The sequence below is a fragment of the Rhodoferax saidenbachensis genome (genome assembly GCF_001955715.1).
Taxonomy (GTDB): domain Bacteria; phylum Pseudomonadota; class Gammaproteobacteria; order Burkholderiales; family Burkholderiaceae_C; genus Allorhodoferax; species Allorhodoferax saidenbachensis.
Map to the genome: position 1 here is coordinate 2,209,664 of NZ_CP019239.1, position 113,019 is coordinate 2,322,682.

112 protein-coding genes and 1 tRNA gene (2 of these 113 only partly in view) are annotated in these 113,019 nt (G+C 61.6%); 58 read left to right on the forward strand and 55 right to left on the reverse strand.

All coding sequences use genetic code 11. The features are described from left to right. The 3 genes in view from RS694_RS10540 to mltG are tightly spaced (at most 16 nt apart) and all read right to left on the reverse strand, a layout consistent with a single transcriptional unit that may run on beyond the window. Positions 1-756: the 5' portion of a DNA polymerase gene (locus RS694_RS10540; RefSeq protein ID WP_029705735.1), read on the reverse strand. 261 nt of this gene lie to the left of the window's left edge; the window shows 756 of its 1,017 coding nt (coding positions 1-756); it begins with the start codon at positions 754-756; its stop codon lies beyond the left edge, outside the window. Further along, positions 753-1,385: a dTMP kinase gene (gene tmk / locus RS694_RS10545; protein WP_029705736.1), complete on the reverse strand. Its 633-nt coding sequence runs from the start codon at positions 1,383-1,385 to the stop codon at positions 753-755. The genes RS694_RS10540 and tmk overlap by 4 nt, the downstream gene beginning before the upstream one ends. A 16-nt stretch (positions 1,386-1,401) precedes the next feature. Next, positions 1,402-2,385, reverse strand: a complete 984-nt coding sequence (gene mltG, locus RS694_RS10550; RefSeq protein ID WP_029705737.1) for an endolytic transglycosylase MltG — start codon at positions 2,383-2,385, stop codon at positions 1,402-1,404. A gap of 45 nt (positions 2,386-2,430) precedes the next feature. On the opposite strand from mltG, the gene ygfZ reads away from it, so the two are divergent. Together ygfZ and RS694_RS10560 are read left to right on the forward strand one after the other, a co-directional pair. Beyond that, positions 2,431-3,387 (forward strand): CAF17-like 4Fe-4S cluster assembly/insertion protein YgfZ, encoded by a 957-nt coding sequence (gene ygfZ, locus RS694_RS10555; protein WP_076069560.1) that lies wholly within the window; start codon positions 2,431-2,433, stop codon positions 3,385-3,387. 118 nt (positions 3,388-3,505) lie between these two features. Then, on the forward strand, positions 3,506-4,138 hold the full coding sequence (locus RS694_RS10560; RefSeq protein ID WP_029709010.1) for a protein phosphatase CheZ: 633 nt from the start codon (positions 3,506-3,508) through the stop codon (positions 4,136-4,138). A 128-nt stretch (positions 4,139-4,266) separates the two neighbouring features. On the opposite strand, the gene RS694_RS10565 is transcribed toward RS694_RS10560, so the two are convergent. Next, positions 4,267-5,124 (reverse strand): YbgC/FadM family acyl-CoA thioesterase, encoded by an 858-nt coding sequence (locus RS694_RS10565; protein ID WP_029709011.1) that lies wholly within the window; start codon positions 5,122-5,124, stop codon positions 4,267-4,269. 11 nt (positions 5,125-5,135) lie between these two features. Then, complete coding sequence (locus RS694_RS10570; protein ID WP_029709012.1) at positions 5,136-6,113, reverse strand: alpha/beta hydrolase; 978 nt, start codon at positions 6,111-6,113, stop codon at positions 5,136-5,138. A 57-nt stretch (positions 6,114-6,170) separates the two neighbouring features. On the opposite strand from RS694_RS10570, the gene RS694_RS10575 reads away from it, so the two are divergent. Together RS694_RS10575 and RS694_RS10580 are read left to right on the forward strand one after the other, a co-directional pair. Beyond that, positions 6,171-7,307 carry an iron-containing alcohol dehydrogenase gene (locus RS694_RS10575; protein WP_029709013.1) on the forward strand — a complete coding sequence of 379 codons (1,137 nt, stop codon included), beginning with the start codon at positions 6,171-6,173 and terminating at the stop codon, positions 7,305-7,307. 82 nt (positions 7,308-7,389) lie between these two features. After that, positions 7,390-8,127, forward strand: coding sequence for an HNH endonuclease (locus RS694_RS10580; RefSeq protein WP_076069563.1), 738 nt, complete (start codon positions 7,390-7,392; stop codon positions 8,125-8,127). 68 nt (positions 8,128-8,195) lie between these two features. Here RS694_RS10580 and RS694_RS10585 read toward each other — a convergent pair whose 3' ends face one another. Further along, the gene (locus RS694_RS10585; RefSeq protein WP_029709014.1) at positions 8,196-8,402 is read right to left on the reverse strand and encodes a hypothetical protein; all 207 of its coding nucleotides are present in this window, start codon (positions 8,400-8,402) and stop codon (positions 8,196-8,198) included. A gap of 203 nt (positions 8,403-8,605) precedes the next feature. Here RS694_RS10585 and RS694_RS10590 point away from each other — a divergent pair, with 203 nt between their 5' ends. Continuing rightward, complete coding sequence (locus RS694_RS10590) at positions 8,606-11,410, forward strand: EAL domain-containing protein (protein WP_076069565.1); 2,805 nt, start codon at positions 8,606-8,608, stop codon at positions 11,408-11,410. 15 nt (positions 11,411-11,425) lie between these two features. Here RS694_RS10590 and RS694_RS10595 read toward each other — a convergent pair whose 3' ends face one another. The 5 genes from RS694_RS10595 to RS694_RS10615 all read right to left on the reverse strand — a co-directional run bounded on the left by RS694_RS10595 (position 11,426) and on the right by RS694_RS10615 (position 18,653). Next, positions 11,426-12,319, reverse strand: a complete 894-nt coding sequence (locus RS694_RS10595) for an alpha/beta hydrolase (RefSeq protein ID WP_029709016.1) — start codon at positions 12,317-12,319, stop codon at positions 11,426-11,428. 180 nt (positions 12,320-12,499) lie between these two features. Further along, positions 12,500-13,669 carry a patatin-like phospholipase domain-containing protein gene (locus tag RS694_RS10600; RefSeq protein ID WP_029709018.1) on the reverse strand — a complete coding sequence of 390 codons (1,170 nt, stop codon included), beginning with the start codon at positions 13,667-13,669 and terminating at the stop codon, positions 12,500-12,502. A gap of 13 nt (positions 13,670-13,682) precedes the next feature. Then, positions 13,683-14,489 carry an HDOD domain-containing protein gene (locus RS694_RS10605; RefSeq protein WP_029709019.1) on the reverse strand — a complete coding sequence of 269 codons (807 nt, stop codon included), beginning with the start codon at positions 14,487-14,489 and terminating at the stop codon, positions 13,683-13,685. Positions 14,490-14,620: 131 nt separating this feature from the next. After that, entirely contained in the window at positions 14,621-17,068 is a 2,448-nt protein-coding gene (locus tag RS694_RS10610; RefSeq protein ID WP_029709020.1) for a Tex family protein, read from the reverse strand. A gap of 583 nt (positions 17,069-17,651) precedes the next feature. Next, a complete protein-coding gene (locus RS694_RS10615) occupies positions 17,652-18,653 on the reverse strand; it encodes a hypothetical protein (RefSeq protein WP_029709021.1) in 1,002 nt (333 codons plus the stop codon). Between the two features lie 623 nt (positions 18,654-19,276). Here RS694_RS10615 and RS694_RS10625 point away from each other — a divergent pair. The 14 genes from RS694_RS10625 to RS694_RS10690 all read left to right on the forward strand — a co-directional run bounded on the left by RS694_RS10625 (position 19,277) and on the right by RS694_RS10690 (position 30,681). Further along, positions 19,277-20,068 (forward strand): sulfite exporter TauE/SafE family protein, encoded by a 792-nt coding sequence (locus RS694_RS10625; RefSeq protein ID WP_029709023.1) that lies wholly within the window; start codon positions 19,277-19,279, stop codon positions 20,066-20,068. A gap of 47 nt (positions 20,069-20,115) precedes the next feature. Next, positions 20,116-21,933 carry a nitrite/sulfite reductase gene (locus tag RS694_RS10630; protein WP_051392045.1) on the forward strand — a complete coding sequence of 606 codons (1,818 nt, stop codon included), beginning with the start codon at positions 20,116-20,118 and terminating at the stop codon, positions 21,931-21,933. A 20-nt stretch (positions 21,934-21,953) separates the two neighbouring features. Then, positions 21,954-22,343 (forward strand): DUF934 domain-containing protein, encoded by a 390-nt coding sequence (locus tag RS694_RS10635; RefSeq protein ID WP_029709025.1) that lies wholly within the window; start codon positions 21,954-21,956, stop codon positions 22,341-22,343. After that, complete coding sequence (locus RS694_RS10640) at positions 22,340-22,963, forward strand: phosphoadenosine phosphosulfate reductase domain-containing protein (protein WP_029709026.1); 624 nt, start codon at positions 22,340-22,342, stop codon at positions 22,961-22,963. The genes RS694_RS10635 and RS694_RS10640 overlap by 4 nt, the downstream gene beginning before the upstream one ends. Positions 22,964-22,989: 26 nt before the next feature. Beyond that, complete coding sequence (cysD, locus tag RS694_RS10645) at positions 22,990-23,922, forward strand: sulfate adenylyltransferase subunit CysD (RefSeq protein ID WP_029709027.1); 933 nt, start codon at positions 22,990-22,992, stop codon at positions 23,920-23,922. Then, positions 23,922-25,328, forward strand: coding sequence for a sulfate adenylyltransferase subunit 1 (locus tag RS694_RS10650; protein ID WP_174407698.1), 1,407 nt, complete (start codon positions 23,922-23,924; stop codon positions 25,326-25,328). Before cysD ends, RS694_RS10650 begins: the two co-directional genes overlap by 1 nt. A gap of 199 nt (positions 25,329-25,527) precedes the next feature. Beyond that, the gene (gene fdxA / locus RS694_RS10655) at positions 25,528-25,857 is read left to right on the forward strand and encodes a ferredoxin FdxA (RefSeq protein ID WP_029709029.1); all 330 of its coding nucleotides are present in this window, start codon (positions 25,528-25,530) and stop codon (positions 25,855-25,857) included. A gap of 15 nt (positions 25,858-25,872) precedes the next feature. Beyond that, positions 25,873-26,949 carry an NAD(P)/FAD-dependent oxidoreductase gene (locus RS694_RS10660; RefSeq protein WP_029709030.1) on the forward strand — a complete coding sequence of 359 codons (1,077 nt, stop codon included), beginning with the start codon at positions 25,873-25,875 and terminating at the stop codon, positions 26,947-26,949. A gap of 43 nt (positions 26,950-26,992) precedes the next feature. Further along, positions 26,993-27,068, forward strand: a tRNA-Asn gene (locus RS694_RS10665). Positions 27,069-27,146: 78 nt separating this feature from the next. Beyond that, the gene (locus RS694_RS10670; RefSeq protein ID WP_029709031.1) at positions 27,147-27,734 is read left to right on the forward strand and encodes a flavin reductase family protein; all 588 of its coding nucleotides are present in this window, start codon (positions 27,147-27,149) and stop codon (positions 27,732-27,734) included. Beyond that, positions 27,731-28,006 (forward strand): DnaJ domain-containing protein, encoded by a 276-nt coding sequence (locus tag RS694_RS10675; RefSeq protein ID WP_029709032.1) that lies wholly within the window; start codon positions 27,731-27,733, stop codon positions 28,004-28,006. The genes RS694_RS10670 and RS694_RS10675 overlap by 4 nt, the downstream gene beginning before the upstream one ends. A gap of 34 nt (positions 28,007-28,040) precedes the next feature. After that, the gene (locus RS694_RS10680; RefSeq protein ID WP_029709033.1) at positions 28,041-28,613 is read left to right on the forward strand and encodes a hypothetical protein; all 573 of its coding nucleotides are present in this window, start codon (positions 28,041-28,043) and stop codon (positions 28,611-28,613) included. A gap of 83 nt (positions 28,614-28,696) precedes the next feature. Then, positions 28,697-29,446, forward strand: a complete 750-nt coding sequence (locus RS694_RS10685; protein WP_029709034.1) for a hypothetical protein — start codon at positions 28,697-28,699, stop codon at positions 29,444-29,446. A gap of 14 nt (positions 29,447-29,460) precedes the next feature. After that, entirely contained in the window at positions 29,461-30,681 is a 1,221-nt protein-coding gene (locus RS694_RS10690; RefSeq protein WP_037248038.1) for a hypothetical protein, read from the forward strand. A gap of 4 nt (positions 30,682-30,685) precedes the next feature. Here the strand turns inward: RS694_RS10690 and RS694_RS10695 are convergent, their stop codons facing one another. From RS694_RS10695 to RS694_RS10735, 9 genes are all read right to left on the reverse strand, one after another. After that, positions 30,686-31,039: an L-rhamnose mutarotase gene (locus RS694_RS10695; RefSeq protein WP_029709036.1), complete on the reverse strand. Its 354-nt coding sequence runs from the start codon at positions 31,037-31,039 to the stop codon at positions 30,686-30,688. Beyond that, positions 31,036-31,812, reverse strand: coding sequence for an SDR family oxidoreductase (locus RS694_RS10700; protein ID WP_029709037.1), 777 nt, complete (start codon positions 31,810-31,812; stop codon positions 31,036-31,038). The genes RS694_RS10695 and RS694_RS10700 overlap by 4 nt, the downstream gene beginning before the upstream one ends. Positions 31,813-31,830: 18 nt before the next feature. After that, the gene (locus RS694_RS10705; protein ID WP_029709038.1) at positions 31,831-32,709 is read right to left on the reverse strand and encodes an L-fucono-1,5-lactonase; all 879 of its coding nucleotides are present in this window, start codon (positions 32,707-32,709) and stop codon (positions 31,831-31,833) included. A 10-nt stretch (positions 32,710-32,719) separates the two neighbouring features. Next, the gene (locus tag RS694_RS10710; RefSeq protein WP_029709039.1) at positions 32,720-34,012 is read right to left on the reverse strand and encodes an L-fuconate dehydratase; all 1,293 of its coding nucleotides are present in this window, start codon (positions 34,010-34,012) and stop codon (positions 32,720-32,722) included. A gap of 1 nt (position 34,013) precedes the next feature. After that, positions 34,014-34,868, reverse strand: coding sequence for a fumarylacetoacetate hydrolase family protein (locus RS694_RS10715; RefSeq protein WP_029709040.1), 855 nt, complete (start codon positions 34,866-34,868; stop codon positions 34,014-34,016). A gap of 71 nt (positions 34,869-34,939) precedes the next feature. Beyond that, positions 34,940-35,884, reverse strand: coding sequence for an ABC transporter substrate-binding protein (locus tag RS694_RS10720; protein ID WP_029709041.1), 945 nt, complete (start codon positions 35,882-35,884; stop codon positions 34,940-34,942). 96 nt (positions 35,885-35,980) lie between these two features. Beyond that, positions 35,981-36,979, reverse strand: coding sequence for an ABC transporter permease (locus RS694_RS10725; RefSeq protein ID WP_029709042.1), 999 nt, complete (start codon positions 36,977-36,979; stop codon positions 35,981-35,983). Positions 36,980-37,010: 31 nt separating this feature from the next. Beyond that, positions 37,011-38,528 carry a sugar ABC transporter ATP-binding protein gene (locus tag RS694_RS10730; RefSeq protein WP_029709043.1) on the reverse strand — a complete coding sequence of 506 codons (1,518 nt, stop codon included), beginning with the start codon at positions 38,526-38,528 and terminating at the stop codon, positions 37,011-37,013. 26 nt (positions 38,529-38,554) lie between these two features. Next, complete coding sequence (locus tag RS694_RS10735; RefSeq protein ID WP_029709044.1) at positions 38,555-39,316, reverse strand: SDR family oxidoreductase; 762 nt, start codon at positions 39,314-39,316, stop codon at positions 38,555-38,557. 158 nt (positions 39,317-39,474) lie between these two features. On the opposite strand from RS694_RS10735, the gene RS694_RS10740 reads away from it, so the two are divergent. Beyond that, on the forward strand, positions 39,475-40,320 hold the full coding sequence (locus RS694_RS10740) for an IclR family transcriptional regulator (protein WP_029709045.1): 846 nt from the start codon (positions 39,475-39,477) through the stop codon (positions 40,318-40,320). A 139-nt stretch (positions 40,321-40,459) separates the two neighbouring features. On the opposite strand, the gene RS694_RS10745 is transcribed toward RS694_RS10740, so the two are convergent. The 3 genes from RS694_RS10745 to RS694_RS10755 form a co-directional block, all read right to left on the reverse strand. Continuing rightward, a complete protein-coding gene (locus RS694_RS10745) occupies positions 40,460-41,680 on the reverse strand; it encodes a type II toxin-antitoxin system HipA family toxin (RefSeq protein WP_051392047.1) in 1,221 nt (406 codons plus the stop codon). Continuing rightward, the gene (locus RS694_RS10750; protein ID WP_029709047.1) at positions 41,677-41,925 is read right to left on the reverse strand and encodes a helix-turn-helix transcriptional regulator; all 249 of its coding nucleotides are present in this window, start codon (positions 41,923-41,925) and stop codon (positions 41,677-41,679) included. Before RS694_RS10750 ends, RS694_RS10745 begins: the two co-directional genes overlap by 4 nt. 146 nt (positions 41,926-42,071) lie before the next feature. Beyond that, on the reverse strand, positions 42,072-42,959 hold the full coding sequence (locus RS694_RS10755) for a DMT family transporter (RefSeq protein WP_029709048.1): 888 nt from the start codon (positions 42,957-42,959) through the stop codon (positions 42,072-42,074). 643 nt (positions 42,960-43,602) lie between these two features. On the opposite strand from RS694_RS10755, the gene RS694_RS10760 reads away from it, so the two are divergent. Next, a complete protein-coding gene (locus RS694_RS10760) occupies positions 43,603-44,178 on the forward strand; it encodes a bactofilin family protein (RefSeq protein WP_076069574.1) in 576 nt (191 codons plus the stop codon). Between the two features lie 184 nt (positions 44,179-44,362). On the opposite strand, the gene RS694_RS20655 is transcribed toward RS694_RS10760, so the two are convergent. From RS694_RS20655 to RS694_RS10775, 3 genes are all read right to left on the reverse strand, one after another. After that, positions 44,363-46,651, reverse strand: a complete 2,289-nt coding sequence (locus tag RS694_RS20655) for a saccharopine dehydrogenase NADP-binding domain-containing protein (RefSeq protein WP_076069577.1) — start codon at positions 46,649-46,651, stop codon at positions 44,363-44,365. A gap of 123 nt (positions 46,652-46,774) precedes the next feature. Continuing rightward, a complete protein-coding gene (locus RS694_RS10770; RefSeq protein ID WP_029709713.1) occupies positions 46,775-48,064 on the reverse strand; it encodes an iron-containing alcohol dehydrogenase in 1,290 nt (429 codons plus the stop codon). A gap of 114 nt (positions 48,065-48,178) precedes the next feature. Beyond that, on the reverse strand, positions 48,179-49,234 hold the full coding sequence (locus tag RS694_RS10775; protein ID WP_029709712.1) for a 3'-5' exonuclease: 1,056 nt from the start codon (positions 49,232-49,234) through the stop codon (positions 48,179-48,181). 85 nt (positions 49,235-49,319) lie between these two features. Here RS694_RS10775 and RS694_RS10780 point away from each other — a divergent pair, with 85 nt between their 5' ends. The 3 genes from RS694_RS10780 (at position 49,320) to RS694_RS10790 (ending at position 51,611) form a co-directional block, all read left to right on the forward strand. Then, on the forward strand, positions 49,320-49,766 hold the full coding sequence (locus RS694_RS10780; protein ID WP_029709711.1) for a flavodoxin domain-containing protein: 447 nt from the start codon (positions 49,320-49,322) through the stop codon (positions 49,764-49,766). Positions 49,767-49,860: 94 nt separating this feature from the next. Beyond that, positions 49,861-50,790 carry a CoA transferase gene (locus RS694_RS10785; RefSeq protein ID WP_029709710.1) on the forward strand — a complete coding sequence of 310 codons (930 nt, stop codon included), beginning with the start codon at positions 49,861-49,863 and terminating at the stop codon, positions 50,788-50,790. A 5-nt stretch (positions 50,791-50,795) separates the two neighbouring features. After that, positions 50,796-51,611 carry an SDR family NAD(P)-dependent oxidoreductase gene (locus RS694_RS10790; RefSeq protein ID WP_029709709.1) on the forward strand — a complete coding sequence of 272 codons (816 nt, stop codon included), beginning with the start codon at positions 50,796-50,798 and terminating at the stop codon, positions 51,609-51,611. Between the two features lie 146 nt (positions 51,612-51,757). Here RS694_RS10790 and RS694_RS10795 read toward each other — a convergent pair whose 3' ends face one another. Both RS694_RS10795 and RS694_RS10800 read right to left on the reverse strand, forming a co-directional pair. Continuing rightward, positions 51,758-52,498 carry an aldolase gene (locus RS694_RS10795; RefSeq protein ID WP_029709708.1) on the reverse strand — a complete coding sequence of 247 codons (741 nt, stop codon included), beginning with the start codon at positions 52,496-52,498 and terminating at the stop codon, positions 51,758-51,760. Between the two features lie 49 nt (positions 52,499-52,547). After that, positions 52,548-54,938 carry a YgiQ family radical SAM protein gene (locus tag RS694_RS10800; RefSeq protein ID WP_029709707.1) on the reverse strand — a complete coding sequence of 797 codons (2,391 nt, stop codon included), beginning with the start codon at positions 54,936-54,938 and terminating at the stop codon, positions 52,548-52,550. 304 nt (positions 54,939-55,242) lie between these two features. On the opposite strand from RS694_RS10800, the gene RS694_RS10805 reads away from it, so the two are divergent. The 9 genes from RS694_RS10805 (at position 55,243) to RS694_RS10845 (ending at position 63,960) form a co-directional block, all read left to right on the forward strand. Next, positions 55,243-56,085, forward strand: coding sequence for a transporter substrate-binding domain-containing protein (locus RS694_RS10805; RefSeq protein WP_029709706.1), 843 nt, complete (start codon positions 55,243-55,245; stop codon positions 56,083-56,085). Between the two features lie 63 nt (positions 56,086-56,148). After that, on the forward strand, positions 56,149-56,835 hold the full coding sequence (locus tag RS694_RS10810) for an ABC transporter permease (protein WP_029709705.1): 687 nt from the start codon (positions 56,149-56,151) through the stop codon (positions 56,833-56,835). Then, positions 56,832-57,545: an ABC transporter permease gene (locus RS694_RS10815; protein ID WP_029709704.1), complete on the forward strand. Its 714-nt coding sequence runs from the start codon at positions 56,832-56,834 to the stop codon at positions 57,543-57,545. The genes RS694_RS10810 and RS694_RS10815 overlap by 4 nt, the downstream gene beginning before the upstream one ends. Before the next feature lie 6 nt (positions 57,546-57,551). Next, positions 57,552-58,682 (forward strand): succinylglutamate desuccinylase/aspartoacylase family protein, encoded by a 1,131-nt coding sequence (locus tag RS694_RS10820; protein ID WP_029709703.1) that lies wholly within the window; start codon positions 57,552-57,554, stop codon positions 58,680-58,682. A gap of 46 nt (positions 58,683-58,728) precedes the next feature. After that, entirely contained in the window at positions 58,729-59,511 is a 783-nt protein-coding gene (locus tag RS694_RS10825) for an ABC transporter ATP-binding protein (protein ID WP_029709702.1), read from the forward strand. A 20-nt stretch (positions 59,512-59,531) separates the two neighbouring features. Further along, on the forward strand, positions 59,532-61,589 hold the full coding sequence (locus tag RS694_RS10830) for a sensor domain-containing diguanylate cyclase (protein WP_152528907.1): 2,058 nt from the start codon (positions 59,532-59,534) through the stop codon (positions 61,587-61,589). A 94-nt stretch (positions 61,590-61,683) separates the two neighbouring features. After that, a complete protein-coding gene (locus tag RS694_RS10835; RefSeq protein WP_029709700.1) occupies positions 61,684-62,613 on the forward strand; it encodes an acyltransferase in 930 nt (309 codons plus the stop codon). Positions 62,614-62,677: 64 nt separating this feature from the next. Beyond that, entirely contained in the window at positions 62,678-63,619 is a 942-nt protein-coding gene (locus RS694_RS10840) for a DMT family transporter (protein WP_029709699.1), read from the forward strand. Positions 63,620-63,627: 8 nt separating this feature from the next. After that, on the forward strand, positions 63,628-63,960 hold the full coding sequence (locus RS694_RS10845; protein WP_206538121.1) for a YnfA family protein: 333 nt from the start codon (positions 63,628-63,630) through the stop codon (positions 63,958-63,960). A 143-nt stretch (positions 63,961-64,103) separates the two neighbouring features. Here RS694_RS10845 and RS694_RS10850 read toward each other — a convergent pair whose 3' ends face one another. From RS694_RS10850 to RS694_RS21015, 3 genes are read right to left on the reverse strand one after another with little or no spacing between them, the layout of a single operon-like run. Further along, the gene (locus RS694_RS10850; RefSeq protein WP_029709697.1) at positions 64,104-64,994 is read right to left on the reverse strand and encodes an OmpA family protein; all 891 of its coding nucleotides are present in this window, start codon (positions 64,992-64,994) and stop codon (positions 64,104-64,106) included. A 47-nt stretch (positions 64,995-65,041) separates the two neighbouring features. Then, on the reverse strand, positions 65,042-65,917 hold the full coding sequence (locus RS694_RS10855) for a transglutaminase-like domain-containing protein (protein ID WP_029709696.1): 876 nt from the start codon (positions 65,915-65,917) through the stop codon (positions 65,042-65,044). Further along, positions 65,910-66,719: a beta/gamma crystallin-related protein gene (locus RS694_RS21015; RefSeq protein ID WP_029709695.1), complete on the reverse strand. Its 810-nt coding sequence runs from the start codon at positions 66,717-66,719 to the stop codon at positions 65,910-65,912. The genes RS694_RS10855 and RS694_RS21015 overlap by 8 nt, the downstream gene beginning before the upstream one ends. A 294-nt stretch (positions 66,720-67,013) precedes the next feature. On the opposite strand from RS694_RS21015, the gene RS694_RS10865 reads away from it, so the two are divergent. The 6 genes from RS694_RS10865 (at position 67,014) to RS694_RS10890 (ending at position 71,820) form a co-directional block, all read left to right on the forward strand. After that, complete coding sequence (locus tag RS694_RS10865) at positions 67,014-67,298, forward strand: hypothetical protein (RefSeq protein WP_051392169.1); 285 nt, start codon at positions 67,014-67,016, stop codon at positions 67,296-67,298. A gap of 28 nt (positions 67,299-67,326) precedes the next feature. Then, the gene (locus tag RS694_RS10870) at positions 67,327-67,716 is read left to right on the forward strand and encodes a hypothetical protein (protein ID WP_051392166.1); all 390 of its coding nucleotides are present in this window, start codon (positions 67,327-67,329) and stop codon (positions 67,714-67,716) included. Further along, entirely contained in the window at positions 67,713-68,219 is a 507-nt protein-coding gene (locus RS694_RS10875) for a hypothetical protein (protein WP_029709692.1), read from the forward strand. Before RS694_RS10870 ends, RS694_RS10875 begins: the two co-directional genes overlap by 4 nt. Before the next feature lie 4 nt (positions 68,220-68,223). Then, a complete protein-coding gene (locus RS694_RS10880) occupies positions 68,224-69,702 on the forward strand; it encodes a DHA2 family efflux MFS transporter permease subunit (protein WP_029709691.1) in 1,479 nt (492 codons plus the stop codon). 186 nt (positions 69,703-69,888) lie between these two features. After that, complete coding sequence (locus RS694_RS10885) at positions 69,889-70,995, forward strand: DUF3734 domain-containing protein (RefSeq protein WP_029709690.1); 1,107 nt, start codon at positions 69,889-69,891, stop codon at positions 70,993-70,995. Positions 70,996-71,037: 42 nt separating this feature from the next. Continuing rightward, positions 71,038-71,820, forward strand: a complete 783-nt coding sequence (locus RS694_RS10890) for a 3-hydroxybutyrate dehydrogenase (RefSeq protein WP_029709689.1) — start codon at positions 71,038-71,040, stop codon at positions 71,818-71,820. Here RS694_RS10890 and ybgC read toward each other — a convergent pair. Then, positions 71,810-72,184: a tol-pal system-associated acyl-CoA thioesterase gene (gene ybgC / locus RS694_RS10895; RefSeq protein ID WP_420805962.1), complete on the reverse strand. Its 375-nt coding sequence runs from the start codon at positions 72,182-72,184 to the stop codon at positions 71,810-71,812. The genes RS694_RS10890 and ybgC overlap by 11 nt on opposite strands. 193 nt (positions 72,185-72,377) lie before the next feature. Between ybgC and cobG the strand changes: the two genes are divergently transcribed. Genes cobG through cobJ form a run of 4 tightly spaced genes read left to right on the forward strand, consistent with a single transcriptional unit; the run spans position 72,378 to position 75,631 of the window. After that, on the forward strand, positions 72,378-73,538 hold the full coding sequence (gene cobG / locus RS694_RS10900) for a precorrin-3B synthase (protein ID WP_029709687.1): 1,161 nt from the start codon (positions 72,378-72,380) through the stop codon (positions 73,536-73,538). Further along, complete coding sequence (locus RS694_RS10905) at positions 73,522-74,154, forward strand: precorrin-8X methylmutase (RefSeq protein WP_029709686.1); 633 nt, start codon at positions 73,522-73,524, stop codon at positions 74,152-74,154. Before cobG ends, RS694_RS10905 begins: the two co-directional genes overlap by 17 nt. After that, positions 74,154-74,885 (forward strand): precorrin-2 C(20)-methyltransferase, encoded by a 732-nt coding sequence (locus RS694_RS10910; protein ID WP_029709685.1) that lies wholly within the window; start codon positions 74,154-74,156, stop codon positions 74,883-74,885. The genes RS694_RS10905 and RS694_RS10910 overlap by 1 nt, the downstream gene beginning before the upstream one ends. After that, on the forward strand, positions 74,882-75,631 hold the full coding sequence (cobJ, locus tag RS694_RS10915) for a precorrin-3B C(17)-methyltransferase (RefSeq protein WP_029709684.1): 750 nt from the start codon (positions 74,882-74,884) through the stop codon (positions 75,629-75,631). Before RS694_RS10910 ends, cobJ begins: the two co-directional genes overlap by 4 nt. Here the strand turns inward: cobJ and RS694_RS10920 are convergent. Beyond that, complete coding sequence (locus RS694_RS10920) at positions 75,592-76,389, reverse strand: cobalt-precorrin-6A reductase (RefSeq protein WP_174407704.1); 798 nt, start codon at positions 76,387-76,389, stop codon at positions 75,592-75,594. The two genes, cobJ and RS694_RS10920, sit on opposite strands and share 40 nt — an antisense overlap. Here RS694_RS10920 and RS694_RS10925 point away from each other — a divergent pair. From RS694_RS10925 to cobF, 4 genes are read left to right on the forward strand one after another with little or no spacing between them, the layout of a single operon-like run. Then, positions 76,358-77,539 carry a bifunctional cobalt-precorrin-7 (C(5))-methyltransferase/cobalt-precorrin-6B (C(15))-methyltransferase gene (locus RS694_RS10925; RefSeq protein ID WP_029709683.1) on the forward strand — a complete coding sequence of 394 codons (1,182 nt, stop codon included), beginning with the start codon at positions 76,358-76,360 and terminating at the stop codon, positions 77,537-77,539. The two genes, RS694_RS10920 and RS694_RS10925, sit on opposite strands and share 32 nt — an antisense overlap. A gap of 10 nt (positions 77,540-77,549) precedes the next feature. After that, positions 77,550-77,939, forward strand: a complete 390-nt coding sequence (locus tag RS694_RS10930; RefSeq protein ID WP_029709682.1) for a cobalamin biosynthesis protein — start codon at positions 77,550-77,552, stop codon at positions 77,937-77,939. Then, the gene (gene cobM, locus RS694_RS10935) at positions 77,936-78,724 is read left to right on the forward strand and encodes a precorrin-4 C(11)-methyltransferase (RefSeq protein WP_029709681.1); all 789 of its coding nucleotides are present in this window, start codon (positions 77,936-77,938) and stop codon (positions 78,722-78,724) included. The genes RS694_RS10930 and cobM overlap by 4 nt, the downstream gene beginning before the upstream one ends. After that, positions 78,721-79,506: a precorrin-6A synthase (deacetylating) gene (gene cobF, locus RS694_RS10940; protein WP_029709679.1), complete on the forward strand. Its 786-nt coding sequence runs from the start codon at positions 78,721-78,723 to the stop codon at positions 79,504-79,506. The genes cobM and cobF overlap by 4 nt, the downstream gene beginning before the upstream one ends. A gap of 284 nt (positions 79,507-79,790) precedes the next feature. On the opposite strand, the gene RS694_RS10945 is transcribed toward cobF, so the two are convergent. The 9 genes from RS694_RS10945 to RS694_RS10985 all read right to left on the reverse strand — a co-directional run bounded on the left by RS694_RS10945 (position 79,791) and on the right by RS694_RS10985 (position 88,477). Continuing rightward, a complete protein-coding gene (locus tag RS694_RS10945) occupies positions 79,791-80,306 on the reverse strand; it encodes an ureidoglycolate lyase (protein WP_241464218.1) in 516 nt (171 codons plus the stop codon). A 2-nt stretch (positions 80,307-80,308) separates the two neighbouring features. Then, positions 80,309-81,205 (reverse strand): MurR/RpiR family transcriptional regulator, encoded by an 897-nt coding sequence (locus RS694_RS10950; RefSeq protein WP_076069579.1) that lies wholly within the window; start codon positions 81,203-81,205, stop codon positions 80,309-80,311. A gap of 37 nt (positions 81,206-81,242) precedes the next feature. Continuing rightward, entirely contained in the window at positions 81,243-82,664 is a 1,422-nt protein-coding gene (gene hydA / locus RS694_RS10955; RefSeq protein WP_029709675.1) for a dihydropyrimidinase, read from the reverse strand. 67 nt (positions 82,665-82,731) lie between these two features. Beyond that, entirely contained in the window at positions 82,732-83,970 is a 1,239-nt protein-coding gene (locus tag RS694_RS10960; RefSeq protein ID WP_029709674.1) for a cysteine desulfurase-like protein, read from the reverse strand. A gap of 7 nt (positions 83,971-83,977) precedes the next feature. Further along, entirely contained in the window at positions 83,978-84,712 is a 735-nt protein-coding gene (locus RS694_RS10965; RefSeq protein ID WP_029709673.1) for an amino acid ABC transporter ATP-binding protein, read from the reverse strand. 10 nt (positions 84,713-84,722) lie between these two features. Next, positions 84,723-85,394: an amino acid ABC transporter permease gene (locus RS694_RS10970; RefSeq protein WP_029709672.1), complete on the reverse strand. Its 672-nt coding sequence runs from the start codon at positions 85,392-85,394 to the stop codon at positions 84,723-84,725. A gap of 66 nt (positions 85,395-85,460) precedes the next feature. Further along, complete coding sequence (locus RS694_RS10975; RefSeq protein WP_029709671.1) at positions 85,461-86,255, reverse strand: transporter substrate-binding domain-containing protein; 795 nt, start codon at positions 86,253-86,255, stop codon at positions 85,461-85,463. 403 nt (positions 86,256-86,658) lie between these two features. After that, on the reverse strand, positions 86,659-87,558 hold the full coding sequence (locus RS694_RS10980) for a DMT family transporter (RefSeq protein ID WP_037248577.1): 900 nt from the start codon (positions 87,556-87,558) through the stop codon (positions 86,659-86,661). 55 nt (positions 87,559-87,613) lie between these two features. Further along, on the reverse strand, positions 87,614-88,477 hold the full coding sequence (locus tag RS694_RS10985; RefSeq protein WP_029709667.1) for a LysR family transcriptional regulator: 864 nt from the start codon (positions 88,475-88,477) through the stop codon (positions 87,614-87,616). Positions 88,478-88,612: 135 nt separating this feature from the next. Between RS694_RS10985 and bla the strand changes: the two genes are divergently transcribed. Both bla and RS694_RS10995 read left to right on the forward strand, forming a co-directional pair. Next, entirely contained in the window at positions 88,613-89,452 is an 840-nt protein-coding gene (gene bla / locus RS694_RS10990) for a class A beta-lactamase (protein ID WP_420805963.1), read from the forward strand. Positions 89,453-89,974: 522 nt separating this feature from the next. After that, positions 89,975-90,307, forward strand: a complete 333-nt coding sequence (locus RS694_RS10995) for an RNA recognition motif domain-containing protein (protein ID WP_076069582.1) — start codon at positions 89,975-89,977, stop codon at positions 90,305-90,307. A gap of 76 nt (positions 90,308-90,383) precedes the next feature. On the opposite strand, the gene RS694_RS11000 is transcribed toward RS694_RS10995, so the two are convergent. Continuing rightward, complete coding sequence (locus RS694_RS11000; protein ID WP_037248524.1) at positions 90,384-91,277, reverse strand: transglutaminase family protein; 894 nt, start codon at positions 91,275-91,277, stop codon at positions 90,384-90,386. 132 nt (positions 91,278-91,409) lie between these two features. Between RS694_RS11000 and RS694_RS11005 the strand changes: the two genes are divergently transcribed. Both RS694_RS11005 and RS694_RS11010 read left to right on the forward strand, forming a co-directional pair. Beyond that, on the forward strand, positions 91,410-91,901 hold the full coding sequence (locus RS694_RS11005) for a hypothetical protein (protein ID WP_029709590.1): 492 nt from the start codon (positions 91,410-91,412) through the stop codon (positions 91,899-91,901). A 223-nt stretch (positions 91,902-92,124) separates the two neighbouring features. Beyond that, complete coding sequence (locus tag RS694_RS11010) at positions 92,125-92,781, forward strand: hypothetical protein (protein ID WP_029709591.1); 657 nt, start codon at positions 92,125-92,127, stop codon at positions 92,779-92,781. 131 nt (positions 92,782-92,912) lie between these two features. Here RS694_RS11010 and ftrA read toward each other — a convergent pair whose 3' ends face one another. Then, on the reverse strand, positions 92,913-93,920 hold the full coding sequence (gene ftrA / locus RS694_RS11015) for a transcriptional regulator FtrA (RefSeq protein ID WP_051392146.1): 1,008 nt from the start codon (positions 93,918-93,920) through the stop codon (positions 92,913-92,915). 78 nt (positions 93,921-93,998) lie between these two features. Here ftrA and RS694_RS11020 point away from each other — a divergent pair, with 78 nt between their 5' ends. Continuing rightward, on the forward strand, positions 93,999-94,403 hold the full coding sequence (locus RS694_RS11020; protein ID WP_029709593.1) for a rhodanese-like domain-containing protein: 405 nt from the start codon (positions 93,999-94,001) through the stop codon (positions 94,401-94,403). An 88-nt stretch (positions 94,404-94,491) separates the two neighbouring features. Here the strand turns inward: RS694_RS11020 and RS694_RS11025 are convergent, their stop codons facing one another. After that, positions 94,492-95,487 (reverse strand): Bug family tripartite tricarboxylate transporter substrate binding protein, encoded by a 996-nt coding sequence (locus tag RS694_RS11025; RefSeq protein ID WP_076069586.1) that lies wholly within the window; start codon positions 95,485-95,487, stop codon positions 94,492-94,494. A gap of 102 nt (positions 95,488-95,589) precedes the next feature. Here RS694_RS11025 and RS694_RS11030 point away from each other — a divergent pair, with 102 nt between their 5' ends. From RS694_RS11030 to RS694_RS11040, 3 genes are read left to right on the forward strand one after another with little or no spacing between them, the layout of a single operon-like run. Then, on the forward strand, positions 95,590-96,264 hold the full coding sequence (locus RS694_RS11030) for a response regulator (protein WP_029709595.1): 675 nt from the start codon (positions 95,590-95,592) through the stop codon (positions 96,262-96,264). Beyond that, positions 96,236-97,624 (forward strand): sensor histidine kinase, encoded by a 1,389-nt coding sequence (locus RS694_RS11035; RefSeq protein WP_029709596.1) that lies wholly within the window; start codon positions 96,236-96,238, stop codon positions 97,622-97,624. The genes RS694_RS11030 and RS694_RS11035 overlap by 29 nt, the downstream gene beginning before the upstream one ends. Next, positions 97,621-98,583 carry a tripartite tricarboxylate transporter substrate binding protein gene (locus RS694_RS11040; RefSeq protein ID WP_029709597.1) on the forward strand — a complete coding sequence of 321 codons (963 nt, stop codon included), beginning with the start codon at positions 97,621-97,623 and terminating at the stop codon, positions 98,581-98,583. The genes RS694_RS11035 and RS694_RS11040 overlap by 4 nt, the downstream gene beginning before the upstream one ends. A gap of 54 nt (positions 98,584-98,637) precedes the next feature. On the opposite strand, the gene RS694_RS11045 is transcribed toward RS694_RS11040, so the two are convergent. Then, a complete protein-coding gene (locus RS694_RS11045; protein WP_029709598.1) occupies positions 98,638-99,579 on the reverse strand; it encodes a LysR family transcriptional regulator in 942 nt (313 codons plus the stop codon). A gap of 344 nt (positions 99,580-99,923) precedes the next feature. Between RS694_RS11045 and RS694_RS11050 the strand changes: the two genes are divergently transcribed. Further along, a complete protein-coding gene (locus RS694_RS11050) occupies positions 99,924-100,442 on the forward strand; it encodes a TlpA family protein disulfide reductase (protein ID WP_051392149.1) in 519 nt (172 codons plus the stop codon). A 131-nt stretch (positions 100,443-100,573) separates the two neighbouring features. Here the strand turns inward: RS694_RS11050 and RS694_RS11055 are convergent, their stop codons facing one another. From RS694_RS11055 to RS694_RS11095, 9 genes are all read right to left on the reverse strand, one after another. Further along, the gene (locus RS694_RS11055; protein WP_029705989.1) at positions 100,574-101,605 is read right to left on the reverse strand and encodes an IS30 family transposase; all 1,032 of its coding nucleotides are present in this window, start codon (positions 101,603-101,605) and stop codon (positions 100,574-100,576) included. Between the two features lie 84 nt (positions 101,606-101,689). Continuing rightward, positions 101,690-101,917, reverse strand: coding sequence for a hypothetical protein (locus RS694_RS11060; protein WP_029707024.1), 228 nt, complete (start codon positions 101,915-101,917; stop codon positions 101,690-101,692). Positions 101,918-101,972: 55 nt separating this feature from the next. Next, on the reverse strand, positions 101,973-102,566 hold the full coding sequence (locus RS694_RS11065; RefSeq protein WP_029707023.1) for an OmpA family protein: 594 nt from the start codon (positions 102,564-102,566) through the stop codon (positions 101,973-101,975). Position 102,567: 1 nt separating this feature from the next. Then, positions 102,568-103,023, reverse strand: coding sequence for a FecR family protein (locus tag RS694_RS11070; RefSeq protein ID WP_029707022.1), 456 nt, complete (start codon positions 103,021-103,023; stop codon positions 102,568-102,570). 184 nt (positions 103,024-103,207) lie between these two features. After that, on the reverse strand, positions 103,208-103,702 hold the full coding sequence (locus tag RS694_RS11075) for a rod shape-determining protein (protein ID WP_029707021.1): 495 nt from the start codon (positions 103,700-103,702) through the stop codon (positions 103,208-103,210). Between the two features lie 12 nt (positions 103,703-103,714). Then, positions 103,715-104,677, reverse strand: coding sequence for a chemotaxis protein (locus RS694_RS11080; protein WP_029707020.1), 963 nt, complete (start codon positions 104,675-104,677; stop codon positions 103,715-103,717). A 133-nt stretch (positions 104,678-104,810) separates the two neighbouring features. Then, complete coding sequence (locus tag RS694_RS21020; protein ID WP_029707019.1) at positions 104,811-106,796, reverse strand: methyl-accepting chemotaxis protein; 1,986 nt, start codon at positions 106,794-106,796, stop codon at positions 104,811-104,813. 45 nt (positions 106,797-106,841) lie between these two features. Continuing rightward, positions 106,842-108,596: an N-acyl-D-amino-acid deacylase family protein gene (locus RS694_RS11090; RefSeq protein WP_029707018.1), complete on the reverse strand. Its 1,755-nt coding sequence runs from the start codon at positions 108,594-108,596 to the stop codon at positions 106,842-106,844. A gap of 51 nt (positions 108,597-108,647) precedes the next feature. Next, entirely contained in the window at positions 108,648-109,811 is a 1,164-nt protein-coding gene (locus RS694_RS11095) for an acyl-CoA dehydrogenase family protein (protein ID WP_029707017.1), read from the reverse strand. Between the two features lie 119 nt (positions 109,812-109,930). Here RS694_RS11095 and RS694_RS11100 point away from each other — a divergent pair, with 119 nt between their 5' ends. Then, positions 109,931-111,136 (forward strand): acetyl-CoA C-acetyltransferase, encoded by a 1,206-nt coding sequence (locus RS694_RS11100; protein WP_029707016.1) that lies wholly within the window; start codon positions 109,931-109,933, stop codon positions 111,134-111,136. 129 nt (positions 111,137-111,265) lie between these two features. Further along, positions 111,266-113,019, forward strand: the 5' portion of a protein-coding gene (locus tag RS694_RS11105; RefSeq protein WP_029707015.1) for a 3-hydroxyacyl-CoA dehydrogenase NAD-binding domain-containing protein. The gene runs 406 nt beyond the window's last position; the window shows 1,754 of its 2,160 coding nt (coding positions 1-1,754); its start codon is at positions 111,266-111,268; its stop codon lies off the right edge, out of view.

Genomic DNA, 113,019 nt, shown 5'->3' on the forward strand with positions numbered 1-113,019 from the left:
GGCAAACGTATCGCCATGCGCCATGGCCTGGGGAAACTGGCGCCAGGCTTTGGGGTCACGCCCAGAGGCGGCAAAAGCCAGCGCATCTTCGGGGCGTCCACCAGTAGCTTGCAGCAGGAGCTGCGCCTGGGGAGCAGCAATACCTTGCGCCTGCAGCCACGCAACGCCTGCTTTCGCGTCGGGCCAGACCATGGCGTGGCCCAGACAGCGGCTGCGGATGGTGGGCAAGAGTTGGTGTGCCGACTCGCTGGCCAGCACAAACTTGACATCCCCCGGCGGCTCTTCCAGCGTCTTGAGCAAGGCGTTGGCCGTGATCGCGTTCATCTGCTCGGCCGGGTAGACCAGCACCGCCTTGCCACGCCCGCGGGCACTGGTGCGCTGGGAAAATTCCACCGCATCACGCATGGCGTCCACCCGTATCTCGCGGCTGGGCTTGCGTTTCTTGTCGTCGATATCCGCCTGGGCTTTTTCAGACAAGGGCCAGCCCAGCTCCATCATCTGGGTCTCGGGCATCAACACACACAGGTCGGCATGGGTGCGCACCTCAACCGCGTGGCAACTGCCACACACACCGCAGGCACCATGGGGTCCTGGTGCTTCACACAACCAGGCACGCACCAGCGAGAGCGCCAACGGGTATTGACCGAGCCCGGACGGCCCGTGCAGCAGCCATGCATGGCCGCGCTGGGTCAGCAACTGTTGTGTTTGTGCCGCAATCCAGGGCGCTGGAAGGGCGCGTGTATCGCTTTCGGTCATGGCAAAAGCCCTTTGCCCTTGACTGCCTGCGCCACGTCCCGCCACACGGCATCGGTGGTCTGGTCGGCGTTGATGCGGGCAAAGCGCTGGGGATCAGCCGCCAGGCGCTGGGCATAACCCTGCGCCACTTTCTCAAAAAAAGCCTGCGGCTGGGACTCAAATTTGTCGGGCACACGGGCACTGGCCAGGCGCTGTGCCGCCACGCTGGGCGGCAGGTCAAACCAGATCGTCAGCTGCGGCTGCAGCAAAGCCCCCTCACCCGTGCCCTGCACCCATTGCTCCAGCACACCCAAGGTCTGCAGGTCAAAACCGCGCCCGCCGCCCTGGTAGGCAAAAGTGGCATCGGTAAAACGGTCACACAGAACCACCTCGCCGCGCGCCAGGGCGGGCAGGATGACCTGCTGCACGTGGTCACGCCGCGCGGCAAATACCAGCAGCGCTTCGGTCATGGCATCCATGGCTTCGTTCAGCACCAGGCCGCGCAGCTTCTCAGCCAGCGGCGTGCCACCGGGTTCACGGCTCAGCGTCACCACCCTGCCCTGCGCCCGGAACGCCTGGGCCAGTGCATCGATGTGGGTGGATTTGCCGGCGCCGTCTATGCCTTCAAAACTGATGAAAAGTCCGCTCATGGGGTGGTGTGTACCTTCATTGGCCGCGCTGGTATTTGTTGACCGCCCGATTGTGCTCGTCCAGGCTGGCACTGAATTGGCTGGTGCCGTCACCCCGCGCCACAAAGTACAGCGCCTTGGACTGGGCCGGTTGCACGGCCGCAATCAGGGACGCTTTGCCCGGCATGGCAATCGGCGTGGGCGGCAGGCCGGTGCGGGTGTAGGTGTTCCAGGGCGTGTCCGTGAGGAGATCGTTTTTCCGGAGATTGCCATCAAACGATTCACCCAGACCATAGATCACCGTGGGGTCGGTCTGCAGGCGCATGCCAATGCGCAGGCGGTTGTTGAAGACCGAGGCCACCATGGGCCGGTCACTCGCGCGCCCTGTTTCTTTCTCCACAATGCTGGCCAGCACCAGCGCGTCGTCCGCGCTTTGCAGTGGTGAGGCCGGGTCGCGCAGGGCCCAGGCCGCCGCCAGCCGTTTCTCCATGGCGCGCTGCGCGCGCTGCAGCACGGCCAGGTCACTGGAGCCCTTGGCATAGGTGTAGGTGTCGGGAAAAAAGCGGCCTTCGGGGTGCTGGCCGGGCTTGCCCAACTGCGCCATGATGGCCTCGGGTGACAGGTCTTGTGTCAGAGGCTTGAGCTGGTCTGCCTTTTTGAGCGCTTCACGCACCTGGCGAAAGGTCCAGCCCTCGACCAGCGTAACGCTGCGCAGGGCTTCTTCACCGTTGACCAGCTTGCGTAGCAGGGTCTGGGGGGTGACCACGCCGGTCAATTCATAACTACCGGCCTTGATCTGGCGTGACTTGCCCGACAGGCGGAACCACCAGTAGAGCAGCGTAGTGTCCACGGCCACACCGGCATCCGCCACGTCCATCGCCACCTCGCGGGCACTGGAGCCCGGCTCGATGGACAGGTCTACCGTCGGTGCCGACAGGTCCAGGGGGCGGTTGAGCCAGCTATAACCGGCCCCACCCAGGCCGAGCACGGCCGCCAGCAACACGACGAATAAGAAACGCAACCCTACACCCCCTGTGAATATGTGAGAGGAATCATAATTCACCGCATGACCTCTGCGCCCCTTGACAACGCCCCCTGTACCGCCGCCCCAACCCCCTTGAATGGGGTTGCCCAACTCAGTCACCTAGGCGTCATCCGCATCGAAGGTGAAGATGCCGCCAAGTTCATCCACGGCCAGCTCACGCAGGACTTTTCGCTGCTGGGCCTGGGCGAAGCGCGTCTCTCGGCCTTTTGCAGCGCCAAGGGCCGCATGCAAGCCAGCTTTATCGGCTTCAAACGGAGCAACGGCGACATCCTGCTGGTGGGCAGCCGCGACATCCTGGCGCCCACGCTCAAGCGTTTGTCCATGTTTGTCATGCGCGCCAAGGCAAAACTGAGCGACGCTACGGAAGATTTTTCGCTCTACGGCCTGTCCGGAAACGCTATCAAAGATATAGCTGCTCGCGCACAGCCCACCTGGTCCAAGGCCGATTTTGAAGCGACAAGTGTGGTCAACCTGTACCCCGCAGAGGGCACGCCACGCCAACTGTGGGTGGCCCCCGCAGGCACCGCTGCACCAGCGGGAGATGTCTTGCCCTTGGAGGCGTGGCTGTGGAGCGAGGTAGCGAGTGGCATTGCCACCCTGACGGCCCCCGTGGTGGAGGCCTTTGTGCCGCAGATGCTCAATTACGAGTCGGTCGGCGGCGTCAATTTCAAGAAGGGTTGTTACCCCGGCCAGGAGGTCGTGGCGCGCAGCCAATTCCGCGGCACGCTCAAGCGCCGTGCTTTTGTGGTGCATGCAGAGGCGGCCATGGCTGCAGGCCAGGAAATCTTCGTGGCAACCGACCCGGACCAGCCAGTGGCTACCGTGGTGCAGGCGGCGGCGGCCCCCGGCGGGGGTTTTGAAGCCATCATCTCCGCGCAGCTTTCTGCGCTGGAATCGGGTACTTTGCACCTTGGCAGTGCCGCTGGCCCTGCGCTGCAGGTCAAACCCCTGCCTTATCCTTTACTGGAAGACATCTAAGACAGGCAATAGGCTTTGCGAAGCCCAAACAACCTGTAAACTTCTTTCAAAATCAGTATTAACCGCCGCAACGAAGGACCACTTTCGTGCGGCGTCCAAGAAGGGGTTGGTTCAGCGTATGTCGACACCATTGACCAAAGAAGAAGCCTTCGCGCGGTTGGGTTCCATTACCCGCGAAATGCATGAGGCGCTGACGGTATTGGGCGGCAACCAGTTGAGTGCCATCGTGGAAGAAATCCCCAATGCGCGTGACCGCTTGGCCTATGTAGGCAAGATGACCGAAGACGCCGCCAACAAGGTACTGACCCTGGTGGAAATTGCCAAACCCGAGTGTGATGACCTGTCCTCCCGCGGGCTGGAGCTAAGCCAGTCCATCGGCCGCATGGCGGCTAACCCGGACATGAGTGTGGAACGTGCCAAGGCGCTGATGCGCGCCTGCGGCAAGTTTGCCGAAAGCACCGCCAAGTTCGCCGGCAACCAGGGCGAAGTGCTCAGCGACATCATGATGGCGCAGGACTTCCAGGATCTGTCCGGCCAGGTGATCAAGAAGGTCATCGACATCATCACCCGCACCGAAATGCAACTGGTGCAGCTGCTGGTCGACAGCTCTCCCACCCCACCCGCTGCAACGGCCAAGACCGAGCCCACCGAAGTCACCGTAGACAACCACGTGCTCGAAGGCCCGCAAACCGCGGACAACGCGCTCAAGCAGGACGATGTTGACGACCTGCTGGCTTCGCTGGGTTTTTAGAAGTCCGGCCGTTCGGGCTGAGCCTGTCGAAGCCTTTTGAAAGCGACGTTTCGACAAGCTCAACGCGAACGGACTTGATCGCAAACTCTTTGGACTTCGACAGGCTCAGTCCGAACGGGTCTACTTGCTTAAAGGGAGAGCACCATCTCAATGTGCTGTATGCCCGCCTCCTCAAAAACCGCGCCGCGCGGCGCAAAGCCGAGCCGCCGGTAAAAGCCCTCTGCACTGCACTGCGCATGCAGCATCACTTCCGTATCACCACGTTCGCGTGCCGCCTGCACCAGGGCCAGCAGCACATCGCGTCCCAATGACGCCCCGCGCAACGCGCGCTTCACGGCCATGCGGCCAATGCGACCGACACCTGCCGCCTCTTGTGTGAGCCGTCCACTCGCCACCGGGTGACCCAGGCGGTTGACGATCACGGCGTGGCGCGTGCTGGCGTCCAGCGTGTCCCACACGAGATGAGGCGCAATGCCCTGCTCCTGCACAAACACCTCTTCGCGCAGCTTGGAAGAAGGGCCTTCCAGTTCCTGCCAACTATCCACGCGTTGTATGGTCATCGCCTCGCCAGCCTCAAACCCTTCCAGAATGCTGCGCAGCGCGGCTGGCACGGGTTTGGAGGTCTGGGTGGCCGGGTCGGCAAACACATAGAGCAGCTCACCGGTGATCAGCAGCGTGTCGCCACGGTAGATGACGCCCTCAAACCGCATGGACGAATTGCCCACGCGCGCGCAGCGCAGGCCCACATCCAGCACATCGTCATACAAGGCCGATGCGTGGTACTCCACACTGGCCTTTTTCACATAGACATCACCGCCCAGGAAGTGCATGGACTCTTCGTACGGCAGTGCCAGCGCGCGCCAGTAGTCAGCCATGGCGGTGTCGAAGTACATCAGGTAGTGGCCGTTGAAGACGATTTTCTGCATGTCCACCTCGGCCCAGCGCACCCGCAGGCGGTGGAAAAAGCGGAAGTCACTACGGTTCAATGCGGTGTCGCTCATGCTGCAAAAGACTCTTTGAGTGCGCGGGCCGCATCGGCGTGCGCGCGTTGGGCCTCAGGAATAGCCCGGCCCATCTTGATGAATTCGTGCACCACGCCACGGTAAATTTCCAGATCCACCGGCACACCTGCCATGCGCAGGCGGTCCGCATAGGCCACGCCTTCATCCACCAGCGGGTCGCATTCGGCCAGACCTATCCAGGCAGGCGCTACGCCGCTCAGGTCGGCCACGTCGCCCGAGGCCGTCTTGCCATCCAGCGGCGCAAAACGCCAGTCGTCCCGGTCTGCGGGCGTACGCACGTACTGGTTGAAAAAATACGTAATCTGCGCTTCGTCCAGCACAAAACCCTTGGCAAAGGTGCGGTGCGATTCGGTGTCTTGGTGGCCCGCGCAACCAGGGTAAAAAAGCAGTTGCAAGGCCAGTGGCAAACCCGCATCGCGCGCCTCGATGGCGCAGGCGGCTGACAAGGTGCCACCGGCACTGTCGCCGCCCACGGCCAAACGCGTGCCATCCAGTCCGTGGTTCTTGCCTTCACGCGCCACCCATTGCACGGCATCCCAGGCGTCTTCATGCGCGGTGGGAAATTTGAACTCAGGTGCCAGCCGGTAGTCCACCGACAACACGGCGCACTGCGCCAGATGGCTCAGGCGGCGGCACAAGCCGTCGTGTGTGGCCACGCTGCCGATGGTGAAGCCGCCGCCGTGAAAGTACACCAGCACCGGTAGCGCACCACCCGCGGGCGCATACAGGCGCACCGGTATGTCAAACCCGTCGCGCGCGGGCACGGTGAAACTTTCCACCCGCACCAGCGCCTGGCTGGGCAGTTCCAGCACACCCGAGCCCGCCGCGTAGGCCGCACGGGCTTGCACAGGCGTCAGCGCGTGCATGGGCGGATGGCCGGCGCGGGCGATGCGGTCCAGCACGCCACGCATAGTGGGGGTTAACAAGGCTTGGGGGTTACGTGGGCGACTCATATTCGGGTGGTGTTCTTGGTACAGTGCAATTTTTCCCATCCTACACGGCGGAACACTATGGCTTTTATCTACTACGTGACACAAATCCAGTTCGAGTTTGGGGCTGTCAAGCTGTTGAAACAGGAATGCGAACGCGTGGGCATCACCCGCCCACTGGTGGTGACCGACGCAGGCGTCAAAGCTGCGGGCGTATTGCAAAAGGCGCTGGACGCCCTGCCCGGCATGACCGTCGCCGTGTTTGACCAAACCCCCTCCAACCCCACCGAAGCCGCAGTGCGCGCGGCGGTTGATGTCTACAAAGCAAATAACTGCGACGGCCTGATCGCCGTGGGCGGCGGCTCGGCCATCGACTGCGCCAAAGGCGTCGCCATCGCCGCCACGCACGAAGGTCCGCTGACCCACTACGCCACCATCCTGGGCGGCTCGCCGCGTATCACCGACAAGGTCGCCCCCATCATCGCCGTGCCCACCACCAGCGGCACGGGCAGCGAAGTGGCACGCGGCGCCATCGTCATCGTGGACGACCACCGCAAGCTCGGCTTTCACAGCTGGCACCTGGTGCCCAAGACCGCCATCTGCGATCCGGAACTGACACTGGGCCTGCCGCCCAAGCTCACCGCCGCCACGGGCATGGACGCCATTGCCCACTGCATGGAAACCTTCATGGCCCCGGCCTTCAACCCCCCCGCCGACGGCATTGGCCTGGACGGCCTGGCCCGCGGTTGGGCCAATATTGCCAAGGCCACCGCCGATGGCAGCGACCGCGAAGCCCGCATGAACATGATGAGCGCCAGCATGCAAGGCGCGATGGCATTTCAAAAAGGATTGGGCTGCGTGCACTCCTTGAGTCACAGTCTTGGCGGTGTAGACCCGCGCCTGCACCACGGCACGCTCAACGCGATGTTCTTGCCCGCAGTGATTGCGTTCAACGCTTCTGCCGAATCAATCCAAAAGGAAAACCGCCTGCAGCGTATGGCCCACGCCATGGGGTTGTCGTCGGCTAGTGACATTGGCCCCGCGATCAAAGACATGAACGCCCGCCTGGGCCTGCCCACTGGCTTGGCTGCGATGGGTGTAGAAGCCAGCCAGTTTGACCAGATCATCGTTGGGGCGATGGCAGACCACTGCCACAAGACTAATCCGCGGATTGCGACGGAAGAGGAATATCGGGAGATGTTGGTTCAGGCTTTGTAGGAAGACGGTAGTTTTTGATTTCCGCAAGCCAGTTTGCAGCCCTACTCCACAGAGATTTGCGGTTTGTACTGCGTTACTCCTCATGAAAATAAACGAGGTTTGTTGCATCTTTTGCGGCTCCAAGGGGCCCTCCAGCGCTATCTCTCACATTGTTCCCGAGTCGCTCGGCGGCCCACATTCACCGATTGCCACGCAAGGTATCACCTGCAACAAATGCAACCAGTATTTTGGTCAAAAGGTAGAGCAACCGGCTCTAAGAAGCTTTCCTTACTCCGCGTATCGACTATTTAGTTCTGTTCCCTCAAAGAAAGGGCGTCCTTTCGAAATGCCCGTCTGGCAAGGAACGGTTCAAGGTACTGGCATGCCCGGGCAATTCTTTATCCGACCAGCTACAGACGCGATCCGGGAAACGCTACAGAAAAATAAAACTGGGCAACTCCGAATTCTCGCGGAGGTTTCTGAACCCTTGGCAGTGTGCAGGATGCTTATCAAGATTGGCCTGGAGCAAATTGCTTCGAATGCCTATGAAATGGCCGTTTCAGATCGCTTGCACGCAGCGAGGGAATTTTGTCGCCGCCCTAAGCATGGGGATCGTTGGTGGTTTCTTCTTTTTGCGGATCCCATCATCATGCAATCACGTTTAAGCAAACCCGAAGAGGATTTCTGTCAAATTGAGGTTACTGAGCAGCAGGGGCAGCTATGCGCAATCTTGCGTTTAGCTGGAATATTGACAATCGTTCCTCTTGAATCCAATCTTCTTCCACCTAGTGATCTTGGTGAAAAGTTACCAAAATGCAGAGCTATATGGGCTGCATCTTGAAACCAAGGCTCAATTTCAGTGCTGAGAAACCTCTAACAAGGCTGTTGTAAGCAGTTTGTTGAAATAACTCAACGACCTGCCAGACGCTCTACCACCACCGAATCTAGCGTCCCCAGTAACTGGTTGAAGCCCCAGTGCAAAAGGTCCTGCGGCAACACCTGCGCATGCACACCATTGCTGCTTGCCTTGGCCGCAAAACCTCGCGCTTGTGCGCAGGAATCTTCGCGCCGTGACAAACACAACGCAGCCGCACGCAGCGCGTTCGACCAGGTCATCACTCACGCTAAGGCCGACGATTGCCACAAGACCTATACGCGGTTTGCAATGCTTCAGGCATATCTCCAGATGCCCGAACGGTCGTTTTGGCACCAGCACAGCGACCTTGTAAGGAGGCGTATAGAAGTCACGGCTAAACTGCCACCGGAATTTAAAAATGATAGCAAGGGTGCCCTGCGGCACCACAGGGAGCTCGACAAAAATGCGCCACTATTCCATCAAGACTTGGCTGACGCGAGGAACCTACCCGCGCCTCTTTTTGCCTGTAGTGGGCATCATTGTTGTGGTGAGTCTGGTGCGCTACAACCTGATGTTCACTACCGAGTTGCAGGAAGCGGTCGAGCACCAGCAAGCCCAGGTGCAAGTGACCGGGCATTACCTGCTGCCCCTGTTGGTGCGTGCCAGCGCCAATGGCACGCAGGCCGAATTGCAAGCCATGCTCGAAAAAGAGCTGCGTTTCAACCCGGAAATTCAGAGTTTGCAATGGATCCAGCGAGAACAACCCCTGCACGCCAGTGCTTCCGGTTTGGCGCGCTCGCAGGTGCCCTCGTGGTTTACAGAGCTTGCGGCCCTCAAGCCCCTGGGTGGGGATTTTGCCCAGCAGTTGCCTGATGGAAGCCATGTGCAACTGGTGGTTGTGGTGGGTACTGCGCAGGCGCTGGAGCAAGTCTGGCGCACCATTGGCACACAAATGCGTATTTCGGCGCTGAATATTTTTGCCATTCTGTTTGTCCTGGCCGTGCTGTTGCGCGCAAATGCCCGCATGCTGAACCGCTTGAACCATGCGACAGAGCGATTTCGTGCAGGGGCACTGAACACCCGCATGGTCGAGGAAGGTACGCTGGAAGTGCGGGCCGTGGCGCAGACTTTCAACGGCATGGCGGCGCAGGTGCAGCATCTGGTCAAGTCGCTGCAAACCACGCAAACCGATCTTGAAGAGCAACTGCACTTCACCCGCCAGCTCATCAATGCACTGCCGTTGCCCGTATTTGTGCGGGACAACGATGGCACCTGCCTGGGAGTAAACCGCGCGTGGGAAGAATTCTTCAGCACGCCGGCCGATGCGATGGTTGGTGCCCGTTTGTCCAGCGACTTTGTCGCGTTGCCCCACGAACGTGAAGGCCGGCAGTTGCGGCCCCTGAGTCGCAAGGACAACGAGGTTCTGGTCAAGGCCGGGGCCTATGACCTGCGGGAAATGGCCTATTTCAAGGCACCGTTCACACTCATGGACGGCAGCGAGGGCGGCACCATTGGGGCGCTGGTAGACATCACGGACCGAAAAATAGCGCAGGAAGCCCTGCAGGAAGAAAAGGAGCGCGCGGAGGTCACGTTGTCCTCCATCGCGGACGGGGTGATCACCACCAACCTGCATGGCTATATTGAGAGCCTCAACGAAGCGGCGCAATTTTTGACAGGCTACGCCGAACACCAGGCCTTGGGACACCCGTTGAATGCGGTGTTTCAACTCGATCCGCAATCCAAGGCCCTGCCCCACGGTTTGACCGTTGCCAAACTGCACCTTTGTACCAGCCCTATCCAGGCCATCAACCAGTTGCTGCTGCACCATGCCGGTGAGCGATACGCCATTGAGTTCACCGCAGCTCCGATTCGCAAAAGCGATGGCACCGCCATGGGCTGCGTGCTGGTGTTCCGCGACGTGACCGAAACCCGTGACCTGCAGCAAAAAATTTCCTGGCAGGCCCGCCACGATGCGCTCACCGGCCTGAACAACCGCGACGCCCTGGCCCAGCGCCTGACCCATGCGATGCACCAGGCGCGCCAGGAGAGCAGTCTGCTGGCCGTGTGCCTGTTGGATTTGAATAATTTCCAGGAAATCAATGACCGTTATGGCAATCGGGTCGGAGACCGCTTGTTGAAAGAAGTGGCGCTGCGTTTGCAGGGTTTTGTGGCGGACCCTGGCGATGCCGCGCGACTTGGGGGAGATGAGTTTGTCGTGCTCTTGCGGGGAATGCAAAGCACCGCAGAGATCCAGCACCAGCTCTTGGAGCTGCTGGAGCAACTGGCCCAGCCGTATGCGATTGACGATCTGCTGCTTGGCTCCTGTGCCAGCGCTGGTGTGGTGGTGTATCCAATGGACGATGCCAGCCCGGACACCCTGCTGCGCCATGCCGATCAGGCGATGTACCAGGCCAAACAGACCGGCCGCGGCATGCATATTTTTGATACCCAGCAGGACCAGGAAGTACACACTCGCTACAACCGCCTGGCCGTCATGTCCCAGGCCCTGCACCAGAGCGAGTTTCGCCTGTACTACCAGCCCAAGGTCAACTTGCGCACTGGCGCCGTGGTGGGCGCCGAAGCCCTCCTGCGCTGGCAGCACCCCGAGCAGGGCCTGTTGGCGCCCGGCGAATTTTTGCCGCTGATGGAGCACTCCGACCTGATTGTGGAAACCGGCGAATGGGTACTGCACCAGGCGCTGGCCCAACTGCAGACCTGGGTGCGGCAAGGCCTGCGTTGGGTGGTGAGCGTGAACATTGCGGCGCGCCATTTCCACCGCGTGGATTTTGTGGACCGCCTGCGCGGCCTGCTGGCCTGCTATCCGCAGGCGCCCGCCCATTTGCTGGAGCTGGAAATTCTGGAGTCAGCCATATTGCAGGACATCCCGCATATGCGCCAAGTCATGCAGGGCTGCCAGGCCCTGGGCGTGTGCTTTGCATTGGACGACTTTGGAACCGGTTTCTCCTCGCTCTCCTACCTCAAGCGCCTGCCGGCAGAAACCATCAAGATCGATCGCATGTTTGTGGATGGCATCCTCGACGACGCAGAGGACATCACGCTTGTCAGTGCCATCGTGGCGCTGGCCAAGGCATTTGAGCGCTCCGTCATTGCCGAAGGGGTGGAGACCTCGGCCCAAGCCAGCAAGCTATTGGCCTTGGGGTGCGAACTGGGCCAGGGCTACGGCATTGCAAGGCCTATGCCGCCAGAGGCCATCGTCGGCTGGGCTGCAGCATATGGCAAGACATTCACTGCCCCTGCAAACGCCTGAACCCCGCCAACGCTGCTAAGGTTTGCTGCTATCCAGCCTGCTGGCCACCGGGGCCGACAGGCTGGCCATAAACGCCTCCACCGCTTCCGTATAAGCCCCTGGCTTACCGAGCAACTGGTTGATATCCCCATGCGACAGGTCCTGTGACAGCACCTGTGCACGCACACCCAGGCTGGTCGCCTTGGCCACAAAGCCGCGCGCTTGGGCACAGGAATCTTCGCGCCGTGAGGAACACACGGTCAACACAGGCCGGGCGGAACCATCCAGCACTTGCAGCGGCGACACAGCGCGCCAATACGCGGGGTCGATGCCAAAGGCCGGGTCGTACAGGTTGAAGTGTTTGGCCTGCATGATGGGCGCCACATCGAGTGCGGCACTGTCCAGCGCCACCGTGCCCAGCCAAGGCGCAGCGCCGGATTCGCGCGCCAAGGTGGGCGATGCAGCCAGCAGCGCCACCAGATGCGCCCCCGCCGAATGCCCCATCAGGATGAACTTGCCCGGGTCTGCACCCCAGGTGCTGGCCTGTTGCTGGGCCGTGGCCAGCGCGCGGGCCACATCACGGGCCTGCTCCAGCGGATCGGCGTCGGGCAGCAGGCGGTTGTTGATAGATATGAAGACAAAACCACGCGGGCTCCAGCGGGCGATTTTGTTCTGGACCACTGAGGCGGCATTCTTGTCCCCTACCCGCCAGCCACCGCCATGCACCATGAAGATGACCGGTGCAGCGCTGGTTTCGCTCGGGTTGGCAGGCAGGTAGATGTCCATGCGCTGCTTGGGATGGGTGCCATAGGGCACGTCACGCAGCACGCGCGGTGATTGTTCCGCCGCGTCTTGCGCCTTGGCGCGGCGCTCCTGGATGCGTTCGCGCAAAGTGGTGGCGAACGCGGGCTGCGCCAGAACAAACACCACGCCAGCGCTCGCGGCCCAGCGCCACACAGCGCCATATCTCGATTTACGTGCCGAACTACATGCCATAACGACTCCACAACTGTTTGAGAATACCCGCGGCCTCCATACCGGTAGATCCTGCGAACCACCACAGCGCAAGCACACAGGTGTAGAGCAGGCGTGCCATGGTCTATGGGCGGTTTACAACGGCAGCACGCGTGCCATGTCGGGTTGGTCCAGCCAGGTGGCAAACTCATCCACCATTTGCTGGCTGGCGCCGCAAGCCGCGCTCCAGGCTTTCACACGGCCGGCCAGGTCGGGGCCGTAGTGCGTGAAATCGGTGCGGTCGGGCAACTTGCCGTTGGGCAGGGTTTTGACCCATTCGGGGTTGGGCGCCAACAGCAGCATGTTGTCCAGGTGATGGGTGGACTTGTGGCGCCACTTGAGGCTCTTGTCCAGCCAGCCGGGCACCACACTCTTCTGGAAGTGCGGGTACAGCACGATGCCACCTTCGGCCTGTGTTTCAGTGCCATTTAGGCCTGTAGCCCTCGTGGATTGTGCGCGAGCAGCTCCATTTTTGATAGCATTTTGCGCACCTGCGGGGTAGTTTAAATGCAGGTGGTAGTCGGTGATACCGCCGTCCCAGTAAGCGCCGGGCGGCGCGCCGGGGATGTTGTGCACGGCCTTGAGCACGAAGGGAATGGAGCAACTGGCCTGCAGCGCGGGGTTGAAGTTGGCCTCGCTCAAAGCCACCTGGCGTGTGCGGTAGTCGTGGGTACCAAATGGGAGCGGCATGCTATGACCATCCACACCAGGGCTGGAAAACACAACACGTTCCAGCCACGCGCCCATGGCCTTGCGGTGCACGGTGTTGGTCAAAAACGCGCCCAAGTAGCCCAGCGGTGTGCGCAGGCCGTGCTCGGTATTGAGCACGTGGCGCCCGCGCGAGGTCACGATGTGCAGCTTGTAGCGCGGGTGGTGCAACACCTCCGGCACGCGCCCGCCGTAAAAAGAAAGCAGGCTCTGGCCAAACATCTCGCTCACGAATTCAGCCGTGGGCCGTTTCTGGCCCGGTGCCAGCTCGTAATGCTGGTGGATGTAGTCGTGCTCCAGTCGCGCAAATGCGGCCACCGAATCATTCAGGCAGGCCGTGGCCATGCGCCAGGCGCCAATCGAAGCGCCCACCAGGTCGACAGGCTGGCTGGATCGGGTGAGCCAGTCACCAAAGATAAACCGGTCCAGCGCCCCAAGGATCAGCCCCTTGGGCCCACCGGCCGCGCCGGGAATGGTGCTGATGTGCTGCGGCTGCAGCCCGTGTTGGGCAATGGCGGCGCGGGCCTTGGGGCCTGCATAGAGTTGGAGTGCTTGCATGAAATCCAGAAGTTCAGGTATGTGCCGCCCAGTCAAACGGGTCTTGTTGCAGCACCATGTCGATGTCGAGTCCTAGAGCGACTCCCACGGGGTCGGGGAAAGTCACGGCCATGCCGCGTTCGCTCAGGTTGGCTTCTTTGCACCGGGCGCGCCAGGTCGCCAGGTGGATCACGCCGGCCAGCGGTTCGTAGACATTGTTTTCAAACGGTGCGTACTGGTGCTCCAGCGCGTCCACCATGGTCTGGGGAAACTGCCACATGCGCGCATACCCGGCGCCCACGCTGGCATAGCAATACCCCAGGTCGCGGCGCTCCAGCTTGGCGCGGCGCAGGTCCAGCGGCGGGAGTTCAAAGTCCATCACAGCCATCTTGTCGGGCATGGCCAGGTGCATGGCCAACTCACCGATCGCGTGGATCAGCCCGCAGGTAAACGCGGCCTGCTGGTTTTGCCGCACCACGCCGGCCAGTGAGCGCGAGACGCGGGCCACGTTGAGGCTGTAGTCCCAGAACTGCTGCAGGTTGATGCCCGGCACGGCTTTGAGTGATGCGCCCACCGCCGCCGCCTGCGCCATGGTGCGCACTTGCTGCAGGTTGAGCAGGGCCAGCGCTTCGGAGACGCTGTTGATCTTGCCGCTGAGGCGAAAGAAATCGGAGTTGGCGAGCTGCAGCAGACGCGTGGTCAGCGCGGGGTCCGTGCTGATGCACTGGTTGACCGCTTTGAGGTCAACCTCGGGGCGTGCCATCTCATTGAGCAGCAGGGCCACCATTTTCGGGATGCTGGGCAGGGTGAACTGCTTCTCCAGCAACGCACTGAGTTCCATGCGCAAGACCTCCAACACCAACGGTATGTACTTCGCCCGATTATGGCCTGCCAGACTCTCCATGGGGCCCCTGACCCTGCAGCCCGGAACGCGCCCTCCCTCACTGGGTCGGGCGGTTCTTCTTGCGTGGGTTAACGCTTGAGCTTGGCAAAGGCGCTGGCCATCGCCGAATTGCCGGCTGGGGCGTTGTTGTCGCGGTAGCTGCCTTGCTGGCGCTCCCCACGGGCTGCACCCTGGTAGCGGTTGTCCCCTGCCCTGTCCTTGCTTCCTGCAGGCGCGGCGCCAATCTTCATGGTCAGGGCAATGCGCTTGCGCGCCACGTCCACTTCCACGACCTGCACCTTGACGATGTCGCCGGTCTTCACGACCTCGCGCGCGTCGTTGACAAACTTGTGTGCGAGCTGGCTCACATGGACCAGGCCGTCCTGGTGGACGCCCAGATCAATGAACGCGCCGAACTGGGCCACGTTGCTCACGGTGCCCTCCAGAATCATGCCCTCCTTCAGGTCCGCAATGTCTTCCACACCGTCGTTGAAGCGCGCCACCTTGAAGTCCGGGCGCGGGTCGCGGCCAGGTTTCTCCAGCTCGGTGAAGATGTCTTTCACGGTGATCACGCCGAACTGCTCGTTGGCGAACAGCTCAGGCTTGAGCGCCTTGAGCATGTCAGCGCGGCCCATGATCTCGGACACCGGCTTGCCAGACTTGGCAATGATCTGCTCCACCACCGGGTAGGTTTCCGGGTGCACGCCGGTCATATCCAGCGGGTTGCTGCCGCCGCGGATGCGCAAGAAGCCTGCGCTTTGCTCAAAGGTCTTGGCGCCCAAGCCGGTGACCTTCATCAGGTCCTGGCGGCTGCTGAAAGCACCATTGGCTTCGCGCCAGCGCACCACGGCTTTGGCCACGGTGCTGGAAAGGCCGGACACGCGGGACAGCAAAGGCACGCTGGCCGTGTTCAGGTCCACCCCCACCGAGTTCACGCAGTCTTCGACCACCGCTTCCAGCGTCTTGGCCAGTTCGCTCTGGTTTACATCGTGCTGGTACTGGCCCACGCCAATGCTCTTGGGGTCAATCTTCACCAGTTCGGCCAATGGGTCTTGCAGGCGGCGTGCAATCGACGCCGCGCCACGCAGGCTCACGTCCACGTCGGGCATCTCTTGGGAAGCGAATTCGCTGGCAGAGTAGACCGAGGCGCCCGCTTCGGACACGACAACCTTCTCCACCTTGATCTCGGGCGCACCCGCTTGCGCAGCCATCTTGGCCAGCAGTTTGATCAGGTCGCCAGCCAGCTTGTCGGTCTCACGGCTGGCGGTGCCGTTGCCGATCGCAATCAGGTTCACGCCGTGTTTGGCGCAGAGCTTGCCCAGCGTGTGCAGCGAGCCTTCCCAGTCCTTGCGCGGCTCGTGCGGGAACACGGTGGCGGTTTCCACCAGCTTGCCGGTCGCGTCGACCACGGCCACTTTCACGCCGGTGCGGATGCCCGGGTCCAGACCCATCACCACGCGTGGGCCAGCGGGTGCGGCCAGCAGCAGGTCGCGCAAGTTGTCGGCAAACACCTTGATAGCCACCTTCTCGGCGTCTTCGCGCAGCTTGGAAAACAGGTCGCGTTCGGTGGACAGTGAGAGCTTGACCTTCCATGTCCAGCCCACGCATTTGCGGATCAGATCGTCCGCCGCGCGGCCCTGGTGGCTCCAGCCCAGCTTCAGGGCAATGCGGCCTTCGGCCAGTGACACTACCGGTGCCTTCACGGCCGTTCGGGCTGAGCTTGTCGAAGCCTTTGCGAGCCCTTCGACAGGCTCAGGGCGAACGGAATTGGCAGGCTCTGGGAGCACCAGCTTGGCATCCAGAATGTCCAGCGCACGGCCGCGGAACACCGCCAGCGCGCGGTGGCTGGGCACACGGCCAATCGGCTCGTCATAGTCAAAGTAATCACGGAACTTGGAGACGTCGGCGTTGTTCTCGTCCTTGCCTTCGGCCAGTTTGCTTTGCAGCAGGCCTTCGTTCCAAAGCCAGGCGCGCAGGTCCTGCACCAGCACCGGGTCTTCAGCCCAACGCTCGCTCAGCAAGTCGCGTACACCGTCCAGCACGGCGAACACCGTGGAGAAATCAGGTTGTTTGTCGGCAATCTGCTCCGCGGTGAGTGGTGGCTTGAGGTAGGCCTCAGCGGCCTCGGCAGGCACCAGCGTCGGGTTGGCAAACAGTGCGTCGGCCAGCGGCTCCAGCCCGGCTTCCTTGGCCAGTTGGCCCTTGGTGCGGCGCTTGAGCTTGAACGGCAGGTAAATATCTTCCACTTCCTGCTTGGTAGGCGCGGCCATGATGGCAGCGATCAGCGTGGGGGTGAGCTTGCCCTGCTCGTCGATGGCCTTGATCACGGCCTCCTTGCGGTCGCGCAGCTCGCGCAGGTAGGACAAACGGGTTTCCAGTTCGCGCAACTGGATGTCGTCCAACCCACCGGTCACTTCCTTGCGGTAGCGGGCGATAAACGGCACGGTGGCACCTTCGTCCAACAACTGGACGGCCGCTTCTACCTGGTTGGGACGAACTTGGATTTCCTGCGCGATCTGCGCGATGATATTTTGCATAGCGGAAACAGACTCGGTCTGCAGGATGCAGACGCTCATGAGAAAAGAGCGCGCAGTTTGCCAGAAAAATAGTCCGTTTCTCTGACGAAAAATGTGCTTAGAACGAGAACACGGATGGCGTTCTATTGAATTGCGCTGAAGCTCAGTGGATCAGATTTCGACGAAAATCAACACTGTTGGAGTAAATATCTTGCGGTGCCTGTGACGGCAGTCATTCCGTAGACACTTCGCCTCTGCGGCGGTTGTAGTCGTTCGCGAACGTCGGCTTTCTGGAAGTCAGCCTGTATTACGGTCAGCGGGCAGTCGTAGACTTCAAGTTTGCCGCGATAGCAGACAGTCGCCAGATGAACATGAGCGCCCGGACTGGACAAGGAACTGACTGTCGTGGATGGCGGCTTTGGTGCGGTCAAAACTGTAGTTTGGAGCGGGACGTCGTGCTTGCATCTTGTCGGCATAAGGCACTCAGCGTCATAACCATTTATTGCTTGGAAAGCCTCGGGCGCATTCAATCTTTCATAAGTCAATGCACTACGTTGGCTGGGTGCTGAGATTCCATAGTTTCAATACAGGTCAGACGAGACATTCACTTATACACAAAGGCAACTTTGTATAAATAGCTCCCAGTCTTCTGGGCATTTTTTCCAGACCCGAAATGCTCCACCACTACGCTCCAGACGAGATCACCATCTTTGTCCAGTTGCCCAATTTCACGCCCACCTGTAATCAATATATTTCCGTTTTGAAGTAATTCAACAGTTCTCAAGGGTGTCCAAGTTCCGTCATCAGGCTTGAAAAATGGCTCCCGTTGACCGGGGCCTATCTGACGCATGAGTGCACTTTTGTCCTCTGCAAGGTGCGCTGCGAACAAAAAACCATTCTCATATGGAAGCGGATCGTGCACATTGCGGGCGTTTTTGACCCGTCCGATCACCTTTCCATCTTTGATTTTGACAAACTGATTGAAGTTTCTCAGGCTAAGAAGATACTCACCAGGCCCCAACTTTTGGGCTGCATTGGCATGCGTGTTTGAATACATTTCGCTGGCGACGCTATGACGTTCAGTGGAATCTAGCTCCAAGTCACGCGCGAATAGTTGCAACACGACCTTGCCATCGCTGTCCACTTCAGTCATGACCGGGTCATTGTCTGCGTCCCAACCGTTTACAAAAAGGGTATTGCCGTTGTCCAGTCTGTCCGCATCGTGATCTGCAAACTTGGTCAGGTATTTCCACGTGGTCTGACCTTGGCGATTGATCTCAAAAACACCTGCACCAGCGATAGCCAGCAAGAAATGATCTGACTTGGGCAACCATTCGACATCCGTTCCAGCAGACAATCTGCCGCGACCGAGCATGCTCATGGGGATGAAAAACTCCCAGGTGATCTTGCCTGTGAGATCCGTTTCAATCAATTTTCCTTGAGTCGCATCCACGAAAGCCAAGTGACCAGCCTGAACCTTGTCTGGTTTGTTAAGGGTCACCTTTGCGAATTGATCCCCAACCGCTGCCCAGGAACTACCAGCAAAAATTAGGGCGAACGTGGCTGCAAGAATGCGAAATGGGAGAGATTTTTTGTTTCTGGTCATGGCGCAAGAGGTAAGTGTGTATCGCGGGCATCGTGACTGGGCAAGTATCAGGGGTCGCAATTCAGGCCCCCCCTGTGTTGCGAACAAAGTCTAGTCGAATGTTGTTTTAGGTTCGCAGTTGAATCTTAGGGAGCGGGGCAGTCTTGCGCTATGAGAGATAAAAGGCGTGCATGTGAGTGTGGCCACTCGTGACGCGGTCGAGGATAGCCAGAGGGTTATGTTGAGCGACCGATTTCGCTGCATTTCAATCGTTTCAGGCAATGATTTGGTTTCGCGATTGAATGTCTGCTGTTGGGCGCCAATCAGACCTTTCGGAATTCTGCTTCGGGTCGATTTTTGACGATTGCGCGAGTTTGATCAAAGACAGTTACCAGCCCATGACGGCTGCTCACTTCGACGAACAACTTGCCGCAAAGCTGCCAGCCAGAACTAGAGCGCCAATGTCCGCTTTGGCGCAGGCAGGGCAATAATCGCTAGCACCGCAATCAAACTGAAGCCGCCTCACAGCATCCAAGCCAGAATAGCCAACTCACACGGCCGCCAGCCTCTATATGCAACTCCTGCATATAGACATAGCCAAAAAATCGTTTTCAATCTAAAGTTGGCCGCCTACAGTCCATGCCATGCATGATTTGGCGTTCGTTTTTGCGGGGTTTTTCGTGGGCCTGGTTGTCGGGCTCACGGGTGTGGGCGGCGGCTCGCTGATGACGCCTATCCTGATCTTCTTTTTTGGCGTGAAACCTTATCTGGCCGTGGGCACGGACCTGCTGTTTGCCGCGTTCACCAAGATGGGCGGCACCGTCAAGCTGGCGCGCTCCAAGCACATTGACTGGCCGGTGGTGCTCAACCTGTCGGCGGGCAGCATTCCGGCGGCGCTGATCACCCTCTACATCCTGCACCGCGTGGGCCCGGCTGACCCTGCCGTGCAAAGCCTGATGACCACCACGCTGGGTTTTGCCCTGCTGCTGACCGCTGCGGCCACGTTGTACAAGGCCTTGCGTGGCAAAACCTCGCCCACCGCCGTGGCTCCGGGCCAGGAAACCGCGGCTGCAAAACCCCGCCACTGGAGCCTGCCGGCGCTGTTTGGCGCGGTGATCGGCACGCTGGTCACGCTCACTTCCGTCGGTGCCGGTGCCATTGGCGTGACCGTGCTGATGCTTTTGTACCCCCTGCTGCCGCTGCCACGCATTGTGGCGGCCGATATTGCCTACGCCGTGCCGCTGACCCTGGTGGCGGGCCTGGGCCACGCGTCCATCGGTTCGGTGGACTGGCCTTTGCTGGGCAAGCTTCTGTTAGGCTCGCTCCCCGGTATCTGGGTGGGTTCCCACCTGATGTCCAAAACCCCGGAGCGCGTGATTCGCTCCCTGCTGTCCTTCTTGCTGGCCTATGCCGGCCTCAAATTGATTGCCTTGTAAGCCCTGCGACAACGCCCGTCCGGCACCGTATTTCATCGACTAGAACCATGTACCAATACACCGAATTTGACCGCCAGTTCGTCCGCAGCCGTGCCGCCCAGCACCGCGACCAGCTGGAACGCAACCTGGCCGGCACACTGAGCGACGACGAGTTCCGCCCCCTGCGCCTGCAAAACGGCTGGTACATCCAGCGCTACGCGCCCATGCTGCGCGTGGCCGTGCCGTATGGCGAGTTGTCCAGCGCCCAGTTGCGCGTGCTGGGCCGCATTGCGCGCGAATACGACCACCCCAGCAAAGAGGTGTTTGACAAGGCCATTGGCACCCAGGCCACCTGGGGCACGACTCACCTGCCCGTGGGCTACGGCCACTTCACCACGCGCCAGAACGTGCAATTCAACTGGATTCCGTTGACTAAGAGCGCCGATGTGATGGACCTGCTGGCCACTGTGAACATGCACGGCATCCAGACCAGCGGCAACTGCATCCGCAACATCACCAGCGACGAACTGGCCGGTGTGGCGCCCGACGAGATTGCCGACCCACGCCCGTTTGCCGAAATCATGCGCCAATGGAGCACGCTGCACCCCGAGTTCGCGTTCCTGCCCCGCAAGTTCAAGATCGCCATCACCGGCGCGAAGGAAGACCGCGCCGCCGTGCGCTGGCACGACGTGGGCCTGCACCTGATTAAGAACGAAGCGGGTGAATTGGGCTTCAAGGTCTTGGTCGGCGGCGGCATGGGCCGCACCCCCATCACGGGCACGGTGGTGCGCGAGTTCCTGCCCTGGAACCAGATCATGAATTACCTGGAGGCCGTGGTGCGCGTCTACAACCGCTGGGGCCGCCGCGACAACATGTACAAGGCGCGCATCAAGATCCTGGTGAAGGCCGAAGGCCAGCGTTATATCGACGAGGTGGAAGCCGAGTACCAGCAGATCCTCACGGTGGACGGCGCGCCGCACACCATCCCGCAGGCCGAGCTGGACCGCGTTACAGCATGTTTTGTGCCTCCAGCCCTTGTGGAGTCTGCGCGAGCAGCTACTAAAACCGTAGCAATTCCGCCCGAACGCCAGAGGGACTACGACCGTTGGCTGCAACAAAACGTGGCCGCCCACAAGAACCCCAAGCTGCGCTCCGTCACGCTGAGCTTCAAGCGCCTGGGCCAGGCCCCCGGCGATGCCGATGCGGACCAACTGGACACCGCCGCGGCGCTGGCCGACGAATTCAGCGCCGGTGAAGTGCGCGTGACGCACGACCAGAACCTGCTCTTGCCCTGGGTGCAAGAGGCCGACCTGCCAGCCCTGTGGGTGGCCGCCAGCCACGCCGGTCTGGCGCGCAGCAACATCCGCCTGCTGACCGACATGATTGCCTGCCCCGGTGGTGACTTCTGCGCGCTGGCCAACGCCCGCTCCATCCCGATCGCAGAGCAGATCACCGAGCGTTACCAGGACATGGACGAGCTGCACGACCTGGGCGAGATCGACCTGCACATCAGCGGCTGCATTAACAGCTGCGGTCACCACCACAGCGGCCACATCGGCATCCTGGGCGTCGACAAGGACGGCAAGGAGTGGTACCAGGTGTCGCTGGGCGGCTCCGACGGCTCCACGCTGAGTGGCGATGCCGTCGCCGGCAAGGTGGTCGGCCCCTCCTTCACCGCGCTGGAAGTGCCCGGCGTGATCGAGGCCCTGCTGGACACCTTCCGACTGCACCGCGACGGTCGCGAAACCTTCATCGACTGCGTGAAACGCGTCGGCTTTGAGACCTTCAAGGGCGCCGCCAACAGCGCCCGCCTGGCCGACAAGAAAGAAGACCTGCACGCCATGCCCAAGGCCAGCGGCTACGCCAAAGACGCCCAAGAAGCCTGAAGCGACCAAGAGAAATGACTATGAAATTGATAGCTGCTTCCGCAAATTCCACCGGGGCTGAGGGCCAAAAAGTCCTAGCAATCGCCAACACCGAAGACCCGCGCAGCGTGTCACTCGAAGGTGTGATCCGCATCGACCTGCACTTCCCCAAGTTCACCGACGGCCGCGCCTACAGCCAGGCCTTCCTGCTGCGCCGTCGCCTGGGCTTTACCGGCGAGATCCGTGCCACGGGTGATGTGCTGATCGACCAACTGGTGCAAATGGAGCGCACGGGTTTTGACGTGGCCGTGCTGCGCGAAGACCAGCACCTGGAGTTTGCCCAGGCCCAGTTTGACCGTTACCGCGGCTTCTACCAAGGCGATGCCGTCACCGTGAAGCCCGTGTTCGCCCGCGAGGGAGTGTCTGCATGAGCACCCCTGATCTCGCCAAGGTCAACGCCGACCTGGGCCACGACGCCCCCGGTCTAGTTGCCTGGGCTCTCGGCCTGAACCAGAGCCCCATCGTCACCACCAATTTCCGCCCGTTTGAGGCGGTGATCCTGCACATGGTCACGCGCGCCAAGCCTGACGTACCCGTGGTCTGGATGGACAACGGCTACAACACCGAGGCCACCTACCGCTACGCCGATGAAGTGACGAAGCAACTTGGCCTGAACCTGCGCATCTACTTGCCGCTGCGCACGCGCGCGCACCGCGAAGCGGTAGAAGGCCCGCTGCCCGGCCTGGATGACCCACGCCACGCTGCTTTTACTGAAGAGGTGAAGCTGGAGCCCTTCACCCGCGCGCTGCGCGAGACAGCGCCCAAGGTCTGGTTCACCGCGCTGCGCGCCACCGACAGTGCCGTGCGTGCCCAGATGGAGCCTGTGAGCATTAACCCCGACGGCCTGATCAAGGTCGCGCCGCTGCTGCACTGGTCGTCCAAGGACCTGTACCAATACTGCGAACTGCACGGCCTGCCCAACAATTTCGACTACGTGGACCCGACCAAGGGCGAAGACCAGCGCGAGTGCGGCCTGCACATTGCGCACTGAACCAGCCCATTGAAAACGACAACGCCATGAATGCCATGACCGAACCTACCCATTTCGACCGCCTGTCCAACCAGCATCTGGACGCGCTGGAAGAAGAAACCATCTTCATCCTGCGCGAAGTTGCTGCCGCCTTCGAGCGCCCTGCACTGCTGTTCTCGGGCGGCAAGGATTCGCTGGTCATGCTCAAGTGCGCCGAGAAAGCCTTTGGCGTGGGCCGCATCCCCTATCCACTCTTGATGATCGACACCGGCCACAACTTCCACGAAGTGACCGACTTCCGCGATTTCCGCGCCAAGGAGCTGGGTGCGGAGCTGATCGTGCGCAGCGTCGAAGACTCCATGGCCCGCGGCACCGTGCGCCTGGCCCATCCCGGCGAGAGCCGCAATGTGCACCAGTCGGTCACCCTGCTCGAAGCCATCGACGAATTCCGCTTTGACGCGCTGATCGGCGGCGCCCGCCGCGACGAGGAAAAGGCCCGTGCCAAGGAACGCATCTTTTCGCACCGCGACAGCTTCGGCCAATGGCAACCCAAAGCCCAGCGCCCCGAGCTGTGGACCCTGTTCAACACCCGCCTGCAGCCAGGTGAACACTTCCGCGTGTTTCCCATCAGCAACTGGACCGAACTGGACGTCTGGCAGTACATCGAACGCGAAAAAATCGCGCTGCCATCGCTCTACTACACACACAAACGCGATGTGGTCGAACGCAAGGGCCTGTTGGTCCCCATCACCGACCTGACGCCCGCCAAAGATGGCGAGCAAATCGAAAGCCGCGACGTGCGCTTCCGCACCGTGGGCGACATCACCTGTACCTGCCCGGTGGACAGCCTGGCTGCCACTGCGGCCGACATCGTGATCGAGACCCTGGCCGCCGACGTGAGCGAACGCGGCGCCACCCGCATGGACGACAAAACTTCTGAGGCTTCCATGGAGAAGCGCAAGAAAGACGGATACTTCTGATGACTGCTACTTTGACCGCTACCCCCTCCGTTCGCCCTGAGCCTGTCGAAGGGCTCGCAAGGGCTTCGACAAGCTCAGCCCGAACGGTTGATGGCGATACCTCATCCGCGCTGCGCTTCATCACCTGCGGCAGCGTGGACGACGGCAAAAGCACGCTGATCGGCCGCCTGCTGGTGGACAGCCGCTCGGTGTTGCAAGATCAGTTGGCCAACGTCTCCAAGAGCGGCGAGGCCGACTTGGCCCTGTTCACCGATGGCCTCTCCGCCGAGCGCGAGCAAGGCATCACCATCGACGTGGCCTACCGCTACTTCGCCACGCCCGCGCGCAAGTTCATCATTGGCGACGCGCCCGGCCACGAGCAATACACCCGCAACATGGTCACTGCTGCCAGCAGCGCCCACGCTGCTGTGGTGCTGGTGGATGCGACCAAGCTGAAGTGGAACGTTGCTGGCCTGGTAGACCTCCTGCCCCAAACCCGCCGCCACAGCCTGCTGGTCAACTTGCTGCGCGTGCCCAGCATCATCTTTGCGGTGAACAAGCTCGACGCTCTGGGCGACGACGCTGCCAAGGCCTTTGCCAAGATCACCGAAGCCCTGCAAGCGTTTGCAGCGCAAGCCGGCATCACGGTCACCGCCACCATCCCCATGTCAGCCCTCAAAGGCCACAACGTGGTCACGGCCAACCCCGGCTGGTGCGGCTACAACGGCCCCAGCTTGCTCGCGCTGCTGGAAACCCTGCCGGTGACGGCTGCTGAAACGGATGTGCCCTTCGCCTTCCCGGTGCAGTGGGTTGAAAAGTTCCACGACTCTGCCGATACAACCCAAGGCCGCCGCGTGTTCTGGGGCCGTGTGGCCACCGGAAGCGTCAAGCCCGGTGACACCATCAGCATCCTGCCCAGCGGCCAGACCGCCGTGGTGGCACAAGTGCTGAACCACGCCCGCTTGCCCAAGAACGTGGCCGCCGGCCATGGCGCCGGCATCACACTGGACCGCGAAGTAGACGTGTCACGCGGCGACTGGCTGCTGTCCACAGCGACCACCACCGCGGCGTCGGACGACGAGTTTGGCGATAACAGCCCGGTCAAGTTCTTCCAGCCTACGCGCGAAATCAAAGCCACCGTCGCCTGGATGGACGACGAACCGCTGGTCGCTGGCCGCGTGTACCTGGCACTGCACGGCCACCGCTGGATCAAGGCCAAAGTCAAGCGCATCGTCCATAGCCTGGACATCAACACCCTGCAAGAGCACGACGCCACCCAGATCCTTCCCAATGCCATTGGCCACATAGAACTGGCGCTGCAGGAGCCGATTGCGGGCCTGCCCTATGCACAGAGCCGTGTGCTGGGCTCGCTGATTTTGGTGGATACCGCCAGCCACAAAACCTCGGGCGCCTTGTTGCTCCAGTAAAATACTGAGATCAACCGCCTCGCGTGGGTATTCCAGAAATTTAATTTTAGTTACGGCATAACTTGGGTACAAGTTAGCCTGCACTGAAACTGACGTTTTGGGGATGCAGTGCAAGGCGTAAAACGCAGCAGTACTTCTGTACTGCGAGGCTTTGCAACGCGGCAATGCGCCTCACAATTAGATTTATGGAATTACCCACATGACCCATACCGTCACCGAAGCCTGTATCAAGTGCAAGTACACCGACTGCGTCGACGTCTGTCCCGTGGACTGCTTCCGCGAAGGCCCCAACTTCCTGACCATCGACCCGGACGAATGCATTGACTGCGCGGTGTGCATCCCCGAGTGCCCGGTCAACGCCATCTACGCCGAAGAAGATGTGCCCGCCGACCAGCAGCACATGACCGCCCTGAACGCTGAACTGGCCAAGTTGTCCTCCTGGAAAAGCATCACCAAGCGCAAGGCCCCGCTGCCCGAAGCCGAAGAGTGGAAAGACAAGACCGGCAAGCTGTCCGAGTTGCTGCGCTAAGGCGTTTGCGCCCCCATGGCATTGCCGGCAGGCATCATTGAAACCGATGCCCTCGTCATCGGCGCGGGCCCGGTGGGCCTGTTCCAGGTGTTCCAGCTGGGTCTGCAGGACGTCAAAACCCACGTGGTGGACGCCTTGCCCGCCCCCGGCGGCCAGTGCATAGAGCTGTACGCCGACAAACCCATCTACGACATTCCCGCCATTCCGGTCTGCACCGGCCGCGAACTGGTCGCCAAACTCATGGCCCAGATCGCACCCTTTGGCGCCAGCTTTCACTTGGGCCAGATTGTCACCACACTGCAAAAGCAGGACGATGGCCGCTTTCTGGTGGAGACTTCCAAGTCCACCCGCTTCCTCAGCAAAACCGTTTTTATCGCCGCAGGCGTAGGCGCCTTCCAGCCACGCACACTGCATGTAGACGGTCTGGCCACCTTTGAAGGCACCCAGTTGCTGCACAACGTGCCAGATGCAGCGGTGTGCGCCAACCGCAATGTGGTGATCTTTGGCGACGGTGACGAGGCGCTGGAATGGGCGCTCAAGCTCTGCGCCGCCCACACCGACGGCCATCCCCACAAAGCCAAACGCGTGACCCTGGTGCACCGCCGCGATGCTTTCAGCGCCGCGCCACAAACCGTGGAACGTTTCCGCACACTGGTGCAGCAAGGCCACATCCACTTCGCCCCTGGCCAAGCTGTGGGAATTGAAACCGTCAACGAGCGCCTGACCGGCATCCAGATCGTCGATCCCGAAGGCCAGACGCGCAGCCTGCCGTTGGAAATGCTGCTGGTGCTGCAAGGCCTGTCGCCCAAGCTCGGACCCGTCGCGCAATGGGGGCTGGACATGGAACGCAAGCAGTTGCAGGTGGATACCGAGGCGTTTTCCACCAGCGTGCCCGGCATCTTTGCGGTCGGTGACATCAACACCTATCCCGGCAAGAAGAAACTGATCCTGTGCGGCTTCCACGAAGCCACGCTGGCCGCCTTTGGTGCCATGCCCATCATCACGCCCGAGAAAAAAGTGCTGCTGCAGTACACCACCACCAGCCCGAAATTGCATAAATTGTTGGGTGTGGATTCGCAAAAGTTGGCGTGAAGCCAAAACACCAAAAAATCTACGCTATAATCTGAGGCTGCATTCCTCGATAGCTCAGTTGGTAGAGCGCCGGACTGTTAATCCGTAGGTCCCTGGTTCGAGCCCAGGTCGAGGAGCCAATACAAGCCCTTTGGGCACTGAAAAGCCTGCTATCCCCAAGATGGCAGGCTTTTTTGCTTCGCCGTTTGACCGCCACCATGATTACCTCTTCGCCAGCGTTTGTCGTACCGGTGCCATTGGACAAGTCCTATCGCCTGCTCAACCACGGCCCCACGGTGCTGGTGTCGTCTGCGCACCAGGGTCGCACCAATGTCATGGCCGCCGCCTGGTCGTGCCCGCTGGACTTCAACCCGCCCAAGGTCACCGTGGTGATCGACAAGGCCACTTACACACGTGAACTGGTGGAAGCCAGTGGCATGTTTGTGCTGAACCTGCCCACGCGTGCTATCGCTGCACAAACCCTGGCCTTGGGAACTGAAAGTGCCAAAGAGGTCTCTAACAAGCTCGACAAGCACCAGGTAAAGACTTTCCAGGCCAGCGAGTGCGAAGCGCCGCTGGTCGAGGGCTGTGCGGGCTGGCTGGTGTGCAAGGTGGTTCCCGAGCCACACAACCAGGCGACTTATGACCTGTTCATTGGTGAGGTGATCGCGGCCTATGCCGACGAGCGGGTGTTCAGCGCGGGGCACTGGCACTTTGACGGACAGCCCGACGCGCTGCGCACCCTGCATTACGTCGCCGGTGGCCAGTTTTATGTGACAGGGGAATCCCTGCAAGTGGCGGCATGAGCGACCTGTACGAACAACTGGGGCTACGCAGCGACGCCACACTTGCCGATATCAAGAAGGCGTTCCGGCAAAAAGCCGCCCAGTACCACCCGGACCGCAATGATGCGGCCGACGCACCGGCCCGTTTTCGGGCCGTGCAGGAAGCCTACGACGTGTTGGCCGATGCCGACAAACGACAGGCCTACGACGACAACCGCCGCCGCAACCTGCTGGACAGCCCGATAGACACCGCCCGTGAAATCTGGAACGGCTACCTGGACAAGTTACTTTGACACACTACTGTGAGCGCCACCCGGCATTAACTGCATGACCATTTCTCCTTTCTTTCGCCACCTGCGTTCTGCCTATGCGGCCGAGATCGACGACCTGACTTTTGATTCCGAGGGGGGGAACGTCCTGCAAAAGCGTCTGGCCCAGCGCCGCAAGGAAATGGAATTCCTCGCGCACATGATCGAGCTGAGCCCCGAGATGGTGGCCGTGGTGTTCCACCAGGCGTTCCGCTTCAAGTCCACCGCCGCGATGGACGATCTGCTGGGCCATGAATCCGAAGACTTGCCCGAGTGGGACGAACTGCAAGCTACCCTGGACATCGCGCCCTGGGCGCAGGAACTGGCGCGCAGCATGCTCAAGCAACCTTTGGGGGAATGGTTCATGAGCGTGGCCGCGGCTCTGGAATACATGTTCCACAAACCCGAGTACAGCGCAGCGCCACAAGACGCCGAGGATGAAGACAACGAAGGCGCGGATGCCGAATCGCAAAACGAAGGCCCCGGCATCCCCATGGACTCGGACGCCGTCGTTGAGGCGGTAAGCCGCAAGGCACTCGAAGAGGCCGGCGCCGAGTGGATGGCCGCCCAGGGCTTTGATCGCAAGGAGTAACCATGAGCCCCCACGTTCACATTCGTTCACTGCCCCCCAAGGGGGCGCATGCCACCCTAGAGGCGGCTCGTCGGGAGGCATGAATGTCGTCTCACCTCGCACTAATTGAAAAAACCCAAAGCCTGATCGCCGCTGGCGACATCGTGGGCGCCGAGTCTGCCCTGGTGGAGCTGGCCGATGCCGAGGGCGACCAGGCTCTGATGGTGGTGCTGGAGCAGTTGCCAGCCAAGGACATCCTGGCGGTGATCCGTGAGTACGACAACTCCAAGGAATCTGTGATCAACCTGCTGGTCACGCCCGCCATGTTTGCGCATGCCGTGGTCATCGAGAAACAGTACAAAGACCTGACCCGCACCCATTTGCGCGGCATGATGAACTCGGTCATCTTCCGGGAAGACGCCAACCCGGTCGATTTTTTGACCGCCATTGGTGACCTGGAAGGCGGTAGCGAAGCGCTGGCCGACTACTTCACTGAAAAGTGGAGCCGCATCGAAGCCTTTGCCCGCACCGGCACCTTTGACACCGTGGAAGACGATGGCGAAATGCTGTCAGAAACCGCGCTGTACGCCAACGCCTACGCCGCGCCGCGCGTGGAACAGGACGAAGTCGCCGACCAGGACTGGATGGAACTGGCCTGGATACTGCGTTACCAATGCCCCGACCTCTTTATTGAAATGCTGCTGGTGCTGCGCGGCAAGGCCCGCAACCACGACCTCGGTCTGGGCGAGGACGAAGAGATGGAAGAAGACGACGGCAAGGTGGAAACCGGTGATACCGACCGCGGCAAGGCCACGCCCGCTGCGCTGGACGCAGACGAGGAATCCGCCATCTAATTACGGGGCCTCGCGTGAACACGACTTCCCCCGCTACCGTTGCGCTGTACGACGCGCGCCCCTTCTTCGAGAAGGCGCTGCAGCACGGCGTGCAACACGGCATCATCGACACGGCCACGCTGGAGGCCATCCGCACCGACGCGCCCAAGGGCATGGTGCAGATTGCGCGTTACTTTGGCACCGAGTTCCTGCGCCCCGATCTGGAGCGCGCCAAAGACCGCATGGTCAATCTGGTGAGTCTGTACCTGGAAAGCAGCTGTGATGGTGACCTGCACCAGGCGGCGCAGTCGTTGCAGGAGCACTCCTTCCTCTCGCGCTCCAAGGGCGGCTCGGACATGCTCAAGGCACTGATCGCCATGCCGCAAACCAGCCACTTTGGCATGAACGAACACGGCGGTTTTCGTGACGAACACATTCCTGTGCTCGCCAAATGGACGCTGGCCAGCCTGGCCGACTACCAGGCCGAGCTGGCCAAACGCAGCCAGGTGGCGCAGATCACAGATGCAGCGCTATGGCTCGCAGAACAGTTGGGCATGGACGCCGACGAACTGGAAGAAGCCGGTAAAGACGCCGAGGCCGTGATCCGCACCGCCCTGCTGGCACTGGCCGCCAAGCGCACTGAAATGCCCGACTGGGTGGCGTTTGAAAAACTCATGGCAACGCTGCGCAAGAAATACGCGGCCGCGCCGGACACCATCGCCATTGCCCTGCCCAAAGGCCTGCCCGCCGAATTCAAGGCAGCCGTGGACGCAGTGCGACAAACGCTGCTGTCTGACCTGCCCAAGATCATTGCGTCCGCCCTGCCCGCCCGCAAACTGTTTGACCAGACGGCCGCCTTTATGGGGCGCTATTTCTGGGTCGAGGACGCGCTGGCCGAGGTGGACCACTTTGAACGTACCCTGTCCAAAATCTGGGACAAGGCCACCGGTGGCCACAGCGATGACAGCTCATTGTTGACCCTGTTTGTGAGCCTGGCCGCGGGCTCCACGCCCAAAACCTTGCTCACTGAAAAAGCGGCTATCACTCTGGTGCGCAAACTACGCAAGAGCGGCCTGCACCCCGCACTGGCGCAGGCGTTCATCACAGCGCATGCGCCCGATGCCTACCGCGATGACTACCTGCTGATGTGGGAAGAGTTTGTGGAAGACAACCAGGCCACGCTGCTCAGCGACATGGACTACCAGCTCAAGGATGCGCTGGCCTTGCTACGCCGGGAATGCAATATCGGGGCGTGAACCGCTACTGGGCTGCCAGATCAAAGATCTTGGCCATCGGCACCCATTTTTCGCCGGCAGGCGTCCAGGGCGTGGGCACCTGATACGTCCACATCAGTGTCTCCCAACGCACGATGGCCGGGTTGTCCAGCGAAGCCTGGGCCATACGTTCGGCGCTGTAGACCGCAGGGTCCACTTCCATCAGCATGAACAGGCGTGTGCCCAGGCGGTAAATCTCCATCTGCGCCACACCGTGTACGCGCAGGTGCTCGCGCACTTCGGGCCAGATTTTTTCGTGCGCTTTCTCGTAGTCAGCAATGCGCTGGGCATCGTCCACCAGGTCCAGCGCCAAGGCGTAACGGGTCACGCCAGCGCTCATGACAGGGCCCGGTCCAGATGGGTGTAGCCGCCATCCACAAAAATCCACTGTCCCGTGGTGTGCGAGGACGCATCGGACAGCAGAAAGACGCAAGTGCGGGCCATCTCCTCAGAGGTGGTCATGCGGTGACCCAGCGGGATTTTGGCCGTTATGGACGCGAGCTTTTTCTCTGCGTTGTCAAAGCTGTTGATCCAGCGCGCGTACAACGGTGTCATCACCTCGGCCGGAATCAACGCATTCACACGCACGCCATCGTTCAACAGCGCTGCAGCCCACTCACGCGTCAGCGAGAGTTGTGCGCCCTTGGACGCGCAGTAACCACTGGTATTGCCCTGCCCTGTCACCGCCGTTTTGGACGACACATTGACGATAGAACCCTTAGAGGCTTTCAGGTGCGGCACGCAGTAGTGCGCCATGCTGTAGTAGTGGATCAGGTTGCGCTCCAGCGAACCCACAAAGGCATCGCGGCCGGCATCCAGTCCGATGTTGTCGTTGATGCCCGCGTTGTTCACCAGACCGTCGATGCGACCGAATTGCGTCACCACCTGTGCGACCGCAGCGCCGCAGGCCGCATCGTCCGACAGCTCCAGCTGGATGAACAGGTGTTTGCTGCCCGTCGCCTGCAACTGCTTCACAAAGTCATCGGGCATGGGGCTTTTGCCAAAAATTACCGGCACTGCGCCCTCCTGGGCCAGCGTGAGCGAGATGGCGGCACCAATGCCGCTTGCGCCACCGGTCACGATGACCACCTTGTCTTTCAAATGCAGATCCATGAAAACTCTCGCTAAAGATCAATCGGCCAAGGCCTGCACCTGCAGACCGTAGCAACGGATGGCATTGCCACTCCAGAACGCATCTTGCTCCCGCACCGTCAGCCGAGAAGCTGCCCACTGGTGTGCAAGGCCATGCACCGCGTCGTAGGGCGCAGCCAACTGGCACACCGGCCAGTCCGAACCAAACATCAGCCGCTGCGGCCCAAAGGCTTCCAGCGCCTGGTCAAAACAGGACAGGATGATTTTGGCATCGTCGGGGGTTACGCCGGCGCGGCCAGCCCAGTCCGTCTCTGTCACCACACCGGATAACTTGCACACCACATGTGGCAAGGCCGCCAATGCACGCATGTTTTTACGCCAACCCTCGGCGCTGTGCGCCCAGTTGCGCACGGCCGGTTTGCCCACATGGTCCAGCACTAGCCAATGCTGGTCATGGCGCGCACAGAAATCAATCACGCTTGGCAACTGGTGGTCAAACACCAGTACGTCATAAACCAGCCCGTTTTTTTGCACCGTGTGCAGTCCGGCATTGATGGCTGGTGCATCCACCCATGCGCCTACGTCCGGCTCGTCCTGCAGGATATGGCGCAGGCCTTTGAAGGCGGCGTGGTCGCCCCACTGTTCCAGTCGGTGCTCCAGATCGGCCGCGCCCAGATCGGCCCACCCCACCACGCCCAGTACCTCAGGGTTTTGGGCGGCTACCTGCAGCAAAAAATCAGTCTCTGCAGCAAGCGTGCGCGCCTGCACCGCGACTACCCCATCTACCCCCGCAGCACGCATGGCCACTGCACAGTCCGAGGGCAAACAGTCTCGCTGCAGCAAAGGCATAGCCTCGCTGATCCACGGAAACTCCTCGGCCTGGTAGCGCCAGTAGTGCTGGTGGGTGTCTATCTTCATGCCGCTGTATTCAGGCCGCTTTGGCTTTGGGCTTGAAGGTGTACTGCGCAATCGATGCAGGTTTCATCTCGATCGAAAAACCCGGTGCCTTGGGTGGCATATAGGCCGCGTTTTCGATCACGCAGGGTTCGATAAAGTGCTCATGCAGGTGGTCCACAAACTCGATCACACGGCCTTCGCGGGTGCCGGCAATGCACAGGTAGTCAATCATGGACAAATGCTGCACGTACTCGCACAAGCCCACGCCACCCGCATGTGGGCACACCAGCAGGTTGTATTTGGCAGCCATCAGCATCACGGCCAGAATTTCGTTCACACCGCCCAGGCGGCAGGAATCGATCTGCACCACATCAATGGCGCCGCGCATGATCAGTTGCTTGAAGATGATGCGGTTCTGGCACATCTCGCCCGTCGCCACCTTCACAGGCGCCACACCTTCGCGGATCACGCGGTGGCCTTCAATATCATCCGGGCTGGTCGGTTCTTCAATGAACCAGGGCTTGCAGAAGGCCAGGTCATTGACCCATTCCACGGCCTGCTTCACGTCCCACACCTGGTTGGCGTCGATCATGAGTTGGCGGTTCGGGCCCAGCACTTCGCGGGCAATGGTCAGGCGACGGATGTCGTCGGCCTTGTCGCGCCCGACTTTCATCTTCACGTGGTTAAAGCCCGCGTCAATCGCTTCTTTGCACAGGCGGCGCAGCTTGTCGTCGTCGTAACCCAGCCAGCCGGCCGACGTGGTGTAACAAGGGTAACCCTCGCGCTCCAGCGTGGCCCAGCGCTCGGCTTTGCCCACGGCCTGCTTTTGCAGCAGGGCCAACGCTTCTTCGGGCGTGATGCAGTCGGTGATGTAACGAAAGTCGATGAGTTTGACGATCTCTTCGGGGCTCATGCGGGAGACCAGCGCCCACACGGGAACGCCTTCCTGCTTGGCCCACAAATCCCACACCGCGTTGACCACGGCGCCCGTGGCCAGGTGGATGGCGCCCTTGTCCGGGCCAATCCAGCGCAGTTGGCTGTCGGACGTGATGTAACGCCAGAAGCGCCCCATGTCCTCAGCCACCCACGCCATGTCCAGGCCCACCACCAGGTGGCGCATGGCTTCGATGGCGGCGCAGCAAATCTCGTTGCCGCGGCCAATCGTGAACGTCAGGCCGTGGCCTTCAAGGCCGGGCTGGTCGGTTTCCAGAATCACATAGGCCGCGGAATAGTCCGGGTCCGGGTTCATGGCGTCCGAACCATCCAGGTGTTGGGACGTGGGGAAGCGCACGTCCACGACGCGCATGTTGGTGACTTTGCTCATATCAGGCCTGTACGGTCTTCTGTGTTTGGGTGCCCAGGCCATCAATGCCTAGGTGAATGACTTGGCCCGCGCGCAGGTACTGCGGCGGCTTCTGACCCATGCCCACGCCAGGTGGCGTGCCGGTGGAGATCACGTCGCCAGGCTGCAGACTCATAAAACGGCTCAGGTAGGAAATCAGGAACTTCACGCCGTAGACCATGGTCGAGGTGCTGCCGTTCTGGAAGCGTTTGCCATCCACCTCCAGCCACATCTTCAGAGCCTGCGGATCAGGCACTTCATCGGCAGTCACCAGCCAAGGGCCGGTGGGGCCGAAGGTGTCGCAACCCTTGCCCTTGTCCCAGGTGCCGCTGCGGTCGAGCTGGTATTCGCGCTCGGACACATCATTCACCACGCAATAGCCCGCCACATGGGACAGCGCATCGGCTTCCTCGATGTAACGGCCACCCTTGCCGATGACCACGCCCAGCTCCACTTCCCAGTCGGTCTTGACCGAGCCACGGGGGATTTCCACCGCGTCGTCCGGACCCACAATCGCGCTGGTCCACTTGTTGAAGACCACGGGCTCGGGCGGCACCTGCATGCCACTCTCGGCCGCGTGGTCGGAGTAATTCAGTCCAATGCAAATGAACTTGCCGATCTGGCCCACGCAGGGCCCCAGGCGCAGGTCTTTTTGCGGAGTACCCGCCACCAGCGGCAGGCTTTCGATGTTCACGCCACGCAAACGCGCCAGACTCTCGGGCAGCAGCGCCGCACCGGCCACATCGGCAATCACACCGGAGAGGTCGCGCACGCGGCCCTGGTTATCCAGCACACCGGGCTTTTCCTGCCCTGGCAATCCGTAGCGTAAAAGTTTCACAGTCTTATCCTCAAAGTAACAACAAACGGGGCAAGCCAACGCTACGCAGCGGGCTTGCCCCTGGGGAAAAATCAATCGTAAAGAACGGCCGCGATCTTGGCGTCCTTCATATTGGTCTTGTCGTAGTAGTAGAAGCCGGTGTCGATGATCTTGGGCAACTTCTCACCCTTCAACGCCTTCACAGCTGCTTCCACTGTCTTGTAGCCAATGCCCACCGGGTTTTGCGTGATCGCGCCGGCAATGGTGCCGTCGTTGATCATGTCCTTCTGCGCCTTGCCAGAGTCAAAACCAATGATGACCACGCCGGTCTTCTTGGCTTCTTTCAGGCCCTTGCCTGCACCAATGGCCGAACCTTCGTTGGTACCGAAGATGCCCTTGAGCTTGGGGTGGGCCTGCATCAGGGTCTTGGCAATTTCAGCAGACTTCAGGTGGTCACCACCGCCGTACTGCACGTCCACCACACGGATCTTGGGGTACTTGGCCTTGATGCGCTCCACAAAACCATCACGGCGGCCGGTGCCGGTCGTGCTGGTCTGGTCATGGCCAATCACGGCCACGTCGCCTTCGCCACCAATCTTCTCGGCCATCTTGTCAGCAGCCAGCGCAGCAGCAGCCTTGCTGTCGGTTTGTGCCGTGGTCAACACGATGTCGCTGTCCACACCCGAGTCAAACGCGATCACGGGGATCTTGGCAGCCTGGGCCTTCTTCAGCAGTGGAATGGCAGCTTTGCTGTCCAGCGCAGCCAGACCAATAGCCGCAGGTTTCTTGGCCAATGCGGCGGACAACATGTCGATCTGTTTGTCCACTTGCTGTTCTGTTTCCGGGCCTTCAAAGGTGACCTTCACCTTGTAGTCCTTGGCGGCCTGGTCAGCGCCCTGCTTCACGGCTTGCCAGAACTGGTGCTGGAAACCTTTGGAGATCAAGGGAATGTAGATCTCCTGGGCGGATGCGAAGCTGGAAAAACCAGCCAGTGCCAAGCCGGCGGTCAAAGCCAGCAGTTTTCTCTTTGCGTTCATGGGTTGTCTCCTGTTAGAAAAAGTGTTGTTGTCACATGGAATCACGGGGAAAAATCAGAAACAAAAATGCGGTGCATGGGGCGTGGTGCGGTCTCCTTATTTCTTGTTGCGGCGCAGGTTGTCGGTGTAGACCGCCAGAATGATGATGAGACCGGTGAGCACCATCTGCCACTCCTGGGCGACTGACATGATGCGCAAGCCGTTGATCAGCACGCTCATGATGAACGCGCCGATGATGGTTCCGAGAATGGTGCCGACACCACCGCTCAGCGACGTGCCGCCGATCACCACCGCGGCAATCGCGTCCAGCTCGTAGCCCTGCCCTAGCGCGGGCTGTGCCGAGTTGAGGCGCGAGGCAATCAGCAAGCCCGAGATGCCGCAGATACCACCGGCAAACGCGTAGATGATGATCTTCCAGCGGTCCACATTCACACCCGACAGGCGCACCGCCTCTTCATTGCTGCCCAGCGCAAAGGTGTAGCGCCCCAAGGCCGTCTTGTTGAGCACCACGGCGCACACGATCGCCACCAGAAACAGGATCAGCACGCCATTGGGAATCGGCAGCGCGGGAATCAGGTCACCGATCAACGAACCCAGCGCGATCTGATCGAACCCCTCCACGTCGCTGAAGTAGATGGGGCGTGTGCCGGTGATGATCAGCGAGGCGCCCTTGAGCAACATCATCATGCCCAGCGTGGCAATGAACGGTGGCACATTGAGCTTGGTAATCGCCAGACCCGAGACCGTGCCGCACAGCGCGCCCACGGCAATCGCACACACAATGCCCAGCGGCATGGGCATGCCCAGGTTCACCATGAACACACCGGCCATGACGGCGCAGAAGGTCATCAGCACGCCCACCGACAAATCGATGCCCGATGTGATGATGATGAAGGTGCTGGCAATGGCCAGCACACCAATGACGGTGGTGGACTGCAGGATGCCGATGATGTTGTCCTGCGTCATGAAGGCATCGGGCTTGAGCACGGTGAACACCAGGATCAGCGCGATCAGGCTGGCAAAGGCCAGCAGCTTTTGCTTGGCCTGGCCGCCAGACAGCCGGGACAGCCAGGAGGAAGAACGGGGTTCGGACATAAGAATGGGTTACCTTGGTTTTTCTTGAAGTTCAGTGCACTGCAGCGGGGGCCTCGGCCTCGCGCTGCGTGGCCAGGGCCATCAGGTTTTCTTGTGTGGCTTCGTCACCGCGCACCTCACCGGTGATGCGGCCTTCACACATCACCAGCACGCGGTGGCTCAGTTGCAGCACTTCGGGCAGCTCGCTGGAGATCACGATGATGGCGCGGCCCTGGGCGGCCAGCTCGTTGAGCAGTTTGTAGATTTCGCTCTTGGCGCCCACGTCGATACCACGCGTGGGTTCGTCAAAAATCAGCACTTCGCAGTCCTGCACCAGCCACTTGGCGATCACCACCTTTTGCTGGTTACCACCCGACAGCAGCTTGGCCGTTTGCGTGAGCGACGGGGTCTTGATGCGCAGCTTCTCCACCATCTGCTGCGAAATGGTGCGAATGGCCGGCTGGTTCAGAAAAATGCCCCACTTCAGCCAGCGCTTCAGGCTGGGTAGCGTGATATTGGACTCCACATCCATGCCCGTGGCCAGGCCAAAGTGTTTGCGGTCTTCCGACAAGTAACCAATGCCCGCCTGCACCGCGTCCTGCGGCGACGTAAGGCGGATATGCTGGCCGCGCACGTGCACTTCGCCCGACTCAATCGGGTCCGCACCAAACACGGCCCGCGCCACCTCGGTGCGGCCTGCGCCCATGAGGCCTGCAAAACCCAGAATCTCGCCACGACGCACGGTAAAGCTCACATCACGGATCGCACGGCCCCGGTTCAGCCCACGCACGTCCAGCAGCACTTCGTTGGCGGAAGTATCGGGAATCGTCTTTTCAGCCTGCTCCAGCTTACGCCCCACCATCATGGCAATCACCTCCGGCATGGGCGTTGTGGCTGGCACGGTGGCGATGTAGGCACCGTCACGCATCACGGTGATGCGGTCGGCAATGCGCTGGATCTCGTCCATCTTGTGCGAGATATAGACAATGCCCACGCCTTCGCTCTTGAGCTGGCGGATGATGCGAAACAGGTCATCAATCTCGGCGTTGTTCAGCGCAGCCGTGGGCTCGTCCATGATCAACACGCGCGATTTGTGCGACAGCGCCTTGGCAATCTCCACCATCTGCTGGCGCGCCACCGTCAGCTCACCAATCGGTGTGGTCGGCGCCAGCGCCAGGTGCATGCGGTCAAACAGCGCCTGCGCATCGCGGTTGAGCTGCTCTTCGTCCAGAAACAGGCCCGCCATGCGGCGCGGCTCGCGGCCCAGGTATATGTTTTGCGCGGCCGTCAGGTGGCCCATCAGGTGCAGTTCCTGGTGGATGATGCCAATGGCCAGGGCCTGCGCATGCGCCGGGCTGTCGATCTCTACCGCCTTGCCATCCAGCATCATCTGGCCACTGTCCTTGCGGTAGACGCCGGCCAGGATTTTCATCAGCGTGGACTTGCCCGCGCCGTTCTCACCCATCAGCGCATGCACCTCGCCCGGCATCAGGTCAAAACGCACGCCGTCCAGCGCTTTCACGCCGGGGAACGACTTGCTGAGGTTTTGGATATCAACCAGTGGGGTCACAACAGGGCCTTGTTGGATGGCGGCGCTCAGATGGTCACGCCGCCGTCTACCAGCATGGTCTGCCCGGTGACAAAACGCGACTCGTCGCTAGCTAGATACACCACCATGGGTGTGATGTCATCCACGGTAGCCAAACGGCCCATAGGCTGGCGGGCGATAAAGTCTTTCTCGGCCTGCACCGGGTCGGCCGCGCTGGCAATGCGCCCGCGCAGCGATGGGGTGTCTACCGTGCCGGGGCACAGCGCATTGGCGCGCAGACCGGCTTTCACAAAGTCAGCCGCCAGCGATTTGGTCAAGCCAATCACCGCCGCCTTGGTCGCACCGTAAGCCGCACGGTTGGCAAAACCCTTGATGCTGGACGCCATGGACGCCATGTTGATGATGGACACGCTGCCGCCCGTGGTTTCTGCCTTGGCTAGCATGGCAGGCAGGAAAGCGCGCGTCATGCGGAACATGCTTTTCACGTTCAAATCGAAACTCAGGTCCCAGTCAGCCTCGGTGCAGTCCAGCAAGCTGCCATTGGCCACCATGCCAGCGCAGTTAAACAACGCGTCCAGCGCCGGTGTGCGCGCAGCCAGTGCCGCCACAGCCGCGTCATTGCGCACGTCCAGCAGCTCCACCTGGATACTGCTGTGTTCGGCGGCCAGGCTGTCCAGAAACGCCTGGTTAATGTCGGTGGCAATCACACGTGCGCCCTCGGCCGCACAGGCCAGCGCACTGGCGCGACCAATGCCCTGCGCCGCTGCAGTGATGAGCACTGTTTTACCTTGCAATCGACCTTGACCCATGCTTCAGACTCCGGTTTAATAATTCAAATATGAATAAACAATTCATGTATGAAGCTAAATCATAGAAAGGTTTGCGGCCGGAACGCTCAGTATTTACCCTAGGCCCGTACCCCACCAATGCTGCACCGCCCCAAAAATCCACAACAATGCGCCCACCCATGACCACGCCAGAACCCAAGCCCCGCGGCCGCCGCCCCAAAGCGGAAGAACCCCAAGACACCCTGCCCGCCGACGACCGCTACCGCGCCCCCGCGCTGGACAAGGGCTTGGACATTCTGGAGCTGCTGGCCACCCAGCCGCACGGCCTGACGCGCGCCGAGATCGTCAAGGAGATGGACCGCAGCGCCAGCGAGATCTACCGCATGCTGGAGCGCCTGGTGGCGCGCCAGTACGTCATGCGCAACCCGTCGGGTGACCGCTACGCGCTCAGCCTCAAACTGTTTGCGCTTGCCAATATGCACCCGCCCCTGAGCCGCCTGATCAACCAGGCGTTACCGGTGATGGACGACTTTGCCCGCAAGGCCGAACAATCCTGCCACATGGGGGTGTACGACCGTGGCAATGTGCTGATTGGTGCGCAGATCAACAGCCCGCGCGGCTGGAGCTTTTCGGTGCAGCGCGGTGCGCGTGTGGGCCTGCTGGACACGGCATCGGGCCACCTGCTGCTGGCCTATGCCGACGCCGGCAGCTACCAGCGCATGCTGGCCGAACACACGCCGCTGGATGGTGAAGTGCCCATTACGGAGGAGAAGTTGCAGGCAACACTGGCCGCCATCCGCAAGGTCGGCTACCTGGAGCGGGACTCGGCCCAGTCCTTTGGTGTGGTGGACATCTCGTTCCCCATCCTCGGGCCCGACAACACCGCGCTGGCCACCCTCACCTGCCCCTACATCCGCCGCATCGACCGCCACGTGGGCCCCGAGATGGCCAACGTGCGCGAGTACCTGCGCGAAGCCGCCAAAGCCCTGTCCTTCACCCAAGGCATGGGCCGTGAAGTCGCCTAAAACGCTATTAATTTAGTAGCTTGTTGCGCATATGCCACGGGGGCTAGAGGCCAATTTGGCACTTATTTACGGGCTAGCCACACCCCAAACACCGTGAGCGCCATGCCCGACATGCCCGACATTTCGTTATCGGGGGCGATCACGGTATGTCCAGGAAGACTTCCTTGAGCATGTACGTGCAATGCTGGATAGCTGCCACCACATGCGGGATGGACTCTGCCACTTCGGCTTCTCGCCGGATCACCATCTCGGCGGTCAATATCAACCGCTGCACCCTGTCACGCGGGTCTGCCACCTGGCATACCTTGGCAAAATCCAACAGCCCCTGGCGGGCCGCAAAGAAGGACTTCTGCCCGCACAAATCCAGGGCCAATACGTCTTCGGGAATGTAGGCCGTGGTGTTGACCAGATCAAACGCTGGCGCCAGGCGGCAGTCGTTCGTAGTGGGGTCGGTATAAAGCAGGCCAAAGTTTTTCAGATGCGCATCGCCATTGCCCACCACGCACGACAGCGCCACCATATCGAAAAGCGCCAGCAAGGACGGCATGACATGGGGGCCAGAGACAAACGCCTCCACCAGCTTGGCCACATGGGTGTAGCTGGTTTTGTATTTCTCGCGCGATGAAAACCCGGCCAACACCGCCATGTCCTCAAACCCAATGGGCGTGCCATCGGGCGCTCTGTCAAACCGCTGCATGACAAACAGCTCTTTGTTGTCTGACAAATAAAACTCTGGCACTGCCAAGCCTGATTCTTTGGCGATGCTCATGCACAGAAACTCGTTCGCCGCCAAGCCTGGGTATTCCTGGCGACCACTCTTCACAATCAGGTCCGACGTGCGCACGGTGGCCTTGGAAGATGCTGGCTCCATCGCATGGGAGGCCACCGCCTGTGGCACCAACACCTTGGGCTGCACACCCGAAATACCAGTGCGGTAGATGTACTTGTCCACCAGTTCGGCAAACAAACTCTCCGTGCCATCCCAGGCCAGTATTTCGTCAAGCCGCTCGCCCTTGCCCTGCGCGTTCGCCAATGGATTCACAAAATCGGACTGCACCGCGACGCGGCCAATGGGTGCCTGCCCGCCAGACAGGGCCAGCAGCAACATGGGCTCCAGGTTGACGATTTTGGCCAGGCGATTCTGCAGTTGCTCCAGCAAAAAACCTTCCGGCAAATTCATCTGAAAAATGGGGTGCAAGGCCCCGTGCGCATATTGCGCCTTACGCACCGGCATGGTCAGGCTGACTGCCGCGCCAGCAGGGGCCGCGCCATAGCCGAACAGAAACTGCCCCTGCTCCTGCGTCAATTCCCCCGCATCACCCTGGGGCGTGCTGACGCGCAGGTGCGTGGCTGCTTTCATTGGAAGTCTTTCAGCTCATCCAGCGTGGGCCGGGTACGGGGCGACAGGGTTAATTCAGCACCCAGTGCGCCGGCCAGTCGGGCGTAGCTCTCTATCGCCACCGAGCTGCGCCCCGCTTCTATCGCAATCACTTTCAGCCGCGTTACACCTGCCAGACCCGCCAGCGCCTCTTGGGTCAGGCCCCGGTTCGTGCGCATGGCTTTAAAGGTTTGCCCCAGTTTTTGGAGGTGAAAGGACTGATCCATGTATCGATAATAATACTTTTATGAAAACATGTATAGCAAACAAAACATTTTGTGGCCATGCACCACTAAAACCAAACCGCCTAAAACGCTATTAATTTAGCAGCTGTTCGCGCATATTCCACGGGGGCTAGAGGCCCATTTGGCACTTATTTACGGGCTAGCCACACGCCAAACACGGTCAGCGCCATGCCCAGCAGCGCCAGCCCGGTGAGCGTCTCGCCAAACAGCGCCCAGGCCACCAGCGCCGTGCACGGCGGCACCAGGTAAAACAGGCTGGCCACATTCACCGCGCTGCCATTGCGTATGAGCACGTTGAGCAGACTCACCGCACCCAGCGAGAGCACCAGCACCAGCCACGCCAGCGCAAACACAAACGAACCCGTCCAGTGGATCTGCATGGTCTCCGTCAGGCTGGCCACCAGCCCGGTAGCCACCAGGCACGGCAGAAACTGGATGACCGAGCCAGTGCGCAGGTCAAACGACTGGCAATACCGCTTCTGGTACAGCGTGCCCGCCGTAATGGCCAGCAATGCCACAACCACCGGCAGCAACATGGCCCACAACGTGCCGCCGCTGGCGCCAGCCACCACCTTGTGCGCCACCACCAGGCCCACGCCCACAAACCCCAGCGCCAGACCCAGCCATTGCGCGGGCCGCACCCGCTCGCCGAGGAATGCCCCAGCGCCCAACGCGGTCAGCACCGGCTGCAAACCCACCACCAGCGCTGCCACGCCCGCAGGCAGCCCGTGCCCAATGGCCACAAACACCCCGCCCAGATACACCGCATGCACCAGCAGGCCCGAGACGCCTATGTGCAGCCACTCCCGCTGGGTGCGCGGCCAGGGCGCCCGCGTGTACCAGGCCACCGCGGCCATGAACACCAGCACGATGGCATAACGCAAGCTCAAAAACGTCAGCGGCTCCGCATCAGGCAGGCCAAACTTGGCACCGATAAAGCCGGTGCTCCACAGCGCGACGAACAACAGGGGGTAGAGAGAAGTAAGGGCGCTTTGGCGCGCGGAAGGAATGCTCATCCCTGAATCTTATCGGGGGCTTGGGGTGTGGTTTGGTTGAGGGGTGTTGGTGGGGACTTTGGAAACGACCTGAAACGGACGTCCGCAAACTGCGAAAACATTTCGACGCTGCATGCTTGGGTTGCAAGCACGTCAAGGATATTGCTGTGGCAAGAACTACTGGACGCCGTATGCATGAAGTAGAAATTCGCAAGGAACCGCAACCGCCCCTACCTGGGCATGAATCGTCGTTCGAGGATTTCTGGGAGAGACGAAAGCTTTGGCACCACCGTAGTTCCAAACCTATCGACCTGTCTAGCCACGTAATTCGCCATGAACCCGTCTGCTCTAAATACATCTACATAAGGTGCATAGGCTGCATGCAGAGCATCGACAAAATCGCTGTCCTTCGGTTTGCGCTGATTCTCGAAAGTTATCGAACGCCAGGCAGAGTGCAAGGAGCGGATCGCCGCCGAAAGTCCAGGGCAGCACTTACCCTATCCGGAAGCAGGCCTTTACCAAACACCCATGCAAAATCGTTATGTGCGATGCCCCACATACGTAACATTTGATGGCATTTGAACCAGGGATGTTGCAATTGATCGAGGGTTACTACTGAGTCGCGGGGCTAGTATCAATTCTTCCCTTTTTTGAAAGAATCCGGATGACCATGCAAGCCCCCTTCTTTGGCAAACGTCCCACCGATATGCCCCCTGCCCGCCCCGCCCCAGGTCAACCCAACGCAATGCAAGAGCCCGGCGCTGGCGCCCGAGCAAGCGCCCCGGTTCCACCAAAACCAGCGACCACGACACAGCCTTCTTCCAGCGGCGCCACGTCGCCCAACCTCTCGGGTGCGCCCACCAAAGAAGGCGGCAGCAAGCTGACCGTGGGCCCCAACATCAAACTCAAAGGCGTGGAGATCACCGATTGCGACACCCTGGTGGTGGAGGGAACGGTGGAAGCGACGATGGACTCGCGCGTGATGCACATCACAGAGCATGGCGCGTTTCAGGGATCGGCCGAGATTGACTATGCCGAGATCCACGGCGAATTCAACGGTGACCTGACCGTGCGCGAGAAGCTGGTGATTTACTCCACCGGCCGCGTGAGCGGCAATATCCGCTACGGCAAGGTCATCATTCAGGAAGGTGGCCAGTTGCGCGGTGACATCCAGTTTCGCGCGGCCAATGACGCCAAGGTGTTGCCGCCCACCAGAACGAACCTGCTGACCGCTGCGTAACGCGAGGCAAGGCCACGCTGGGCCCATAAAAAAAGGCTGGCATGAAGCCAGCCTTTTTGCGCCCCGAGGAAGTGCTGAACAAGTCCGTTCGCCCCTTGCAAATCAAGAACTGGGAGAGGGCTTCGACAGGCTCAGCCCGAACGGAGGTACTTGTTTAGCACCGCCCAGGGGTGCGTGCGCACACTCAAGCGGCCTTCTTGCGCGGCTTGGTAGCCACGGCGGCTTTCTTCGCTGGTGCTTTTTGGGCGACGACCTTTTTGGCAGGCGCCTTCTTTGCAGGGGCTTTCTTCGCCGCAACCACCTTCACCGCCGCCTTCTTGGCTGCAGGCTTGGGCTTCACTGCGGGTGCTGCTTTCTTGGCCGGGGCTTTGGCTGCAGCCTTGGGCTTGGCAACGCCTTTGGTGGTTGCTTTGGCTGTTGCTGCGGGGGCCGCGCTGCTGCCGTTCCAGGTCAGGCGGGCCTTCTTGGCCAGCTTGACCACGTTGGCGATGGCATCGTCGCTGAACACGCCGTTGACGCCCGAGATGGCCGCCAGCTTCATGCCGTGTTTCAGGCCCAGCTTGTAGATCTCCTTGACCTTTTCCCACTCGGTGTCGCGGCCTACGGTGAACACTTCAAAGCGGCCCTCCAGCGCCAGCACGATGGTTTCGGCCAGGCAGGCGTAGATCACGTTGGGTGGCAGGCCAATGCTTTTAAGGCCCTTGACCTTGGTTGGCAGATCGATCTCGCCGGATTCGATGACCAACACGTCGGGGCGCTTGGCCACGTCGGATGCGGGCAAGTCCAGCGGCCGGGCCACGTCGGTGATCACGCAGCCGGGCTTGACCCGCATGATGTCCAGAATTTCTTTGCCGGCACCCGAGGTGGATGTGACGATCATGTCCATGTCGGCCAGCAGATCGTTGTAGTTGATCGTGGTGAAGACCTTGGCGTCTGGTGTTTCCTTCAGGATGGAGGCCTTCAGCTCGTCGAGCTTGCTCAGCGTACGACCAGCAAGATAAACCTCGTCAAACGACATGGCCAACAAGCGTGCACTGACCGAGCCAATGGAGCCGGATGCACCGATCACCATGGTTTTGGCAGCCACTTTTTTGTTGTGCGTGTTCACCTTCAGCAGGCCCATACGGCGCATGGCGTCGGCCGCAGCCCACAACGCGCCCGATGCAGAGTAGCTGTTGCCGGTGGTGATAGGCAGGCTGGAGCGGCGTGCCACGGTCACACCGGCGTCGCCCACCACCTTGGTGAAGGCGCCCAGGCCCATGATCTGCGCGCCCATCTTTTCTGCGATCTTGGAAGCTTGCAGCAAACGGCGGTAGGTGAACTCGGGGCTGCGCGACAGCATTTCCTTGGGCGTGCCGCCCACGCTGATCAACCAGCCTTCGGCCTCGGCACCGGTGGGCGAGATGATGTTGCTCATCTTGCAATACACCATGGGTGGCATATGGGCAGCAAAGGTCTCGATCTTGTCCATCACGTATTTGGGTGTGGACTTCGGAATCGGGAAGGCGTTGCGGATGTAGTTCTGGCTCAGCGGGTGGATCACAAACGCAAAACGGCGGATGTTGCGGAACTTGCCCGTGGGGTGCAGCAGGCGCGGCGTGATGTGGAGTTCGTCCAGGATTTCCTCAAAGTCGTCGTCAGACACTTCTTCGGGCTGTTTCTCCAGCGCAGCCAGGATCATGGCTTCAATGGTGTTGATACCCACCACTTCGTCAAACAGCTTGGGCGACACATCGATCACCAGGTTGACCTTGTGTTTCTTGAAGAACGCCAGGCGCTCGTCATCCACGGCGGAGGTGATGAGGGTTTTGCCTTCCAGGTTGCCATCGGCGGTGACGGCCTGGATCTCGCCAAACGTGCCCACCACCACATGCGACTTGGCCACGGCGGCAGCCACGCGCTTTTTCTTGAAGTTGGCCAGCGAAGACTCCAGAACTTCGCCCGGTGTATTGCTCAGTACCAGCTTGCTGCCCTTGGCGAATAGTTCCAGTTGGTCCAGCGAACCCAGCATGGCGGGTGCGCCGGTCTGGAAGATCGCGTCGGCAAAACTCAGGTTCTTGGTGTAGTCGGACATGGCCACGGCCATGTCGTAGTTGCGCATGCCCGATAGGAACAGCACCAGATTGTTGTTGAAGTAGTTGCCCAGCTCTTTTTGCACGTGGCGCACGGCGCGCACCTGCAGCAGGCGGCGCAGTGTGGCGCCAGTGGTGACGGGCACGCGGGTGACCACATTGGTCAGGCGCTTGGTTTCCTTGTTCTCAATGGTGCGCAGGCCCACCTGGTAGTGGTCGCTGATCTCGCCCAGGCCAATGGCGTCTACCGTAGCCTGCTGGCGGCGCATCAGTTCCCAGGCCTTGCCGGTGTCCATGTCGGCGCCCAGACGGCTGACGGAAAACTGCTGCCCCAGGAATTGGGTCTTGAACTCGTAATCCTGCTTGGAAGAACCCAGGGTCACGCTCACTACTTTTTTCATTGCTTCTCTCCTCGTGTATTGCAAGCGTCTCTTGGGAGGCGCTGACTCTTTATGCCCAATAAAACCTCAGAAACCGTTCGCCCTGAGCCTGTCGAAGGGCTTCGACAGGCTCAGCCCGAACGGTTATGTAGCCTTGGCGCGTTTGCGTGGCGCCGCTTTGACCGGCTTTGTAACCTTCTGCGTTGCGGATTCTGGCAAGGCTTGGCGAATCAGGTCTTCACACTCAGCCTGGTTCATGTAGCGCGGCACCGGGTAGTTGGTGTGGGCCTCAAAACAGGCGGCCTTGGCCAGATCGGGAATGTCGGCCTCTTTCAGCGCGGCCAGCGTGGTGGGGATGCCCAGGTCGTGGTTGAGCGCATCCACCGCATCCAGAAACTTTTGCGCCAACTCTTCGGCCGGTTCGTCCTCGGTACCCACCTTGGCGCGCACGGCCAGCAGGGCCAGGCGGTCGATGATGGCCGGGGCGGAGAACTTCAGCACCAGCGGCAGCATGATGGCGTTGGCCAGGCCGTGGGGCGTGTGGTACTTGCCGCCGAACTGGTGGGCAATGGCGTGCACGTAGCCCACGTTGGCCCGGGTGAAGGCAAAACCGGCGTAGGTGGAGGCCAGCGCCATCTTCTCGCGGGCCACGACGTTTTTGCCGTCGGTGTAGCAGGTGCGCAGGTTGTCAAAAATCAGGCCCACAGCCGACAGCGCCATGCCATCGGAGTACGGCGTGGTCCAGTTGCCGACAAAGGCTTCCACCGCGTGGGTCAGCGCGTCAATGCCGGTGGCGGCCGTGATGTGGGGTGGCAGGCCGGTCATGAGCACTGGGTCTAGCGCGGCCATCTTGGGCACCAGGCGGGGGTCCACGATCACCAGCTTTTTGCCGTGCTCTGGGTCCGAGATGACGGCAGCAACGGTGACTTCGGAGCCGGTGCCGGCGGTCGTGGGCACGGCGTAAATCTTGACCGGGTTGCGCAGGCCCTTGAAGTAACCCGCCAGCTTGCGCAGGGGCTTGGGGTTGGCCACGGCCAGTGCGATGGCCTTGGAGGCGTCCATGGACGAACCACCGCCAAACGCCACGATGGCGTCGCAGTCATGTTCTTCAAAAAATGCAATGCCGCGTTCGATCAGGGGAATGGGGGCGTCAGGTGTGATTTCGTCAAACACCACAAAGTCGGCACCACCGGCTTGCAGTGCATCGGTCATGGACTTCAGCAGGCCCAGCTTGGAAATGACGTTGTCGGTGACGATGAGGATCTTGCGGTGGCCCATGCCCGCAATCGCCTGCCCCAGTCTGCCGCTGGAGCCGGGCCCCACCAACAGGGTGGGCTGGGGGAAGGGAATGAAGCGGGTGACCTTGCCCACGCCCTTCATCAGAGCGCTTAAACCAGCGGCCTTGAACGAGTCCGCCCTTGAATCTGATACCACTTTCGTTCTCCTTGAACCCTGCACGATACGACTGTCCATACTATGCCCGAGCAAGGCCGGTATTCAGCGGGTGGCCGACCCGGACTTACCCTAGTCCTCCGTAGAGCCAGCACCTTACAACTGCTGGTGCGCCACCACCCCGCCGCGGCTGGAATACTTGGCCAGGGCGTCGAGTTTTTCCACCTGCACCACGGCATTGCGGTTGTTGTAGGCGTGTTCCTTGAGCCAAGCGTATTCGGCCTGCAGCGCGGTGTCGTCACCCACGCGGGTGTGCCAGACGCGTTGGTCGGCGTTCCAGCGGTAGCCGCGGGCCTTGAGTTTGTCTTTGGCGTCAAACGGAGCGTTGGTGGCGCTCACGCGGTAGCTGGGGTGGCGGGCGGCCTCCAGCAAGTGGGCCAGGCCGGTACCCGGCGCTTCAGGCAAAGGCGCCACCAACACAGCCAAGAGCGCGTGGCAATCCATCTCGGCGCGGTGCGCGTCGTAAAACAGTCCCAGCGCCTGCGCCAGGCTTTCCAGCTTGGCAGAGCTGCGGCCCTGGGCTTTCCAGTCAATATCGGCAAACGAGCAGGCCCAGGCCACCTGGGAAAATTGCGGCAGGCGGCTCTCGACAAACGGCCGGTCGAACCCCGCGTTGTGCGCAATCACCACGTCCACACCATCCAGGAGCGCCGCCACACGCGCCTCGTCCAGCCGCTGGCCGCGCACATCTGCGTCTGTGATACCGGTAATCGCCACCACTTCTTTGGGAATCGGTTTACCCGGGTCTTCCAGCCCGTCGTACACCTGCACCTCGCCCACGGGCAGGCCGGTCGCGTTGTCCACGTCCACACGCAAGAGCGCCAGTTCGATGATGCTTTCTTTGGCCTGGTCCAGGCCGGTGGTCTCGGTGTCGAGCACCAGGATGCGGGTGACAGCCTGGGTGGTGGCAGTTGGCCACTGTAGACGGGGCTTCAGACGGCGCTGCACGCGGTAGTCGGGGTGGGCTTCGAGCGCTTGGGCCAGGGTTTCGGGGTCGGCATCTGCGCTCACGCTGATGGCTGTGGGTGCGGGTGGCGCGGCCACAGGCTTGGGCAGTGGCGCCTTGGCGCTGCGCGTGGCCTTCTTTTTGGGCTCTACCGCCAGGGTAGGAAGGTCGGGCAGAAATTCAAAGCCTAGCTGGTCGTTGCTCACAGTGCTGCCTGTTCGGTTCAAGTGCGGTTCAAGGAGCCTCATTATTGCCTCTATCATCGGGCGCAGATTTCACCACCCGGCCCCCATGCACATCACTCTTCTTGTCGGCACCGTCCACGGCAACGCCACCCTGGTCGCCCAGGCTATCCAAATGGCGGCCGACGACACACACACCATCACCCTCCTGCCCATGGATGGGCTGGATATCACGGTGTTTGACACGCCCGGCGTGTTTCTGATCTGCACTTCCACCACCGGCGTGGGCGACGTGCCCGACAACGCGCAGGCGCTCTACCACGCGCTGGACGCCCAGGCCAAATACCTGGGCCATGTGCGCTACGGACTCATCGCGCTGGGTGACAGCAGCTACGGCGATAGCTTTTACGGCGGCGGGCGCCGATTTGACGAACGCCTGCAGGACCTGGGCGCCAAGCGCATTGGCGACATCTGCGTGCTGGATGCCAGCGATACCATGCAACCCGAGGAAGACGCCATCGCCTGGTTCCAGCAGTGGTTGCCGCTGCTGGCCTGAAATTTATAAGAAATAGGGCTGTAGCCCCCGCCAGCATTGCGCAAGCAGCTTCTCTTTTGATAGCAATTTTTACTTGACAAAGGCCTCCCCCTTCATGCCCACCGCCGCAAACACTGCCACCGCAAAAGCCCCCACCGCCCTGCGCCCGCTCAAAGGCGTGCGCATCCTGAGCCTGGCGTTGAACCTGCCCGGCCCGGCCGCGCTGATGCGCTGCCAGCAGATGGGCGCCACCTGCGTCAAGCTGGAGCCACCGCCCCACCCCACCGCACCGGCGGGCACACCGGGCGACCCCATGGGCCTGTACAACCGCGCGGCCTATGACGTGCTGCACACCGGCGTACGCATCGCCAGCGCCGACCTCAAATCCGAAAAAGGCCAAAAAGCCCTGCACAAGGAACTGGCCAAAACCGATGTGCTGCTCACCTCGTTCCGCCCCTCTGCCCTCAAGAAGCTGGGACTGGAGTGGAAGCTGTTGCAGAAGCAGTACCCGAACCTCTCGTTGGTGGAAATCGTCGGTGCGCCCGGCGCACGCGCTGAAGAGCCCGGCCATGACCTGACCTACCTGGCTGAGAACGGCCTCATCACCGGGCTGGACCTGCCGCCCACGCTGTACGCCGACATGGGCGGCTCGCTGATGGCGAGCGAAGCCGTGCTGCAGGTGCGCCTGCACCAGTTGCAAAAGGGCAAAGGCACACGGCTGGAGATTGCGCTGTCAGACGCCGCCGCCTACCTGGCGCTGCCGCGCACCTGGAAGCTGACCACCAAGGGCTCGGCCGTCGGCGGTGGGCACGCGGGCTACCGCGTCTACCCCTGCAAGGATGGCCGCGTCGCGCTGGCCGCGCTGGAGCCGCACTTTGCCGCCGCACTGGCGGGCGAAGTGGGCCTGGCCAAGTCGCACATCATGGCCATGTTCGCCCCTGAAACACATAGCGCCACCGCGGCCTTCCTGGCTGGCAAGACCCGCCAGGAACTGGACGCACTGGCAGTGGCCCGCGATATTCCACTGTTCACGCTGCCGGCCTGAGCCGCATGGCCACCACCGCATTCACCGGCAAGGTTGCTGTTGTCACCGGCGCGGGCAGCGGCATTGGCCGCCACCTGGCCATCCAGTTGGCACAGGCTGGCGCACAGGTGGCCTTGTCTGATGTCAACGAAACCGGCTTGGCCCAGACTTTGGCCCTGCTGCCTGCCAACGCCGTGGCCCGTTCATACCGAGTGGATGTGTCCAAAAGAGATGATGTCTTTGCCCACGCAGAAGCGGTGCAGCGCGATTTCGGCACAGCTCACTTCGTTTTCAACAACGCAGGTGTCTCACTGGCCGGCACGATTGAACACAGCACCATCGAAGAAATCGAATGGCAACTGGGCATCAACCTGTGGGGCGTGATCTACGGCACCAAGGCGTTTTTGCCCATGCTGCTGGCGCAACGCGAAGGCCACATCGTCAATATCTCCAGCGTCTTTGGCATCGTGTCCTTTCCCGGTCAGGGCGCCTACAACGTCAGCAAGTTCGGCGTGCGCGGCTGGACGGAATGCCTGTGGCAAGAGCTGGAGGGCACAGGCGTGCGCGCCACATCCGTACACCCCGGCGGCATCAAGACCGAGATTGCGCACACCGCACGTTATTCGGTCAACGCCACCGAGGTAGAACGCAAGATCACCGGCATGGCCGACCAGTTGCTGACCACCCCACCCGAAGACATGGCACGCGCCATCCTCTCCGGCGTGGCCCGCGGCAAGAAACGTGTGGTCTACGGCAACGGCGCCTGGCCCCTGCTCTTTCTGCAGCGCTGGTTGCCCGTGTCTTACGGGCGCGTGGTCAAGGCGCTGGAGCGATTTGCCTGAGCTAAGGCTTTGCTAGTAAGTCCGTTCGCGTTGAGCTTGGCCCGTCCTGAGCGCGTCGAAGGGCGAAACGCAGCCCATGGAAATCAGGACTTGCTGAAGGCTTCGACAGGCTCAGCCCGAACGGAGGTATTGGTGCCGCATTGCCGCTAAGGCAACATCCGGCGCAGGCTTTCGAAGAACAGCTCGGACTGCAGCCGCTCCCCATTGCTTTGTTCGGCCACCAGGGCGGCCACCTTGGTGTCCACCGGCATCAGGGCACGTCCGGTGGACTGGGCCAGCACCTGCACCTGGCAGGCGCGCTCCAGGTAATACAGATCGTCGTACGCGTAGTCCATGCGCTGGCCGCAGACGATGACACCGTGGTTGCCCAGAAACACCACGTCCGCGCCCTGCATGGTGCGGGCAATACGTTCACCCTCGCCCATGTCCAGCGCCAGGCCGTTGTAGTGCGCGTCTACCGCCACGCGGCCATGGAAACGCATGGCGCCTTGGGAGAGCGTGGCGTCCAGCGCACGCGCCTCGGTCAGCGTGAGCGCTGTGGCGTAGGGCATGTGGGTGTGCAATACACAGGTCTGGTTTGCAATGCGATGCACCGCTGCGTGGATAAACATGGCGGTGGGCTCCACCGGGTGGCGCCCGGCAAGCTGGTCGCCTGCGCTGTTGAGCATCACGATGTCATCTGCCTGCACCTCGCTCCAGTGCAGGCCGCGCGGGTTCAGCAAAAACACATCGGCGTGTCCGGGCACGGCCACACTGAAATGGTTGCAGACACCTTCACTCAGGCCGTGGTGGGCTGCGGCGCGCAGGGCCAGCGCCAGGTCGGCACGCAAGGCCTGTACAGCCGCACTGTGAAAAATCTCGTCTGTCAGCGGTTGGCGTGCATTCATGTTCAATGGTCTGTGAAACAGTTGGCAGAAACGCGCTACCCGCTAACCGTCAGCGTGGCTTGCGCAGGGGTTTGGGCCCCGGTTTGGCGGAGCCCGTCACGCGCGGCGGCAGGCCGGTGTGTTGGGTCAACATGCGGCCCTTCACGGGCGCAGCAGCTTTCACGGGCGCTGCCGTGGAATTTTTCTTGCGCGCGCTCTGGTAACCCCCATCGCCAATCGGCTGGAAGGTGGGAATCAGGTGGTGCTTTCCATTGCCCACGAGGTCTGCGCGGCCCATGGTCTTGAGCGCTTCACGCAGCAGCGGCCAGTTGTTCGGGTCGTGGTAACGCAGGAAGGCCTTGTGCAGGCGGCGGCGTTTCTCGCCGCGCACGATGTCCACGGTCTCGCTGTCGCGTGTGATCTTGCGCAGCGGATTCTTGTTGCTGTGGTACATGGCCGTGGCCGTGGCCATGGGGCTGGGGTAGAAGGTCTGCACCTGGTCAGCGCGGAAGCCGTTCTTCTTGAGCCAGATCGCCAAGTTCATCATGTCTTCATCGGTCGTGCCCGGGTGGGCGGCGATGAAGTACGGGATGAGGAACTGCTTCTTGCCGACCTCGGCGCTGAACTTCTCGAACATCTGCTTGAACTTGTCGTACGAGCCGATGCCGGGCTTCATCATCTTGGTGAGAGGCCCCTGCTCGGTGTGCTCCGGCGCGATCTTCAGGTAGCCGCCCACGTGGTGCTGCACCAGTTCCTTGACGTACTCGGGGCTCTTGATGGCCAAGTCATAGCGCAGGCCGGAGCCGATCAGGATTTTCTTGATGCCTTTGAGCGCACGGGCGCGGCGGTAGATCTTGATCAGCGGGTCGTGGTTGGTGGTCAGGTTCTGGCAGATGCCGGGGTAGACGCAGCTGGGCTTACGGCAGGCGGCTTCGATCTCTGGGCTCTTGCAGCCCAGGCGGTACATGTTGGCCGTGGGGCCACCCAGGTCGGAGATGGTGCCGGTGAAACCCTTGACCTTGTCGCGGATGTCTTCCACCTCTTTGATGATGGATTCTTCAGAGCGGCTCTGGATGATGCGGCCTTCATGCTCGGTGATGGAGCAGAAAGTACAGCCGCCGAAGCAGCCGCGCATGATGTTCACGCTGAAGCGGATCATCTCCCAGGCCGGGATTTTGGTCGCGTGGTCGTGGCTGCCGTTCTCGTCCGCATAAGCAGGATGCGGGCTGCGCGCGTAGGGCAGATCGAAGACGAAGTCCATCTCCGCGGTGGTCAGCGGGATCGGCGGCGGCGTGATCCAGACATCGCGCGCCGTCACACCTTCGCCGTGCGCCTGCACCAGCGCGCGGGCGTTGCCGGGGTTGGTTTCCAGGTGCAGCACGCGGTTGGCGTGGGCGTAGAGCACCGGGTCAGCCTTGACCTGCTCGTAGCTCGGCAGGCGGATGACCGAGCGGTCGCGTGGCGGCACCTTGAGCGAGCCCAGGCCGCGCAGCGCCGGGTTTTGCATGAAGGTCAGCGGCTTGATCTGGGGATTGACTGGCACTTGCGTGCCATTTGTGCCTGCAGCCCGCATGGAGTCTGCGCGGGCAGCTCCTTCTTTTGTAGCATTTTCGGCAACTTGCTTGGCCTCGTCTTCCTTGGAACAGGTGGCGCCCTGGGCGGCTGCCTGCTCGGAAGTGGTCATGTAGGGGTTGACGTGGGCCTCGACCCGGCCCGGTTCGTCCACGCTGGTGGAGTTGATCTCGTACCAGCCCTCGGGCGACTCGCGGCGGAAGAAGGCCGTGCCGCGCACATCGGTGATCTGCTCCACCGGCTCCTTGGTGGCCAGGCGGTGAGCGATCTCGACAATCGCACGCTCGGCGTTGCCGTACAGCAGCAGGTCGCACTTGGCATCCACCACCACGCTGCGGCGCACCTTGTCGCTCCAGTAGTCGTAGTGGGCAATACGGCGCAGGCTGCCTTCGATGCCACCCAGAATGATGGGCACGTCCTTGAAGGCTTCGCGGCAGCGCTGGCTGTAAACGATGGCAGCGCGGTCGGGTCGCTTGCCACCGATATCGCCGGGGGTGTAAGCGTCGTCACTGCGGATCTTGCGGTCCGCGGTGTAGCGGTTGATCATGGAATCCATGTTGCCGCTGGTCACGCCCCAGAACAGGTTCGGCTTGCCCAAAGCCTTGAAAGCCTCAGCGCTGGACCAGTCGGGCTGGGCGATGATGCCGACCCGGAAACCCTGCGCTTCGAGCATGCGGCCAATCACGGCCATGCCGAAACTGGGGTGGTCCACATAGGCGTCGCCCGTCACCAGAATGATGTCGCAGCTGTCCCAGCCCAGCACATCCATCTCTTTGCGGCTCATCGGCAAAAACTTGGCCGTACCGAAGCGGGCCGCCCAGTACTTGCGGTAACTGGTCAGCGGCTTGGCGGCGCGCGCGAAAAAGGAGACGTCAACTGGGGCGTTCATGGCAATCCGGGGGTAACCCCAGAGTGTAAGGTTTTGTGCCCGGCAACGCACCCTAAAGGGATAAGTGCCTGGCGCTGTGTGGCTCGTGGTCCGAAGCGCAGCGCTCCTAAGCTGGAAGCGCAATCGGAATTTTGCGAGCTATTCGCCAGCGGAAAGCGCTGCGCGCCCGAATTTTCACCGTAAAAACCCCAATGCACTGGTGTGGGGCGGCATTAAATTTGCTCTAGTTAACCCGTAGAATCATTTTTCTTACATTTCTAAACTGCTGGGGTCCCATGTCCCCGGTTTCTCAAAGGATATCTCCATGAAAAAACTTCTGCTGGCACTGGCAGTGACCTCGGTTTTGGCCGCCTGTGGCAAAAAAGAAGAAGCGGCTCCCGCAGCACCAGCTGCACCTGCAGCAGCCCCCGCTGCCGCGGCTCCCGCACCTGAAGCCGCCGTGTTGAAGGTCGCCATCGACCCCACCTACGAACCCTTCACCTTCAAGACGGCCGACGGCAAACCCGCCGGTTTTGACGTGGATATCGCCAACGCACTGTGCGACCAGATCAAGCGCAAGTGCGAGTTCGTCGAACAGGTCTGGGACAGCATGATCCCCGGCCTGACTGCCAAGAAATATGACGTGATCATTTCCTCCATGTCCGCCACCGAAGAGCGCAAGCAGGAAATTGACTTCAGCGACAAGTACTACCAAACCCCCAGCCGCGTGGTGCTGAAGAAGGGTTCCAAGTTCACCGACGCGGCCTCCATCAAGGGCAAGAAGCTTGGCGTTCTGAAGGGTTCTACCCAGGAAAAATACGCCCTGGACAACCTCAAGCCCGCTGGCGTGGTCATCAACTCCTACGAAGCCCAGGACCAGGTCTATCTGGACATCAAGTCCGGCCGTCTGGACGGTACCGTGGCCGACTTCCTGGAAGTGACGGGTGGTTTCCTGTCCAAGCCTGAAGGTGCCAAGTACGAACTGGTTGGCCCCGTGCTGAGCGACGCAAAATACTTCGCCGGCGTGGGCGTTGCCATGCGCAAGGGTGAAGACAAGCTCAAGGCCGACATCAACGAAGCCATCAAGACCATCCGCACCAACGGCACTTACAAGACTCTGAACGACAAGTACTTCGCCAAGTACAACATCGACGTCTACGGCGAATAAGCCATGTAAACGCACAGACAACGGGGCGCTACTGCGCCCCGTTGTTGTTAGTCCGAAGCTCCCATGAACGCTTATTACGTTGCCATCCTGCAAGGCTCTGTGCTCACCGTCGGTGTGTCGCTGTGCGCGCTGGTGGTCTCCATCCTGCTGGGCCTGCTGGGCGCCAGCGCCAAACTCTCGGGGCGCCCGGTGCTGGGCTCCGTGGCAGCGGCCTACACCACCGTCATTCGGGGGGTGCCTGACCTTGTGGTCATGCTGCTGGTCTTTTACGGCGGCACCATTGGCCTGAACCACCTGCTTGAACTTGCCGGCAGCAAGGCCACCGTCGACATCAATCCCTTTCTGGCCGGCGTGCTTACGCTGGGCTTCATCTATGGTGCCTACATGACGGAGACCTTCCGCGGCGCCATCCTCTCCATTCCCAAAGGGCAGATGGAAGCGGCCGTAGCCTACGGCATGCATCCGCTGCAGGCCTTTTTGCGTATCACGCTGCCGCAGATGGTGCGCTACGCCCTGCCCGGCTTCACCAACAACTGGCTGGTGCTGATCAAGTCCACCGCGCTGGTCAGCCTGATTGGCCTGAAGGAAATGACCTACCTGGGCAAGCAGGCCAGTGCAGCCACGCGCTCGCCGTTTGCATTTTTCCTGTTCACGGCGGCCCTGTTCCTGATCTACACCACTATCTCGCTGTACGTACTGCGCAAGCTCAATGCGCGCTACAGCCTGGGCACCAAGCGGGGTGAGCTATGAAGTGGGACATCATCTTCCAGCCCCAGAACCTGGAGCTGTATGCCACCGGCATCCTCACCACGCTGTGGCTGCTGTTTTCGTCGCTGGCCATTGGCGCAGTGCTGGCGCTCATTTTTGCGCTGCTGCTGACAGGTCCCTGGGCGGCCGCGCGCTGGATCGTCGGTGCCTACACCTATGTGATCCGCGGTACGCCGCTGCTGATCCAGATCTACCTGATTTACTACGGCCTGGGCCAGCTTGAATGGATCCAGGCGCGCTGGGACGATGTCTGGCCCTGGATGTATTTCAAGGAGTCATTCTTCTGCGCGCTGCTGGCCTTCAGCCTGAACACCGCCGCCTACACGGCCGAGATGCTGGCCGGTGCCATCCGTGAAACCTCGGCCGGCGAGATCGAATCGGCCCAAGCCTATGGCATGAACCGCTTTCAGGTGATGCGCCACATCGTGTTGCCCAGCGCGCTGCGCCGCACGCTGCCGGCCTACAGCAACGAAGTGGTCATGATGCTGCAAAGCACCAGCCTGGCCAGCGCCGTGCCCAGCATGCTGGACGTGACGGCGGCGGCCAGCCGCATCTACTCCACCTACTACCTGCCGTTCGAGGCGTATATTGCCGCTGCTGCCATTTACCTGGTGGCTTCGTTCTGCCTGATTGGCATGTTCCGGTTGGCAGAGAAACAGTTCTTGGCCTACCTCGCGCCCCGCAAGCACTGAACCGCCATGCAACGCGTTGACCACCCTCTTCTTACCAACAGCCTGGGCAGCCAAAAGTCGCTGACCAGCTTCCATTTTGGAACCGCGGGCACGGGCCTGAAGATCTACATCCAGGCCAGCCTGCACGCCGAAGAACTGCCCGGCATGCTGGTTGCGCACCATTTACGGGCGTTGCTCGAAAAGGCCGAGGCCGCAGGCCAAATCCATGGCGAGATCATTCTGGTGCCCGTGGCCAACCCGCTGGGCCTGGCGCAGCGCCTGGACAACAAACCGATGGGGCGTTTTGACCTGAACACCGGGGAAAACTTCAACCGCCACTACCCGGATCTGGCCAAGGCCGTTTTCCCCGCCATACAAAGCGCCTTGGGCAACGACGCGCAGGCGAATGTGGCCACCGTGCGCCGCGCCATGACCGCATACCTGCGCGACTGGGCGCCCAAGACCGAGCTGGAAAGCCTGCGCCGCACCCTGCTCACGCTGGCCCACGACGCCGACTTTGTGCTGGACCTGCACTGCGACTGCGAAGGCGTGATGCACTTCTACTCAGAAGAAAGCTGCTGGCCCCCGCTGGAGCCACTGGCGCGTTTTCTGGGTAGCAAGGCTATCCTGCTGGCCAAAAATTCGGGTGGTGGCCCGTTTGACGAATGCCTGTCGGGCGCGTGGTGGCAACTGGCCGATGCGCTCAAGGCGGCTGGTGTCAACGCCCCGCTGCCCCAAGGCTGCTGTAGCACCACCATCGAGTTGCGCGGTGAGGCCGATGTGACCCACGCACTGGCGCAAACCGATGCCAACGCCATCTTCTCCTTCTTGCAGCACCTGGCAGTGATCAGCAGTGCCACGCCGCCGGTCGTGCCGCCTTTCCAGTGCACGCCCACCCCGCTGGCCGGCTCCGAAACCCTGAAAGCACCCGGCCCGGGTGTGGTGGTGTTCGTGGCCGAATGTGGCACCCACATGCAGATCGGTGATCTGGTGGCCGAAGTGATTGACCCCATTGCCAACCACACCCACCGCGTGGTGGCCGGGGTGGAAGGCACGTTGTACGCCCACATCCGCGACCGTTATGTCACCACCGGCTGCGAACTGGCAAAAATAGCTGGCAGCAAACCATTTCGCACCGGCGACCTGCTCGGCGCCTGAGCCGTCTTCCGCACTGCCTGCCCCGATATTTCACGCATTGAATCCCATGACCACTTCCGCCCCCCAATTGAAGCTCCAGGTTGACAATATTCACAAGCGTTTTGGCGCCAACGAGGTGCTCAAAGGCGTGTCGCTGTCGGCCCATGCTGGCGACGTGATCGCCATCATCGGCAGCTCGGGCTCGGGCAAGAGCACCTTTCTGCGCTGCATCAACCTGCTGGAAAAACCGCACGAAGGCCGTATCAGCGTGGCCGGAGAAGAGATCAAGCTGGCTGCCGGCTCCAACGGCGAACTGAACGCCACGGATTCCAAGCAACTGGCGCGCATGCGCACCAAGCTGGCCATGGTGTTCCAGCACTTCAACCTGTGGGCCCACATGACGGTGCTGCAAAACATCATCGAAGCACCGGTGCACGTGATGGGCATTCCCAAAGACCAGGCCGTTGCCACCGCGCGCAAATACCTCGCCAAGGTCGGCTTGGAGGGCAAGGAAGACAGCTACCCGGCCCACCTCTCTGGCGGTCAGCAGCAGCGTGTGGCGATTGCCCGCGCACTGGCCATGGAGCCCGAGGTCATGCTGTTTGACGAACCCACCAGCGCGCTGGACCCCGAGCTGGTGTCCGAAGTGCTCAAGGTCATGAAAAACCTGGCCCTGGAAGGCCGCACCATGGTGGTCGTGACCCACGAAATGGGCTTTGCCCGCGAGGTGGCCAACCACCTGGTCTTCCTGCACAAGGGCCTGATCGAAGAACAGGGCAAACCAGCCGAAGTGCTGACCAACCCGAAGAGCGAACGTCTCGCGCAATTCCTTTCGGGCAGCCTGAAATAGCCCACCCACAGGTGACCACCGTGTCGTCCCACGAAGAATCGACACTGTTTGAGTTCTTGCCCATCGGGGCCTACCGGTCTGCGCCGGACGGCACGCTGCTGCGCATCAACACCGCACTGCTGCGGCTCAACGGCTACGCCACCGAAGCCGAGTTCCGTGCCGACACCAAAAACACCGCGCGCGATCCCTATGTCGCGCCCGGACGGCGCCGGCAGTTCATGGATCTGCTGTCAAGCCAGGGCCAGGTGCGCAACTTCGAATCGGAGATGGTGCGCTTCAACGCGCCAGAGACCATGTGGGTACGTGAGCACGCGCACGTGGTGCGCGATCCGCAGGGCGAGGTGCTGTACTTCGAAGGCACGATCGAAGACATCACCGAAGAACGTTCTGCCACGGCGCGGCTGGAGCAGAGCGAGGCGATCCTGCAAAGCATCCTGCACACCATTCCCGATCAGGTCTGGCTCAAGGACGTGGACGGTGTTTACCTCGCCTGCAACGACCAGTTTGCCAGCAACATGGGCACCAAGGCGGTGACCGTGGTGGGCACCACCGACGCCGCCTGGGTGAGTGCCGAGCTCGAACAGCAGTTCATCGATGCCGACCGCCGCGCCATCCAGTGGGGCAAGGCCATGCATTACCAGGAGGCGCTGATCACGACCTCCAATCCACAAGGCGACTGGTTTGAAGTGAGCCGCATACCGGTGCGCGACGGCGAAGGCCACACCATCGGCGTACTGGGCATTGCGCGGAATATCCAGGAACGCCGCGACGCAGAGAGCCAACTGCGCGACGCCAGCGAACAACTCGAACTGGTCATGATGGGCGCCGACCTGGGCCGCTGGGACCACGACCTGACCCAGGAAAAAGGCTACCGCCTGGACGCACGTGCCTGCCAGATCCTGGGCCGCCCGGCCCATGAGGCCACGCAGTACCGCGCCTGGGGCCACCTGATCCATCCCGACGACCTGCCGGGCACGCTGCGCGCCATGCGCTCCCATCTGGGTGGCAACACCCGCGCCTACGAGGCCGAGTACCGTGCCCGCCATACCGATGGCCGCTGGATCTGGCTGGCCAGCCGCGGCAAGGTGGTGCAGACCGGGCAGGACGAACAGCCGCTGCGCATGGTGGGCACCATCATGGACATCTCGGCGCGCAAACAGGCCGAGATCAAACTGCGTGCCACACAGGCCGAGCTGCAGGCCACGCTCAACGCGATTCCCGACCTGCTCATTGAGTTCAGCGCCGACGGCCACTACCGCGCGATACACAGCCACACCGGAACCGATCTGATTGCCCCCATCGAAGAACAGATCGGCAAAACCCTGCACCAGGTCATCAACCTTGAAGCAGCAGACACCTGCATGGCCGCCTTGCGGGAGGCACTGGAAGTGGGCCATTCATTTGGCAAGCAGTACTGGGTGGACGGCCCGAACGGAAAGATCTGGTTTGAGCTGTCGGCCGTGCGTAAGCCGACCGAGCCTGGCGACGAGCAACGCCTGATCGCCGTGGCGCGCAACATCACCGAACGCAAGATGGCCGAGGAGTCCATTCGCCACCTGGCCTTCCACGACAGCCTGACCGACCTGCCCAACCGCCGCCTGCTGGGTGACCGGCTGCAACAGGCCGTGACGGCCAGTGCCCGCCAGCAGCAATACGGCGCCCTGCTGTTTCTGGACCTGGATCGCTTCAAACAACTCAACGACACCCAGGGCCACGAAGTCGGCGATCTGCTGCTCAAGGAAGTGGCGCAACGCCTCAAGCTCTGCGTGCGCGCCATTGACACCGTGGCGCGTCTGGGCGGTGACGAGTTTGTGGTGCTGATCCAGGACCTCAGCACCGAACCCGATGCAGCCCGCCTGCACGCCACCACCGTGGGCCACAAGATTCTGGCCAGTCTGAACGAGCCCTACACACTGGGCGGGCTGGAGGCGAGCACCACACCCAGCATCGGCATCACCCTGTTCCAGGGCAATGTGGTGCCCCCCGCAGAGATTCTGAAACAGGCCGACATGGCCATGTACCAAGCCAAGGCCGAAGGCCGCAACACGCTCTGCTTTTACGCGCAAAATACGGCTTAAGCGTCCGTTGGCGAATACAGCGCCATTTACAGATAAAAATGGGCTCTAGCCCTCATACAGTCTGCGCAAGCAGCTATAAAAACAATAGCAAACCATGCTTCACTTCTTACCCCCTGCCCTGCGCGGCCTGATCGCCACGCTGCTCATGGTGCTCAATACGCTGTTCTGGGTGCCCATCCTGCTGGCGTTCACCGTGGTCAAGCTGGTGCTGCCCTTCAGACAGGTGCGCCTGTTGCTGGACCCGGTGTTGCTGTTCATCGCCGAATCCTGGATCTCGTGCAACAGCGGCTGGATGGACCTGACGCAGAAGACCGAGTGGGATGTGCAAGGTGTGGACGGGCTGGACCCGCACAGCTGGTACATGGTCAACAGCAACCACCAGTCCTGGGTCGACATTCTGGTGCTGCAGTACCACCTGAACCGGCGCATTCCGCTGCTCAAGTTTTTCCTGAAAGCACAGCTCATCTGGGTTCCGGTGATTGGTGTGGCCTGGTGGGCGCTGGACTTTCCGTTCATGCGCCGCCACAGCGAAGAGTTTTTAAAGAAACACCCCGAAATGCGCGGCAAGGACCAGGAGACCACGCGCAAAGCCTGTGCCAAGTTCGCCCTGATTCCCACCAGCGTGATGAACTTCCTGGAGGGAACACGTTTCACTCCGGCCAAACACGCCAAGCAAAACTCGCCTTACCAACACCTGCTCAAACCCAAAGCGGGCGGCATGGCGCTGGCGCTGGATGCCATGGGCGAGAAGTTCCAGTCCATCCTCGATGTGACCATCGTCTATCCCGACGGTATTCCCACCTTTGGCCATTTCCTGCGTGGCAACCTGCGCCGCGTGGTCGTGCGCGTGCGCAGCCTGCCGGTGCCAAAGCATCTGCTGGGCGGCAACTACTCGGGCGACCCGGCTTTTCGCGAAGCGTTCTCCCAATGGGTGCAACAGCTGTGGCGTGACAAGGACGCCCAGATCACCGCGCTGCTGGAAGAAAGCGCGGCGGCCACCACCCTGCCCCCCGCGCGTGGCTAAGCGCGGCTAAACTTCGCCGCTCGCCCACGCCAACCCTGGCTTCGCATTCCACGAGTTCCCTACCTTGCCCCCTACCGCATCCGCTCCCCTGCCATTCTTCACGCGTCCGCGCATCGTTTTTCTGCTGGCCAGCCTGTGCTGCCTGTTGTGGGGCAGTGCCTACCCGGCCATCAAACAGGGCTACGCGCTGCTGGAAATTGGCCGCAACGACCTGGCCGCACAGTTGCTGTTTGCGGGTTACCGTTTTGTGGGCGCCGGTGCGCTGCTGCTGGTGTTTGCCAAGCTCTCCGGCAAGTCACTGGTGCTGCACCGCGCGCAGGCCGGCCAAGTGGCGCTGCTGGGTGTGTTGCAGACCACACTGCAGTACATCTTTTTCTACATCGGCCTGGCCCACACCACGGGGGTGAAGGGCTCCATCCTCAACGCCTCGGGCGTGTTTTTCAGCGTGCTGCTGGCGCATTTTGTGTACCACAACGACACCCTCACCTGGCGCAAGATCACGGGTTGCGCGCTGGGCTTTGCCGGTGTGCTGGCTGTGAACCTGGGCGGACTGCTGGGTGGCGGTGCGGCGGCCAACGCGGAGTTTTCGTTGCTCGGTGAAGGATTCATTGTGCTGGCGGCGCTGGTGCTGTCAGCGGCTTCGTTGTACGGCAAACGCATCTCGCAAGGCATGGACTCGGTGGTCATGACCGGCTACCAGCTCGGCATGGGCGGCGTGGCGCTGGTGGCGATTGGCTGGGTGGCGGGCGGGCGCATTAGCGCGTTTGGCGTAGCACCCGCGCTGCTGCTGGGCTACATGGCAGTACTGTCGGCCGTGGCCTTTGCGTTGTGGAGCGTGTTGCTCAAGTTCAACCGCGTGAGCACCGTGGCGGTGTACAGCTTTCTGGTGCCGGTGTTTGGCGCCTGCCTCTCGGCGCTGTTCCTCGGCGAGTCGCTGCTGGAGTGGAAATACCTGGTGGCCCTGCTCATGGTGAGCGTAGGCATCTGGTGGGTGTCCAAAACCTGAGCCTTCCGATGGACATGCTGAAAACACTGGGCCTGTTTGCCACCACCGCAGTGGCGGAAATTCTGGGCTGTTACCTGGTCTGGCTGTGGCTCGCACAGGGCCGCGCCATCTGGCTGCTGTTGCCCGCAGCACTGAGCCTGGCCGCCTTTGCCTGGCTGCTCACATTGCACCCCAGTGCGGCCGGTCGCGTGTACGCGGCCTATGGCGGTGTCTACATCGGCATGGCGCTGGTATGGCTGTGGCTGGTGGATGGCATCCAACCCAGCACGACGGACTGGGTTGGTGCCGCGGTCAGCCTGCTGGGCATGGGCATCATCATGTTTGGCCCACGCCCGACCTAAAACCGCAGACAACACGCATCCCCTTCAGGCTGAGCTTGTCGAAGCCCTCAGCAATTGCCGATTGGTAAAGGCTGCGTTTCGCCCTTCGACACGCTCAGGACAGGCCAGGCTCAACGCGAACGGACATAGGCATTGAAGGCTGTTTAGCGTTGCTGCGTCTTGCCGGTGTCATCCGACAACAGGATTTCCACGCGGCGGTTCTGCTGGCGGCCGGCAGCCGTATCGTTGCTGGCCACCGAGTACGCAGCGCCATAACCACGCACACCAATGCGTTCTATGCCAATGCCCATTTGCAGCAAGGCATCACGCACCGAGATACCGCGGCGCTCCGACAAATCCTGGTTGTAGGCAACGGTGCCGGTGCTGTCGGTAAAACCTTCCACCAGCACGGTGCGCAACGGGTTTTGCTGCAGTACCGTGGCCAGCTTCTGCACGTTGCGCAGGCCGTCCGGTGTCAGGCTTGCGCGGTCCGTACCAAACAGCACTTCGCCCAGCGTGATCACCATGCCACGCTCGGTCTTTTGGGCGGACAGGTCGGCCAGTTGGGCTTCGAGCTGTGCGGTGCGTGCCTGGGCCTCTGCCGCTTTTTGTTGCGCAAGGGCCGCTTCGCTCTGGGCCTGCTGCGCGATCGCCTGCGACTGCTGTGCGTTGGTGTTGGCCTGCATGGCTTCCGTGGTGCGCTGAATCAAGCGCATCTCATCACGTTCCTTGGCCGCGCGGGCGGCCTGTGCTTCCGTCTGCTTCTGTTTCACCACGACGCTGGTCATGGCGATTTTTTGCTGCGCCAGTTCGGCCAGGGCATCGACCCGGTCCTTGGCAGCGCCTTGGGCCGAGGCGTTATTGGCACGCTGCATGGCGTCGCTGGCCAGTTTCATCTCCAACGGAGCGTAGGTGGGTACGTCCGGGTTGGCTTGGATCTGGCTGTAGTCATTGCGTGTGCTCTCCAGCAGCGTGGTGCTGGTGGGCTTGGATGCACAGGCGCCGAGCACCAAAGCGATAGCCAGAACGGCGGGGGTCAGTACGAATTTTTTCATGGTGGATTCCTTCAAAGGTTAGAGAAAAAGTGCGCTGGCGTGGGTGCTCAGCTAAGGGGGCTGTCGGTGGACAGTGCTTGGGGAACGTGTTGCGGCAGTACCAGCACGCCTTGTGCGTTGGGCAAGGCCTCGATCTTCATGACCGGTGCTGTCCCCTGCACGCCGCCAAAAATGGTGGCAAACGCGGCATCGGCCGCGTCGCGTCCGGTGGCAAAACGCACAAAGCCCATGGGAATGGCGGTGCCAGACGGGTCAAACAAATACCAGCGCTGCCCCACAAACACTTCCACATAGGCGTGAAAGTCGGTAGGTCCCAGCGCCGGATCGGCACCGTAATCAATGCCGGTGGCAAAACGCGCGGGGATGTTCACGCCGCGGCACAGTGCAATCATCAAATGGGCAAAGTCGCGGCAGACACCGGTTTCGTCCACCAGAGTGTCCAACGCTGTGGTGTTGCCATTGGACGTGTTGGAACGGAACATCACGCGTTGCGTGACCCAGTTGCTGATGGCCTGCACCCGGGTGAACCCCTGCGGCAGGTGGCCAAACTCCTTCACCGCCAGGCGGTGCAGGCGGTCAGACTCGCAGTAGCGGCTGGGGTAGATGTACGGCAACACCGCACCGGGCAGATCCGCCACGCTGACCTCGGCCACTTCCATCGGCTGCGCCACATGGTGGTCCAGGTCCACCACCGCGTCGTAATGCACGGTGAGCGGCCCGGCCTCCGGGGCATGCAGTCGCAAGTAGCGGTTGTGGGTCACCGCATCGGTGTACATCGCGGGTTGCAGCGGCTGGCTGATGGTCAGCGACTCACGCACCACCGTCTGGTGCGCGGTCTGGGCCGCATGGATGTTGAAGATGAAATCGCAGCCGGGCTGCGTGATTTCATAGTTCAAGGTGATGGAGAAGCCCAGCCTAAGCACGCGGCTCGCCCTTGGCGTTTACGCGGATGGTCTTGCCCGGAGGCGAAGTCATCTGCACCTGGTGCTCCTGGCCCCGGAAGGTGTAACCCACGTCCCAGAACTCGGGCTTGGCCTGGCTGGTGTTGGTGCTGCAGCGTTCTACTTCCCGCGTGGTGGCGGGTGTGTTGTCACGCCCCACATGGGCGCCTACGGCCGCACCGGCGACAGCGCCACCGACGGTGGCCAGATCACGCCCACCGCCGCTGCCCACCTGGTGACCCAACACGCCGCCCAGCAATCCGCCGATCAGCGCGCCGGTGGGGTTCAACTTGCCCTGGGTGGCGGGCACATCTTCACGCTCCATCCAGCAACGTTTCTCGGGCGGGCCCACCACCGCGCGCACGGATTGGACATTGGCGTTAAACAGTTTCTCGCCGCGGCGGCGGCGGTTGTCGTACACCGGTTGCACCGGCAGAGGGGCATAACGGCTGTCATCAATACGTGCCTCCTTGTGGATGGCGCGCACCGAAGAGATGCGGTCGTTCATGCCCATGGCCGTCAGCGAGGCGTAACGCCCCGGGCGCAGCACCACGCAGCGCCCGCCGAAGTAGGCGTCGTCACACGCCTCCCAGCGGTCATTCAGCACAATCGCCGAGGTGGCACGGTCGTTGAACCCTGTGGTCCTGAAGTTGTCGATGGGCAAGGTGGCAGAGACCGAGCGTCCCTGAAAATCCTGGTTTTCGTAGAAGATGATTTCTGCGCTGGCCATGCCGGCGCTGACCAGAGCGGTCACTGCCAACAGGTGTTTAAAAGTCGTTTTCATGGTGGTTCCCGTAAGTGACAAAGGCCGCTGCAGTGCCCTGTGGCGGATGCAGTGGATGTGTGGGTCCAAGCATCCGGCAATGCGTGGTCCGTGCGAAGCGGCGAAGGCCGCCACTTGCCGTAGTCGCAGTCCTACGCACCCCGGTGCTGTCAGAGTGCTCCTACAGCCCAGCGGCCTGTGGTCTGACACGCCTGCGGCGAGATGACCGATTCCACTCTGGCACCCGTCCGCGCACAATGAATTCGAAGCCAGTCCAACGGCTGCTTCACCTTCCCACCCACTTCAAGGAATCCCATGAAAAACGAACCCAACCTCCACACCAACAACGGCAGCGTCGCCGCCAACCAGATCGCTCCGCTGCTGGACCGCGCCACCGAACAGGCCGGTGCCCTGGCACAACGCGGCTTGCATGCCGTGCAGGACAGCGCACAGCAACTGCGCGAGAAAGCCGCCCACTCCGGTGAAGTGACGGTGCGTTATATTCAGAGCGACCCGGTCAAGGCCGTGCTGATTGCTGCAGCCACCGGCGCGGCACTGATGGCCCTGATCAGTCTGGCGAGCCGCTCACGCCACCATTAATCCAACAAGCGCACAGGACACAGGCAACATGCTGCACCCGCTGTTTCACTTGATCGCCACCCAGCCGCAATTGCTGGGTGACCATGCACAGGCCTATGGCGAACTGATCAGCACGGAGCTGGCCACACAGGCTGCTGTCCTGAAACGGCGCACCCTGTATGGCGCGCTGGCGCTGTGTTTTCTGGGCGTTGCCATCGTGTTGGCAGGTGTGGCGCTGATGCTGTGGGCCACGCTGGTGCCTGCGCCCGCCCAGACGACTGTCTGGGTGCTGATTCTGGTGCCCGCAGTTCCTGCGGCGCTGGCGCTCGCCTGTTACCTGCTGGCACGCTCCGGAGGCACTGAAGAAGATGCTGCTTTTGCGGAGTTGCGCCGCCAATTACAAGCCGACATGGCCCTGCTGCGCGGTATGGGCACATGAGCGCCCCGCAGCTCACGCCGGTAGAGCGCCTGGCCCTGTCGCGCGAACGTTTGCGCGTGGCCATTGCCCACAATGCGGCCGCACGGGCTTCCGGTGCTACCGCGCCCGGTGCAGGCCTGATCGATATTCTCAAAACTGCCGTACCCGGCGCCGGTCTGTTGATCGACACGCTGGGCCCCACATTCAAGCAATGGTGGGCGCGCCACCCCCTGCAATCCAGCAGTGCGATGACAAGCGACGTCGTCCGTACGGTGCTGCGCCCGGTGGCACAGCGCCACCCCGTGGCGCTGATGGCCGGTGCCGTGGTGCTGGGCGCAGTGCTGATCTGGAGTCGCCCATGGCGCTGGGCATTCCGACCGCGCAACCTGTTCGCCACCATAGGCCCGACGCTGGTGTCCAGCGTGCTGGCCTCTGCAGCCGTCCAGTCGTGGATTGCCAGCGTGCTGGCCCAGGAAAAAGACAGCGCGCAGGCACAGAACCAGGAACCCCCGGTGTCAGAATAGGTGCATGACCGCACCTGACACCCTCGCCAGCCTGCAGGCCCGCCACGGCGAGCGTTACCGCTGGTTGCTGCTTCTGTCCGTCATGATTGGCACCATGGCGTCCATCATGTCGTCCACCATCATCAACGTGGCGGTGCCCGACATGAGCCGCTACTTCGGTCTGGGCCAAGACCGCATGCAGTGGGTGTCGTCGGGCTTCATGGTCGCCATGACGGTTTCCATGCTCACCACCCCCTGGTTGCTCTCACGCTTTGGCTACCGCAAAACCTACGCCTGGGCCATGCTGCTGCTTTTGGCCGGTGGCGTGTCGGGTGGCCTCAGCACCAATTTTGACCTCGTACTGCTGGCCCGTGTGGCCGAAGGGCTGGCGTCCGGCGTGGTGCAGCCCATACCGGCCATCATCATCCTGCACGCCTTTGGCTCCAACGAACAGGGCCGCGCCAGCGGCATCTTTGGCATGGGCGTGGTGCTGGCACCGGCCATCGGGCCCAGCATCGGCGGGTTGCTGGTGGACTGGTTTGGCTGGCGCTCCACCTTCTACATGGTGGTGCCGTTTTGTCTGGCGTCCCTTTACATGGGGCGGCGCTTTATTCCCGCGTTCACCACCGCCACAACAGACCACGCAGACGATGCGCCCAAACCCACGCTGGACTGGCGCGGCCTGGGTTTGGCCACGGCGGCGACGCTGTGCCTTCTCAACGGTCTGGTCACGCTGCAGAGCAATGGCCTGGCGCACTCTGCCGTCATGCTGGGCATTGCGGCGCTGGCGCTTTATATGTTCGTGCGCTGGCAGAGCCGTCTGAGCCACACCCACCGCGGGCCACACCAGCAGGCGCCACTGATGAACCTGGCGCTGTTCAACCACCGCCAGTTCGCCATGGGCAGCCTGGTGTCGTTCATCTACGGAACAGCGCTGTTTGGCTCCACCTACCTGCTGCCGGTGTACCTGCAGATGGGGCTGGGCATGTCGGCCGCGCACGTGGGCACCATCATGCTGCCCGCCGGTATTGCGCTGGCCATCACCATTCCACTGGTAGGCCGCATGGCTGACAAACACCCCACGCATCTGCTGGTCAGCATAGGCCTGGTGCTGCTGGCGCTGGGCTTTGCGCTGATGGTGACGGTGGGGCTGGGCTCGGCCATTGTGCTCATCGTGGCCTGGGTCGTGGTGGGGCGCATCGGACTGGGCTTTATCCTGCCTTCGCTGAACCTGGGCTCGATGCGCGGCCTCTCCAAAAACCTGATTCCGCAGGGCTCCAGCGTGATCAACTTTGTCCGCATGGTGGGCGGTGCCGTGGGCGTGAGCGTCTGCGCCATCGTGCTGGAGTGGCGCCTGGCGGTGCATGGTCAGTCCCTCACCCACCCCACGCCCAGCGCAGAGCGGCTCACGGCGTTCAACGAATCCTTTCTGATGCTGGCCGCGCTGTGCGCCATTGCCATCGTGGCGGCCTGGCAGCTGCGTGACGACAAGACCAGGCACTGAAGCGGCCCGCATATTGCTACTGAATTCATAGCTGCTTGCGCATACCCCACGCTGGCCAAGGCCTTATTTCTTGTAAATTTTCTGGCTTGGCAGCTTTACCCCAGATTCACCTTTTGGCGCATTGACACAGGTCCATGTAGCCCTCACTATTGGTTCAACCGCCCAACCTGAGATCCATTTTTTCCCATGACATCGAATTCGGACAAAGAGTGCATCCTGGTGCTGCAGGGTGGCGGCGCATTGGGGTCTTACCAGGCCGGCGTGTTTGAGGCGCTGAGCAAGGTCTACCGCGAGCCCACCTGGATGGCGGGCATCTCGATCGGTGCCATCAATTGCGCCCTGATTGCCGGTAATCCACCCCACCAACGTGTGGCGCGCCTGCGCGAATTCTGGGAACTGGTCAGTTCCTCACAGGCGGCGCCCAGCCTGGCCAGTGCGCCATTGCGCGAGCTGCTCAACGAAGCCAGCGCCAGCCAGGCCATGCTGTTTGGTGTGCCAGGCTTTTACGCGCCCCGCTTTCCGCCCGCGCCACTGCAGCCCCGCGGCACGCTGGAGGCCATCAGCTACTACGACACCGCGCCGCTGCGAAAAACACTGGAGCGGCTGGTGGACTTTGACCGCATCAACGCGGGCCCGATGCGGCTGTCCGTGGGCGCGGTCAATGTGCGCAGCGGTAACTTCGAATATTTCGACTCATCCAAACAGCGCATCGACGTGCGCCACATCATGGCCAGCGGCGCCCTGCCACCGGGCTTTGCGCCGGTGGAGATTGATGGCGAGCACTACTGGGACGGCGGTCTGGTCTCCAACACGCCGCTGCAGTATGTGCTGGACCAGCCCGGTGACCAGCAGCGCACCGTGTTCCAGGTGGATTTGTTTGCCGCTGCGGGCGCGCTGCCCGCCACGCTGGCCGAGGTGACCGAGCGCGAGAAAGACATCCGCTTCTCCAGCCGTACCCGGCTCAACACCACCATGGAGCTGGACCGTCAGGTGATTGCCCAAGCCGCGCAGCGCCTGCTGGCCAAGTTGCCACCCGAGTTGCGCCGTGACCCGGATGCCCGCGCGCTGGCCCGCCTGCGCTGTGAGGGCGGTGTGGATGTGGTGCACCTGATTTACCGCAGCAAGCACTACGAAAGCCAGTCCAAAGACTACGAGTTCTCCCGCCTGTCCATGGAAGAACACTGGGACTCCGGGCGCGCCGACATGGCCCATACCTTGCACGATGCGCGCTGGACCGGACGCGAACGCAATGCGCACGGCGTGCGCGTGTTTGACCTCGCATCCAACGCCTAAGCCCCCATACCCTTTTCATCTTCACTTATTGAAAGCACCGCCATGAAACTCCAGGACAAAGTCTGCATCGTTACCGGCGCCGCCAGTGGCATTGGCAAGGAAATCGCCCTCACCTACGCGCGCGAAGGCGGCAAGGTGGTGATTGCGGACCTGAACAAGGCCGCCGCACAAGCAGCTGCGGACGAAATCGTCAAGGCGGGCGGCACGGCGATGGCCGTGGCCATGGATGTGACCAACGAAGACCAGGTGAATGCCGCCGTGGCTGAGGTGGTGGCGGCCTATGGCGGTGTGGACGTGCTGGTGAGCAATGCCGGCATCCAGATCGTGCACCCGATTGAAGAGTTTCCGTTTGCCGACTGGAAGAAGATGCTGGCCATCCACCTGGACGGCGCCTTCCTCACCACCAAGGCGGTCATGCCGCACATGCAAAAGTCCGGCAACGGCGGCAGCATCATCTACATGGGATCGGTGCACTCCAAGGAAGCCTCGGTACTCAAATCCGCCTACGTCACCGCCAAGCACGGCCTCATTGGCCTGTGCAAAACCGTGTCGAAGGAAGGCGGCAAGTACAAGATCCGCGCCAATGTCATTTGCCCCGGTTTTGTGCGCACCCCACTAGTGGAAAAGCAGATCCCCGAGCAAGCCGCCGCATTGGGGATCAGCGAAGACGACGTGATCAAGAAGGTGATGCTCAAGGAAACGGTGGACGGTGAATTCACCACGGTACAGGACGTGGCCGAGGTGGCGCTGCTATTTGCCGGCTTCAACTCCAACGCGCTGACCGGTCAGTCCATCGTGGTCAGCCACGGCTGGTTCATGCAGTAAGCACTGCGGCCCGCACCTGCGGCGGAATGCGCCGCGGCTTGAGCGTGTCGGCCTGCACGCAGCCAATGCGAATGCGGCCCTGCGCCAGCAACGTGTCGCCGCGCCAGGCTTCCTGTTCCAGCACCATCGAGGCCGCGCCCTGCTCCACCACCTTCACGCCCACGGCCATCAGGTCGTCCAGCTTGGCCGGTGCCAGGTAGCGCATCTGCACCTCGGCCACCACAAAGATGGCGCCGGTTTCCTCACGCAGGGCCTGCTGCTCCACGCCCGCGGCGCGCAGCCATTCGGTGCGGGCGCGCTCAAAAAATTTCAGGTAGTTGGCGTAGAAGACCACGCCACCGGCATCGGTGTCTTCCCAGTACACGCGAATGGAAAAAGGGTTGCAAAGTTCGGGCACAGGCAATGGGGCTCCAGTAGACAAAGGTCGTCTGCATTCTATTTCTGAGCCATGGCAATTTGATAGTGAGATACTCCAAGGCTCCATAGATTCGCACGGTTGTGCAACCCTTACAGCACCACAACCGCTGCACACGCAATTGGCTTCAGACATACGCCCCATGAGCTCTCCGCGCATTCAAGGTTGGTGCCCCGGCGCGCTACAGCCCATGTTGGCCGAAGACGGCTGGGTCGTACGGATACGCCCGCCGCTGGGTCGGCTCACCCAGGCCCAGGCCCGTGGCATAGCAGCCCTGGCCAGCCGCTTTGCGCAAGACACCGTAGAGATCACTGGCCGTGCCAATCTGCAACTGCGGGGCATCACGGATGTTGACTACCCAGTGTTGCTGCCAGGCCTGCAAGCATTGGGCCTGGTAGATGCCGATATACGGGCAGAGTCGCGCCGCAACCTGCTGCTTGCCCCGTTCTGGCAAGCCGACGACGGTACGACCGAGCTGGCCAACGCTTTGGCACTGGCACTGAATGCGCCCCAAGCCCCCAATCTCCCGGCGAAATTTGGTTTCGCACTGGACTGCGGAGACACACCAGTCCTGCGCACCAGTTCGGCGGACATTCGCATTGAGCGTTGCGATAGCGGTTTTCTGGTGTACGCCGATGGAAGCACCACTGGCGCGCTGGCACAAGTGGGCGACGTAGTTGCCCTTGCCATGGCACTGGCTCGGTGGTTCATTGACGCCGGTGGCATCGCCACCCCGCGCAAACGCATGGCGTCTCTGGTTGCAAGCCAGCCGCTGCCACACCGTTTCACCGCCACACCGGTGCCAGCCGCAGCGCAGCACCAGCCGCCGTTGGGCCGCGTGCCGCAGGGCTATCTGGCCGCCCTGGAGTTGGGGCAGTTGCCCGCGACCACATTGGCCGCGTTGGCAGAGCTGGCGCACCTGCGCCTGACACCTTGGCGCAGCGTGTTGCTGGAGGGCGTGGAGGCCATCCCCGCTCTGCCAGACCTCATCACCCGCGCCGACGACCCGCGCTTGCGCATCCACGCCTGCACGGGCGCTCCCGGTTGTGGGCAGGCGGCAGGCGCCACCCGGCCACTGGCCCGCGCACTGGCGGCCTTCCTGCCGGTCGGCCAGACACTGCATGTCTCTGGCTGCACCAAAGGCTGCGCCCACCCCGCACCAACACTGACCGTGGTGGCCACCACCACGGGTTACAACCTGATTCACCACGGCAACGCCGCGTCCCCCGCCGATTTGGTGGGGCTGACCCCGGCGGCACTGGCCACCCAGCTACAAGAACGAGCGCATGCGACACCTTTATGAAACCGATGGCGAGGCCATCTACCGGCAGTCCTTTGCCATCATCCGGGCCGAGGCCGATCTGGCCCGCTTTGACGCCGTGGAAGAAATGGCCGCGGTGCGCATGGTGCACGCCGCCGGCATGGTGGGCCTGGAATCCCAGATCCAATTCACACCCGGCATGGCCCAGGCCACCCGGGCTGCGCTGGAGGCCGGCGCGCCCATTCTGTGTGACGTGCGCATGGTGAGCGAAGGCATAACGCGCAGCCGCCTGCCTGCCAACAACGCCGTGATCTGCACCTTGCAGGAGCCCGAAGTGCGTTCCCTGGCGCAGACCCTGGGCACCACCCGCAGCGCCGCCGCGGTAGAGCTGTGGCGCCCGCACCTGGCCGGAGCCGTGGTGGCCATTGGCAATGCGCCCACCGCGCTGTTTCACCTGCTGAATCTGTTGCAAGACCCCAACTATCCAAGGCCTGCCGCCATCATTGCCTGCCCCGTGGGCTTTGTGGGCGCGGCCGAATCCAAGACGGCACTGATGGCGGCGCCGCCCGTGCCATGTATGGTGGTGAGCGGCCGGTTGGGTGGCTCTGCCATTACCGTGGCGGCGATCAATGCGCTGGCCAGCCGGAGGGAGATTTGATGGGCCGCATTGTCTGTGCCGGCCTGGGGCCTGGCGACCCCGATCTGATGAGCGTGCGCTCGGACCGCGCCATCCGCAGTGCCGGGCATGTGGCGTACTTCCGCAAAAAGGGGCGCCCCGGCCAGGCCCGGCGCATTGTGGAAGGCATGTTGGCGCCGCACGCCGTGGAGTACCCGATGGAGTACCCGGTGACCACCGAGCTGCCGTTTGACAGCCCCGAGTACATCCACTGCCTGGCCAGCTTTTACGACGAATGGGCCGAGCGCCTGGCCGTGCTCGCACAGGCGCAGGACGTGCTGGTGCTGTGCGAGGGCGACCCGTTTTTCTACGGCTCCTTCATGCACCTGTACACCCGCCTGCAGGGCCGCGCCCAAGTCGACGTCATCCCCGGCATTCCCGGCATGGTGGGCTGCTGGTCGGCCACGCAAACACCCATCACCTGGGGCGACGACGTGATGACCGTGCTCATGGGTACCTTGCCCGATGCCGAGCTGGAGCGGCACATGCAATCGGCAGACGCACTGGTCATCATGAAGACCGGGCGCAACCTGCCCCGCGTGCGCCGGGCGCTGCAGGCCACGGGCCGACTGGAGCAGGCCTGGCTGGTGGAGCGCGGCACCATGCCGGGCCAGCGTGTGCTGCCATTGGCCGAGGTGGACGGCAACGACTGCCCTTACTTCGCCATCGTGCTGGTGCACGGCCATGGTCGGCGCCCCGAGGTGCAGGAATGAAAGGCTGGCTGTGCATTGCCGGCCTGGGGCCGGGTGACGAGCAGTTGGTCACGCCCGAGGTCAGCGCTGCGCTGGCCGAGGCGACCGATATCGTGGGTTACATCCCTTACGTGGCGCGCATTGCGCCTCGGCCGGGGCTCACCCTGCATGCCTCGGACAACCGGGTGGAGATGGACCGGGCGCTTGCAGCGTTGCAGATGGCGGCTGCGGGCCACAAGGTGGTGGTGGTGTCCTCGGGCGACCCCGGCGTGTTTGCCATGGCGGCGGCTGTGTTTGAAGCACTGGAAGGCCAAGCGCACTGGCAGGATTTGGATATCCGCGTGTTGCCCGGCATCACCGCCATGCTGGCCGCTGCGGCCAAGGCGGGCGCGCCACTGGGCCACGATTTTTGCGCCATCAACCTCAGCGACAACCTGAAGCCCGCCAGCCTGATTGAAGCGCGCGTGCGCGCTGCGGCCGGTGCCGATTTTGCGATGGCGTTTTACAACCCGCGCTCCGCCAGCCGCCCGGATACCTTTGCGCGCATCCTTGCGCTACTGCTGGAGATGTGTGGCCCAGACCGGCTCATCACCTTTGCCCGGGCGGTGAGCACGCCCGAAGAGCGCATTGCCACCGTCACCCTGGCGCAGGCGCGTGCCGACATGGCTGACATGCGCACGGTCGTCATCGTGGGCAATAGCGCGACCCGGCAGGTTGGCCGGTTTGTTTACACGCCGCGTTCAGTGGCCCTGCCGGTGTTGCCATGAGGGTCCGCAAGCCACTGCAACACCTCGTCGACACCGCCCACGGTGGAGCGTGCCGGGATGATCGGGCGGTCGATCAGGATGACGGGCAGGCCCAAGGCGCGGGCGGCGCTGAGCTTGGCCTCCGCGCCGCTGCCGCCAGAGTTTTTGGCGACGACGTGCGTGATGCGGTGCTGCCGCAGCAAAGCGGTATCACCAGCTTCGGTAAACGGACCGCGTGCCAGCACGATGTGCCCGCGCTCGAGTGGCAGTTCCACCGAGGCATCCACCAGGCGCAACAAAAACCAGTGCTGCGGCTGGGCCAGAAATGGCGCCAGATGCTGGCGTCCAATGGCCAGAAAAACACGGGCGGGTGCTTCGGGCAGCGCACGCACTGCGGAGTCCATGTCAGGAACCGGCTGCCAATGGTCACCAGCCTGCGCCTGCCAAGCCGGGCGCTCCAGCGCCAACAGCGGAATGCCGGTCGCCGCACAGGCACCCACGGCGTTGCGACTCATCTGGGCGGCGAAGGGATGGGTGGCGTCCACCACATGGCTGATGCGCTGCTCCCGCAGCCAGGCACGCAAACCATCCACCCCGCCAAAGCCCCCAACCCGCACGGGCAGGGGCTGTGGCAGCGGGGATTCGGTACGGCCGGCATAGGAAAACACGGCGTCCACCTGCGTATCGGCCAAGGCCTGGGCCAGGCGGCTGGCTTCGGTGGTGCCCCCCAACACGAGAACACGCGGTATGGCTGAACCCTGGCTTTCAATCATTGGCATGGGGGAAGATGGGCTGCATGGTCTGTCGGATGGTAGCCGCTCGGCTTTGGCGAATGCACTGCATGTGGTCGGCGGCCCCAGGCACCTGGCCTTGGCGCAGGCGGGAGAGCGTGGCATCGCCTGGCCCGTGCCGTTTGATATCGCGCCCGTACTGGCACTGCGCGGCCAGTCCACTGTGGTGTTGGCCTCAGGCGACCCATTTTGGTTTGGTGCGGGTGGCAGCCTGGCCAAGCACTTAGACCCCGGCGAATGGCGGGCGTTCCCCGCACCCAGCACCTTTGCTTGGGCTATGGCCCGCTTGGGCTGGCCCCTGGAAACCACGCATTGTTTTGGATTGCACGCCACGCCCTTTGCGACTACCCGGCAGGTGCTGCAAACCGGCCAACGGCTGGTCTGCCTGCTACGCGATGGCCCAGCGGTTGCGGACTACGCACATTGGTTGACGGCGCTGGGCGCGGGCGATTCCCGCGTCTGGGTGCTGGAAGCCCTGGGCGGCCCGCGCGAGCGCGTGCGTGAGGCTCTGGCGCGCACTTGTCACTTCGCAGACATTGCGGCACCTGTGGCCATCGCAGTAGAAGTGGTCGGCCTGAACGGCATGGCGCGCACGCCTGGGCGCCCCGACGCCGACTTTGCCCACGATGGGCAGATCACAAAATCCCCGGTACGGGCCATCACGCTGGCTGCGCTGGCGCCGCGCCAGGGAGAACACCTGTGGGACCTGGGCGCGGGCTCCGGCTCGATTGCCGTGGAGTGGTGCCTGGCTGGCGGCACGGCCAGCGCCGTGGAGCAACATGGTGAGCGGGTGGTCAATATTCAGGCGAATGCCCAGCGCTTTGGCGTGGCCACTGCACTATCGGTGGTGCACGGGCCTGCCCTGCTGGCCCTGCAGAACTTGCCCAGAGCCGATGCGGTATTTGTGGGCGGCGGATTTGACCTGGCATTGTTCGAAGCACTTCGGGCCGCCGTGCCGCAAGGCTGCCGCCTGGTGGTCAATGCCGTGACGCTGGAAACCGAATCAGCCCTGCTGCAACTGCATGCGCTGCACGGCGGCGAACTGCTGCGCATCGAGCTGGCGCAGGCCGCACCGCTGGGGCGCATGCGCGGCTGGCAGCCTAGCCGCCCCGCGGTGCAGTGGAGCATCCGGCTATGAAGGGCTGGGCATGAGCGTAGCCGGGTTCGGGTTTCGTGCTGCGGCGACTACTGAGTCGTTGAAGCACGCTCTGGAGCTTGCCTTGGCGCAAGCGGACGCGCCTATCGCTCTGACCGCGCTGGCCACGGCCTGGGACAAGGCGGCCGCCCCGGCGTTTGTGCGTTTTGCCGCCGAGTGGGGCTTGCCGGTGCAGGCCATTGCGGCAGAGGCCTTGCACACGCAGCCGGCCCACACCAGCGCCCATGTGCCTGCACGGTATGGCCAGCACAGCCTGGCCGAGTCTTCTGCACTGGCGGCCGCTGGCCCCGGTGCGCAACTGCGGGGGCTGCGCTGCGTGTCCCCGGATCGCCTGGCCACTGCGGCCATCGCGTTCGTCCTCCTCGAAAATACCTCTCCATGACTGTTCACTTTATTGGCGCCGGCCCCGGTGCCCCCGACCTGCTGACCCTGCGCGGCCGCGACCTGATTGCTGCCAGCCCGGTGTGCTTGTACGCGGGCTCTTTAGTACCCGAGGGCGTTTTGGCGCATTGCCCGGCCGGCGCCCGCATCGTCAACACAGCACCCCTGTCGCTAGAGCAAATCATGGACGAGATTCGCGTGGCGCACGCCGCGGGGCACGATGTGGCGCGGTTGCATTCGGGCGATCTGTCGGTCTGGTCTGCCATGGGCGAGCAGCTGCGCTGCTTGCGCGAAGAAGGCATTCCCTACACCGTCACACCGGGCGTGCCCTCATTCGCGGCGGCCGCCGCCACGTTGGAGGCCGAACTGACCCTGCCGGGTCTCTGCCAGTCGGTGGTGCTGACACGCACCTCGGGCCGCGCTTCGGCCATGCCGGAGGCCGAGTCCCTGCACAACTTTGCGCAGACCGGGGCGGTGCTGGCTATCCACCTGTCCATCCACGTGCTGGAACGCGTGGTGCAAGAGCTCACCCCCCACTACGGCGCCGACTGCCCCGTGGCCGTGGTATGGCGCGCCAGTTGGCCCGACGAGCGCGTGGTTCGCGCCACCTTGTCCACGGTGGAGGCCGCGGTGGGTGATGGCATGGAGCGCACGGCGATCATTCTGGTGGGCCGCACCCTGGGCGCGCAGGACTTCGCCACCAGCCGCTTGTATGCCGGCGACTACGATCGGCGTTACCGTCCCGTGGGCACCCACCCCCGCTTTCCTGAAGGCGACACGCCATGATCGAACTCAGCCTGGTGGGCATGGGCACCGGCAACCCGGACCACATCACCCGCCAGGGCGTGGCCGCACTCAATGCGGCGGACCTGATCTTGCTGCCCCACAAGGGCGCGGACAAGGCCGATCTGGCCGACTTGCGCAGCAGTCTGTGCGCACAACTGATCACCAATGCAACCACGCGCGTAGTGGGCTTTGACATGCCGGTACGCGACAGTGCGGACCCTGATTACCAGGCCGGAGTGAACCGCTGGCACGATGCCATTGCACAGGTGTGGCTCGCGCATATCCAGGCCCATCTGCCCCAGGGCGGGCGCCTGGCCTTGCTGGTATGGGGCGACCCATCCTTGTACGACAGCACGCTGCGCATTGCCGACCGCTTGGCGCTGCAACTGCCATTGCGCGTGTCGGTGGTGCCGGGCATCACGGCGCTGCAGGCGCTCACCGCCGCCCATGCCATCGCCTTGAATGAGATCAATGCCCCGGTCACCATCACCACCGGTCGCCGATTGCGCGACCATGGCTGGCCTGCGGATACCAGCACCGTGGCGGTGATGCTGGACGGTCAATGCGCTTTTCAGCACCTGCCTACTGAAGGCACCCACATCTGGTGGGGCGCCTACCTCGGCATGCCAAACCAGATCTGCATCAGCGGCCCATTGGGCGATGTCCGCAACCGTATCCTGGAACAGCGCCAGGCGGCGCGCGCCGCGCACGGCTGGATCATGGATACCTATTTGCTACGCAAAAGCCATCCACAGCAGATCAGAGATCCGAACGGCAGTTGAAACCCGTTGCGCCCCGCGTTGATGCGCACGCAGGAACGACTGGATGATCACCAACCAGGACCGCTGAGAGCAGCACTACACAGCGTACGGCGGTGAGTAGGCGCAGGGCTAGGGCCTGTTCACACTAATTTCCCGAGATGCGTTGCGGATCAAAAAGGCCATGCGCAAGGCGTGAAACGCAGCCGGGGTATCCCCCCGGCAAGGCTTTGCAACGCAGCGCATGGCAGTTTTAGCCGCAACCCGAAGGGAACGGGGTGCAAACAGCGCCACTCGTTGTTGCACTCCTAGCCGATCCAGTAGCCCAACGCCAGCACATCGACTTCATCGAGGTTGTGGTCTTCGGCGCGGCCACCCCGGTCCACCACCAGAAAGTCAGAAGCGCGCTCGGTGGCAATCAACGGGTGGTGCCAGGTCCCTTTCGCGTAGTTCACCCCCTGCCCTGCCTGGGCGAGAAAACAGCGAATCTGTTCGGGCACCAGTGTTGGGGAGGCAGGCGCCACCACCACCAGGTACGGCGTTGAACTCAGTGGCATGAAGGCCTGGCTGCCCAGCGGGTGGCGTTCCATGACCCGCAGTTGCATGGGCAGCACACGGGGCGTGGCCCGGAAAATATTGAGAATGGGTCGCCCCCCTTGGTCCAGTACATCGATGTGCGCCAGATCATGAAAGCGCGTGGCAAAACCTTCGTTGATGGAAAACTGCCGGGCAGCATCGCCCACCGCAATCACATCCCCGAACGGGGCAAATGCCGCGGCGGTGAGCGCCTCGACGCGGATGGGATGCCGGTTCGTTTCAATCACGTTTAACAATCGATGTCGCTCAGATCCGGGATGGCAGCCTTGCCACCTGCGCCCGCTTTACCGCGTTTGGTCCGCTTGCTGAATGCCAGGCCCATGGCCAGCGTCTGCACCAGGCACATGGCCGAGGTAAGCGACCGGAACCCCTTGAGCTCCGCATCGTTAACCTCCAGAACCAGGTCCGCATTTTTGGCAACCGGGCTCAGAAATGCATTGGTAATGGCCAACAACTTGGCGCCCTGCCCCGTCACCTGTTCACACACACGCAGCGTGTCCGCCGCGTAGGGCGGGAAACTGATGGCAATCAGCAGATCCTGCGCATTGGCCGCGTTGGCTTGCTCGGCCACCGCGCCGCCCAGCCCCGTGATCTGCACGGCGGGCTGCCCGACGCGGTTCAAGGCATAGGCCAGGTACGCCGCAACGGCGTAAGAGCGGCGCAGGCCAATCACATGCACGATGCGGGCGTTCTGAATCAGCGACACCGCGTCCTTGAGCGGCAGGCTGGCGGCATCGGCTTGCAAATGCTCCAGCGAGACGATATTGGCCTGGCTGAAGGCCTGCAAGACTGCGGCCGGGTCCTCCGGGTTGTCCAGCGTCTGCTCTCCCCCGTAGTGGCGAATACGTTCCCTGAAAGTCGGCTTGGTGGCGTGGTGCAAGGGTGCGCGAAACAAGCGCTGCAACTCCGAGTAGCCGTCATACCCCAGCGCCTTGGCCAAGCGGATAAAGGCGGCCGGCGCAATCTGGGCCTGGGCCGCAACGGTGGCCACCGGATTCAGGGCAATGTCGTTGGGATGCTCGATGGCGTAGCGCGCGGCATCCCGCATGCGCGGCGTCAGGCGCTCGCTCTCCTGGCTGATCAGCGCCCGCAGGCCTTCAAGGGTGGTCGGTTTGGCGTTGCTCATGGGCAAATGATAGCCACCGGAGATGCGTCACCGTGCCTCAGAAGGCACGCACCTCACCACGGGGCACGAATCGGCCCATCCCTTCGCGGCCATGCCAGTGGTGGCCATCCACAATCAGGTTGCCGCGCAGGAAGACTTTCTCCACACGCCCCTGGAGACTGCGGCCTTCCAGCAAGGTGTAGTCGCAGTCGCTGTGCAGGTTCTTGGCGTGGATGGTCTGCGTGACCGCCGGGTTGAAAAGCACCACGTCGGCATCGCTACCCACCGCGATCGTGCCCTTCTTGGGAAACAGGCCAAAGAGCTTGGCCGGGGTGGTCGAGGTGAGTTCCACAAAACGGTTGAGCGACAGCTTGCCCTGCATCACGCCAATGTCAAACAGGCTGACCAGCCGGGTTTCAATGCCGGGTGCGCCATTCGGAATCTGCGCAAAGTTATCCGTGCCGCGCAACTTGGAACTGCGCAGTCCCAGGTGGCCTTCCTTCATGCAAAACGGGCAGTGGTCGGTGGCAATCACCTGCAAATCGTCGTACCGCAGGGCACGCCACAAGTGCTTTTGGTCATCGGGCTTGCGCAGCGGCGGCGTCATCACGTATTTGGCCGTCTCGAAGTCGTCGTTGTCGTAGACCGCGTCGTCAAACAGCAGGTAATGCGGGCAGGTCTCGGCAAATACCGGTATGCCCTCGCTACGTGCCTGCACAATGTGTTTCAGCGCATCGTTACTGGACACGTGCACGAAGTAAATCGGCGCATTCGCCAGCTCCGCCAGACGGATGCCGCGGTGCGTAGCCTCGCCTTCCATGAGCGAGGGACGTGTGAGCGCGTGGTAGCGCGGCGAGGTGTGGCCAGCCTCCAGTGCTTCCTTGATCAGGAGGTCAATCACCGTGCCATTTTCAGCATGCAGGGCCACCATGCCGCCATCTGCTCCGACCTGGCGCAGCATGCGGAAGATGGAGGCGTCGTCGGCCATCATGATGCCGGGATAGGCCATGAACATCTTGAAACTGGTGACGCCCTCATGGCGCATGGCGTGGCGCACATCGCGCAGTACCTGGTCATCGACCCGGGTGACGATCACGTGCAGGCTGTAGTCCACATTCACCTGCGACTCTGCAGAGCGCTGGGCCCGGGCAATCGCACCCAACGGCGAGTCAATCTCTGTCTGCAGGGCAAAGTCCACAATGGTGGTGGTACCGCCAAAGGCCGCCGCCTTGGTGCCGCTGGCAAAGGTGTCGGTGGTGATGGTCGGGCCAATCACGTTTTCCAGGTGCACATGGGTGTCCACGCCCCCTGGCAATACGTACAAACCGGTGGCATCGACCACCGTGACATCCCCTCCCACTTCAATGTTCTGACCAATGGTGTGAATGATGCCGCCTTGCAGGAGCACATCAGCCACGTAGTCGTCGGTCGCGGTAATCACGCGGCCGTTGCGGATCAAGGTTGCATTGCTGGTTGTCAAGGTGTTGTTCCTCAGTAGGCAAATGGTCGAGGGCCTGTTCAATGGCCCTGAAGCGATTCCCGTGCCATCAGCCGATGGCCTCATCCAAATGGCGTATGAGGTGGTCGATTTCCGCCACCGTGTTGTAGTGCGCGATGGAGACACGCACCACGCCGCCCCAGACATGCAGACCCAGGCTTTCAATCAGGCGCTTGGCATAGAAGTCACCAAAACGAATACCGATGTTGAAACGATCGGTGTGCCGCACGATGGACTCGCTCATCTTGCCGTCCACCATGAAGCTGATGGTGGGTACGCGTTGGCCCGATTTCGCCTCGGGCAAGCCGATGATGCGCACGTTCTTTTTGCTGCGGAGGTAAGACAGCAACTGTTCGGCCAGGCGGTCTTCGTGGTGTTCAAAGGCATCAAACGCGGCCTGCATCTTTTGCCGCGAACTGCCTTTAACGCCCAATTGGGTTCCGACGTCGGTCAGATAGTCGTTGATGCCGATGCAACCGTAGGAGAGCTCGTAGTTCACGTTGCCGGGTTGCAACTTGTACGGCAGCGTGTCATTGGGAATGAAATAGTGGTTCAGGCTGGCCAAGCTCAGCAGCAACTCCCGGCGCCCCCACAACACGGCGTAATGGGGCCCAAACACCTTGTAGAAGCTGAAGACATACAGATCGGCGCCGCTGGCGCGCACGTCCACCAAGCGGTGCGGTGCATAGGCCACGGCATCCACGCACAGCCGCGCGCCGACGTGGTGCACCAGATCCGCCACCTTGGCCACCGGGTTGACAGTGCCCAGGATATTGGAGGCATGGGTCATGGCCACCCACTTCACCCTGGGCGACAGCATTTTTTCCAGATCGGAAAGATCCAGCTCCAGTGTCTGGGGGTTGACGTTCCAGAACCGTACGACGGCCCCGGCACTTTGCAGGCGCAGCCAGCCTCCAATGTTGGCCTCATGGTCTGTATTGGTCACGATGATTTCATCGCCCGGCTGAATGCTGGGCAGGATGGCTTGCGTGACCTGGAACATCAGTGCCGTGGTGGCACCGCCCATGACCACTTCATCGTCGTACTCCGCATTGATCAGCTCCGCTACCGATTTGCGGGCGGCCAGCACCTTGCTTCCGGCATCCTGCGAATGCGCGTAACTGGCGCCCAACTGCACGCTGCTGGTAAGCAGGTAGTCGCGCACCCGGTCCGCCACGCGGCGCAGGACCTGGGAGCCGCCCGCGTTGTCCAGATACGCAAAGCCGTTGGAAAGCGTCGGAAATTCGGCGCGGATATGGTCGATATTGAGAGTGGATGTGGTCTGCATAACGTAATTAGTGTTGAAGAATGGCCTTGAGGAACGCCTGGGTACGTGCCTCCTGGGGCGTATTGAAAAACTGCTGGGGCTCACCCTGCTCGACGATGCGCCCGGCTTCCATGAAGATGACCCGGTCTGCCACGCGCCGGGCAAAGCCCATTTCATGGGTCACGATGACCATGGTGACGCCGGTCTTGGCCAGGTTCTGCATCACGTCCAGCACCTCACCCACCATCTCCGGGTCTAGTGCTGACGTGGGCTCGTCAAACAGAATGACCTTGGGCTCCATGGCCAGTGCACGGGCAATGGCGACGCGCTGCTGCTGCCCGCCTGACAACTGCGCGGGGTACTTGTGCGCATGTTCGGCCATACCCACTTTGACCAACAATTCCCGGGCCTTGGCTTCAGCGTCTTTGCGGTTGCTCTTGCGCACACGCAGTGGGCCCAGCGCGACGTTTTCCAGCGTGCTCAGATGGGGGAACAGGTTGAAGCTTTGAAACACCATGCCCACTTCCGCGCGCACTTTGGCAAGCTCCGGGCCTTTTTCCACCTTGAGGCCATCAACCAGTACGACCCCACCCTGGTATTCCTCCAGCAGGTTGATGCAGCGGATGAGCGTGGACTTGCCAGAGCCCGATGGGCCGACCACCACGACCACTTCACCGGATCGGATATCCAGATCGATATCGTGCAGCACTTCCACCGCGCCATAGGACTTGCGCAATTTTTGAATCTGTATGAGGGCTTGCATGGCGGCCTGGTTAACGTGTGTTCTTGCTGTGGCGCGATTCAAAGTAGCTCACCAATCGCACCAGTGGCAACAGAATCAGGAGGTACAGGACTGCGGCCCCGATCAGGGGTGTCGGGTTCGCCGCCAGGGCCTGCGCCTGGGTGGCTTGTTTGAGCAGATCGGGCATGGCCACGACCGAGGCCAAGGCTGTGTCCTTGAGCACGTTGATGCAATTGCTGGTCAACGGCGGTACAACAATGCGGAACGCCTGCGGCAAGATGACATACCGCATGCTGCTGAAGAAGCCCAGACCGATGGCATCTGCCGCTTCGAACTGGCCTTTGGGTATGGCTTCGATGCCCGCCCTGAAAATTTCTGCCGTGTACGCACACGACACCAGACTGATCGCCACCGCCGCGGATGCAAACGACGACATGCGGATGCCCACAAATGGCAGGGCGTAATAGACCAGCACCAGCAGCACCAGCAAAGGAATGGAGCGCAAGACATCGGTGTAGATGCGTGCGAGCGCTTGGACCGGGCCTGCACCATAGAGGCGGGCCAATGCCATACCCAGCCCGGAGACCATCCCCGCAACAATGCTGACGACCCCCAGCATGATGGTGATCCAGAGTCCTTCCAGCAACGCGGGAAGCGCGCCCACAAAAACGGACCAATTGAAGAATGTCTCAATCAAGCTCATGGCAGCTTTCTGTATTTAGGGACCCGCGAGGCGCCCCGGAGGTTGCCTCGCGGGTATCCAACGCCCTTAGAGTTTGGGCACGTCCATCACTTTGACACTGGAAGAAGAGTCTGGTGGGGTGGACCCGAACCACTTTTTGTGGGTCGCAGCCACAAAGCCTTCTTTCTTCAGCGTGGTCAGGATGTCGTTGATCTTGGCCGCTTCGGCAAAGTTTTTGGCGAACATGAAGGAGTAGCGCTCGTTGGTGGGAATGCGTGCCGCAATCTTGTACTGGGGCTTGTCCTTGATGTAGTACTCCACGGCGGGAATATCACTGATGTAGCCGTCGATACGCCCAGCCGCCAGGTCCAACATCGCAGGTGCCAGTCCTTCGTAGCGCGAGATCTTGGCGATCTTCAGCTTCGCGGTGTTTTCAGTGGCATAGATGTCACCGGTAGATGCGGTATCCACGCCCACCGTCTTGCCAGAGAGGTCTTCCAGCTTATCGATTTTGGCTGTCTTCAACACCGACAGGGACTGGTCACTGTCGTAATACGGCTGGGCAAATGCCAGCGATTCCAGGCGCTTGGGCGTGATGGTGATGGAGGACACCGCGATCTGGATGCGGCCGGATTGCACCGCAGGGAACAGGCCGTTGAACGGAATGTTCTCGATCTGCACCGTCTTGCCAGCCCGTTTGGCCACTTCATTCACCAAGTCAATCTCGAAACCGACAAACTTGCCGGAAGCATCCTGGAATTCCCAGGGCACATTGCCAATGTTGGCCCCGACCACCCAATCCGCCGCCATGGCAGAGCCAGCGGTAGTCGCAACCGCAACCATCGTGAGCACCAAGCGTGCTGCTAATCCTTTGAACTTCATAGCGTCTTACTCCAAGTATTCAATGACAGATATGGCCGCGCCGGAAACCCGGTGGCCTCGGTCCATCACCCGCTCCTGCTTGATTTCCATGGAACATCGGATGGATGCATGACCATACCAAAATGAACTATTTATATCAATATTTATTTTAATGAATTATTTGATTCATTTTGGTGCGCAATGTGGGACTGCACCGGTTTGACGCAGATGCCGCACCAAACCGGGCCATAACACCAGGGTAGAACCGGGCAGCCAGGTGATTGCCCAGGCCACACAGCGCCTGCTGGCCCAACGTGCGTGGAAACTGCAAGGGCACAAAATGCTATTGAATTTATAGCTTCTTGCGCAGCCCCCGTGCGGGCTAGAGCCCGATTTGATGCGTAAAAGCGGATGGAGCGCAGGTCTAGCCGACCCGCAGTGAAGCCGCTTTTGCAAATGCGCGTGCGGTGATCATTGAATTGCACACCCCGCACACGGCAATCACCAGTATCCCCGCCCAGGCCACGGCGTCAGGGACGTGGTCGAAGATCACCCAGCCACACAGCGTGGCGAATGCAATTTGGGTGTACAGGTAAGGCGTGATGACCGCCGCAGACGCATGCATGTAGGCCCGAATCAGCATCAGGTGCCCAAAGGTTCCCAGGAAGCCGACCAGCACAAACCAGGGCCAATGCGCCAGCAGCGCAGGGGTGCTCCAGCTGAAGATGACGACCGGAGTCATGAGCAGCGCCCCGACCAACCCGGTGAAGAAATGCGTGGTGTAGGGGTTTTCATCAGCGCTCATTTGGCTGGTCAGCATTTGGAACCAGGCGTAGGTGGTCACCAGCAGCGCGGGGAACAACAGGGCCCAGCCAAATACTTTGCCCCCTGGCCGAATGACCAGCAGCACGCCCAGAAAACCGAACAGCATCAACACCCACCGCGTGCGGGAGACCGGGGTTTTCAGTACCAGCGCAGCCAGCACCACCGCTACCAGCGGGGTCAACATCACGATGGCGGTGAACTCTCCGACCGGCAATTGTTGCAAGCCGAAGAACGAGCAGGCACTGGTCACCAGCAGCAGCGTTCCACGCAGGGCCTGGAAGCGGGGGTTGGCTGTTTTGAACAATCCGCCGCGCTGCACAGGAAACCGCATCGCAAAGGTCACCACCGCTTGAAATGCATAACGAAACCACAACAGCATCAGCACCGGTACCAGCGTGGTGGCATGTTTGGTTGCCGTGTCGAGTGCCGCAAAAGCGAACGTCGCCAGAATGATCAACAGGATGCCGATGCCCTGTCGCGTTCGCCAGAATGAATTCATGGCCTGATGATACTGAGCGACAAAGGCTGACGTGTGTCAGACCGCCAGAACCCACTCACAGACCATTGCAACTCTGCGCCAGCCAGTCCCGAAACGCCAGCATCGCATCACTCTCGCGGCGCGTCTTGAGCCGTGTCAGCCAATAACTGCCCAACTCCACCTGCGTGTCGAACAGGCAAACCAGACGCCCGCCCCGCAGGTCGCGGCTGAACAGGCGCACCGGCAGCAGCGCCACCCCAGACCCTTGCGCGGCCGCATCGGCCAGCACCAGCGACGAATCAAACATGGGCCCGGTCAACAGCGGCGGCTCCAGCCCAGCCGCCTGGAACCAGGCCAGCCATTCATCCGTGCGGTACGAGCGCAACAGGGTTTCGCGCCCCAGGTCACGGATGGCGTGGATACGGCTTGCCATGGACGGCGCACACACCGGCGCCAGTGGAGCGGACAACAGGTGAACGGCTTCCGTGCCGTGCCAGTGGCCGTCGCCAAAACGAATGGCGTAGTCCAGGCCATCCCCGGCCAGGTCCACCCGGTTGTTGTTGGTGAACAGCCGCAGCTCCACAAACGGATGCCGCGTTTGAAACTCACGCATGCGCGGCAGCAGCCAGCCCACCGCAAAGGTACCTACCACCCCGACGGAGAGCACTTCTTTCTTGTGTGTGGCCTTGAAGGTCTCCAGTGTGGATTCAATGCGTTCAAACGCGTCCACCAGCACAGGCAGCAAGGCCATGCCTTCATCGGTCAGGGCCAGACCTTTGGGCACGCGCCTGAACAACTTCTTGCCCAACCGGTCTTCCAGATTCTTCACGTGCTGGCTCACTGCGGTCTGCGTCAGGTGCAGTTCCAGCCCCGCGCGGGTAAAGCTCAGATGGCGCGCAGAGACCTCAAAGGCGCGCAAGGCATTCAGCGGCAAATCCATAGTGACCCAAGTTTTTCTTTGGCTAAAGCCCAATTATTCCCGTTTGAACAACCCCTCTGCCATTCTTATGATTCGCCTCTTTTCAGAGGAAACACCACGATGCACCGACGCAGCTTCTCCGCAGCCCTGGCCTATATGGCCTTGGGCAGTAGCGCCCTTTTGCCCAAGAATAGTTTTGCCAGTAGCCGACAAACCCAGATCACGGCGGCACTGCAAAAACTGGAGGCACAAGCCCAGGGCCGTTTGGGCGTCCACCTACTAGACACCGCTTCTGGCCAGGAATACGGCTACCGCTCGGACGAGCGTTTCATGATGCTCAGCTCCTTCAAGTTATTGGCAAGCGCTCTGGTGCTGGCGCGTGCCGACCGCGGCCAGGAATCACTGGAGCGGCGCATTCGCTACGGCCGGCAGGATCTGGTGCCATGGTCCCCGGTAACCGAGGCGCATGTGGATGGCGAAGGACTCACGCTGGCGCAGCTCTGCCATGCCACCATCACCACCAGCGACAACACCGCTGCCAACCTCATCCTGGCCAGTTATGGCGGCCCCCAAGCGCTCACTGCATTTGCTCGCCAACTGGGCGACACGGTCACGCGCCTGGACCGCAAAGAGCCTGAACTCAATGTCCGCAAAGGCATTCTGGATACCACCTCGCCCCGCGCCATGGCCAAGACCCTGCAAACGCTGCTGCTGGGTAACGCGCTGTCATCCCCGTCGCGCCAACTGCTCCAACAATGGATGCTGGCCAACACCACAGGCGGGAAACGGCTTAAAGCTGGCCTTCCAGAAGGCTGGGGCATTGGCGACAAGACAGGCACCAACAAAACCAGCGCCAACGACATCGGCATCCTGCTGCCACCACAAGGCGCGCCCATGGTGGTCACAGCCTACCTGGCCGATAGCGCAGTCAGTAGCCAGCGCAGGGAGGATGCGATTGCCGAAGTGGCCCGCGTGGTCGCCGGGATTCTGCGGTAATCCGCTATTGAATTGATAGCTTGTCGCGCATATTCCATAAGGGCCAGAGACCAATTTGGCACTGAAATACGCGTGACACGCTGCTTCGGGATACCCGCTGGCGCCCACACCAGCCCGATTGAAAGCACGGTCCGAAGAGAATCCGGTGTCTTGATGCACTGATCGCGGTTAAACTCGGCACGCCGTTGCAATTTGCTTACCTTTGCAGCGGCTGTAGTCTGACTGGGGCTGCGGCGCCCCAAGCGCCCCTCCCCGCACCTCTTTGGCTGGTTGTCCCGGCCCTCCCGGTTGTCAAACTCCCCCAGCGGCGAGCTTTACTTCCGGTCCCATTTTTCCCCTCTGTGACCGAACCCTGACTGGGGTCCCATCACCGGATTCATCTCTGGCTTTGGAACCCCGTTGACCCTGCATGCTTGGCTGTGGCCAGGTATCAGTTCCGTGGATGGCTTGTCACCAAGACCATCCTTCCCCCTGCGTGGTGCGGCTCTTTTCAACCGCCCCGCATTTTTGAAAGATACCCACATGGGCAAGAAACTTTACGTCGGCAACCTCTCCTACTCGGTAGATGACCAATCCCTGAACCAGAACTTTTCCGACTTTGGCACCGTTTCGTCGGCCAAGGTCATGACAGACCGCGACAGCGGCCGCTCCAAAGGCTTCGGCTTTGTGGAAATGTCCAGCGAAGCAGAAGCCCAAGCCGCCATCAGCGGCATGCACGGCAAATCCGTCGATGGCCGCGACATGGTCGTGAATGAAGCCCGCCCAATGGAACCACGTACCGGCGGCGGCGGCGGTGGTGGATACGGCGGTGGTGGTGGTGGCGGCGGTTACGGCGGTGGCCGTAACAGCTACTAAAAGCTGAGCACCCTATGAAAAACCGGCCTTCTGGCCGGTTTTTTTATGCGCGTTCAAAACGCAAAACGATCCCCCCTCAAGAGGCCGCGTTGCGCACCTGCACATCCACATCCATACCCAAATAGTCGGACGCATTGCCGTACCAACTGCCACGCACCGGTGACGCCAGGCTGGCGTGGCGGGCCACCCCCACACGGATCAGGTCCGAGCCACCCACCAGATTGTTGGTCGGGTCAAACGGTATCCACCCCGCACTGGGCAAGTACACCTGCAGCCACGCATGCGTGGAGCCCAGGCTGAAGCCGGGCAAGCTGCCGTCGTCCAGTGACGGCATGTACAGATACCCCGACACAAAACGCGCGGCATAGTCGAGCTGGCGCACGGCTTCGATCATCAGGGTAGCGAAGTCGCGACAGGTCCCGCTTTGCCAGCGCAAGGTGTCGTACGGTGTTTGCACCCCTTCGTCGTAGCGGGCGCGGTACTGGAAGGTATTGCGGATGAACTGCGTCATGGCCACCAGCAGCTCCCGCGCACCGGTGTTGCCCGTGGGCGCTACGAAACCCTGCGCCCAAGCCATCAGGCTGCCATCGGGGTCGTCGTAATACGGTTGCAGGTAGTGCGCCAGCGCGATACGCTCTTCGGCCTCGTAGGCAAACGGATACGACTGCGCGCGCGGGTCCAGTGCAAAGTCCAGCGCCCGTGTGCCGGTGTGCTCCACCGAATAGTGGCACACCACCTTGAACTCTGCGGCCGGGCTTTGCGGCTGCACCAGCGCCACCGAATTCGAATACGCATCCTGAATCAGCCGCACATCCAGTGGCTCGGGCGTGACCTCCATGGACGTTGCAAGTACCCGCAGGTCATGGCTGTCACGGGGCCGAAAAAGCACCTGGTGCAGGCCCAGCATGACGGGCTGAGCGTAGCGGTAGTGTGTGGTGTGGGTGATGTCGAATACGGGCATACCCCGCATGGTGGGGCATGTCGGCCGCTGGGTCTGTCTGCTGTCGCACAGTCGGCGGTAGGGGCCGCGAGGTTTAATCTGCGTAAATCAACGGCCCATAACCAACTGCCCATCCATGTTCGTTCCATCAGGAGACAACCCATGAAACTGCCCTCTTTGTTATTGCTACTCGTGCTGGCCGTGATCGCCACGTTCGCGGCGTTGAACTGGGGCGTCTTCGTGTCCCCCACCGATTTGTCCCTCGGCTACACCACGGTCTATATGCCCTTGGGCCTGCTGATGCTGGGCCTGCTGGCCGCAGTGACCACTCTGTTCCTGGCGTTCGTGGTTTACCTTCAGGGCTCTGTTCTTTTTGAGGCACGCCGCCATGCGCGCGAACTGCAAGCAAACCGAGGCCTGGCCGATCGCGCAGAAGCCTCCCGGTTCACGGAGCTGCGCATCTTTCTGGAAGCGGAAATGGCCAAACAATCGGCTGAGCAGACCAACTCCAAAGACGCCCTCCTCGCCCGCATCGACACGCTCCAACAGGAGCTACGCTCCTATGTGGAGCAATCCGGCAACACCTTGGCGGCCTATATGGGAGAGCTGGAGGATCGTTTGGAAAAGGGTGCGATACCGCCCTCTGTGCGATAGACAGACATTCGCGGAGCGGCAGACACAGCCGCTTCGGCTGCATCACCCCGGCCTCTTCAGGCCATTCGTTTTGCTATTGAATTAGTAGCTGCTTGCGCATACTCTATAAGGGCTAGAGGCGAATTGGCATCTTAATCTCGCTTATGAGACGCCGGGCACACGGCCATATACTGTCGAAAAGACAAGTAGAAACAATTACTTAGATGCTGCAAAGACGGCGCGCTTGACGAAACATCTGGTCATTTCATTCCACACTTTTGCGATCAATATCAAGTTAAGCATTATGGAAACAGCCCCCGGTACGGCCACGCTTCGACTCACTAAGTTCGATGTCGCGGAGCGGCAACTACTTCAGTCGATTCGTATGTTTTTTGCAGAGGAAGATGAAGTCTCAATTCACACCTTATCGGAGGCCGCAGCTCAAGTTCTTCACGACATTGGCAAGAAGGAGAATGTCACCAGCATCCTGCGCGATTCCAGCAGAATTCGTCCTGAGCGCAAAGCAGAGTGGTTAGCCATCGTGTTCAGCTCACGCAATTTCTTCAAACATGCAGACCGAGACAAAGATCAAATCCACGACTTCAAGTCGACCTTTAACGACTTCTCCCTTCTGGACGCGGTGAACATGTACGCCACACTCAAGAAACGTTGGACGCCCGAAACATTTATGTTCATGTTGTGGTTTGGGCTCGCGCATCCGCAGCTTGTGCAGGAGAACTCCGACTTTCCGGAAATCTTGGAGAGAATTCAAATCAACTACAAGTCAGCGCGGCCAGACAACAAAAAGTTCTTTGCAGAAATCATCGACGCTCTCCGAGAAGATGGAACTTCTGCGCCCAACTTCAGCTTGTCCTACGGGGCACCCGAGAAAGACGCCTAGCTTTACGAGTGTTGCGTTTCGACAGGCTCAACGCGAACGGACGTATTCAACAACGCCCTAAACACCTCACATGCTATTCATTCAATAGCTGCTTGCGCACTCCCCATGCGGGCTAGAGTCTAATTTAGCACCTAAACTCCAGCAGACTGCGGCCGCCCAAAGGTGGCGCGGTAGTCGCGCGGCGACAGGCCCAGTTGCTGCTGGAAGTGGTGGCGCAGCGCCTGCAAGCTGCCCAGGCCCACTTCGGTGGCGATGCGCTCCACCGACAGCGCGCTGCCCTCCAGCAAGCGCTTGGCGTGTTCCATGCGTTCGGCGGTCACCCACTGGCCCGGTGACTGGCCCGTGAGCTCTACAAAGCGGCGCAGAAAGGTGCGTGGGCTCATGGCCACATGGCTAGCCATCTGGTCCACCGTCCACGGCGCCTGCAGGTCGGCGCGCACCTGGTCCAGCAACTGCACCAGGCGCTGGTCGCCATCGGCAGGGACCGGCCGCTCGATGAACTGCGCCTGCCCACCGCTGCGGTGCGGCGGCATGACCAGGCGGCGCGCCACGCTGTTGGCAGCCTCCACACCAAAGTCGCCGCGCACGATGTGCAGCATCAAATCAATCCCGGCTGCACTGCCGGCCGAGGTAAAAACGCGGTCACCCTCTGCATACAACACGCTCGCATCCACGTCGATGCTGGGGTGCGCCGCTTGCAGGGCCTTGGCATAACGCCAGTGGGTGGCCGCGCGGCGGCCGTCCAGCAGGCCGGTGGCGGCCAGCACAAAGGCGCCGGAGCAGATGGACGCCAGGCGCGCACCACGCGCCCAGGCCTTGCGCAGGCGCTGCACCAGTTCGTCCGGCACCGGCACGTGCACGCCCTTCCACCCCGCCATGACGATCAAATCCGCCTGCTCCAACAGGTCCGCCCCGCCATCCGCCGTCACGCGCAGCCCGCCGTGCGCGCGCAGCGGGCCGGGCTCTATCGCGGCGCTGGCAAAGCGGTACCAGCCTGGCCCCATCTCGGGCCTGGAGAGGCCGAACACCTCGGCCACGATGGAAAACTCAAACGTGCACAGCCCGTCGTACACCGGGGCGACGACCAGTGGCCCGGTGGTGGCATGAGCAGAAGCGACAGTTGGCGTGATTTTTGTCATAAATGTCTTTTACGCCAATTGTAGAAAAAGTGCCACCCCAGCACCATCAAGGCTTCTGTAACCCCATGGAGAAATTGGATGCCTACCAGCGTGACCGCCATCCCCGCCGCCCCTTCGGCCATTGCCGAGGAACACTTTGCCGCCGAGTTCACTTTTGAGGCCGACTGCTGGGACACCCACGACGCGCTGGCCAGCGGTGCCGACTTTGTGTTGCTGGACGTGCGGCCCGCCGAGCAGTTTGCGCGTGGCCATGTGCCCGGCGCCATCCACTTGCCGCACGGCAAGATCGTCGCCAGCAAGATGGCCCAGTGGCCGGCCGACACGCTGTTTGTGACCTACTGCGCCGGGCCGCACTGCAACGGCGCGGCACGTGGCGCGCTGCGCCTGGCCCGGCTGGGGCGGCCGGTGAAGATCATGGCCGGTGGCATCACCGGCTGGGTGGACGAAGGGTTTGCGCTGGAGACCGGGATGCCCGGCAACTAGACCCGTGCGACAGGCCTACCCGCTGCCGACGCGCCGGGCCACCAGCGGGCCCCGGTCGAATTCGGGCCTGCATGGTGGCAGGCAGTGATCAAGCGCCGTCGGGCTTGATCTCGGCGCGGGCTATGACCGGCTTCCAGCGTGCCTGCTCGCTCTTGATGAAGGCACCGAACTCGGTACCCGTATTGCCAACCGCCAGCGCCATCTCGTGGCCCAACTTTTCCTTGACGACACTGCCGCGCGCAGCCTTGATCGCTTCTGCTTCGAACTTGGCCGCATTGGCCTTGGGCCATTTGCTGGGGACCATCAACCCGTACCACTGCGTCATCTCAAATCCCTTGTAGCCCTGTTCAGCGACCGTGGGGACATCGGGCATGTCCGGCAGACGCTGTGCCGTGCCGGTTGCAATACAACGGAGTTTTCCGGCCTTGATAAAAGGCAGCAGCGCTGGCGCGCCCACGGATGCAGCCTGCAGTCGACCTGCCATCAGGTCGGTCAGCATGGGGCCGGTTCCGCGATAAGGAACGTGCAGGACGAAAGTGTCGCTGACCATTTTCAGGTACTCAAAAGCCAGATGCCCTGCACTTCCATTGCCGGCAGAACCGTAGTTCAGTTGGCCGGGTTTGCTTTTGGCGTAGGCGACAAACTCCTTGAGATTTTTCACGGGCAGATCGGGGTGCACGACGTACAGGCTCGGTACTTTGGAGACCAGTGTGATCGGTACAAAATCCCGGTTCACGTCATAAGGTAGCTTCGCGAAAATGTAGGGGTTGACTGCCAAGGTCCCGATGTGGCCGAGTATCAGCGTGTGGTCATCGGTGCTGTTTGCGACTTCCTGCATGGCGATATTGCCTGCTGCACCGGGCTTGTTTTCCACAAAGACGTTCTGCCCGATGGTCTTGGCCATTTCTCCAGCCACGGCCCGGGCCACGATCTCGGAACTGCCACCAGGTGCGAACGGCACCACAAGGCGGATAGGTTTGGTAGGCCAAGCCGCCTGCGCGCGGGCCTGTGGCAGCCACAGGCTGGAAGCGGTGGCTGCACCAGCGGCGAGCAGGCTGCGGCGGTTGAAGTGCGATGGAATCATGGTGTGTCTCCTTGTTATTTCGGACCAGAAGCCTATGGTGCCGCGGGCAACCTAACAATTGCCTTTCAAACCCACTGTTCCTTCGGCGGGATAATCTGCGGCATGCGAATCCTGCTGGCTGAAGATGAACACGCCCTGGGCGAATGGCTGACCAAGGCACTTGAGCAGAGCGGCTATCGGGTGGATTGGCGCGATGACGGGCATCTCGTGGAGCGCGCGCTGGTGGATCACGATTACGACGCAGTGGTGCTCGATCTCGGATTGCCGGGGCGCAGCGGCAACGACATTCTGCGGCGGCTGCGCGCACAGGACAAAAGGCTTCCGGTTCTGGTCCTGACAGCGCGCGACTCACTCACTGAACGGGTCAGCACCTTGAATGAAGGGGCCGATGACTTTCTGGCCAAACCGTTTGCGCTGGCTGAGTTGGAGGCCCGTCTGACCGCCTTGGTGCGCCGTGCCCGGGGCAACGAGCATCCGCGATTCGCGTGTGGCCCGCTGCAGTTTGATACGGTATCTCGCCATTTCACGCTGGGTTCGGAAAATCTCCCGCTGTCGCCACGCGAGCACGCATTGCTCAAGGCACTGATCCAGCGCAGTGGCGAGCCCTTGTCCCGCCAGCAGGTCATGGACCGTGTGTTCAGCGACGAGGAGGACGTGCAGCCCAGCGTGATGGACGTCCTGGTGCACCGGCTGCGCAAGCGGCTTGAACACAGTGGTGTTCGTATTCAGACTTACCGAGGCTTGGGATATGTTCTCGAACTGGATTCGCCGGGCTAGCATCAGGGTCAGGTTGCTGGCCCTGTTGTTGCCTACGATGGCCTTGGTAACGGTCGTCAGTCTGTGGCTAACCCGCGCCGACGCGATTGCTTCGGCCAATGCCGCCTATGACCGTTCTTTGCTCGGGGCCATCAAGGCGCTCGATTTGAATGTTTCCACCGCCTCGGGCGGGCTATCGGTCGAGCTGCCCTACCGTCTTTTTGAATTCTTCCAGCTCACGGCAACAGGCAACGTCTATTTCCGGGTGGCCACCGCAGACAGTCTGGTGGAAATAGGCAGCCCGGACCTGCCAAAGCCGCCGTCCCCATTGCGCACCGGCGTTCCCACTTTCTACGACGCCACCTACTTTGGAGAGTCCGTCCGCGTGGGTGCCTTCATGCGGCCACTGGAGCAGTCCTTGACTGGCAGCAACGATGCGCAACTGGTCATTCAAGTCGCGGAGAGCACTGCATCGCGCGAGCAGTTCACGGCAGTTTTTGTGAACCGTGCAGCGCTGCGGGATCTACTGCTGCTGGCCTTGATAGGGGCGTCCGTGGTGATTGCGCTGACGGTGGCGCTGCGGCCGATTACGCGCCTGGCGGTCCAGACAAAGGCGCGCGGGCCAGATGATTTGCGACCGCTTCAAGCGGAAGGCTTGCCCGAGGACATACGGCCCCTGGTGGACGCCATCAACCAGCAACTGGAAAGAACCAACCGCCTGGTGATCGAACGCCGAGGGTTCATCGACGACGCATCACACCAACTGCGCACGCCCCTGACTGTTTTGCGTGCCCAGCTTGACTACGTTCTGCGCGAACCAGACCCTGAACAGCGCCAGGCCGCGCTCGAAGCTTTGTCCGAGGAAATGGGCAACACGATTCGCGCCACCAACCAGCTCCTGACCTTGGCGCGCACCGATGCTGCCGATCCACAATGGGAACGGTTTGATCTCGGGGATTTGGCACGGGAGGTCGCGCTGGAGCTGTTGCCCCTGGCCCGCGCGCGCGGTGTCGATTTGGGCGTCAACGAGCAATCCGAACCTCTGGAGGCGCATGGCGACCGGGGAATGCTGCAACACGCGCTGATCAACATCGCACACAACGCCATCCAGCACGGGCTTCCCCAAGGCGTGGTCACGCTACACGTGGCTGCCGACAGGCTTGGCTTTAGCCTTCAGGTCATCGACAACGGCCCGGGCATGGACCCGGTGGTATTGAACCGCTTGGGACAGCGATTTGTGAAAAGCAGGGGCAGCCGTGGCTCCGGGCTGGGGCTCGCGATTGCGCATGCCGTGATTGAACGCCACGCAGGGCGCCTGCGCGTGGAGCCCGCCCAGAATGCCACGGGCTGCTGTGTGGCCCTATGGTGGCCCCGCGTATGAAACGTCTGTTCATTCTGCTGAGTTTGGCGGTCGCTGTGGCGCACGCGGGTGGGCTGGACGGCGCGCGCTGCATCGCTCCCGCCAAGCCCGGTGGTGGTTTTGATCTGACCTGCCAATTGGCCCAGTCTGCTTTGCAGGAGGCCGGCCTCACCCAAGTCCCGCTGTCCATCCAGTACCAACCTGGCGGAATAGGCGCCTTGGCTTTCAAAAACGCCGTGACGCAACGGCCCACCGATGCGCGGACTGTCGTCGCCTTTTCCTCGGGTTCGCTGCTCAATCTGGCACAAGGCCGGTTTGGTCCCTACACGTCGCGCGACGTGCATTGGATTGCCAGCCTGGGCCTGGACTACGGTGTGATTGCTGTCAGGCAGGACGCCCCCTACAAGACATTGACCCAACTGGTCAATGCACTGAAGGAATCGCCCAATCGCATTGTCTTTGGCGCTGGCGGGTCGATTGGCAGCCAGGACTGGATGAAAGCTGCGCTATTGGCCCGGGCCGCTGGCGTGAGCCATAAAGTCATGCGCTTTGTGGCATTTGAAGGCGGTGGAGAAGCATTGACGGCGTTGCGTGGAGACCATGTACAAGCGCTGGCCGGAGACACTGCCGAAGTCGCACGACAAATGGACCAGGGTGCCAAAGTCCGGGTTCTGGCTGTGCTGGCGGCGGAGCGTTTGCCGGGCCGTTGGGCGCAGACGCCCACAGCCAGAGAGCAGGGTTTTGATATCCGATGGCCCATTGTTCGTGGCTTATACGTCGGCCCCGGAGTCAACGCCAAAGACCGAACCATGTGGGTGGACGCGCTCACCCGTGCGATGGCGCATCCCTCCCTGCCGGGCGAACTGGCCCGCACCGGATTTCAACCCGCATGGGTAACCGGCGCGGAACTGGAGACCTTGATCAACAAACAGATGCTGGAGTACCGCCAGTTGGCCATCGAGTTTGGCGTTTCCCGCTGAGTCTGGGCGTGGATGCCAGGTCCGCCCGACGCAAGCGGCGGCTCTCAAAAAGTCCTACACCTTTTCCGCAATCGGCGCAGCGCCCAGCCAGTCGCCCGACGCACACAACTCGCCCACCAGATCCAGCATCAGGCGCGCCACCGCCTGTGATGCGGCCGAGCCCGGGATATGGCCCGACGTGCACAGCGCCAGCACCCGCTCCAGCGGCGGACGCCCGACCCGGGTGGCTACCAAAAGGCCCTGGTCAATCTCCTGCTTGAACGGCATCAGCGGCAACAAAGTACGCCCCAAGCCCGCGAGCAAGGTGGTGCGCAGGATGCTGATGGAGCTGATGTCGGCATACACCTGGGGCGGGGCCAGCCCGGCTTGCAAAGCTGCGTCTTCAATGATGGGGCGCACGCCATGCGGGTTGGCTGGCAGGATCAGCGGCATGGCCAGCACCTGCTTGAGCGTGATAGTGGCAGCGCGTTTTGGGGCGCCCTGCGCGGGCTCAATCAGGACCATCTGCTCGCGCAGAAACGGCACCGACGCAAACTCTGACAGATGGCCGTCGTCAAACAAGACGGCCAGGTTGATCTGGCCGGTGCGCAATTGTTTGGTGAGGTTGCCGGTCAGTTCCTCCGTCAGTTCCAGTTGCACCTTGGGAAACCGCTGGCGCACCTCGCGCAACAAGGGCAAGGCCAGCGCGTTGGACACACTGTGTGGCAGGCCAAACACCACCTTGCCGCTGGGCTCGTCGCTGCCACTGCGCGCACTGGCAATCGCCTCGTCCGCCTGCCGCAGGATGGACACCGCGTGCGGAAAAAACCGCACACCGGCCTCGGTGAGCTCCACGCCTCTGCGCGAGCGGTGAAACAGCTGGGCACCCAGCTCGTTCTCCAGTTGCGCAATCTGATGACTCAGGGCCGACTGGGCCACAAACACCCGCTCTGCCGCCTTGGAAAAAGAACTGCAGTCGGCAATGGCAACAAAGTATTTGAGCTGGCGAAGTTCCATGGGGCGTCATTCAAAGGAATGCACCATCTTACCCAATCCATCTGTAAACCAGATGGCTGAATACCAATTTCATATTGGACAGATGGATGATGCGCCACTCTAATAGCGCTACCAACTCTGCTGACGATCACTTCCAGGCTACCCGCCAGTAAGCATCCGCCCACCAGGCCACTGATTGCAGCAGGGGCACTTCTTACCCGGAGTGTTCACGGTTGGTCGCTCACCACGGCGCGCGCTTCAATGTGGGCCGCATAAACGCGACAGAGCCCCCATCGCTGAACATGTAAGAAAAGGGCCACTCCATCGACCAAAAGATCTGCCCAGCGCTTGTCAGCCCACCCACCATGCCCAAGAAATTTCTTACTATCGCCCAGTTCCTGGCGGCCACGTTGCTTTGCAGCCCGGGAGCCACATGGGCACAAACCAAAGCCGATGTGCCCTCCGCCGCCCGCTTTGATATGGCGGCCATTCAGGGCAAAACCCTCAGCGGGGAAACACTCTCCAGCACACGTATCCAGGGAAAGGTAACCGTGGTCTTCTACTGGTCAACCGCCTGCACGGTGTGTATGAACAGCTTGCCGGAACTGCGTGCCAATGCCGACGGCTGGCGCAACAAGCCTTTTGTCCTGGTCACGGTCAATCTGGACCGCAACGCCGCAGATTGGCAGGCGTACGAGAAAATAGTGGCGCAAATGCAAGCCCCTTCGCCGGGGCTTATCAGCGTGCGCCCCAGCGAACTTCCCAGCACGCTGGCCCGGCTACCCCTGGTGTTGCTGGTGGATGCCCAAGGCAAGGTGGTTTCTCGCTACGAAGGGCGGCTGGCGCCCGAGGTGTGGGATGGTGTGGCAGATCTGCTGCCCTGATGTAACGCGCCGTCGCTGGCGCGCATGTGAACCGCAAAGTGGAAACTGGCGCAGTTTGCTATCAAAAAAGAAGCTGCTCGCGCATATTCCATGGGGGGCGGAGTCAAATCCAAGTGCAACACAAGCTGAGTTTATTGGATGGAGTCAGGAGAGTGCTCAAGCTTGGCCAGCCACTGGCCGTACACCTCCAGCGGAGTCAACCAGCCCAGCGTCTTGCGAGGCCGTCCATTCATCAAGTCAGCAATCCCGTCGAGTTGCTCCTGGCTGTAACCCGACAGGTCTGTCCCCTTTGGCAGGAACTGTCGTACCAAACCGTTGGTGTTCTCATTGGTGCCACGCTGCCAAGGACTGTGCGGATCACAGAAATACACGGCAACCCCGGTGTTGGCTGTCAATTGCGCATGGTGAGCCATCTCACGCCCCCGGTCATAAGTCAGTGTTTGGCGCATAGGCTTGGCAATACCGTTGAGCTTGTCCGTAAACGCTTGCAGCACGTGGGCTGCAGTGGCTGGGTTGGGATGCGGCAGCTTTACCAACATCAGGAGCCGGGTGCTGCGCTCTACCAGGGTGCCCACAGCACTGAGGTTGCCTGCTCCTTTGATCAAGTCACCTTCCCAGTGACCAGGGAACAGTCGATCCTCAACCTGCGGGGGACGTACATGGATGCTCAAGAGATCAGCGATCTGACCGCGGCGGTCTTCGCCACGTGAACGGGGCCAGCGCTTGGTGCGGGCCAGACGCAAACAGGCAATGAGCTCGCGGCGCAGCTCACCCCGGGGTTGGGCGTAGATGACGTTGTAGATGGTTTCGTGAGAGACGCGTTGGTGCGCCTCATGCGGATGCAGTGTAGCTAGGCGAGAGGCAATTTGCTGGGGTGACCAACGCAGTTGCAATAAGGCGTGCACAGAGGCGAAGAGGGCATTGCCCGCCACCAGCTTCGGGGGCGGTCTGCTGTGGCGACGCCTGCGCACAAAGCGCTGTTGTGCGAATCGGCAACTATAGGCACCAGCACCGCTGTTTCGGTTGATCTCACGACTCACCGTGGAGGGGGCACGACCCAGTACTCGGGCTACCGCCCGGATACTCAATCCGAGCTCAAGGCATACAGCAATGGTCTGGCGCTCTTTGTAATCGAGCTGTTTGTACTCTTGGTTCAGTTTCATGGACACACCTTATTGAAGTTTCAATCGGTGTGTTGCACTTCACTTTTGAGCGAGCCAGGACTTGGGCCTTATTTGGCACCCATTTCAGGTCGTGTCATCGGTGGGCCAGGCCCGTCCGCGCCCGCTTTGCATCGCCACCGCATCGTCCCAACGCCGCCAGTCGGTGTCTTCATTGCCTTCCAGCACCTCGGAATCAGGCTGCGAATCCTGAACCTCGGTCGATTTGTCAGGTGCCCGGGAGGGCCGCAACGCCGGTATCGGCTTGTCTGCCTCGGGTACCGCGGGCACCGCACGCTTGAAAAATTGCAACATCGTGGCTCACTGAGAAAAATTTGAAACACCTTTGCCTGCTTTTGGCAGCGCAGGCTTAACGCACCTTGATATCGACACGCCGGTTGCGCGGTGAGGCCACTTGGTCGGCGGTGACCACCAGCGGCTCACGGTCGCCTCGTCCGATGGCCACCGTGTCACTGGCCGGAACACCCACTGCGATGAGCCGCGTGCGAATCAACTGCGCGCGCTTGAGCGACAACATGTCATTGGCCTCCAGCTTGCCGACCCTGTCTGTGTGGCCAATCACCAGCACTTCGGCCGCAGGTGCCTGGGCCACCTCGGCCAGGATGGCGGGAATCTGGCTTTCCGACTCCCGGGTCAGTTCGGTGCCACCGGTCACAAAAAACAGGCTGAACCGTTTGACCGCCATGGGGATGGCTGCCATCACTTCGCTGTAACGCTGGGCCACCGTGTCGGCGCTGACCTGGGCCAGCCCGGTCTCACGCGAGGTCACCACCGCCTCGGCATACGGTTGGCTCAGCGTGACGGTGCGCCCATCGGGGCCAGTCACATCCAGTGCGCTGCGTCGCCCTTCTTGCGGCAACAGCACCACACGCTCAGTCTGGTGGGCACAGCCCACGTTCGCAAGCGTCAGAGCCAGCGCAAGCAGCCAGGGAGTGCGGGTCATTTCACGGTACGTCCACAATGAAATCCGTACCGCGGATACCCAGCGTCGCGGTGGGCGTGCTGAACTTCATCGCGCCCGGAGAATGGTGCGAGATCAAGCCGGTAATGGCACGCAGCGTGCCTTTGAGGATACGCAGCGACATGCTGCCCTCGTACGTGGTGGTGTTGAAGGCAAACCGGTCCAACGCCAGCACGCTGCCCGAGCCGGCCGACAACAGGGTGTCGTCCTTCAGCGCAATGCCCACACTGCTGTTGGCACCGGTCACGATCTTGTCCTGCGCCATCACCTCCGAGCCCACCTGGGCGGGTGTGGACACCCCCGCCCGCACGATGCTGACGGTCCCCGTGAGGTTTTTGACCATTCCGGCAGCAGCATCGGCCGCAAACACGGGGCACGCAATAGACAGCAGCGCAGCCATCCCCCCCACTTGCAGCAGCTTGATTGGACGTAGGCGCATGGCACCCTCCTATGGAACGTAAAACTTCGGGCCTTGCGTTTGAAACACGCATACCCGGGTTTTACGCAACGGCGCGTGGTGCGTCTGTGCGCTTACGTACCAAGCCTGGAATTGGCGCTGCGTCCGTTGGAAACAGAACGATTGGGCGGTGGCAGGCGCAGGGCACTGCCTCAGGCAAGCGTTCCTAGGAGAGTACCTTGCCGTCGGACGGGAACTGGCGCGACAGCACCTCTTCGTCCGTGAGTGCGCGGCCTTGCCAGACCGAAACTTCGCGGGCTCCGGCGCCCAGCGCCAACTCGTGCAGGGCGCGAATCTCGACTTGCGTCAGCCCGCCTTCATGGTCACCCAGGGGATGCATGACGATGAAGGGCGCAGGAGCGAAAAGCGAGCTGCCTTTCATGCGTGTGACAAAGGCCTTGAGCACCTGCTCGCCTACCGTGAAGTCACCGATCAAGGTGCGTGGGTGCGCGAACGGATTGATGATGTCCACCGGCTCAGTCCTGCCACACATGCGGGCCAGATTGCCGACACCCATGATGGTGGGCTTGGCACCCCGGGTGAGGGCCAACTCGGGGGGCTCGGAAACCACCTCGCCCGTCTTGGCGTTGCGTATGGTCAGCCGCGCTGGGGAGAGCTGCACATACAACGCCGTGCCGAAGATGGAAGCCAGCACGCCCATAGGCCTGCTGCCTCAGCGCCGCTTGGCCAGCGTGCTGCGGATGGACTCGCGCAGCTCCTTGGGTTCGAACTTGGCCACATAGGCGTCGGCGCCCACGCTGTTGGCGTGGCCTTCGCTGGCGGTCCCGGTGAGGGATGAGTAAATGATGACCGGGATGCCCGCAAAACGCGGGTCTTTCTTGATGTTGTCGGTGAGCGTGAAGCCGTCCATCTCTGGCATTTCCAGATCGGTCAGCACCAGGGCCACCTTGTCCTTGGCGGCCTTGCCCTGGGCCACGGCTTCGGCCTGCAACGCGACCAGTTTCTCCCAGGCTTCCTTGCCGTTCTTCGCCACGGTGTGCTTGAGCTTCATGGACTTGAGGCCCTCTTCGATCAGCAGGCGCGCCACGGCGGAGTCGTCCACAAACAGGATGGTCGAACCTTCGGGCAGGTGAATGTCGGGCAGACCGCTGTGGTCTTCTTTTTCGGACTGGGGCTGCGGGCTGACGGTGCGCAGGATCTGCTCCACGTCCAGCACCTGGGCCAGGCGCGAGTTGGGCACATCACCGTCGATGCGGGCAATACCCGAAACCAGGCCACCGCCGCTGGACTCGGCGTCCTGCAGGTGTTTCCACTCCATCTGGATGATTTCTTCCACCGCGTCCACCAAAAACGCCTGGGTGGTGCGCGCAAATTCGGTCACCAGCACGATCTTGGAGCCGGTCTGTGGCACACAGCCCACCACGCTGGGCAAATCCACTACGGGAATGAGCTGTCCGCGCACGTTGGCTACACCCAGGTTGTGTTTGGGTGCGTTGACGATGGAGGTAATGTGCGGTGCGACCACAATTTCGCGCACCTTGAACACGTTGATACCAAACAGCTCCTGTTGGTCGCTGCCGTCTTTCTTGCCCAAACGGAACAAAAGCAGCTCAAACCGGCGGTCGGCTGCGGCGGGTGCCTGGCTGTTGGGTTTGGCAAAACTTGTAGTGCTCATAAGTATTCCATGGTTGGGCAATCCAGAGGCCCAATACTCCCCTGTGAATGAACTGGCATGGTGTCCCATGCGAATGGGATGAATCTAGCACAGTCACCTGCTGGCGCCTACTTCAAATTGCTGGCACATCCAGTTAAGCCTGATCCAGCTTGAACACGCTGACCGCCTGCACCAGATCCTGCGCCTGAGAACTGAGGCTGGAGGCGGCCGCCGCCATCTCCTCCACCAGCGCCGCATTTTGCTGGGTAACCTGGTCCATCTGCGAGATGGCAGTACCGACCTGCGCCACGCCGGAACTCTGCTCCCCACTGGCTGCACTGATCTCGCCCATGATGTCGGTCACACGGCGGATGCTGCTGACCACTTCCTGCATGGTGGCGCCGGCCTGATCCACTTGCTGCGACCCCTGCTCCACCCGCTGTACGCTGTCGTTGATCAAAGTTTTGATTTCCTTCGCAGCTTCGGCAGAGCGGCCGGCCAGAGACCGCACCTCGGAGGCAACCACCGCAAAACCACGCCCTTGTTCGCCCGCACGGGCCGCTTCCACCGCGGCATTGAGCGCCAGGATATTCGTCTGGAATGCAATACCGTCGATCACACTGATGATGTCGGCAATCTTGCGCGAGCTGTCGTTGATGCCCTTCATGGTATCCACCACCTGGGCCACAACATCGCCACCCTGCATGGCCACATTGGAGGCTTTTTGTGCGAGCTGGTTGGCTTGGCTGGCGTTATCGGCGTTCTGCTTCACGGTGCCGCTCAGCGCATCCATGCTGGCAACGGTTTGCTGCAGCGCACTGGCCTGGCTCTCCGTTCGCGCACTCAAATCCTGATTGCCATGGGCAATTTCGGCACTCGCGGTGGAAACCGACTCGGAACCTTCGCGCACCGTATGCACCACACTCGCCAGACCGGAGCTGACCTGGTTCAACGCACTCATCAAACGGCCAATTTCGTCGCGGTAAAGCGACTCCAGTTTGACCGTCAAATCACCCCGCGCCAAGGCCTCTGAAGCGACCATCACTTTTTCAAGAGGTTTCACCACAATGCCGCGGATGGTAAAAAACAAGGCGCCTGCAATCAGCAGCACAAGCAACACGCCCATTACTCCCAGCCAGTTGCGCTGGGTCCTCACCTCGGCCGTGATCTCGTCGATGTAACCGCCGCCCACAATGACCCACTCCCAGCCGGGGAAGTAGGCAAACGCCACGAGCTTCTCACGCGGTTGGGTTTCTCCGCGCTCCTTGTTCAGCCAGGGATAACGCGTAGTGCCATTCTTCGCTTCGAGGATTTCCTTGATGAATGCGCGCCCATCCGAGTCTGTAACCTCCAACAGGCTCTTACCTTCAGTCTCGGCCACGGGGTGCACCAGCACATTGCCCAAACTCTTGCCGGCACGCGCGTCCAGCACGTAGAAATAACCGGTCTCGCCAATCTTGAGATTGCGGATGGTGTCTTTCAGCTGCTTCAGGTAGTCGCTGTAATTCAGCCCGACAAATGACAGGCCCACCACCTGGCCCTGCGCATTGCGGATAGGGTCGTATTGGGTGATATAGGGACGCCCAAACAGCGTGGCCGCTCCGATGTAGGTCTTGCCATCCAGCGTGGCCTTGTACCCCGGGTGCGCACGGTCCAGCAGGGTGCCAATGGCCCTTTCACCCTTCTCGTTCTTGAGCGATGTGGTGACGCGGATAAAGTCGTCACCGGTTTTGGCAAACACGGTGGCCACCGCACCGGTGGCCTCGGTGAACTGGTCGGCCACTGAAAAGTCCATATTCAGGACTTTGTCATCCAGCTTGAGCGTGGGCGCTGGCTTGCCATTGACCTCGGTCATCTCGGGCGAGAGAACAAATTCGCCTTTTAGCCGCGCCTGAAAGGCACTGGCCAAACCACTGGCGCGGTTGCGTAGGTCCCGGTCAGAGGCGTCAATCAGGTTCGCAATCAGCTTGGTTTTGACCAGCAGCTCGTCGCTGTCGCGACGCTCCACGGTTTGCATCAGCGTATACCCAATAAAGGCCACGCAAGCCGTGAATACCAAACCGACAACCACAAACACGTACAGCGAGAGTCGTAGCCCCAAACTGACGTCGTACCACCGGAATTGAGTTTTCGTAGCCACGTCTGTGTTCTCCTTGGTGATACGACCCGATCCGGGACAGAGCAATTATTGCGCCAGTACCTCCCTAGGTAAATAGCTTCCGAACTTTGGCACCCGGCCCAGTTCCGGACTGACTACATCGTTACGAAAGGCCACATGGCCATTGATCAGGGTGGCCTTGACCACACCATCGCTGCGGTTGACCACCCGGACCAGCCCGCCCATCACGGCCATAGGTTCCTCGGCATACTGCATCAGACGGGAGTTTTTAAGCATTTGCGGGTCCAAAACCACTACATCGGCCCGCGCGCCCACCTCCAGCCTGCCCGCGTTGATGCCGTACCAGTCGGCAATCTCCCCCGTCAGGCGCCACACGGCTTTCTCGGGCGACATGACCGGTTCGTCCTTGACGGCCAACTGCAGCATGCATAACCCGAAGTTGTAAAAGGCCATATTGCGCAAATGGGCGCCCGCATCCGAAAAGCCCACCAGGCCGCAGTCGGCATTGACATTGACCGCCACACGCGCCGGGTTGTGGTTGCCGATCAGCGTGGACCAGCGCAGCGCCTTGCCGTGGTCAATCAACAAGTCCAGGAAGACATTCACCTCGTGGTCGTTGCGCTCCTGTGCGATCTGGCGGATGGTCTTGCCGACCAGGCTGGCGTCGGGTGCGCTGATCACATGGGCGTCGCCAAAGTCGCGGTGCCACACACGCCCGCCCCACTTGCGCTGGTAGTCTTTCTTGAAGGCTTCGCGGTAGGCAGGATTGGAAAACAGCTTGTTGCGGTCAAAGTCCTTCTTGAGGTGCAACGCCACCTCACCGGCCGGAAACTCTTCAAAGATCACAAAGTCAATGCCATCGGCGTAGACCAGGAACGGCTGCGGCAATATCTGCCACTTGAACGAGGCACCCATCACCTTGTTGAACACGCGCGTCACGGCCGACATCACGATGTCCAGCCGGGGTTTGGTCTTCACGTCCAAGAGCGTGATCAGCGTGGTGCGCAGCGTACGGCGCAGGGCCAGGCTGGCCGACGTGACCATGAAAAACAGCGCATTGAGCGGATTGGTCAGGTTGGGTGCCGACTGCAAGATGGCACCGCGCTTGCGCAGCAAAGCGTGCAGGCGGCGGTACTCACTCCAGCGCGCGTAGACCGAGGGCAAGGCAGAGGATCGGTAACGCTCTCCATCCACCTTGTCCCAGGGGTTGGTCATGCTGGACATGCCGATGAGCCCCAGGTCCAGACCCTCGTGCAGATGTCTTTCCATCTGCTGCAACTCGGCCTCGGTCGGTTTGTCCTTCGGGTCCACCGAACGGCCCAGGCCCATGACCGCCACACGCAGGTCCGAGTGGCCCATGTAGCTCACGATATTGGGGCCAAAGGGCTGGCTCTTGAGAAAGTCCACATACCCCTTGCTATCCTTCCAGGTCTTGGTTTTCTCCAGCACCGGCAACACGTATTCACGCGGAATGGACTCGACCCGGGTGAAGATGTCGGACGCGTCCTCCGGGTCGCTGTAGATCATGCTGATGGAGCAGCTACCGACAAAACAGGTGGTCACCCCATGGCGCACCGACTCGGCCAGCGCCGGGTCGAGGATCATCTCGGCGTCGTAATGGGTGTGGATGTCGATAAACCCGGGCGTGACCCACTGGCCCTGCGCGTCTATCACCTCGCCTGCGCCCGCCGCATCCAGCGGTGTGTCGCTGATGGCGGCAATCTTGCCGCCGCGGATACCCACGTCGGCCAGCCGGGAGGGGCCGCCAGAGCCGTCAAACACACGGCCCCCGCGGATGATGGTGTCAAAACGCTCTGCCATGTGTCGCTCCTCTGCTGTTGTTGTATCGAAGCCCGGTGACCGTGGGTGTCTCTATTTTCCGCTTAAGCCCATGGACCGGGTAATCACCTCTTTCATGATCTCGTTGGTTCCGCCGTAGATGCGTTGCACACGGGCGTCGGCATAGGCGCGGGCGATGGGGTACTCCCACATGTAGCCGTAGCCGCCAAACAGCTGCACACATTCGTCCATCACCTTGCATTGCAGGTCGGTGGTCCAGTACTTGGCCATGCTGGCAGTGGCGGTGTCGAGCTTGTCCACACAAATCAGCTCGCAGCACTTGTCGACAAACACACGCGCCACCTGCACTTCGGTCTGCAGCTCGGCCAGTGTGTAACGTGTGTTCTGGAACGCGGCGACGGGCTGGCCAAAGACCTTGCGCTCTTTCACATAGTCCACCGTCCAGTCAATAGCGGCCTGTGCGGCGGCCACAGCGCTGATGGCGATCTGCAGGCGCTCCCAGGGCAGCTGTTCCATCAGGCAGATGAAGCCCTTGTTCTCGTAGGCTGCGCCACCCAGCAGGTTTTCAGCCGGAATCTTGACGTTGTCGAAGAACAACTCCGAGGTGTCCTGCGCCTTCATACCAACCTTCTTCAGCCGCTTGCCCACGCTAAAGCCGGGCATGCCGCGCTCGACGAGGATCAGGCTCGTGCCCTTGCCGCCCGCTGCCGGGTTGGTCTTGGCCACCACCACCACCAAGTCGGCGTGCCAGCCGTTGGTAATAAATGTCTTGCTGCCGTTGAGCAGGTAGCTGCCGTCGGCCTGCTGGATCGCGGTGGATTTGATGCCCTGCAGGTCGGAGCCGGCAGCGGGTTCACTCATGGCAATCGCGCCAATCATCTCGCCGCTGGCCAATTTGGGCAGGTACTTGGCCTTCTGCTCGGGCGTGCCGTAGTGCAGGATGTACGGCGCCACGATTTCGCTGTGCAGGCTGAAGCCAATGCCGGTGAAGCCAGCGCGCGCGATCTCTTCAAACTGGATCACCGAATACAGCTTGTCGGCCTCGGAGCCGCCGTATTCCTCGGGCATGGTCATGCACAGGAAGCCGTTTTCACCGGCCTTGTTCCACACCGCGCGGTCCACATAGCCCTGCTCTTCCCACTCCGCATGGAAGGGGGCAATCTCCTTATCGACGAACTTGCGGAAGCTGTCGCGGAAGGATTCGTGGTCGGAGGAGAAAAGGGTTCTTTCAATCATGGCGTTACCTTGGGTCTGGGAATTTAGTATTTTCACAAAGCAATTGCTTGGTAAAAAGAATATACTGCATCCAGCGCAAAAAAGCATCCCTCAAATAACCATCCCCTACGGAGACACCCATGACCGAAGCCTATGTGTTCGACGCCATCCGCACCCCCCGCGGCAAAGGCAAAAAAGACGGCAGCCTGTACGAAGTCAAGCCCGTCACCCTGCTCGCCGGCCTGCTGACCGATCTGCAGCAGCGCCACCAGTTCGACACGGCGATGGTGGACGACGTGGTGATGGGCGTGGTGTCCCCCGTGGGCGACCAGGGCTCGGTGATCCCCAAGGTGGCGGCACTGAAAGCCGGCTGGGACTTCCGGGCATCGGGCGTACAAATCAACCGTTTCTGTGCCTCGGGCCTGGAAGCTGTGAACATGGCAGCGCAGAAAGTGCGCTCGGGCTGGGAAGACCTGGTCGTTGCCGGTGGTGTGGAAAGCATGAGCCGTGTGGGCATTGGCTCCGACGGCGGCGCCTGGGCCATGGACCCGGAAACCAATTCGCAAACCGCGTTTGTGCCGCAAGGCATTGGCGCGGATTTGATTGCCACGCTGGAAGGCTTTACCCGCGCCGATGTGGATGCCTATGCGCTGGAGTCACAACGCCGCGCCACAAAAGCACAGGCCGCAGGCTACTTCGACCAGTCCGTCATCCCGGTCAAGGATTTCCTGGGCCAGACCATTCTGGGCAAAGACGAATTCATCAAGCCCGGCACCACGCTGGAAGGTCTGGCGGGCCTGAAGGCTGCTTTCGAACAAATGGGCGGCATGGGTTTTGACCAGGTGGCACTCACGCGCTATCCACAGGTGGAGCGCATCCACCACGTGCACCACGCCGGCAACTCGTCCGGCATCGTGGACGGCGCGGCGGCCGTGCTGATTGGCAGCGATGCTGCGGCCAAGGCGCACAAGCTGACACCCCGTGCGCGTATCGTCGCTACGGCCTTGAGCGGTGCCGATCCCACCATCATGCTGACCGGCCCCATGCCCGCAACCCGCAAGGCGCTGGCCAAGGCCGGCATGACGATTGACCAGATCGACCTGTTTGAAGTGAATGAGGCGTTTGCCGCCGTGGTGATGCGCTTCATGAAAGAAATGAAAGTGCCGCATGACAAGGTCAACGTCAACGGTGGCGCAATTGCGATGGGCCACCCGCTGGGCGCGACCGGCGCAATGATTCTGGGCACGCTGATTGACGAGTTGCACCGCCGCAAGCTGCGCTACGGCCTGGCCACACTGTGCGTGGGCGGCGGCATGGGCATTGCCACCATCGTCGAACGCATATGACATCCACCGTTCGGGCTGAGCCTGTCGAAGCCCCTTCGACAGGCTCAGCCCGAACGGGACTACAAGACTTTTAGGCCTCTAGCCCCCGTAGATATTGCGCAAGCAGCTCACATATTCATAGCAAAAACCATGAAAACCATCCAATACTCCCTGGCTGACGGCATCGCCACCATCACCTTTGACGAACCCAACTCGCCCGTGAATACCATGTGCCTGCAGTGGCAGGAAGACATGAGCGCGGTTACCGCACAGGTGCTCAAGGACAAGGACGCCATCAAGGGCATCCTGCTGGCCTCCGCCAAGTCCACCTTCTTTGCAGGCGCCGACCTGAAGGCTGCGATGCGCCTCAAGCCGTCGGACGCGACCACCGCGTTCACGGAAATCGAGCACCTGAAGAAGAACATGCGCACCATCGAGACCCTGGGCAAGCCCGTGGTCAGCTTGCTCAACGGCACGGCGCTGGGCGGCGGCTGGGAAGTGGCGCTGATGGGCCACCACCGCATTGCCATCGATGATCGCAAGATCCAGTTCGGCCTGCCTGAAGTCTCTCTGGGTCTGCTGCCCGGTGCCTCCGGCGTGACCAAGATGACACGCCACCTGGGTCTGATGGGCGCGCAGCCTTACCTGGTCGAAGGCAAACTGTTTTCGCCCGCAGACGCCAAAGGCCTGGGCCTGGTGCACGACCTGGTCGCGCCCGGCGATAACGCCGCGGCAGAAATGAAAACCAAGGCACTCGCCTGGATTGCCGCCAACCCCACCGCGCAACACCCGTGGGAAGTCAAAGGCTACAAGGTGCCCGGCGGCTTGCCATCGAACCCCGCCGTGGCGCAGATGCTGCCCGTGGCACCAGCCATGATCAAGAAACAAACGCGTGGCCTGTACCCTGCGCCAGAGGCCATCATGGCCTGCATGGTCGAAGGTTTGCAAGTGGATATCGAAACCGCGCTGCGCATCGAGAGCCGTTACCTCGCCAAGCTGATGACCGGCACCAATGCGAAGGCGATGATCAATACCTTCTTCTTCAACCTCAACGCCATCAAGAGCGGCACCAGCCGCCCTGCCGGGGTGCCGAAGTTCAAACCCACCAAGGTGGGCCTGCTGGGCGCCGGCATGATGGGCGCAGGCATTGCCTATTCGCAAGCCAGCAAGGGCATTGCGACAGTACTGAAGGATGTGAGCCAGGAGAAAGCCGATACCGGCAAGGGCTACGCCGCCAAGATCACCCAGGGTCGCGTCGACAAGGGCCGCATGAAGCCCGAGGCACAAGCTGAAATCCTGGGCCGCATCCAGGCCACAGCGTCAAACGACGACCTGAAGGGTTGCGACCTGATCATCGAAGCCGTGTTCGAGAACCGCGAGTTGAAAGCCAAGGTCACGCAGGAAACCGAACCACTGTTGGCACCCGGCGGCTTCTTCGCCTCCAACACCTCCACGCTGCCGATCACCGGCCTGGCCAAAGCTAGCCGCGATGCGAAGAAATTCATCGGCATCCACTTCTTCAGCCCGGTCGACAAGATGCAACTGGTGGAAATCATCAAGGGCAAGGAGACCGATGACGAGACCGTGGCGCGCGCCTACGACTACGTGCAGGCGCTGGGCAAGTTCCCCATCGTTGTCAACGACTCGCGCGGCTTCTTCACCAGCCGCGTGTTTGGCACCTTTGTGATGGAAGGCGCCGCGATGCTGGGCGAAGGCATCCCCGCCGCCGCGATTGAGAACGCCGGCATCCAGTGCGGCATGCCCGTCGGCCCGCTGGCCGTGCTGGACGAAACCGCCCTCACCCTGTCGCTGCACGTAATGGACCAGACCAAGAAAGACTTCGAAGCCGAGGGCAAGACCTACACCGCGACACCGGGCGAGCTCGTCGTCGAGAAGATGGTCAA

Excerpts from the sequence above, each read along its gene's own strand:
- RS694_RS10965 (WP_029709673.1), bottom strand. The coding sequence starts at position 84,712 with ATGCAAGCCCTCATACAGATTCAAAAATTGCGCAAGTCCTATGGCGCG.
- RS694_RS10785 (WP_029709710.1), top strand. The coding sequence starts at position 49,861 with ATGCCCACCGCCGCAAACACTGCCACCGCAAAAGCCCCCACCGCCCTG.
- RS694_RS10725 (WP_029709042.1), bottom strand. The coding sequence starts at position 36,979 with ATGTCCGAACCCCGTTCTTCCTCCTGGCTGTCCCGGCTGTCTGGCGGC.
- RS694_RS11030 (WP_029709595.1), top strand. The coding sequence starts at position 95,590 with ATGCGAATCCTGCTGGCTGAAGATGAACACGCCCTGGGCGAATGGCTG.
- RS694_RS10585 (WP_029709014.1), bottom strand. The coding sequence starts at position 8,402 with ATGACCTGGTCGAACGCGCTGCGTGCGGCTGCGTTGTGTTTGTCACGG.
- RS694_RS10610 (WP_029709020.1), bottom strand. The coding sequence starts at position 17,068 with ATGCAAAATATCATCGCGCAGATCGCGCAGGAAATCCAAGTTCGTCCC.
- RS694_RS10995 (WP_076069582.1), top strand. The coding sequence starts at position 89,975 with ATGGGCAAGAAACTTTACGTCGGCAACCTCTCCTACTCGGTAGATGAC.
- RS694_RS10680 (WP_029709033.1), top strand. The coding sequence starts at position 28,041 with ATGACCATTTCTCCTTTCTTTCGCCACCTGCGTTCTGCCTATGCGGCC.
- RS694_RS10795 (WP_029709708.1), bottom strand. The coding sequence starts at position 52,498 with ATGAATGCACGCCAACCGCTGACAGACGAGATTTTTCACAGTGCGGCT.
- RS694_RS11050 (WP_051392149.1), top strand. The coding sequence starts at position 99,924 with ATGCCCAAGAAATTTCTTACTATCGCCCAGTTCCTGGCGGCCACGTTG.
- RS694_RS10710 (WP_029709039.1), bottom strand. The coding sequence starts at position 34,012 with ATGAGCAAAGTCACCAACATGCGCGTCGTGGACGTGCGCTTCCCCACG.
- RS694_RS10760 (WP_076069574.1), top strand. The coding sequence starts at position 43,603 with ATGACCATGCAAGCCCCCTTCTTTGGCAAACGTCCCACCGATATGCCC.
- ftrA (WP_051392146.1), bottom strand. The coding sequence starts at position 93,920 with ATGACAAAAATCACGCCAACTGTCGCTTCTGCTCATGCCACCACCGGG.
- RS694_RS10700 (WP_029709037.1), bottom strand. The coding sequence starts at position 31,812 with ATGGATCTGCATTTGAAAGACAAGGTGGTCATCGTGACCGGTGGCGCA.
- RS694_RS10800 (WP_029709707.1), bottom strand. The coding sequence starts at position 54,938 with ATGAACGCCCCAGTTGACGTCTCCTTTTTCGCGCGCGCCGCCAAGCCG.
- RS694_RS10980 (WP_037248577.1), bottom strand. The coding sequence starts at position 87,558 with ATGAATTCATTCTGGCGAACGCGACAGGGCATCGGCATCCTGTTGATC.
- RS694_RS10890 (WP_029709689.1), top strand. The coding sequence starts at position 71,038 with ATGAAACTCCAGGACAAAGTCTGCATCGTTACCGGCGCCGCCAGTGGC.
- cobG (WP_029709687.1), top strand. The coding sequence starts at position 72,378 with ATGAGCTCTCCGCGCATTCAAGGTTGGTGCCCCGGCGCGCTACAGCCC.
- RS694_RS10950 (WP_076069579.1), bottom strand. The coding sequence starts at position 81,205 with ATGAGCAACGCCAAACCGACCACCCTTGAAGGCCTGCGGGCGCTGATC.
- RS694_RS10630 (WP_051392045.1), top strand. The coding sequence starts at position 20,116 with ATGTACCAATACACCGAATTTGACCGCCAGTTCGTCCGCAGCCGTGCC.
- RS694_RS11100 (WP_029707016.1), top strand. The coding sequence starts at position 109,931 with ATGACCGAAGCCTATGTGTTCGACGCCATCCGCACCCCCCGCGGCAAA.
- RS694_RS10885 (WP_029709690.1), top strand. The coding sequence starts at position 69,889 with ATGACATCGAATTCGGACAAAGAGTGCATCCTGGTGCTGCAGGGTGGC.
- RS694_RS10815 (WP_029709704.1), top strand. The coding sequence starts at position 56,832 with ATGAAGTGGGACATCATCTTCCAGCCCCAGAACCTGGAGCTGTATGCC.
- RS694_RS10845 (WP_206538121.1), top strand. The coding sequence starts at position 63,628 with ATGGACATGCTGAAAACACTGGGCCTGTTTGCCACCACCGCAGTGGCG.
- RS694_RS10835 (WP_029709700.1), top strand. The coding sequence starts at position 61,684 with ATGCTTCACTTCTTACCCCCTGCCCTGCGCGGCCTGATCGCCACGCTG.
- RS694_RS11055 (WP_029705989.1), bottom strand. The coding sequence starts at position 101,605 with ATGAAACTGAACCAAGAGTACAAACAGCTCGATTACAAAGAGCGCCAG.
- RS694_RS10590 (WP_076069565.1), top strand. The coding sequence starts at position 8,606 with ATGCGCCACTATTCCATCAAGACTTGGCTGACGCGAGGAACCTACCCG.
- bla (WP_420805963.1), top strand. The coding sequence starts at position 88,613 with ATGGCCTTGGGCAGTAGCGCCCTTTTGCCCAAGAATAGTTTTGCCAGT.
- RS694_RS10920 (WP_174407704.1), bottom strand. The coding sequence starts at position 76,389 with ATGCCAATGATTGAAAGCCAGGGTTCAGCCATACCGCGTGTTCTCGTG.
- cobJ (WP_029709684.1), top strand. The coding sequence starts at position 74,882 with ATGAAAGGCTGGCTGTGCATTGCCGGCCTGGGGCCGGGTGACGAGCAG.
- RS694_RS11060 (WP_029707024.1), bottom strand. The coding sequence starts at position 101,917 with ATGTTGCAATTTTTCAAGCGTGCGGTGCCCGCGGTACCCGAGGCAGAC.
- RS694_RS10745 (WP_051392047.1), bottom strand. The coding sequence starts at position 41,680 with ATGAAAGCAGCCACGCACCTGCGCGTCAGCACGCCCCAGGGTGATGCG.
- RS694_RS11090 (WP_029707018.1), bottom strand. The coding sequence starts at position 108,596 with ATGGCAGAGCGTTTTGACACCATCATCCGCGGGGGCCGTGTGTTTGAC.
- RS694_RS10925 (WP_029709683.1), top strand. The coding sequence starts at position 76,358 with ATGGCTGAACCCTGGCTTTCAATCATTGGCATGGGGGAAGATGGGCTG.
- RS694_RS11020 (WP_029709593.1), top strand. The coding sequence starts at position 93,999 with ATGCCTACCAGCGTGACCGCCATCCCCGCCGCCCCTTCGGCCATTGCC.
- RS694_RS11035 (WP_029709596.1), top strand. The coding sequence starts at position 96,236 with ATGTTCTCGAACTGGATTCGCCGGGCTAGCATCAGGGTCAGGTTGCTG.
- RS694_RS10870 (WP_051392166.1), top strand. The coding sequence starts at position 67,327 with ATGCTGCACCCGCTGTTTCACTTGATCGCCACCCAGCCGCAATTGCTG.
- RS694_RS10605 (WP_029709019.1), bottom strand. The coding sequence starts at position 14,489 with ATGGAACTCAGTGCGTTGCTGGAGAAGCAGTTCACCCTGCCCAGCATC.
- RS694_RS10805 (WP_029709706.1), top strand. The coding sequence starts at position 55,243 with ATGAAAAAACTTCTGCTGGCACTGGCAGTGACCTCGGTTTTGGCCGCC.
- RS694_RS11075 (WP_029707021.1), bottom strand. The coding sequence starts at position 103,702 with ATGGGCGTGCTGGCTTCCATCTTCGGCACGGCGTTGTATGTGCAGCTC.
- RS694_RS10740 (WP_029709045.1), top strand. The coding sequence starts at position 39,475 with ATGACCACGCCAGAACCCAAGCCCCGCGGCCGCCGCCCCAAAGCGGAA.
- RS694_RS10850 (WP_029709697.1), bottom strand. The coding sequence starts at position 64,994 with ATGAAAAAATTCGTACTGACCCCCGCCGTTCTGGCTATCGCTTTGGTG.
- RS694_RS10600 (WP_029709018.1), bottom strand. The coding sequence starts at position 13,669 with ATGCAAGCACTCCAACTCTATGCAGGCCCCAAGGCCCGCGCCGCCATT.
- fdxA (WP_029709029.1), top strand. The coding sequence starts at position 25,528 with ATGACCCATACCGTCACCGAAGCCTGTATCAAGTGCAAGTACACCGAC.
- RS694_RS10960 (WP_029709674.1), bottom strand. The coding sequence starts at position 83,970 with ATGCAGACCACATCCACTCTCAATATCGACCATATCCGCGCCGAATTT.
- RS694_RS11080 (WP_029707020.1), bottom strand. The coding sequence starts at position 104,677 with ATGAGCACTACAAGTTTTGCCAAACCCAACAGCCAGGCACCCGCCGCA.
- RS694_RS10560 (WP_029709010.1), top strand. The coding sequence starts at position 3,506 with ATGTCGACACCATTGACCAAAGAAGAAGCCTTCGCGCGGTTGGGTTCC.
- RS694_RS10625 (WP_029709023.1), top strand. The coding sequence starts at position 19,277 with ATGCATGATTTGGCGTTCGTTTTTGCGGGGTTTTTCGTGGGCCTGGTT.
- RS694_RS10720 (WP_029709041.1), bottom strand. The coding sequence starts at position 35,884 with ATGAACGCAAAGAGAAAACTGCTGGCTTTGACCGCCGGCTTGGCACTG.
- RS694_RS10985 (WP_029709667.1), bottom strand. The coding sequence starts at position 88,477 with ATGGATTTGCCGCTGAATGCCTTGCGCGCCTTTGAGGTCTCTGCGCGC.
- RS694_RS11070 (WP_029707022.1), bottom strand. The coding sequence starts at position 103,023 with ATGCGCCTACGTCCAATCAAGCTGCTGCAAGTGGGGGGGATGGCTGCG.
- RS694_RS10820 (WP_029709703.1), top strand. The coding sequence starts at position 57,552 with ATGCAACGCGTTGACCACCCTCTTCTTACCAACAGCCTGGGCAGCCAA.
- RS694_RS10810 (WP_029709705.1), top strand. The coding sequence starts at position 56,149 with ATGAACGCTTATTACGTTGCCATCCTGCAAGGCTCTGTGCTCACCGTC.
- RS694_RS11000 (WP_037248524.1), bottom strand. The coding sequence starts at position 91,277 with ATGCGGGGTATGCCCGTATTCGACATCACCCACACCACACACTACCGC.
- RS694_RS10575 (WP_029709013.1), top strand. The coding sequence starts at position 6,171 with ATGGCTTTTATCTACTACGTGACACAAATCCAGTTCGAGTTTGGGGCT.
- RS694_RS10735 (WP_029709044.1), bottom strand. The coding sequence starts at position 39,316 with ATGGGTCAAGGTCGATTGCAAGGTAAAACAGTGCTCATCACTGCAGCG.
- cobF (WP_029709679.1), top strand. The coding sequence starts at position 78,721 with ATGATCGAACTCAGCCTGGTGGGCATGGGCACCGGCAACCCGGACCAC.
- RS694_RS20655 (WP_076069577.1), bottom strand. The coding sequence starts at position 46,651 with ATGAAAAAAGTAGTGAGCGTGACCCTGGGTTCTTCCAAGCAGGATTAC.
- tmk (WP_029705736.1), bottom strand. The coding sequence starts at position 1,385 with ATGAGCGGACTTTTCATCAGTTTTGAAGGCATAGACGGCGCCGGCAAA.
- RS694_RS10670 (WP_029709031.1), top strand. The coding sequence starts at position 27,147 with ATGATTACCTCTTCGCCAGCGTTTGTCGTACCGGTGCCATTGGACAAG.
- RS694_RS10580 (WP_076069563.1), top strand. The coding sequence starts at position 7,390 with ATGAAAATAAACGAGGTTTGTTGCATCTTTTGCGGCTCCAAGGGGCCC.
- RS694_RS10825 (WP_029709702.1), top strand. The coding sequence starts at position 58,729 with ATGACCACTTCCGCCCCCCAATTGAAGCTCCAGGTTGACAATATTCAC.
- RS694_RS10660 (WP_029709030.1), top strand. The coding sequence starts at position 25,873 with ATGGCATTGCCGGCAGGCATCATTGAAACCGATGCCCTCGTCATCGGC.
- RS694_RS10970 (WP_029709672.1), bottom strand. The coding sequence starts at position 85,394 with ATGAGCTTGATTGAGACATTCTTCAATTGGTCCGTTTTTGTGGGCGCG.
- RS694_RS10755 (WP_029709048.1), bottom strand. The coding sequence starts at position 42,959 with ATGAGCATTCCTTCCGCGCGCCAAAGCGCCCTTACTTCTCTCTACCCC.
- RS694_RS10650 (WP_174407698.1), top strand. The coding sequence starts at position 23,922 with ATGACTGCTACTTTGACCGCTACCCCCTCCGTTCGCCCTGAGCCTGTC.
- RS694_RS21015 (WP_029709695.1), bottom strand. The coding sequence starts at position 66,719 with ATGAAAACGACTTTTAAACACCTGTTGGCAGTGACCGCTCTGGTCAGC.
- RS694_RS11040 (WP_029709597.1), top strand. The coding sequence starts at position 97,621 with ATGAAACGTCTGTTCATTCTGCTGAGTTTGGCGGTCGCTGTGGCGCAC.
- RS694_RS10975 (WP_029709671.1), bottom strand. The coding sequence starts at position 86,255 with ATGAAGTTCAAAGGATTAGCAGCACGCTTGGTGCTCACGATGGTTGCG.
- RS694_RS11065 (WP_029707023.1), bottom strand. The coding sequence starts at position 102,566 with ATGACCCGCACTCCCTGGCTGCTTGCGCTGGCTCTGACGCTTGCGAAC.
- RS694_RS10695 (WP_029709036.1), bottom strand. The coding sequence starts at position 31,039 with ATGAGCGCTGGCGTGACCCGTTACGCCTTGGCGCTGGACCTGGTGGAC.
- cobM (WP_029709681.1), top strand. The coding sequence starts at position 77,936 with ATGACTGTTCACTTTATTGGCGCCGGCCCCGGTGCCCCCGACCTGCTG.
- RS694_RS10790 (WP_029709709.1), top strand. The coding sequence starts at position 50,796 with ATGGCCACCACCGCATTCACCGGCAAGGTTGCTGTTGTCACCGGCGCG.
- RS694_RS10780 (WP_029709711.1), top strand. The coding sequence starts at position 49,320 with ATGCACATCACTCTTCTTGTCGGCACCGTCCACGGCAACGCCACCCTG.
- RS694_RS11095 (WP_029707017.1), bottom strand. The coding sequence starts at position 109,811 with ATGATTGAAAGAACCCTTTTCTCCTCCGACCACGAATCCTTCCGCGAC.
- RS694_RS10685 (WP_029709034.1), top strand. The coding sequence starts at position 28,697 with ATGTCGTCTCACCTCGCACTAATTGAAAAAACCCAAAGCCTGATCGCC.
- RS694_RS10865 (WP_051392169.1), top strand. The coding sequence starts at position 67,014 with ATGAAAAACGAACCCAACCTCCACACCAACAACGGCAGCGTCGCCGCC.
- RS694_RS10570 (WP_029709012.1), bottom strand. The coding sequence starts at position 6,113 with ATGAGTCGCCCACGTAACCCCCAAGCCTTGTTAACCCCCACTATGCGT.
- ygfZ (WP_076069560.1), top strand. The coding sequence starts at position 2,431 with ATGACCTCTGCGCCCCTTGACAACGCCCCCTGTACCGCCGCCCCAACC.
- RS694_RS10910 (WP_029709685.1), top strand. The coding sequence starts at position 74,154 with ATGGGCCGCATTGTCTGTGCCGGCCTGGGGCCTGGCGACCCCGATCTG.
- RS694_RS10675 (WP_029709032.1), top strand. The coding sequence starts at position 27,731 with ATGAGCGACCTGTACGAACAACTGGGGCTACGCAGCGACGCCACACTT.
- RS694_RS10905 (WP_029709686.1), top strand. The coding sequence starts at position 73,522 with ATGCGACACCTTTATGAAACCGATGGCGAGGCCATCTACCGGCAGTCC.
- RS694_RS10875 (WP_029709692.1), top strand. The coding sequence starts at position 67,713 with ATGAGCGCCCCGCAGCTCACGCCGGTAGAGCGCCTGGCCCTGTCGCGC.
- RS694_RS11025 (WP_076069586.1), bottom strand. The coding sequence starts at position 95,487 with ATGATTCCATCGCACTTCAACCGCCGCAGCCTGCTCGCCGCTGGTGCA.
- RS694_RS10705 (WP_029709038.1), bottom strand. The coding sequence starts at position 32,709 with ATGAAGATAGACACCCACCAGCACTACTGGCGCTACCAGGCCGAGGAG.
- cysD (WP_029709027.1), top strand. The coding sequence starts at position 22,990 with ATGAATGCCATGACCGAACCTACCCATTTCGACCGCCTGTCCAACCAG.
- RS694_RS11005 (WP_029709590.1), top strand. The coding sequence starts at position 91,410 with ATGAAACTGCCCTCTTTGTTATTGCTACTCGTGCTGGCCGTGATCGCC.
- RS694_RS10640 (WP_029709026.1), top strand. The coding sequence starts at position 22,340 with ATGAGCACCCCTGATCTCGCCAAGGTCAACGCCGACCTGGGCCACGAC.
- RS694_RS11045 (WP_029709598.1), bottom strand. The coding sequence starts at position 99,579 with ATGGAACTTCGCCAGCTCAAATACTTTGTTGCCATTGCCGACTGCAGT.
- RS694_RS10615 (WP_029709021.1), bottom strand. The coding sequence starts at position 18,653 with ATGACCAGAAACAAAAAATCTCTCCCATTTCGCATTCTTGCAGCCACG.
- RS694_RS10930 (WP_029709682.1), top strand. The coding sequence starts at position 77,550 with ATGAGCGTAGCCGGGTTCGGGTTTCGTGCTGCGGCGACTACTGAGTCG.
- RS694_RS10750 (WP_029709047.1), bottom strand. The coding sequence starts at position 41,925 with ATGGATCAGTCCTTTCACCTCCAAAAACTGGGGCAAACCTTTAAAGCC.
- RS694_RS10635 (WP_029709025.1), top strand. The coding sequence starts at position 21,954 with ATGAAATTGATAGCTGCTTCCGCAAATTCCACCGGGGCTGAGGGCCAA.
- RS694_RS10880 (WP_029709691.1), top strand. The coding sequence starts at position 68,224 with ATGACCGCACCTGACACCCTCGCCAGCCTGCAGGCCCGCCACGGCGAG.